Source organism: Escherichia sp. E2586, assembly GCF_005781105.1.
Lineage (GTDB): Bacteria > Pseudomonadota > Gammaproteobacteria > Enterobacterales > Enterobacteriaceae > Escherichia.
This window is the reverse complement of record NZ_VATN01000009.1, coordinates 112,139-227,481: the sequence shown is the minus strand read 5'-3', so window position 1 is coordinate 227,481 and position 115,343 is coordinate 112,139. Positions and strand designations below refer to the sequence as shown.

116 protein-coding genes, 3 tRNA genes and 3 pseudogenes are annotated in these 115,343 nt (G+C 49.8%); 45 read left to right on the top strand and 77 right to left on the bottom strand.

The features are described 5' to 3' along the window. Positions 1-58: 58 nt before the first annotated feature. Together FEK50_RS10995 and FEK50_RS10990 are read right to left on the bottom strand one after the other, a co-directional pair. Entirely contained in the window at positions 59-211 is a 153-nt protein-coding gene (locus FEK50_RS10995) for a hypothetical protein (protein WP_240731140.1), read from the bottom strand. A 6-nt stretch (positions 212-217) separates the two neighbouring features. Then, entirely contained in the window at positions 218-397 is a 180-nt protein-coding gene (locus FEK50_RS10990) for a YoaH family protein (RefSeq protein WP_000457334.1), read from the bottom strand. Positions 398-470: 73 nt separating this feature from the next. Between FEK50_RS10990 and pabB the strand changes: the two genes are divergently transcribed. From pabB to FEK50_RS10970, 4 genes are all read left to right on the top strand, one after another. Next, on the top strand, positions 471-1,832 hold the full coding sequence (gene pabB, locus FEK50_RS10985) for an aminodeoxychorismate synthase component 1 (protein WP_131161140.1): 1,362 nt from the start codon (positions 471-473) through the stop codon (positions 1,830-1,832). Between the two features lie 3 nt (positions 1,833-1,835). After that, positions 1,836-2,414: a CoA pyrophosphatase gene (locus FEK50_RS10980; RefSeq protein ID WP_131161139.1), complete on the top strand. Its 579-nt coding sequence runs from the start codon at positions 1,836-1,838 to the stop codon at positions 2,412-2,414. Positions 2,415-2,597: 183 nt separating this feature from the next. After that, a complete protein-coding gene (gene sdaA / locus FEK50_RS10975) occupies positions 2,598-3,962 on the top strand; it encodes an L-serine ammonia-lyase (protein ID WP_130208430.1) in 1,365 nt (454 codons plus the stop codon). Between the two features lie 130 nt (positions 3,963-4,092). Continuing rightward, positions 4,093-5,691, top strand: a complete 1,599-nt coding sequence (locus FEK50_RS10970; protein WP_131161138.1) for a cyclic diguanylate phosphodiesterase — start codon at positions 4,093-4,095, stop codon at positions 5,689-5,691. A 3-nt stretch (positions 5,692-5,694) separates the two neighbouring features. Here the strand turns inward: FEK50_RS10970 and yoaE are convergent, their stop codons facing one another. Next, complete coding sequence (gene yoaE / locus FEK50_RS10965; RefSeq protein WP_131161137.1) at positions 5,695-7,251, bottom strand: CNNM family cation transport protein YoaE; 1,557 nt, start codon at positions 7,249-7,251, stop codon at positions 5,695-5,697. Next, the gene (locus tag FEK50_RS24730; protein WP_276320326.1) at positions 7,239-7,397 is read right to left on the bottom strand and encodes a hypothetical protein; all 159 of its coding nucleotides are present in this window, start codon (positions 7,395-7,397) and stop codon (positions 7,239-7,241) included. Before FEK50_RS24730 ends, yoaE begins: the two co-directional genes overlap by 13 nt. Before the next feature lie 315 nt (positions 7,398-7,712). Here FEK50_RS24730 and manX point away from each other — a divergent pair, with 315 nt between their 5' ends. The 5 genes from manX (at position 7,713) to mntP (ending at position 11,907) form a co-directional block, all read left to right on the top strand. After that, on the top strand, positions 7,713-8,684 hold the full coding sequence (gene manX, locus FEK50_RS10960; protein WP_130223509.1) for a PTS mannose transporter subunit IIAB: 972 nt from the start codon (positions 7,713-7,715) through the stop codon (positions 8,682-8,684). A gap of 62 nt (positions 8,685-8,746) precedes the next feature. Next, entirely contained in the window at positions 8,747-9,547 is an 801-nt protein-coding gene (manY, locus tag FEK50_RS10955; protein ID WP_064529241.1) for a PTS mannose transporter subunit IIC, read from the top strand. A gap of 12 nt (positions 9,548-9,559) precedes the next feature. Further along, entirely contained in the window at positions 9,560-10,411 is an 852-nt protein-coding gene (manZ, locus tag FEK50_RS10950) for a PTS mannose transporter subunit IID (protein WP_130208438.1), read from the top strand. A gap of 54 nt (positions 10,412-10,465) precedes the next feature. Beyond that, positions 10,466-10,924: a DUF986 family protein gene (locus FEK50_RS10945; RefSeq protein ID WP_130208443.1), complete on the top strand. Its 459-nt coding sequence runs from the start codon at positions 10,466-10,468 to the stop codon at positions 10,922-10,924. A 416-nt stretch (positions 10,925-11,340) separates the two neighbouring features. After that, complete coding sequence (gene mntP / locus FEK50_RS10940) at positions 11,341-11,907, top strand: manganese efflux pump MntP (RefSeq protein ID WP_001353153.1); 567 nt, start codon at positions 11,341-11,343, stop codon at positions 11,905-11,907. Here mntP and rlmA read toward each other — a convergent pair. From rlmA to mgrB, 5 genes are all read right to left on the bottom strand, one after another. Beyond that, positions 11,904-12,713: a 23S rRNA (guanine(745)-N(1))-methyltransferase gene (gene rlmA / locus FEK50_RS10935; protein WP_131161136.1), complete on the bottom strand. Its 810-nt coding sequence runs from the start codon at positions 12,711-12,713 to the stop codon at positions 11,904-11,906. The genes mntP and rlmA overlap by 4 nt on opposite strands. A gap of 167 nt (positions 12,714-12,880) precedes the next feature. Continuing rightward, the gene (cspE, locus tag FEK50_RS10930) at positions 12,881-13,090 is read right to left on the bottom strand and encodes a transcription antiterminator/RNA stability regulator CspE (RefSeq protein ID WP_001062678.1); all 210 of its coding nucleotides are present in this window, start codon (positions 13,088-13,090) and stop codon (positions 12,881-12,883) included. 39 nt (positions 13,091-13,129) lie between these two features. Next, complete coding sequence (locus FEK50_RS10925; protein ID WP_064529246.1) at positions 13,130-13,246, bottom strand: DUF2627 domain-containing protein; 117 nt, start codon at positions 13,244-13,246, stop codon at positions 13,130-13,132. A gap of 666 nt (positions 13,247-13,912) precedes the next feature. Next, positions 13,913-14,200, bottom strand: a complete 288-nt coding sequence (locus tag FEK50_RS10920; RefSeq protein WP_130208447.1) for a YebO family protein — start codon at positions 14,198-14,200, stop codon at positions 13,913-13,915. 74 nt (positions 14,201-14,274) lie between these two features. Continuing rightward, entirely contained in the window at positions 14,275-14,418 is a 144-nt protein-coding gene (mgrB, locus tag FEK50_RS10915) for a PhoP/PhoQ regulator MgrB (RefSeq protein WP_130208449.1), read from the bottom strand. A 156-nt stretch (positions 14,419-14,574) separates the two neighbouring features. Between mgrB and FEK50_RS10910 the strand changes: the two genes are divergently transcribed. Beyond that, positions 14,575-14,814: a YobH family protein gene (locus tag FEK50_RS10910; protein ID WP_130208729.1), complete on the top strand. Its 240-nt coding sequence runs from the start codon at positions 14,575-14,577 to the stop codon at positions 14,812-14,814. A gap of 146 nt (positions 14,815-14,960) precedes the next feature. On the opposite strand, the gene kdgR is transcribed toward FEK50_RS10910, so the two are convergent. Further along, positions 14,961-15,752, bottom strand: coding sequence for a DNA-binding transcriptional regulator KdgR (gene kdgR, locus FEK50_RS10905; RefSeq protein WP_096849880.1), 792 nt, complete (start codon positions 15,750-15,752; stop codon positions 14,961-14,963). A 176-nt stretch (positions 15,753-15,928) separates the two neighbouring features. Between kdgR and FEK50_RS10900 the strand changes: the two genes are divergently transcribed. Further along, on the top strand, positions 15,929-17,302 hold the full coding sequence (locus FEK50_RS10900) for an MFS transporter (protein ID WP_130208451.1): 1,374 nt from the start codon (positions 15,929-15,931) through the stop codon (positions 17,300-17,302). A 47-nt stretch (positions 17,303-17,349) separates the two neighbouring features. On the opposite strand, the gene htpX is transcribed toward FEK50_RS10900, so the two are convergent. The 4 genes from htpX to msrC all read right to left on the bottom strand — a co-directional run bounded on the left by htpX (position 17,350) and on the right by msrC (position 21,783). Continuing rightward, positions 17,350-18,231 carry a protease HtpX gene (gene htpX / locus FEK50_RS10895; RefSeq protein ID WP_000984517.1) on the bottom strand — a complete coding sequence of 294 codons (882 nt, stop codon included), beginning with the start codon at positions 18,229-18,231 and terminating at the stop codon, positions 17,350-17,352. A 191-nt stretch (positions 18,232-18,422) separates the two neighbouring features. Beyond that, the gene (prc, locus tag FEK50_RS10890; RefSeq protein ID WP_130208453.1) at positions 18,423-20,471 is read right to left on the bottom strand and encodes a carboxy terminal-processing peptidase; all 2,049 of its coding nucleotides are present in this window, start codon (positions 20,469-20,471) and stop codon (positions 18,423-18,425) included. 19 nt (positions 20,472-20,490) lie between these two features. Further along, positions 20,491-21,189 (bottom strand): RNA chaperone ProQ, encoded by a 699-nt coding sequence (proQ, locus tag FEK50_RS10885; protein WP_000431365.1) that lies wholly within the window; start codon positions 21,187-21,189, stop codon positions 20,491-20,493. Between the two features lie 96 nt (positions 21,190-21,285). Further along, positions 21,286-21,783 carry an L-methionine (R)-S-oxide reductase gene (gene msrC, locus FEK50_RS10880; RefSeq protein WP_131161135.1) on the bottom strand — a complete coding sequence of 166 codons (498 nt, stop codon included), beginning with the start codon at positions 21,781-21,783 and terminating at the stop codon, positions 21,286-21,288. 129 nt (positions 21,784-21,912) lie between these two features. Here msrC and yebS point away from each other — a divergent pair, with 129 nt between their 5' ends. From yebS to FEK50_RS10855, 5 genes are all read left to right on the top strand, one after another. Then, complete coding sequence (yebS, locus tag FEK50_RS10875) at positions 21,913-23,196, top strand: membrane integrity lipid transport subunit YebS (RefSeq protein WP_131161134.1); 1,284 nt, start codon at positions 21,913-21,915, stop codon at positions 23,194-23,196. After that, positions 23,165-25,798 (top strand): lipid-binding membrane homeostasis protein YebT, encoded by a 2,634-nt coding sequence (gene yebT, locus FEK50_RS10870; protein ID WP_131161133.1) that lies wholly within the window; start codon positions 23,165-23,167, stop codon positions 25,796-25,798. Before yebS ends, yebT begins: the two co-directional genes overlap by 32 nt. A gap of 79 nt (positions 25,799-25,877) precedes the next feature. Beyond that, positions 25,878-27,317, top strand: a complete 1,440-nt coding sequence (rsmF, locus tag FEK50_RS10865; protein WP_131161132.1) for a 16S rRNA (cytosine(1407)-C(5))-methyltransferase RsmF — start codon at positions 25,878-25,880, stop codon at positions 27,315-27,317. Positions 27,318-27,434: 117 nt separating this feature from the next. Then, entirely contained in the window at positions 27,435-27,671 is a 237-nt protein-coding gene (locus tag FEK50_RS10860) for a YebV family protein (protein WP_002431586.1), read from the top strand. Positions 27,672-27,776: 105 nt separating this feature from the next. Continuing rightward, a complete protein-coding gene (locus tag FEK50_RS10855) occupies positions 27,777-27,968 on the top strand; it encodes a YebW family protein (RefSeq protein ID WP_130208463.1) in 192 nt (63 codons plus the stop codon). Here the strand turns inward: FEK50_RS10855 and pphA are convergent, their stop codons facing one another. The 4 genes from pphA to yobA form a co-directional block, all read right to left on the bottom strand. Further along, a complete protein-coding gene (gene pphA, locus FEK50_RS10850) occupies positions 27,969-28,625 on the bottom strand; it encodes a protein-serine/threonine phosphatase (protein ID WP_131161131.1) in 657 nt (218 codons plus the stop codon). It abuts the gene before it with no gap. Positions 28,626-29,032: 407 nt separating this feature from the next. Continuing rightward, positions 29,033-29,374 carry a YebY family protein gene (locus FEK50_RS10845; RefSeq protein WP_130208467.1) on the bottom strand — a complete coding sequence of 114 codons (342 nt, stop codon included), beginning with the start codon at positions 29,372-29,374 and terminating at the stop codon, positions 29,033-29,035. A gap of 13 nt (positions 29,375-29,387) precedes the next feature. Further along, complete coding sequence (copD, locus tag FEK50_RS10840; protein ID WP_130208469.1) at positions 29,388-30,260, bottom strand: copper homeostasis membrane protein CopD; 873 nt, start codon at positions 30,258-30,260, stop codon at positions 29,388-29,390. A gap of 3 nt (positions 30,261-30,263) precedes the next feature. Further along, positions 30,264-30,638, bottom strand: coding sequence for a CopC domain-containing protein YobA (gene yobA / locus FEK50_RS10835; RefSeq protein ID WP_130208471.1), 375 nt, complete (start codon positions 30,636-30,638; stop codon positions 30,264-30,266). 138 nt (positions 30,639-30,776) lie between these two features. Here yobA and holE point away from each other — a divergent pair, with 138 nt between their 5' ends. The 3 genes from holE (at position 30,777) to exoX (ending at position 32,451) form a co-directional block, all read left to right on the top strand. Beyond that, on the top strand, positions 30,777-31,007 hold the full coding sequence (gene holE / locus FEK50_RS10830; RefSeq protein ID WP_000916758.1) for a DNA polymerase III subunit theta: 231 nt from the start codon (positions 30,777-30,779) through the stop codon (positions 31,005-31,007). A gap of 100 nt (positions 31,008-31,107) precedes the next feature. After that, positions 31,108-31,764 carry a carbon-nitrogen hydrolase family protein YobB gene (gene yobB, locus FEK50_RS10825; RefSeq protein WP_130223531.1) on the top strand — a complete coding sequence of 219 codons (657 nt, stop codon included), beginning with the start codon at positions 31,108-31,110 and terminating at the stop codon, positions 31,762-31,764. 24 nt (positions 31,765-31,788) lie between these two features. After that, positions 31,789-32,451: an exodeoxyribonuclease X gene (gene exoX, locus FEK50_RS10820; protein ID WP_130208475.1), complete on the top strand. Its 663-nt coding sequence runs from the start codon at positions 31,789-31,791 to the stop codon at positions 32,449-32,451. Here the strand turns inward: exoX and ptrB are convergent. The 4 genes from ptrB to yebG all read right to left on the bottom strand — a co-directional run bounded on the left by ptrB (position 32,448) and on the right by yebG (position 36,381). Then, on the bottom strand, positions 32,448-34,508 hold the full coding sequence (ptrB, locus tag FEK50_RS10815) for an oligopeptidase B (protein ID WP_131161130.1): 2,061 nt from the start codon (positions 34,506-34,508) through the stop codon (positions 32,448-32,450). The genes exoX and ptrB overlap by 4 nt on opposite strands. A 208-nt stretch (positions 34,509-34,716) precedes the next feature. Continuing rightward, positions 34,717-35,373, bottom strand: a complete 657-nt coding sequence (locus tag FEK50_RS10810) for a tellurite resistance TerB family protein (protein WP_131161129.1) — start codon at positions 35,371-35,373, stop codon at positions 34,717-34,719. Between the two features lie 294 nt (positions 35,374-35,667). After that, on the bottom strand, positions 35,668-36,024 hold the full coding sequence (gene yebF / locus FEK50_RS10805; protein WP_130208481.1) for a protein YebF: 357 nt from the start codon (positions 36,022-36,024) through the stop codon (positions 35,668-35,670). Between the two features lie 66 nt (positions 36,025-36,090). After that, positions 36,091-36,381 carry a DNA damage-inducible protein YebG gene (yebG, locus tag FEK50_RS10800; RefSeq protein WP_131161128.1) on the bottom strand — a complete coding sequence of 97 codons (291 nt, stop codon included), beginning with the start codon at positions 36,379-36,381 and terminating at the stop codon, positions 36,091-36,093. Between the two features lie 141 nt (positions 36,382-36,522). Here yebG and purT point away from each other — a divergent pair, with 141 nt between their 5' ends. Further along, positions 36,523-37,701 carry a formate-dependent phosphoribosylglycinamide formyltransferase gene (gene purT, locus FEK50_RS10795; protein ID WP_130208485.1) on the top strand — a complete coding sequence of 393 codons (1,179 nt, stop codon included), beginning with the start codon at positions 36,523-36,525 and terminating at the stop codon, positions 37,699-37,701. 53 nt (positions 37,702-37,754) lie between these two features. Here the strand turns inward: purT and kdgA are convergent, their stop codons facing one another. The 3 genes from kdgA to zwf form a co-directional block, all read right to left on the bottom strand. After that, on the bottom strand, positions 37,755-38,396 hold the full coding sequence (gene kdgA / locus FEK50_RS10790) for a bifunctional 4-hydroxy-2-oxoglutarate aldolase/2-dehydro-3-deoxy-phosphogluconate aldolase (protein ID WP_064529269.1): 642 nt from the start codon (positions 38,394-38,396) through the stop codon (positions 37,755-37,757). Between the two features lie 37 nt (positions 38,397-38,433). Further along, entirely contained in the window at positions 38,434-40,245 is a 1,812-nt protein-coding gene (edd, locus tag FEK50_RS10785; RefSeq protein ID WP_131161127.1) for a phosphogluconate dehydratase, read from the bottom strand. Between the two features lie 234 nt (positions 40,246-40,479). Beyond that, entirely contained in the window at positions 40,480-41,955 is a 1,476-nt protein-coding gene (zwf, locus tag FEK50_RS10780) for a glucose-6-phosphate dehydrogenase (protein ID WP_130208489.1), read from the bottom strand. A gap of 336 nt (positions 41,956-42,291) precedes the next feature. On the opposite strand from zwf, the gene hexR reads away from it, so the two are divergent. Both hexR and pyk read left to right on the top strand, forming a co-directional pair. Next, positions 42,292-43,161 carry a DNA-binding transcriptional regulator HexR gene (hexR, locus tag FEK50_RS10775; RefSeq protein WP_105289041.1) on the top strand — a complete coding sequence of 290 codons (870 nt, stop codon included), beginning with the start codon at positions 42,292-42,294 and terminating at the stop codon, positions 43,159-43,161. Between the two features lie 125 nt (positions 43,162-43,286). Further along, positions 43,287-44,729, top strand: a complete 1,443-nt coding sequence (gene pyk / locus FEK50_RS10770) for a pyruvate kinase (protein ID WP_130208490.1) — start codon at positions 43,287-43,289, stop codon at positions 44,727-44,729. 150 nt (positions 44,730-44,879) lie between these two features. On the opposite strand, the gene lpxM is transcribed toward pyk, so the two are convergent. The 3 genes from lpxM to znuA all read right to left on the bottom strand — a co-directional run bounded on the left by lpxM (position 44,880) and on the right by znuA (position 48,240). Next, positions 44,880-45,851 carry a lauroyl-Kdo(2)-lipid IV(A) myristoyltransferase gene (gene lpxM, locus FEK50_RS10765; RefSeq protein WP_130208491.1) on the bottom strand — a complete coding sequence of 324 codons (972 nt, stop codon included), beginning with the start codon at positions 45,849-45,851 and terminating at the stop codon, positions 44,880-44,882. A gap of 118 nt (positions 45,852-45,969) precedes the next feature. Continuing rightward, complete coding sequence (mepM, locus tag FEK50_RS10760; protein ID WP_131161126.1) at positions 45,970-47,292, bottom strand: murein DD-endopeptidase MepM; 1,323 nt, start codon at positions 47,290-47,292, stop codon at positions 45,970-45,972. A gap of 15 nt (positions 47,293-47,307) precedes the next feature. Next, positions 47,308-48,240 carry a zinc ABC transporter substrate-binding protein ZnuA gene (znuA, locus tag FEK50_RS10755; RefSeq protein WP_074399578.1) on the bottom strand — a complete coding sequence of 311 codons (933 nt, stop codon included), beginning with the start codon at positions 48,238-48,240 and terminating at the stop codon, positions 47,308-47,310. A gap of 78 nt (positions 48,241-48,318) precedes the next feature. Here znuA and znuC point away from each other — a divergent pair, with 78 nt between their 5' ends. Both znuC and znuB read left to right on the top strand, forming a co-directional pair. Continuing rightward, positions 48,319-49,074 (top strand): zinc ABC transporter ATP-binding protein ZnuC, encoded by a 756-nt coding sequence (gene znuC / locus FEK50_RS10750; protein WP_130259907.1) that lies wholly within the window; start codon positions 48,319-48,321, stop codon positions 49,072-49,074. Next, positions 49,071-49,856: a zinc ABC transporter permease subunit ZnuB gene (gene znuB, locus FEK50_RS10745; RefSeq protein ID WP_131161125.1), complete on the top strand. Its 786-nt coding sequence runs from the start codon at positions 49,071-49,073 to the stop codon at positions 49,854-49,856. The genes znuC and znuB overlap by 4 nt, the downstream gene beginning before the upstream one ends. 338 nt (positions 49,857-50,194) lie before the next feature. Here znuB and ruvB read toward each other — a convergent pair whose 3' ends face one another. From ruvB to yobI, 3 genes and pseudogenes are all read right to left on the bottom strand, one after another. Continuing rightward, positions 50,195-51,205: a Holliday junction branch migration DNA helicase RuvB gene (ruvB, locus tag FEK50_RS10740; protein WP_000568522.1), complete on the bottom strand. Its 1,011-nt coding sequence runs from the start codon at positions 51,203-51,205 to the stop codon at positions 50,195-50,197. 8 nt (positions 51,206-51,213) lie between these two features. Beyond that, a complete protein-coding gene (gene ruvA / locus FEK50_RS10735) occupies positions 51,214-51,825 on the bottom strand; it encodes a Holliday junction branch migration protein RuvA (protein ID WP_000580323.1) in 612 nt (203 codons plus the stop codon). Between the two features lie 138 nt (positions 51,826-51,963). Further along, positions 51,964-52,029, bottom strand: a pseudogene (yobI, locus tag FEK50_RS10730) (stress response small protein YobI). 70 nt (positions 52,030-52,099) lie between these two features. On the opposite strand from yobI, the gene FEK50_RS10725 reads away from it, so the two are divergent. Next, on the top strand, positions 52,100-52,699 hold the full coding sequence (locus FEK50_RS10725; protein WP_130218702.1) for a YebB family permuted papain-like enzyme: 600 nt from the start codon (positions 52,100-52,102) through the stop codon (positions 52,697-52,699). Between the two features lie 4 nt (positions 52,700-52,703). Here the strand turns inward: FEK50_RS10725 and ruvC are convergent, their stop codons facing one another. From ruvC to aspS, 4 genes are all read right to left on the bottom strand, one after another. After that, positions 52,704-53,225: a crossover junction endodeoxyribonuclease RuvC gene (gene ruvC / locus FEK50_RS10720; RefSeq protein WP_010350951.1), complete on the bottom strand. Its 522-nt coding sequence runs from the start codon at positions 53,223-53,225 to the stop codon at positions 52,704-52,706. Between the two features lie 34 nt (positions 53,226-53,259). Beyond that, complete coding sequence (locus FEK50_RS10715; protein ID WP_000907234.1) at positions 53,260-54,000, bottom strand: YebC/PmpR family DNA-binding transcriptional regulator; 741 nt, start codon at positions 53,998-54,000, stop codon at positions 53,260-53,262. 28 nt (positions 54,001-54,028) lie between these two features. Then, entirely contained in the window at positions 54,029-54,481 is a 453-nt protein-coding gene (gene nudB, locus FEK50_RS10710; RefSeq protein ID WP_131161209.1) for a dihydroneopterin triphosphate diphosphatase, read from the bottom strand. A gap of 117 nt (positions 54,482-54,598) precedes the next feature. After that, positions 54,599-56,371 (bottom strand): aspartate--tRNA ligase, encoded by a 1,773-nt coding sequence (gene aspS, locus FEK50_RS10705; protein WP_130208496.1) that lies wholly within the window; start codon positions 56,369-56,371, stop codon positions 54,599-54,601. 310 nt (positions 56,372-56,681) lie between these two features. Between aspS and FEK50_RS10700 the strand changes: the two genes are divergently transcribed. The 5 genes from FEK50_RS10700 to cmoB are packed head-to-tail and all read left to right on the top strand — an operon-like array spanning position 56,682 to position 60,263. Then, positions 56,682-57,248: a hydrolase gene (locus FEK50_RS10700; RefSeq protein WP_131161124.1), complete on the top strand. Its 567-nt coding sequence runs from the start codon at positions 56,682-56,684 to the stop codon at positions 57,246-57,248. Beyond that, a complete protein-coding gene (locus FEK50_RS10695) occupies positions 57,245-58,063 on the top strand; it encodes a DUF72 domain-containing protein (RefSeq protein ID WP_130208498.1) in 819 nt (272 codons plus the stop codon). Before FEK50_RS10700 ends, FEK50_RS10695 begins: the two co-directional genes overlap by 4 nt. Positions 58,064-58,115: 52 nt before the next feature. Beyond that, complete coding sequence (locus FEK50_RS10690) at positions 58,116-58,511, top strand: MAPEG family protein (RefSeq protein ID WP_130208499.1); 396 nt, start codon at positions 58,116-58,118, stop codon at positions 58,509-58,511. 40 nt (positions 58,512-58,551) lie between these two features. Next, on the top strand, positions 58,552-59,295 hold the full coding sequence (gene cmoA, locus FEK50_RS10685; RefSeq protein ID WP_130208500.1) for a carboxy-S-adenosyl-L-methionine synthase CmoA: 744 nt from the start codon (positions 58,552-58,554) through the stop codon (positions 59,293-59,295). Next, complete coding sequence (gene cmoB / locus FEK50_RS10680) at positions 59,292-60,263, top strand: tRNA 5-methoxyuridine(34)/uridine 5-oxyacetic acid(34) synthase CmoB (protein WP_000564757.1); 972 nt, start codon at positions 59,292-59,294, stop codon at positions 60,261-60,263. Before cmoA ends, cmoB begins: the two co-directional genes overlap by 4 nt. A 164-nt stretch (positions 60,264-60,427) precedes the next feature. Here cmoB and torZ read toward each other — a convergent pair whose 3' ends face one another. From torZ to FEK50_RS10660, 4 genes are all read right to left on the bottom strand, one after another. Then, entirely contained in the window at positions 60,428-62,857 is a 2,430-nt protein-coding gene (gene torZ / locus FEK50_RS10675; RefSeq protein ID WP_131161123.1) for a trimethylamine N-oxide reductase TorZ, read from the bottom strand. Positions 62,858-62,881: 24 nt separating this feature from the next. Next, positions 62,882-63,982 (bottom strand): NapC/NirT family cytochrome c, encoded by a 1,101-nt coding sequence (locus tag FEK50_RS10670; protein ID WP_131161122.1) that lies wholly within the window; start codon positions 63,980-63,982, stop codon positions 62,882-62,884. Between the two features lie 387 nt (positions 63,983-64,369). Next, a complete protein-coding gene (cutC, locus tag FEK50_RS10665) occupies positions 64,370-65,116 on the bottom strand; it encodes a copper homeostasis protein CutC (RefSeq protein ID WP_130208503.1) in 747 nt (248 codons plus the stop codon). A 13-nt stretch (positions 65,117-65,129) separates the two neighbouring features. After that, positions 65,130-65,696: a VOC family protein gene (locus FEK50_RS10660; protein ID WP_130208505.1), complete on the bottom strand. Its 567-nt coding sequence runs from the start codon at positions 65,694-65,696 to the stop codon at positions 65,130-65,132. A 215-nt stretch (positions 65,697-65,911) separates the two neighbouring features. Here FEK50_RS10660 and argS point away from each other — a divergent pair, with 215 nt between their 5' ends. Next, on the top strand, positions 65,912-67,645 hold the full coding sequence (gene argS, locus FEK50_RS10655) for an arginine--tRNA ligase (protein ID WP_131161121.1): 1,734 nt from the start codon (positions 65,912-65,914) through the stop codon (positions 67,643-67,645). A 52-nt stretch (positions 67,646-67,697) separates the two neighbouring features. Here the strand turns inward: argS and flhe are convergent, their stop codons facing one another. The 15 genes from flhe to flhD form a co-directional block, all read right to left on the bottom strand. After that, positions 67,698-68,093 (bottom strand): flagellar protein FlhE, encoded by a 396-nt coding sequence (flhe, locus tag FEK50_RS10650; RefSeq protein WP_165488982.1) that lies wholly within the window; start codon positions 68,091-68,093, stop codon positions 67,698-67,700. Further along, positions 68,093-70,171, bottom strand: a complete 2,079-nt coding sequence (flhA, locus tag FEK50_RS10645) for a flagellar biosynthesis protein FlhA (protein ID WP_130259915.1) — start codon at positions 70,169-70,171, stop codon at positions 68,093-68,095. Before flhA ends, flhe begins: the two co-directional genes overlap by 1 nt. Beyond that, positions 70,164-71,312, bottom strand: a complete 1,149-nt coding sequence (gene flhB / locus FEK50_RS10640; protein ID WP_130208511.1) for a flagellar biosynthesis protein FlhB — start codon at positions 71,310-71,312, stop codon at positions 70,164-70,166. Before flhB ends, flhA begins: the two co-directional genes overlap by 8 nt. Positions 71,313-71,519: 207 nt before the next feature. Next, a complete protein-coding gene (cheZ, locus tag FEK50_RS10635) occupies positions 71,520-72,164 on the bottom strand; it encodes a protein phosphatase CheZ (protein WP_130208513.1) in 645 nt (214 codons plus the stop codon). A 10-nt stretch (positions 72,165-72,174) separates the two neighbouring features. Next, positions 72,175-72,564, bottom strand: a complete 390-nt coding sequence (gene cheY / locus FEK50_RS10630; RefSeq protein WP_131161119.1) for a chemotaxis response regulator CheY — start codon at positions 72,562-72,564, stop codon at positions 72,175-72,177. Between the two features lie 14 nt (positions 72,565-72,578). Then, positions 72,579-73,628 (bottom strand): protein-glutamate methylesterase/protein glutamine deamidase, encoded by a 1,050-nt coding sequence (cheB, locus tag FEK50_RS10625; protein WP_130208515.1) that lies wholly within the window; start codon positions 73,626-73,628, stop codon positions 72,579-72,581. A gap of 2 nt (positions 73,629-73,630) precedes the next feature. Next, positions 73,631-74,491, bottom strand: a complete 861-nt coding sequence (gene cheR, locus FEK50_RS10620) for a protein-glutamate O-methyltransferase CheR (RefSeq protein WP_131161118.1) — start codon at positions 74,489-74,491, stop codon at positions 73,631-73,633. Beyond that, positions 74,488-74,625 carry a hypothetical protein gene (locus FEK50_RS24185; RefSeq protein ID WP_165383289.1) on the bottom strand — a complete coding sequence of 46 codons (138 nt, stop codon included), beginning with the start codon at positions 74,623-74,625 and terminating at the stop codon, positions 74,488-74,490. The genes cheR and FEK50_RS24185 overlap by 4 nt, the downstream gene beginning before the upstream one ends. Beyond that, complete coding sequence (tar, locus tag FEK50_RS10615) at positions 74,625-76,280, bottom strand: methyl-accepting chemotaxis protein II (protein WP_131161117.1); 1,656 nt, start codon at positions 76,278-76,280, stop codon at positions 74,625-74,627. Before tar ends, FEK50_RS24185 begins: the two co-directional genes overlap by 1 nt. A 145-nt stretch (positions 76,281-76,425) precedes the next feature. Then, positions 76,426-76,929, bottom strand: a complete 504-nt coding sequence (gene cheW / locus FEK50_RS10610; RefSeq protein WP_130218676.1) for a chemotaxis protein CheW — start codon at positions 76,927-76,929, stop codon at positions 76,426-76,428. A gap of 21 nt (positions 76,930-76,950) precedes the next feature. Next, positions 76,951-78,915 (bottom strand): chemotaxis protein CheA, encoded by a 1,965-nt coding sequence (gene cheA / locus FEK50_RS10605; protein ID WP_131161116.1) that lies wholly within the window; start codon positions 78,913-78,915, stop codon positions 76,951-76,953. A 4-nt stretch (positions 78,916-78,919) separates the two neighbouring features. Next, on the bottom strand, positions 78,920-79,846 hold the full coding sequence (gene motB, locus FEK50_RS10600; RefSeq protein WP_131161115.1) for a flagellar motor protein MotB: 927 nt from the start codon (positions 79,844-79,846) through the stop codon (positions 78,920-78,922). After that, positions 79,843-80,730 (bottom strand): flagellar motor stator protein MotA, encoded by an 888-nt coding sequence (gene motA, locus FEK50_RS10595; RefSeq protein WP_131161114.1) that lies wholly within the window; start codon positions 80,728-80,730, stop codon positions 79,843-79,845. Before motA ends, motB begins: the two co-directional genes overlap by 4 nt. 125 nt (positions 80,731-80,855) lie before the next feature. Next, the gene (gene flhC / locus FEK50_RS10590) at positions 80,856-81,434 is read right to left on the bottom strand and encodes a flagellar transcriptional regulator FlhC (RefSeq protein ID WP_064529301.1); all 579 of its coding nucleotides are present in this window, start codon (positions 81,432-81,434) and stop codon (positions 80,856-80,858) included. Between the two features lie 2 nt (positions 81,435-81,436). Then, positions 81,437-81,787 (bottom strand): flagellar transcriptional regulator FlhD, encoded by a 351-nt coding sequence (gene flhD / locus FEK50_RS10585; RefSeq protein ID WP_130208529.1) that lies wholly within the window; start codon positions 81,785-81,787, stop codon positions 81,437-81,439. 780 nt (positions 81,788-82,567) lie between these two features. Between flhD and uspC the strand changes: the two genes are divergently transcribed. Next, a complete protein-coding gene (gene uspC / locus FEK50_RS10580; RefSeq protein ID WP_130208531.1) occupies positions 82,568-82,996 on the top strand; it encodes a universal stress protein UspC in 429 nt (142 codons plus the stop codon). Positions 82,997-83,002: 6 nt separating this feature from the next. Here uspC and otsA read toward each other — a convergent pair whose 3' ends face one another. The 5 genes from otsA to araF all read right to left on the bottom strand — a co-directional run bounded on the left by otsA (position 83,003) and on the right by araF (position 88,943). Beyond that, positions 83,003-84,427, bottom strand: coding sequence for an alpha,alpha-trehalose-phosphate synthase (gene otsA / locus FEK50_RS10575; protein WP_130208533.1), 1,425 nt, complete (start codon positions 84,425-84,427; stop codon positions 83,003-83,005). Continuing rightward, positions 84,402-85,205: a trehalose-phosphatase gene (gene otsB / locus FEK50_RS10570; protein WP_130218666.1), complete on the bottom strand. Its 804-nt coding sequence runs from the start codon at positions 85,203-85,205 to the stop codon at positions 84,402-84,404. The genes otsA and otsB overlap by 26 nt, the downstream gene beginning before the upstream one ends. 162 nt (positions 85,206-85,367) lie before the next feature. Further along, positions 85,368-86,354, bottom strand: coding sequence for an arabinose ABC transporter permease AraH (gene araH, locus FEK50_RS10565; RefSeq protein WP_131161113.1), 987 nt, complete (start codon positions 86,352-86,354; stop codon positions 85,368-85,370). A gap of 14 nt (positions 86,355-86,368) precedes the next feature. After that, entirely contained in the window at positions 86,369-87,883 is a 1,515-nt protein-coding gene (gene araG, locus FEK50_RS10560) for an arabinose ABC transporter ATP-binding protein AraG (protein WP_130259923.1), read from the bottom strand. 70 nt (positions 87,884-87,953) lie between these two features. Then, entirely contained in the window at positions 87,954-88,943 is a 990-nt protein-coding gene (araF, locus tag FEK50_RS10555; protein WP_130208541.1) for an arabinose ABC transporter substrate-binding protein AraF, read from the bottom strand. Positions 88,944-89,734: 791 nt separating this feature from the next. Between araF and FEK50_RS10550 the strand changes: the two genes are divergently transcribed. Further along, the gene (locus FEK50_RS10550; RefSeq protein ID WP_130208543.1) at positions 89,735-90,238 is read left to right on the top strand and encodes a non-heme ferritin-like protein; all 504 of its coding nucleotides are present in this window, start codon (positions 89,735-89,737) and stop codon (positions 90,236-90,238) included. Positions 90,239-90,320: 82 nt separating this feature from the next. Here FEK50_RS10550 and yecJ read toward each other — a convergent pair whose 3' ends face one another. Both yecJ and azuC read right to left on the bottom strand, forming a co-directional pair. Then, a complete protein-coding gene (gene yecJ, locus FEK50_RS10545) occupies positions 90,321-90,572 on the bottom strand; it encodes a DUF2766 family protein YecJ (RefSeq protein WP_064529310.1) in 252 nt (83 codons plus the stop codon). A 115-nt stretch (positions 90,573-90,687) separates the two neighbouring features. Further along, the gene (gene azuC, locus FEK50_RS10540; protein WP_010723106.1) at positions 90,688-90,774 is read right to left on the bottom strand and encodes a stress response protein AzuC; all 87 of its coding nucleotides are present in this window, start codon (positions 90,772-90,774) and stop codon (positions 90,688-90,690) included. Positions 90,775-91,027: 253 nt separating this feature from the next. On the opposite strand from azuC, the gene yecR reads away from it, so the two are divergent. Both yecR and ftnA read left to right on the top strand, forming a co-directional pair. Beyond that, positions 91,028-91,351: a YecR family lipoprotein gene (gene yecR, locus FEK50_RS10535; RefSeq protein ID WP_130208545.1), complete on the top strand. Its 324-nt coding sequence runs from the start codon at positions 91,028-91,030 to the stop codon at positions 91,349-91,351. 178 nt (positions 91,352-91,529) lie between these two features. Then, the gene (gene ftnA / locus FEK50_RS10530) at positions 91,530-92,027 is read left to right on the top strand and encodes a non-heme ferritin (protein WP_000917207.1); all 498 of its coding nucleotides are present in this window, start codon (positions 91,530-91,532) and stop codon (positions 92,025-92,027) included. Between the two features lie 37 nt (positions 92,028-92,064). Here ftnA and FEK50_RS10525 read toward each other — a convergent pair whose 3' ends face one another. Continuing rightward, positions 92,065-92,304 (bottom strand): YecH family metal-binding protein, encoded by a 240-nt coding sequence (locus FEK50_RS10525; RefSeq protein ID WP_130208547.1) that lies wholly within the window; start codon positions 92,302-92,304, stop codon positions 92,065-92,067. 189 nt (positions 92,305-92,493) lie between these two features. Here FEK50_RS10525 and tyrP point away from each other — a divergent pair, with 189 nt between their 5' ends. Further along, entirely contained in the window at positions 92,494-93,705 is a 1,212-nt protein-coding gene (gene tyrP, locus FEK50_RS10520; RefSeq protein ID WP_130208549.1) for a tyrosine transporter TyrP, read from the top strand. A 93-nt stretch (positions 93,706-93,798) separates the two neighbouring features. On the opposite strand, the gene yecA is transcribed toward tyrP, so the two are convergent. The 7 genes from yecA to uvrY form a co-directional block, all read right to left on the bottom strand. Then, entirely contained in the window at positions 93,799-94,464 is a 666-nt protein-coding gene (yecA, locus tag FEK50_RS10515; RefSeq protein WP_130208551.1) for a UPF0149 family protein YecA, read from the bottom strand. Positions 94,465-94,657: 193 nt separating this feature from the next. Continuing rightward, positions 94,658-94,744 (bottom strand) — tRNA-Leu (locus FEK50_RS10510). Positions 94,745-94,755: 11 nt separating this feature from the next. After that, positions 94,756-94,829: transfer RNA gene (locus tag FEK50_RS10505), tRNA-Cys, on the bottom strand. A 54-nt stretch (positions 94,830-94,883) separates the two neighbouring features. Then, a tRNA-Gly gene (locus FEK50_RS10500) sits at positions 94,884-94,959 on the bottom strand. Between the two features lie 151 nt (positions 94,960-95,110). Then, on the bottom strand, positions 95,111-95,659 hold the full coding sequence (pgsA, locus tag FEK50_RS10495) for a CDP-diacylglycerol--glycerol-3-phosphate 3-phosphatidyltransferase (RefSeq protein WP_001160187.1): 549 nt from the start codon (positions 95,657-95,659) through the stop codon (positions 95,111-95,113). A gap of 56 nt (positions 95,660-95,715) precedes the next feature. After that, positions 95,716-97,548 carry an excinuclease ABC subunit UvrC gene (uvrC, locus tag FEK50_RS10490; protein ID WP_130208553.1) on the bottom strand — a complete coding sequence of 611 codons (1,833 nt, stop codon included), beginning with the start codon at positions 97,546-97,548 and terminating at the stop codon, positions 95,716-95,718. Continuing rightward, positions 97,545-98,201: a UvrY/SirA/GacA family response regulator transcription factor gene (gene uvrY, locus FEK50_RS10485; protein ID WP_064529316.1), complete on the bottom strand. Its 657-nt coding sequence runs from the start codon at positions 98,199-98,201 to the stop codon at positions 97,545-97,547. Before uvrY ends, uvrC begins: the two co-directional genes overlap by 4 nt. A gap of 338 nt (positions 98,202-98,539) precedes the next feature. On the opposite strand from uvrY, the gene FEK50_RS24495 reads away from it, so the two are divergent. Together FEK50_RS24495 and yecF are read left to right on the top strand one after the other, a co-directional pair. Next, on the top strand, positions 98,540-98,674 hold the full coding sequence (locus FEK50_RS24495) for a hypothetical protein (RefSeq protein WP_240731141.1): 135 nt from the start codon (positions 98,540-98,542) through the stop codon (positions 98,672-98,674). After that, complete coding sequence (yecF, locus tag FEK50_RS10480; RefSeq protein WP_000106474.1) at positions 98,661-98,885, top strand: DUF2594 family protein YecF; 225 nt, start codon at positions 98,661-98,663, stop codon at positions 98,883-98,885. The genes FEK50_RS24495 and yecF overlap by 14 nt, the downstream gene beginning before the upstream one ends. A gap of 66 nt (positions 98,886-98,951) precedes the next feature. Here the strand turns inward: yecF and sdiA are convergent, their stop codons facing one another. The 4 genes from sdiA to dcyD form a co-directional block, all read right to left on the bottom strand. Continuing rightward, positions 98,952-99,674 carry a transcriptional regulator SdiA gene (gene sdiA / locus FEK50_RS10475; RefSeq protein ID WP_130208555.1) on the bottom strand — a complete coding sequence of 241 codons (723 nt, stop codon included), beginning with the start codon at positions 99,672-99,674 and terminating at the stop codon, positions 98,952-98,954. A 229-nt stretch (positions 99,675-99,903) separates the two neighbouring features. After that, positions 99,904-100,656, bottom strand: a complete 753-nt coding sequence (gene tcyN, locus FEK50_RS10470) for an L-cystine ABC transporter ATP-binding protein TcyN (RefSeq protein ID WP_131161112.1) — start codon at positions 100,654-100,656, stop codon at positions 99,904-99,906. Beyond that, a complete protein-coding gene (tcyL, locus tag FEK50_RS10465; protein WP_130223595.1) occupies positions 100,653-101,321 on the bottom strand; it encodes a cystine ABC transporter permease in 669 nt (222 codons plus the stop codon). The genes tcyN and tcyL overlap by 4 nt, the downstream gene beginning before the upstream one ends. 14 nt (positions 101,322-101,335) lie before the next feature. Continuing rightward, positions 101,336-102,322 (bottom strand): D-cysteine desulfhydrase, encoded by a 987-nt coding sequence (dcyD, locus tag FEK50_RS10460; RefSeq protein ID WP_131161111.1) that lies wholly within the window; start codon positions 102,320-102,322, stop codon positions 101,336-101,338. Between the two features lie 239 nt (positions 102,323-102,561). On the opposite strand from dcyD, the pseudogene FEK50_RS24490 reads away from it, so the two are divergent. The 3 genes and pseudogenes from FEK50_RS24490 to FEK50_RS10445 all read left to right on the top strand — a co-directional run. Beyond that, positions 102,562-102,693 (top strand): annotated as a pseudogene (locus FEK50_RS24490) (integrase); the annotation flags it as partial. A 439-nt stretch (positions 102,694-103,132) separates the two neighbouring features. Continuing rightward, positions 103,133-107,098 carry an autotransporter outer membrane beta-barrel domain-containing protein gene (locus FEK50_RS10450; protein WP_131161110.1) on the top strand — a complete coding sequence of 1,322 codons (3,966 nt, stop codon included), beginning with the start codon at positions 103,133-103,135 and terminating at the stop codon, positions 107,096-107,098. Between the two features lie 23 nt (positions 107,099-107,121). Then, positions 107,122-107,367 (top strand): annotated as a pseudogene (locus FEK50_RS10445) (integrase core domain-containing protein); the annotation flags it as partial. Positions 107,368-107,388: 21 nt separating this feature from the next. Here FEK50_RS10445 and tcyJ read toward each other — a convergent pair. The 4 genes from tcyJ to FEK50_RS10425 all read right to left on the bottom strand — a co-directional run bounded on the left by tcyJ (position 107,389) and on the right by FEK50_RS10425 (position 111,251). Next, on the bottom strand, positions 107,389-108,189 hold the full coding sequence (tcyJ, locus tag FEK50_RS10440) for a cystine ABC transporter substrate-binding protein (protein WP_130208565.1): 801 nt from the start codon (positions 108,187-108,189) through the stop codon (positions 107,389-107,391). 87 nt (positions 108,190-108,276) lie between these two features. Beyond that, positions 108,277-108,828, bottom strand: a complete 552-nt coding sequence (gene fliZ, locus FEK50_RS10435) for a flagella biosynthesis regulatory protein FliZ (RefSeq protein WP_130260045.1) — start codon at positions 108,826-108,828, stop codon at positions 108,277-108,279. 45 nt (positions 108,829-108,873) lie between these two features. Then, complete coding sequence (gene fliA / locus FEK50_RS10430) at positions 108,874-109,593, bottom strand: RNA polymerase sigma factor FliA (RefSeq protein ID WP_064529323.1); 720 nt, start codon at positions 109,591-109,593, stop codon at positions 108,874-108,876. Positions 109,594-109,910: 317 nt separating this feature from the next. Further along, positions 109,911-111,251 carry a FliC/FljB family flagellin gene (locus tag FEK50_RS10425; RefSeq protein ID WP_131161109.1) on the bottom strand — a complete coding sequence of 447 codons (1,341 nt, stop codon included), beginning with the start codon at positions 111,249-111,251 and terminating at the stop codon, positions 109,911-109,913. A gap of 246 nt (positions 111,252-111,497) precedes the next feature. Between FEK50_RS10425 and fliD the strand changes: the two genes are divergently transcribed. The 4 genes from fliD (at position 111,498) to amyA (ending at position 115,295) form a co-directional block, all read left to right on the top strand. Then, positions 111,498-112,913, top strand: a complete 1,416-nt coding sequence (fliD, locus tag FEK50_RS10420) for a flagellar filament capping protein FliD (protein WP_131161108.1) — start codon at positions 111,498-111,500, stop codon at positions 112,911-112,913. Between the two features lie 15 nt (positions 112,914-112,928). After that, positions 112,929-113,339 carry a flagellar export chaperone FliS gene (fliS, locus tag FEK50_RS10415; protein ID WP_130208571.1) on the top strand — a complete coding sequence of 137 codons (411 nt, stop codon included), beginning with the start codon at positions 112,929-112,931 and terminating at the stop codon, positions 113,337-113,339. Continuing rightward, positions 113,339-113,737, top strand: a complete 399-nt coding sequence (fliT, locus tag FEK50_RS10410; RefSeq protein ID WP_131161107.1) for a flagella biosynthesis regulatory protein FliT — start codon at positions 113,339-113,341, stop codon at positions 113,735-113,737. Before fliS ends, fliT begins: the two co-directional genes overlap by 1 nt. Before the next feature lie 70 nt (positions 113,738-113,807). Then, entirely contained in the window at positions 113,808-115,295 is a 1,488-nt protein-coding gene (gene amyA / locus FEK50_RS10405; RefSeq protein ID WP_131161106.1) for an alpha-amylase, read from the top strand. Positions 115,296-115,343: the final 48 nt, after the last annotated feature.

The window sequence follows — 115,343 nt, the reverse complement described above, 5'->3', positions numbered from 1 at the left end:
CTCGTCATCATAAACACAGCCAAAATTAATCAACAGATATGGCCCCGTGATTTTTGTTTCAACACAGCGGACCATTGTCATAACGCGCGCCGTCCAGGCACATACCGTCAAAAATGGCACGATGTAAGTTCATGCCGGAAAAATCCCAGCCGATGAGGCTATCCGTATCAAGATACAGGACGTCATCCGTGACGAAATCGATACGGATCATTTTGTGTTACTCGTCTTCATCCTCAAAACGCGCCACAATCCGCTCACCGGAATGGTTGGCACGCAACTCTTCTGCCACCAGCGCGATGGCCTGACCACTGCTCATCCCCTGTGCCATCAGTTCCTGAATACGCTCAACGGCTTTTTGCTGCTGTTCATGGGTGAGTGAAGGTAAACCTGCAAACATTGTTAACTCCTGCTAAATTGTTGGCGCTAATTATTTCATGCTACCCGGCACATAGCCAGTAGAGTCAGGACTGATGAAGACGTTATCTCCCGCTGTGATTACTTTACCCTGGCGTCAGGACGCCGCTGAATTTTATTTTGCCCGCTTAAGCCACCTGCCGTGGGCGATGTTGTTGCACTCCGGCTACGCCGACCATCCGCATAGTCGCTTTGATATTGTGGTGGCTGACCCCGTTTGCACTTTAACCACTCACGATAATGAAACCCGGGTATGTGAAGGAGAAATCCGCACAACGACCACTGACGATCCGCTCAAAGCGCTCCAGCAGGCACTGAACCGAGCAAACATTCACCCGTCGCATAATGGTGATTTGCCATTTCAGGGCGGCGCGCTTGGACTGTTTGGCTACGATCTGGGCCGCCGTTTTGAGTCACTGCCGGAAGTGGCGCTGAGAGATATCGACCTGCCTGATATGGCGGTTGGTATCTACGACTGGGCGCTGATCGTCGATCACCAGCGCCAGCGTATTTCGCTACTCAGCCATCGTGATATCAATGCTCGTCTGGCGTGGCTGGACAGCCAGCAAATAGCACCACAGCAAGATTTCCAGTTAACATCTGCCTGGCAATCCAATATGAACCGCGAGCAGTATGGCGAGAAATTTCGCCAGGTACAGGAATATCTGCACAGCGGCGATTGCTATCAGGTGAATCTCGCCCAGCGTTTTCACGCGACCTATTCTGGCGATGAATGGCAGGCGTTCGTTCAGCTTAATCAGGCCAACCGCGCACCGTTCAGTGCCTTCCTGCGTCTGGAACAAGGTGTGATTTTAAGCCTTTCACCAGAACGGTTTATTCTTTGTGATGGTGGTGAGATCCAGACCCGCCCGATTAAAGGCACGCTCCCACGCTTGTCCGATCCTCAGGAAGATAGCAAACAAGCTGAAAAACTGGCGAACTCACCGAAAGATCGCGCCGAAAACCTGATGATTGTCGATTTAATGCGCAATGACATCGGTCGCGTTGCTGTACCAGGCTCAGTAAAAGTGCCTGAACTGTTTGTAGTAGAACCCTTCCCTGCCGTGCATCATCTGGTCAGCACCATAACGGCGCGACTACCAGAACAGTTACACGCCAGCGATCTGCTGCGCGCGGCTTTTCCTGGTGGTTCAATAACTGGCGCGCCGAAAGTGCGGGCAATGGAAATTATTGATGAACTGGAACCGCAGCGACGCAATGCCTGGTGCGGCAGCATTGGCTATTTAAGTTTCTGCGGCAATATGGATACCAGCATCACCATCCGCACGCTAACGGCGGTTAACGGGCAGATTTACTGTTCCGCTGGTGGCGGCATCGTTGCTGATAGCCAGGAAGAAGCGGAATATCAGGAAACTTTTGATAAAGTTAATCGTATCCTGAAGCAACTGGAGAAGTAAGACGTGGAATACCGTGGCCTGACGCTTGATGATTTTTTATCGCGATTTCAACTATTGCGTCCGCAAATTAACCGGGAAACCTTAAATCATCGTCAGGCTGCCGTGTTAATCCCCATCGTCCGCCGACCGCAACCGGGCTTGATGCTGACTCAGCGTTCCATTCATCTGCGCAAACATGCTGGACAAGTCGCATTCCCTGGAGGTGCAGTCGATGACACGGACGCGTCAGTTATCGCCGCTGCGCTGCGTGAAGCCGAAGAAGAGGTCGCCATACCGCCTTCAGCCGTTGAGGTTATCGGCGTGTTACCCCCTGTCGATAGCGTAACGGGCTACCAGGTCACTCCCGTGGTCGGCATTATCCCGCCTGATTTACCGTATCGCGCCAGTGAAGATGAAGTCTCCGCAGTATTTGAAATGCCGCTCGCCCAGGCGTTACATTTGGGCCGTTATCATCCTTTGGATATCTACCGCCGTGGCGATTCGCATCGGGTATGGCTTTCCTGGTACGAACAGTATTTTGTATGGGGAATGACCGCAGGCATAATTCGTGAACTGGCGCTGCAAATTGGTGTGAAACCCTGACTATACTTATCTTTACATCTACAAAACACTACTTGAGACAATCATCGCAATATTAGTTAAATCGCGGTTTTTGATTAGTTTAATTCATGTGAATAGTTAAGCCTGTCGCCGCGTTCCCTCTTACACTATGCGCTGTTATTCGTTCGTTACTGGAAGTCCAGTCACCTTGTCAGGAGTATTATCGTGATTAGTCTATTCGACATGTTTAAGGTGGGGATTGGTCCCTCATCTTCCCATACTGTAGGGCCTATGAAGGCGGGTAAACAGTTCGTCGATGATCTGGTCGAAAAAGGCTTACTGGATAGCGTTACCCGCGTTGCCGTGGACGTTTATGGTTCACTGTCGCTGACGGGTAAAGGCCACCACACCGATATCGCCATTATTATGGGTCTTGCAGGTAACGAACCTGCCACCGTGGATATCGACAGTATTCCCGGTTTTATTCGCGACGTAGAAGAGCGCGAACGTCTGCTGCTGGCACAGGGACGGCATGAAGTGGATTTCCCACGCGATAACGGGATGCGTTTTCATAACGGTAACCTGCCGCTGCATGAAAACGGCATGCAAATCCACGCCTATAACGGCGATACAGTTGTTTACAGCAAAACTTATTATTCCATCGGCGGCGGTTTTATCGTCGATGAAGAACATTTTGGTCACGATGCTGCCAACGAAGTGAGCGTGCCGTATCCGTTTAAATCCGCCACCGAGCTGCTGGCATACTGTAATGAAACCGGTTATTCCCTTTCCGGTCTGGCAATGCAGAACGAACTGGCGCTGCACAGTAAGAAAGAGATCGACGAGTATTTCGCTCATGTCTGGCAAACCATGCAGGCATGTATCGATCGCGGCATGAACACCGAAGGCGTATTGCCTGGCCCGCTGCGTGTTCCGCGCCGTGCGTCTGCCCTGCGCCGTATGCTGGTTTCCAGCGATAAACTGTCTAACGATCCGATGAATGTCATCGACTGGGTAAACATGTTTGCGCTGGCAGTTAACGAAGAAAACGCAGCGGGGGGGCGTGTGGTAACTGCACCGACTAACGGTGCTTGCGGCATCGTTCCGGCAGTGCTGGCATACTATGACCACTTTATTGAATCGGTCAGCCCTGATATTTATACCCGCTACTTTATGGCGGCCGGAGCGATTGGCGCACTGTACAAAATGAACGCGTCTATTTCCGGTGCGGAAGTCGGTTGCCAGGGCGAAGTGGGCGTTGCCTGTTCAATGGCTGCGGCGGGTCTTGCAGAACTGTTGGGCGGTAGCCCTGAACAGGTTTGCGTGGCGGCGGAAATTGGCATGGAACACAATCTTGGTCTGACTTGCGACCCGGTTGCGGGTCAGGTTCAGGTTCCGTGCATTGAACGTAACGCTATTGCATCAGTGAAGGCGATTAACGCCGCGCGGATGGCTCTGCGTCGTACTAGTGCACCACGCGTCTCACTGGATAAAGTCATCGAAACGATGTACGAAACAGGAAAGGATATGAACGCTAAATATCGCGAAACCTCACGCGGTGGTCTGGCGATTAAAGTCCAGTGTGACTAATACTTTATCCTCGCCCATCTGCAACGGATGGGCGAATTTATCCTCGCTTTCTCGTCTGCTGTAATTTTCCCCACTACACTTCCACTGTTGCGTCAGGCGTTTGTCGCCATACGCTTACCGGGTGGCCCGCATGCAAAAAGCACAACGGATCATTAAAACCTATCGCCGTAATCGAATGATTGTTTGTACGATTTGCGCACTCTTTACGTTTGTGGCAACACTGAGCGTGCGATTTATTTCACAGCGGAACTTAAATCAGCAGCGGGTAGTGCTCTTTGCCAATCACGCCGTTGAGGAATTAGACAAAGTCCTGCTTCCACTTCAGGCGGGTAACAACGTACTGCTTCCCCTGATTGGACTCCCCTGCTCAGTCGCCCATCTCCCCTTACGCAAACAGGCGGCAAAACTGCAAACTGTACGGTCAATTGGCCTGGTGCAAGACGGCACGCTTTATTGTTCCAGCATTTTTGGTTATCGCAATGTTCCTGCTGAAGATATCCAGGCTGATTTACCCGCGCCGCAGCCCCTTTTACGCTTAACTACCGACCGCGTATTAATTAAAGACAGCCCGGTATTGATTCAGTGGACACCTTTACCGGGCAATGGTCGAGATGGCGTGATGGAGATGATCAACATCGACCTGTTGATGGCAATGTTGCTGGAGCCGCAATTACCGCAAATAAGAACGGCCAGCCTGACGGTAGCCGATCGCCATTTACTCTATGATGATGGTCTGGTTGATTCTTTACCTCCGCTTAATGGCAATGAACGTTACCAGGTTTCATCGCAGAATTTTCCTTTTATCATCAGCGTTAGTGGACCTGGTTCGACAGCGCTGGCGTTGCAATATCTTCCCAGCCAGTTTCCACTAGCGGTACTGTTGAGTTTACTGGTGGGGTACATCGCATGGTTGGCCACGGCCCATAGAATGAGCTTTTCACGCGAGATAAATCTCGGGCTGGCGCAGCGCGAATTTGAGTTATTTTGTCAGCCCCTGCTCAATGCACGCTCGCAGCAATGTATTGGTGTAGAGATATTGCTGCGCTGGAATAATCCGCGTCAGGGATGGATCTCGCCGGATGTTTTTATCCCCATTGCGGAAGAACATCACCTTATAGTGCCGCTTACCCGTTATGTGATGATGGAAACCATCCGTCAACTCCACGTTTTTCCAATGAGCAGCCAGTTCCACATCGGCATTAACGTCGCCCCCAGCCATTTTCGCCGTGGCGTATTGTTAAAAGATCTCAATCGTTACTGGTTTAGTGCTAACCCGATTCAGCCACTAATCCTCGAAATTACCGAGCGCGATGCCTTACTGGATGTTGATTATCGGATTGCCCGCGAACTGCATCGTAAAAACGTCAAACTGGCGATTGATGACTTCGGCACCGGCAACAGTTCGTTTTCCTGGCTGGAAACGTTACGTCCTGACGTGCTGAAAATTGATAAGTCATTTACCGCAGCTATCGGTTCTGACGCGGTTAACTCAACGGTGACCGATATCATCATCGCGTTGGGGCAAAGACTGAATATTGAACTGGTGGCAGAAGGTGTGGAAACGCAAGAACAAGCGAAGTATTTGCGCCGTCATGGCGTGCATATTTTACAAGGGTATTTGTACGCGCAGCCCATGCCGCTGCGTGATTTCCCGAAATGGCTGGCGGGCAGCCAACCGCCGCCCACCCGGCATAATGGGCGCATCACACCCATTATACCGTTACGTTAACGCTTACTCGTCTTCATCGTGCGCCGGTTGCTCTTTAACAATGCGAACCAGATCAACACGATAATCATTGGCTTCTACGATGGTGATATGCAGCGGTCCAACATCGATCACGTCGCCTGCGCGAGGAATGTGACCATTTGCCGAAATTACCAGACCTGCAACCGTCGCAATATCATCATCATCGGTAAGGTGCTCAACATCAAGCGCCTGCTGTAAGGCATGTAAGTCTGTACCACCTTTTACCAGCCAACCGTCGCCATCGATAACAATTTCCGGCGTTTCATCTGCATCAGGGAACTCACCAGCAATGGCTTCCAGTACATCCAGCGGCGTAACCAGACCTTGCACCACACCAAACTCGTTGGTGACGATAACAAAACTACCGCGAGCACGACGCAACACGCCCAGTAGGTTGATCGGGTCGAGGGTTTCCGGAACGATTATCGCCGGAGAAGCAGAAGCAATTGCCGTCACGTCGACACCGACTTCCAGTGCCACCAGCAGTTCTTTGGCACGCACGATACCGATGATTTCATCCAGCTCACCACGACACACCGGAAACAGGCTGTGCGGTGAAGAGAGCAGTTGCTGGCGGATTTCATCAACGCCAAGGTTAGCATCTACCCAACTGATCTCACCGCGTGGCGTCATAATGCCGCGCAGAGAGCGTGACGCCAAAGTCAGTACGCCGTTAATCATATAACGCTCTTCTTCGGCAAAGGCACCTTCTGGAACCGGAATTGGCACCGGGTTATCAGCATCGTGTTGAATATTTGCCTGACGTTTACCCCCCATCAAACGCAGAATGGCATCGGCGGTACGCGCACGCAGCGGTAAAGTCGACTGATGGCGAATAAAGTTACGCCGCGCAATCTGGTTAAACACTTCGATGATGATCGAGAAACCAATTGCTGCATACAGGTAGCCTTTTGGAATATGGAAACCAAAACCTTCAGCTACGAGACTCAGACCAATCATCAACAGGAAGCTCAAACAGAGCACTACAACTGTTGGATGCTGGTTAACGAATCGCGTCAGCGGTTTCGATGCCAGCAACATAACTGCCATCGCAATCACTACCGCAGCCATCATTACCGGTAGATGGTTGACCATCCCTACGGCAGTAATCACTGCATCCAGCGAGAAGACAGCGTCAAGGATGACAATCTGTGTGACGACCACCCAGAAACTGGCATAACCTTTACCGTGACCAGAGTCATGATCGCGGTTTTCCAGCCGCTCATGCAACTCGGTTGTCGCTTTGAACAGCAAGAATATCCCCCCGAACAGCATAATCAGATCGCGCCCGGAGAAAGAAAAATCCATTACGGTAAATAGTGGTTTGGTCAGCGTGACCATCCATGAAATCAGCGATAACAGCCCCAGGCGCATAATCAACGCCAGTGACAGCCCCAACAAACGCGCTTTATCACGTTGTTTCGGCGGCAGTTTATCGGCAAGGATGGCGATAAAAACCAGGTTATCGATACCCAGCACGATTTCAAGGACGACAAGCGTGAGCAGCCCCGCCCAAATCGAGGGGTCCATTAAGAATTCCATGACAAGCTCCTGCTTAAGGAATAGCTAATCGGCGCCAGAAATAATGCAGGCGAAACGAGAAAATACAAACAAAAGGTACGGCAAAAAATGCCAGGAAGGCAGGCGCTATATGGCCTGATGCTGAAGTGACGTCGGTGACGATCCATACTGCGGGCTGCAGCCCTATACTCCTTGGTTGTTAAACGGGAGTTAAACATATCAGAGAGATCTCTGATTTGGCAAAGATTTACCTTCCTTTGCAAATGAATGTGACAACATTTTTTACTCTTTCGGAATTTTGTCAATTCAAAGTTAATTTACGGATCTTCATCACATAAAATATTTTTTTCGATATCTAAAATAAATCGCGAGGCACAGGGGGTTTCTGGTTGTAGCCCTTATCTGAATCGATTCGATTGTGGACGACGATTCAAAAATACATCTGGCACGTTGAGATGTTAACAATAATAAGGAGGTAGCAAGTGACCATTGCTATTGTTATAGGCACACATGGTTGGGCTGCAGAGCAGTTGCTTAAAACGGCAGAGATGCTGTTAGGCGAGCAGGAAAACGTTGGCTGGATCGATTTTGTTCCTGGCGAAAATGCCGAAACGCTAATCGAAAAGTACAACGCTCAGTTGGCAAAACTCGACACCACTAAAGGCGTGCTGTTTCTCGTTGATACATGGGGAGGCAGTCCGTTCAATGCTGCCAGCCGCATTGTCGTCGACAAAGAGCATTATGAAGTGATCGCAGGCGTTAACATTCCAATGTTAGTGGAAACGTTAATGGCTCGTGATGATGACCCAAGCTTTGACGAACTGGTAGCACTGGCCGTAGAAACAGGCCGCGAAGGTGTGAAAGCACTGAAAGCGAAACCAGTTGAAAAAGCAGCACCTGCCCCCGCCGCAGCGGCACCGAAAGCGGCTCCTGCACCGGCAAAACCGATGGGACCAAACGACTATATGGTAATTGGCCTCGCGCGTATCGACGATCGTTTGATTCACGGTCAGGTTGCTACCCGCTGGACCAAAGAAACTAATGTCTCCCGTATCATCGTAGTTAGTGACGAAGTGGCTGCGGATACCGTTCGTAAGACACTACTCACCCAGGTTGCACCTCCCGGCGTAACAGCGCATGTAGTTGATGTCGCCAAAATGATTCGCGTCTACAACAACCCGAAATATGCGGGCGAACGCGTGATGCTGTTATTTACCAACCCGACAGATGTTGAGCGTCTCGTTGAAGGCGGCGTGAAAATCACCTCAGTCAACGTCGGTGGTATGGCATTCCGTCAGGGCAAAACTCAGGTGAATAACGCGGTTTCGGTTGATGAAAAAGATATCGAAGCGTTCAAGAAACTGAATGCGCGCGGTATCGAGCTGGAAGTCCGTAAGGTTTCCACCGACCAGAAACTGAAAATGATGGATCTGATCAGCAAAATCGATAAGTAACGTATTGTGTTGATTATCACTCAGTTTTCACACTTAAGTCTTACGTAAACAGGAGAAGTACAATGGAGATTACCGCTCTTCAAATTGTGCTGGTATTTATCGTAGCCTGTATCGCAGGTATGGGATCAATCCTCGATGAATTTCAGTTTCACCGTCCGCTAATCGCGTGTACCCTGGTGGGTATCGTTCTTGGGGATATGAAAACCGGTATTATTATCGGTGGTACCCTTGAAATGATCGCGCTGGGTTGGATGAACATCGGTGCCGCTGTTGCACCTGACGCCGCCCTGGCTTCTATTATTTCTACCATTCTGGTTATTGCTGGTCATCAGAGCATCGGTGCCGGTATCGCGCTGGCAATCCCTCTGGCAGCAGCAGGCCAGGTGCTGACCATTATCGTTCGTACTATTACCGTTGCCTTCCAGCACGCTGCGGATAAAGCAGCTGAAAACGGTAACCTGACGGCGATTTCATGGATCCACGTTTCGTCTCTGTTCCTGCAAGCTATGCGTGTGGCTATTCCGGCCGTTATCGTTGCGCTTTCTGTTGGTACCAGTGAAGTTCAAAACATGCTGAACGCCATTCCGGAAGTGGTGACCAATGGTCTGAACATTGCCGGTGGCATGATCGTGGTAGTTGGTTATGCGATGGTTATCAACATGATGCGTGCTGGCTACCTGATGCCGTTCTTCTACCTCGGCTTCGTAACCGCAGCATTCACCAACTTTAACCTGGTTGCTCTGGGTGTCATCGGTACCGTTATGGCGGTGCTCTACATTCAGCTGAGCCCGAAATATAACCGTGTCGCCGGTGCGCCAGTTCAGGCTGCTGGTAACAACGATCTCGACAACGAACTGGACTAACAGGTGAGCGAAATGGTTGATACAACTCAAACTACCACTGAGAAAAAACTCACTAAGAGTGATATTCGTGGCGTCTTCCTGCGTTCTAACCTTTTCCAGGGTTCATGGAACTTCGAGCGTATGCAGGCGCTGGGCTTCTGCTTCTCTATGGTGCCGGCGATTCGTCGCCTCTACCCGGAAAATAACGATGCCCGTAAACAGGCGATTAAACGTCACCTCGAATTCTTTAACACCCAACCGTTCGTGGCGGCGCCAATTCTGGGCGTAACCCTGGCGCTGGAAGAACAGCGTGCTAACGGTGCAGAGATCGACGATGGTGCAATCAACGGTATCAAAGTAGGTCTGATGGGTCCGCTGGCAGGTGTAGGCGACCCAATCTTCTGGGGTACGGTACGTCCCGTATTTGCAGCGCTGGGCGCCGGTATCGCGATGAGCGGCAGCCTGTTAGGTCCGTTGCTGTTCTTTATCCTGTTTAACCTGGTACGTCTGGCAACGCGTTACTACGGCGTAGCATATGGTTACTCCAAGGGCATCGATATCGTTAAAGATATGGGCGGCGGCTTCCTGCAAAAACTGACGGAAGGGGCGTCTATTCTCGGCCTGTTTGTCATGGGGGCATTGGTTAACAAGTGGACACATGTCAATATCCCGCTGGTCGTCTCACGCATCACTGACCAGACGGGTAAAGAGCACGTTACCACTGTACAGACCATTCTTGACCAGTTAATGCCGGGCCTGGTACCGCTGCTGCTGACCTTCGCCTGTATGTGGCTGCTGCGCAAAAAAGTGAACCCGCTGTGGATCATCGTTGGCTTCTTCGTCATCGGTATCGCTGGTTACGCTTGCGGCCTGCTTGGACTGTAAGACTGTTGTACACTACCGGGGCCTTTTGGCCCCGTTTTTTTATCTGGAGGATTAATGACAATCACGGAACTGGTGCTGATTCTGTTCATCGCCGCACTGCTTGCCTTTGCGATATACGATCAGTTCATTATGCCCCGCCGCAATGGCCCCACCCTGCTGGCAATTCCTTTGCTGCGGCGCGGTCGCATCGACAGCGTTATCTTCGTCGGGCTGATTGTCATTCTTATCTACAATAATGTGACCAGTCATGGCGCACAAATTACCACCTGGTTATTAAGTGCTCTGGCGCTGATGGGTTTTTATATATTCTGGATCCGCGTTCCGAAGATCATCTTTAAACAGAAAGGTTTTTTCTTCGCCAATGTCTGGATTGAATATAGCCGGATAAAAGCAATGAACTTATCGGAAGATGGTGTCCTGGTTATGCAATTAGAACAGCGTCGGTTGTTAATCCGCGTTCGAAATATCGACGATCTGGAAAAGATTTATAAACTTCTTGTTTCAACTCAATAGGTTATATCTTTAGCCAAAGCTATGTTAAGTGTGTTTTTAATAACCAGACATAGCTTAGGCTATATTATCTCTTCGATCATTTGTTATTTATTTTAACGTTTCATTTATATATAAATCTAAATGAAAATCGTTATCAATGAAGTAATGAAATAATATATTCCAACAGTTGTTTTATATTCTCAAAATATGTTAAGGTTGCGCCCTCATTTGGGGAGTAGCCGATTTCCAGACTCCGGAAATGTACGTGTCAACATACTCGTTGCAAAACGTGGCACGTACGGACTGAACATTTTCAGTCAGGCGAGACCATATGCACATCAATCGCTATGCCTGCATGAGCGCCTCTTGTCGTTCATGTGTGCATGTTTGCGGGGGGCGAAGATGTGTTTTATGGATACCCCGGTCAGGACGTTGTCATGAATATCACTGCTACTGTTCTTCTTGCGTTTGGTATGTCGATGGATGCATTTGCTGCATCAATCGGTAAAGGTGCCACCCTCCATAAACCGAAATTTTCTGAAGCGTTGCGAACCGGCCTTATTTTTGGTGCCGTCGAAACCCTGACGCCGCTGATCGGCTGGGGTATGGGCATGTTAGCCAGCCGCTTTGTCCTCGAATGGAACCACTGGATTGCGTTTGTGCTGCTGATATTCCTCGGCGGGCGAATGATTATTGAGGGTTTTCGTGGCGCAGATGATGAAGATGAAGAACCGCGCCGTCGACACGGTTTCTGGCTACTGGTAACCACCGCGATTGCCACCAGCCTGGATGCCATGGCTGTTGGTGTAGGTCTTGCCTTCCTGCAGGTCAACATTATCGCGACCGCATTGGCCATTGGTTGTGCAACCTTGATTATGTCGACATTAGGGATGATGGTTGGTCGCTTTATCGGCTCAATTATTGGGAAAAAAGCGGAAATTCTCGGCGGGCTGGTACTGATCGGCATCGGCGTCCAGATCCTCTGGACGCACTACCACGGTTAATTTGTTCGCTGCCAGAGGTGAATATTAAAGTCCGTCTGGCAGTCGAATACTTCTTTTGCCGCCAACGTTTGCCAGACATCAGGCTTCGCACGCCAGGCAAACGGCGTCATCTGCAACAATGCAACAGCTTCATCGCCGCGAAGACGCATCGGATACCGCAGTTCATCGCTCTGCTGTAATGCAAAACCTTCCAGTTGTTCAGTATGGGGGGCATGCAGAAGTACTTCGTCGTAAATCAGCCCTTTCAACTCCATTAAATGTCGTGGCCCTGGAGTAACGGTAATTACCCACCCTCCCGGTTTGACGACACGCGCTAACTCTTCTGCTTTGCATGGCGCGTAGATGCGAATAATGGCATCCATACTGGCATCGGCAAAAGGCAGACGGTGGCTGGAAGCGACACAAAAGGTAACCTGCTTATAGCGTTTCGCCGCAGCTTTAATTGCGACCTTAGAGACATCAAGACCAAAGGTTGTCACTACTGGCAAGGCATCGGCAAAAGCATGAGTGTAATACCCTTCCCCACAGCCAATATCCAGTACCGCTGTTGCGTGCTCATTAAGACATCCACGCAATTGAGCGACTATCGCATCACGAAGCGGCTGGTAATGACCGGCATCTAAAAACGCACGTCGCGCCTGCATCATTTCCGCGCTGTCTCCCGGATCGCGGGATCGTTTATATTGAACGGGTAGCAGATTGACATATCCCTCTTTCGCCATATCAAATTGATGCCGCTGCGGACAGATATAGCTATTTTGTTCAAGAGATAGAGGCTGGTGGCAAAGTGGACAGGAAAACGACATGAAAACTCCGGCGGGATACTAAATGCCGCAAGTGTAACGCGAATCGCGCTGCGGGCAAATATTCGAAGATCGTAAGGGAGCATTAAACAAAGTAAAAAGCCTCGCTTTTTCGACGAGGCTTTATAGCGAGATTGAAGTGCGTTAACACTTCAGATCAGTGAATTCGATCAGATAGCGGTTACGTTAACAGCTGCCGGACCTTTCTGGCCGTCCTGAATTTCGAACTCAACGTTCTGGCCTTCGGCCAGAGTTTTGAAGCCATTACCCTGGATAGCGGAGAAGTGTACGAACACATCTTTGCTGCCATCAGCCGGAGTAATGAAGCCAAAACCTTTAGACTCGTTGAACCACTTAACCTGACCTTTAATCTTTGCCATTTGAAAAATTCCTTAGATTGTTTTCTTCGCCCGCAGGCATTACAGAGATAAAACTGACACATTACTGCTTGAGGCACTAATATAAGGTTCGGCAGAGAAGCGGTATTCAACGACAACGTGTTTACTCAGGACTTCTTTACTGAAAATGCCACACATAAACAGAACTGTACCTCGTTTAACCCAAAGCTGTTATCACATACAACGTTAATTATGGCAAGCCATTTTTAAACATGTCTCGATCAGCTGCACAAATCTCGATGCGCCTTCCACTTTTTTTGCACATTTATGCAACGAACTGCGTGTCGATATATCGAGACACTTAAGCATACCAGTACAAACAGATGCCTGAACTGATGTGGTTTCTAACATAGTTCAATAAGTTCTAATCTTCCAGTTCAGAAATACAATTTAATTCCACAATGTGTGTGATATCACTTTTTATACTATGTAATGATAAACTGTTATATAACTTTATCTCATAAAACAGTCAGTTAACAACATACATAGATGCAATGCCGATGCCATATTCAAAGCATGTTAATAATGTAAAATAAGAAAAAATGATGAATGATAAAAAAAATGAGAAGAGAAACGTTTCGCTTATAAACAATGCTGTAATTAATCAATATTCCGATGCAAACATCCCAATCAGCAAGTACAAAAAATAACTTTTTCTGATGTCAAAATAAATGAATAAATAACAGAGAAAATAATCAAAATCCAATAAAGGATTAATTTTAATCAATTGCATCATTATAGTGCATGTAAGAATGATGAGATGAGTAACCCATCAACACAGGGTTACTCAAATTGCAGGAAGGATTACCGTTCTGCTACCAGACGAATAATATCTTCATCTTCACCCGTTTTTTGGTTCTCAGTAACCTTTTCATCGGCTTTTTCAGGTTCGTTAGCTTCGCACAAGCGGCGTAACAGTACATTCTGCCGTTTTTGCTGATCCAGTAATGCCTCAAGCAGTTCAATCTGTTCGTTAGTCCGGGAACTGGCACGGTTGATGAAAAACCACAAGATGAGCCCAATAATAAGAACTACTACCGATACAACCAAAGACGCAATGTTCATCACGCCTGAATTTACAACTTCGTTCATTTAACCACCTCTAAGTAGAGGCGCCATTTTACCACTGCTACGCAGGAAGGAAATCTACTGATGAAAAAATGATATCACCATGGGATGAACTGATTGATGGCACAAATTCCGCTGAAAAATTGCACATCCTGATCGCACATTATGTTGAATACCTGCATCCATAGCAGCAAGAAAGCCAGCACAGCGGCAACCAGAACGACCCATCGAAACTTTTTCACTCCAATCTCCGTTTAACCTATCTTCTGCCTTTAAACTATCATGCGTTAGTTAAACAACGTCTAACCATGTCGATATTCGTGCTTTTTCGGAATGATACGCTTGCTTCAGTCCATATTGCCGCTACGATTAAGCAAACAAAAAGAGAAGAGGTCGTAATGCGATTCATCATTCGCACAATTATCTTGATAGCACTGGTATGGACAGGATTATTACTCAGCGGATATGGCGTTCTGATTGGAAGCAAGGAAAATGCTGCCGGGTTAGGGCTGCAATGCACATATCTCACCGCCCGAAGCACAAGCACGGTGCAATATCTTCATACTAAAAGTGGATTTTTGGGGATTACAGATTGCCCGCTGCTACGTAAAAGCAATATCGTCGTCGATAATGATTGATAGATAACGGTACAAATATCCACATCAAAACTAATGGATATAAAGTACTTTCATCTTCTGCTCGAACGATATCACTATTAACATTATTTAATCCACGCTAAATGAAGAACCTGTCTGAATTTTATGCAGACAGGTTCTTATTTTAATCAGAATGGATAGTCGTGATACCCCATTTGTGCGGATATTTTGCGCGCTGCCGTATGCAACATAGCCACATACTCCTGCAAACGTTCTTCAGAAAAACGCAGCGTCGGGAAGGAAATACTCAAGCCGGCAATCACGACACCAAAGCGGTCAAACACCGGAACGGCGATACAGCGCAGTCCTTCTTCCTGTTCTTCGTTATCTTCGCCGTATCCCTGCTCACGGACCTGATCTAACACGGGTAATAACGCCTCTGTGCTAGTGATGGTCCGATCGGTGCTGCGTTTATATTCCACGCCTTCAAGGATTTGCTTCACTTCATCGCGATCGCGCCATGCCAGCAGCACCTTACCAATCGCAGTGCTGTACAGCGGATTACGACGGCCAATCCGTGAATACATGCGCAAATTGTACATAGAGTCAATTTTGTGGATGTAAACGATACTGTCTTCATCCAGTGCGCCAAGATGAATGGTTTCTTTGGTCAAACGGGAGATCTCACGCATCTGGATATCAGCACTGCGAATAAGATCGACGTTTTGTAGCGCACGAGCGCCCAGCTCAAATAATTTCAGGGTCAGAGAGTATTTCTCCGACTCCCCTTCCTGCGCGACATATCCCAAGGTTTTCATGGTCTGTAAAAAGCGATAAACGGTGCTTTTTGACATCATGACGCGCTGTGACAGCTCGGTTATCCCTATTTCGCGCTCTTCGCCCAGCGCCTGCAAAATGCCAAAAACCTTCAGTACGGAAGATACAGAATCAGGTTGTTTATCCAGATCTGCGTTAGCCATTTATCACCTCATTGCGAGTGTTTTATAAAAATTAGAACTGTTTTTTATTATAATTTCGCGCCAGGGTGGTCGCAATCCATCTTTTGCCGGTTAGTTACAATTCTGCGACATTCACCGTGAATATCAGTGCTAAAATCATACCCCTGTTGATTATTACCAAAAGATATAAAATTCCTATGCCAAAAGTTCAGGCCGATGGCCTGCCGTTGCCTCAGCGGTACGGCGCAATTTTAACCATTATTATTGGTATTTCGATGGCGGTTCTCGACGGCGCTATCGCTAATGTCGCCTTGCCAACCATTGCAACCGATCTCCACGCCACACCAGCCAGTTCCATCTGGGTGGTGAATGCCTACCAAATCGCGATTGTTATCTCCTTACTCTCGTTCTCTTTTTTGGGCGATATGTTTGGCTATCGACGAATTTATAAATTCGGTCTGGTGGTTTTTCTGCTCTCATCGTTGTTCTGCGCTCTTTCTGATTCACTGCAAATGCTAACCCTGGCGCGTGTAATACAAGGTTTTGGCGGCGCGGCGTTAATGAGCGTCAATACTGCACTCATCCGCTTAATCTACCCACAACGTTTTCTGGGGCGAGGGATGGGAATTAACTCTTTTATCGTCGCCGTCTCCTCCGCTGCCGGGCCGACGATCGCCGCCGCAATCCTTTCAATTGCGTCCTGGAAGTGGTTATTTTTAATTAACGTACCGTTGGGTATTATCGCCCTACTCCTGGCAATGCGTTTTCTGCCGCCAAATGGTTCTCGTGCCAGTAAGCCGCGGTTTGACCTGCCCAGCGCCGTGATGAATGCGCTGACATTTGGCCTGCTTATTACTGCATTGAGTGGTTTTGCTCAGGGGCAATCACTGACGCTGATCGGTGCTGAACTGGCGGTAATGATTATTGTTGGTATTTTCTTTATTCGCCGCCAGCTTTCCCTTCCTGTTCCACTGCTACCGGTGGATTTACTGCGTATTCCGCTGTTTACACTATCAATTTGTACCTCCATTTGTTCTTTCTGCGCGCAAATGCTGGCGATGGTTTCCCTGCCTTTTTATTTGCAAACCGTACTTGGACGTAGTGAAGTTGAGACAGGTTTGCTCCTGACCCCGTGGCCGTTGGCAACGATGGTAATGGCTCCGCTGGCAGGTTATTTGATAGAGCGCGTCCATGCAGGATTGCTTGGTGCTTTAGGGCTGTTCATCATGGCCGCGGGACTTTTTTCTCTGGTCCTGTTGCCAGCTTCGCCTGCCGATATCAATATCATCTGGCCGATGATCTTATGCGGTGCAGGCTTTGGGTTATTCCAGTCCCCCAATAATCACACCATTATTACCTCCGCCCCACGTGAGCGTAGCGGTGGTGCCAGTGGAATGTTGGGTACAGCGCGTCTGCTTGGTCAGAGTAGCGGTGCAGCTCTGGTGGCGCTGATGTTGAATCAGTTTGGTGATAATGGTACGCACGTCTCGCTGACGGCTGCGGCTATTCTGGCAGTGATCGCCGCCTGTGTCAGTGGTTTACGCATTACCCAACCGCGCGCACAAGGCTAAAAAAAAGCGCGTCAACCAGGACGCGCTTTTTTATAATTTACTGCAAATTACTTCAGGTATTCACCGGTACGCAGGGCTTCAATACGTTTATCCAGCGGCGGGTGAGTCATGAACAGCTCACTCAGCGATTTGGACTTACCATTGATACAAAAAGCCATCATGCTGGTTGCTTCCTGCGGCTCATAGCTGGTTTTCAGACGCTGCAGCGCAGCAATCATTTTCTCACGACCAACCAGTTTGGCTGAACCTGCATCGGCATGGAATTCACGGTGACGCGAGAACCACATGGTGATAATGCTCGCCAGAATACCAAATACCAGCTCCAGAACCGTCGCAACCGCAAAGTAGATCAGCGGGTTACCGTTGCTCTCTTCACCTTCATCACGGTTACCGCCCATAAAGCCCGCGGCAAGCTGCGCCAGAATACGTGAAATAAAGATAACGAAGGTGTTTACCACGCCCTGAATCAGCGTCATGGTAACCATGTCACCATTCGCAATGTGGCTAATTTCGTGGGCAATTACCGCCTCGGCTTCATCCGGGCTCATGTTCTGCAGCAAACCGGTGCTGACAGCAACCAGAGAGGCATCACGACGAGCACCTGTCGCAAAGGCGTTGATATCCGGCGCATGGTAGATAGCTACTTGCGGCATAGCAATCCCCGCCTGACGGGCCTGGGTTGCTACAGTATTGACCAGCCAACGTTCCCTTTCGTTACGCGGTTGCTCGATCACTTCCCCGCCAACAGATCGTAATGCCATCCATTTGGACATCAGAAGCGAAACGAAGGAACCACCAAAACCGAACAGCAAGGCCATAATCATCAGCCCCTGAACGCTGCTCGACTGTATCCCTGTCAGGCTCAGTACCAGCCCGAAAACGACCATAACGGCCAGGTTCGTTAGCAGGAAGAGCGCGATTCGCATCATAATTTTCTTTTTACCTCAGTTTAACAAAACGCAATATGCGATACCCACATCGTATGGGTTACGCGACTATTTTCAAGTCTGGATAGAGCGTAAGTCACCAGAAAGACACAACTTTACATTTTGTAGCATCTGATTTACGGCATCTTGCCACTGTTAAAAAATCAGGCACAATTTCTTGTGCCTGATTGATGTTACTTGACGGGAGCGGGCTGTTCCGCTGGTCTGGATTTTTCCAGCTTCGCCAGATCGAGTGCGATATTCACTGTCTCGTCCAGATACGGATCTGGCTCCTTGTAATCTTTTGGCAAATCATCCAGTTTCTTCAACTCCGGTTTGCCTTCGCGTTTAAAGCGATCGTTCAATCGCGCCAGACGCATCGCATCATCTTCATTGTTCTCTTTCTCACGTACAGCGTAATTCAGAGAAACAATATTGCGTTTGTCCTTCATGGCATTGAAACGAGCAATATCCTTCATGATGTTCTGGAATTCAGGATCCTTCGCGATGCGCGCATTATGTTCCTTCAGCAATTCCGGCTCAAACGCCGATAAATCGCCTGATTTCACATAGGTTGCAGCATCAATGCTATCCCACGGCAGCGCGTTATCTTCGAATTTCTCTCCCGTTTCCGTCTCTTCATTGCCTGTCGGCATGATGATATCCGGCGTCACGCCCTTACGTTGGGTACTACCACCGTTAACGCGATAGAATTTCTGGATTGTATACTGCACTGACCCCAGCGCCGGCCATTCAGGACGTAACATCTGATCGTAGATACGATTCAGAGAACGATACTGCTGGACAGTACCTTTGCCGAATGTTGGTTCGCCCACAACCAGCGCGCGACCGTAATCCTGCATCGCGGCGGCAAAGATTTCTGAAGCCGAAGCACTGAATCGGTCAACCAATACCACCAGCGGGCCTTTATAGAACACCTGGCCGTCGGTATCACTGTCCTCGCGGACTTTACCATTGTTATCACGGACCTGAACAATCGGACCGGAAGGAATGAACAAACCAGAGAGCGATACTGCCTCGGTCAGCGCCCCGCCGCCATTGCTACGCAGGTCGATGACGACGCTGCTGACATTCTGTTTTTCCAGCTTCTGCAACTGAACTTTGACATCGTCTGTCAAGCCAACATAGAAGCCTGGAATATCCAGTACGCCCACTTTTTCTTTGCCGACGGTCTTCACGGACATTTTAACTGCGCGGTCTTCCAGACGAATGCGTTCACGCGTCAGTGTTACCGTACGGGTTTTAGTCCCTTTACCGGCAGGTAAAATTTCTAAACGAACTTTACTGCCTTTCGGCCCTTTGATTAAGGCAACGACATCATCAAGACGCCAGCCAATCACGTCAACCATCGGCTTGCCGGTTTGACCAACACCGACAATTTTGTCACCAACGCTGATAGCCTTACTCTTCGCAGCCGGGCCACCTGCCACCATCGAATTGATAACGGTGTAGTCATCATCCATTTGCAGCACCGCTCCAATACCTTCCAACGACAAGCTCATTTCAGTATTGAACTGTTCGGTATTACGCGGGGAAAGGTAGTTGGTATGCGGATCAATTTCGCGCGCAAACGCCGTCATTGCCAGCGAGAACACATCTTCGCTGTTAGTTTGCGCCAGACGGCGAATGGCAAATTTGTAGCGACGAGTCAGGGTTTCACGAATTTCTTTATCCGTTTTTCCTGTCAGCTTCAGACTTAACTCGTCGAATTTGACTTTGCTGTCCCACAGCGCGTTCAACTCGGCCTCGTTTTTCGGCCAGGGCGCTTTGCTGCGGTCCAGGTTATAAGTGTCGTTGCCGGTAAAATCCATCGGTTTTTCCAGTACCGATAAGGCGTACTGGTAACGTTCAAAACGGCGTTTTTGCGCCAGATTGTAAAGATCGTAGAAAACGTCAAGTTTACCGGAGCGCAGTTCATCGCCCAGCTCATTTTTCTTTTTCGCGAACTGTTCAACATCGCTTGCCAGCAGCACATTGTGGCTGTAATCAAGCAGGTTCAGGTAGCGGTCAAAGATTTTGGCCGAGAATGCCTGATCGAGGTCGAACTGGCGATAATGGGAGCGGGTAAAGCGCGACGTTACGCGCTCACTCACCGTCGCATGCTGCGTCTCTTCCTTTAATACCGGAATCTGATCAGCACGCGTAATATCTTCTACTGCGAAGGTCTGGCCTGCTATTGCAAGCAGGCCAGCTAACGCGGTAAGCCTAAAAAACATGTTCATGCCTGGCCCGGCCTCCGTTTCAGAACACCAGGTGTTCTGCGCGCACAATCAAAGACATACCCGAATTCAGCTGGACGCGGACGCCGTCTTTGGTGATTTCTAATACGGTGGCATCCATCGCATTTTGACCAGCTTTCACCTTCAGGGCTTGTCCGACAGTCAGAGCTGAAATGTCAGAAACTGGGGTGTGCTGTTCTTCGCGAGGTGCTTTTACTGTTTTTGGCGCTTTCTCAGCCGGTTTCTGCGCGCGAGGTTTGCGCTCGGCGCCTTCTTTACGGCGTTGCGCGGCAGGACGTGGCTTGCGTTCGCGGCGTGGTGCGTCTTCTTTCTCACCTGCAGCTGCGGCAGCTTCGCGTTTTTTCGCCTGCTGTTCGGCACGCTGCGCCTGGACGCGCGCTTTCGCTTCTTCAAGCTGCTTGCGAGCATGTTCTACATGCTGCTCGTCCAGCTCACCGCATGGGTTGCCGTCGAGATCGACACGCGTCGCGCCTGGTTTAACGCCATACAGATAGCGCCAGCTCGAAGTGTAGAGACGTAAAGCGGATCGCAGTTGCGTTTTGCTAAGGTTCATTTCCCCAGCAACGCGATCGACCAAATCCTGAAAAATACCGATTTTCAGCGGACGCGCTTCACCTTCCGCACTGAAACAGTGGGGAAAACGTTCGGCCAGAAACGCGATTACTTCTTTACTGCTATTCAACTTAGGTTGATTTTCCATGAAATTTCCTGATTACAACGGACGTAGCCAACAAGCGCAGGCATGAACAGGCGTCATTATAATGACGTCATCAGTAAATGCTACGTTATCCGTTGATTATCCTGCGACGCTCGCAAAGAATTTTTTGTAATCCGTCGTTGCAAGCACCTTTTCAAGCTGTGCCACAAGCTGACGTAAGCCTTGCTCGTCCTCGTCTGTAAAGCGACCGAAGACAGTACTGTCGATATCGAGAACGCCAATAATCTGATTTTTCACCACCAACGGCAGAACGATTTCAGAATTACTCGCCGCATCACAGGCGATATGCCCATCAAAGGCGTGAACATCCGCGATTCGCTGTACTTCATTGCGGGCAACTGCAGTGCCACACACGCCACGCCCTACCGGGATCCGTACGCAGGCAATTTTGCCCTGAAACGGCCCGAGTACCAGCGTATCGTCCTCAAGTAAATAAAACCCAGCCCAGTTTACGTCAGTCAGACGCTCGTATAACAAAGCACTGGTATTCGCCAGCGTTGCCAGAAAGCTGGTTTCTCCCGCCATCAACGCATTAAAGTCACGGTTTAAGTCCGCGTAAAATTCTGTTTTGTTCATTATATAATCACTTGGTTGTCTTACCTGGAACTGCCAGCCTATTAAAATAAGCATTAAATGCGTTAATGCTCAAGATCATTCCCATCATGGGTTAAGATAAATGTTAATTCTTATTACATTTGGCATGTCATGGCTCTTAACACCCCACAAATTACGCCGACAAAAAAGATAACAGTGAGCGCAATTGGCGAGGAACTACCGCGTGGTGATTATCAACGTTGCCCGCAATGTGACATGCTGTTTAGCCTGCCCGAGATAAATTCTCACCAGAGTGCCTATTGCCCGCGCTGTCAGGCGAAAATTCGCGATGGCCGTGACTGGTCGCTCACAAGGCTGGCAGCAATGGCTTTTACTATGTTGTTGCTTATGCCGTTTGCCTGGGGCGAACCTCTATTACATATCTGGCTGTTAGGTATCCGTATCGACGCCAATGTAATGCAAGGCATCTGGCAAATGACCAAACAGGGCGATGCGATAACCGGCGCAATGGTGTTTTTCTGCGTTATAGGTGCACCTCTCATACTGGTGACCTCTATTGCTTATTTATGGTTTGGCAATCGGCTGGGAATGAATTTACGCCCGGTGTTGCTGATGCTGGAGCGACTAAAAGAGTGGGTAATGCTGGATATCTATCTGGTCGGCATTGGCGTTGCTTCTATAAAGGTACAGGATTACGCCCATATCCAGGCGGGCGTCGGGCTATTCTCTTTTTTCGCGCTGGTGATTTTAACAACAGTGACATTGTCACATCTTAATGTTGAACAGCTGTGGGAGCGATTTTATCCGCAGCACCCTGCCACGCGTAGGGACGAGAAATTACGCGTTTGCCTGGGTTGTCACTTTACCGGCTATCCCGATCCGCGCGGTCGTTGTCCCCGTTGCCATATCCCACTTCGCTTGCGTCGCCATCATAGTATTCAAAAATGCTGGGCTGCTCTTTTGGCTTCAATTGTCTTATTGTTACCTGCCAACCTGCTGCCTATTTCGATCATCTACCTGAACGGTGGACGACAAGAAGATACGATTCTTTCCGGAATTATGTCGCTGGCGAACAGCAATATTGCAGTCGCCGGAATTGTTTTTATCGCCAGTATCCTGGTGCCGTTCACCAAAGTGATCGTCATGTTTACTTTACTGGTAAGCATTCATTTTAACTGCCAGCAAGGCTTACGCACGCGGATTTTGCTGTTGCGGATGGTGACCTGGATTGGCCGTTGGTCGATGCTCGATCTGTTTGTCATTTCATTAACCATGTCGCTGATTAATCGCGATCAGATCCTCGCTTTTACTATGGGACCCGCTGCGTTTTATTTCGGCGCAGCGGTTATTTTGACTATTCTTGCTGTGGAATGGCTGGACAGCCGCTTACTTTGGGATGCACATGAGTCAGGAAACGCCCGCTTCGACGACTGAAGCGCAAATTAAAACTAAACGCCGTATCTCACCTTTCTGGCTGTTGCCGTTCATCGCGCTAATGATTGCCGGTTGGCTGATTTGGGGTAGTTATCAGGATAGAGGCAATACCGTCACCATCGACTTTATGTCGGCAGACGGCATTGTTCCGGGTCGCACGCCTGTTCGTTATCAAGGCGTTGAAGTCGGCACGGTGCAGGATGTCAGCCTCAGCGACGATCTACGAAAGATTGAAGTCAAGGTCAGCATCAAGTCCGATATGAAAGATGCCCTGCGCGAAGAGACACAGTTCTGGCTGGTGACGCCGAAAGCCTCACTGGCAGGTGTTTCCGGGCTGGATGCGCTGGTCGGCGGTAACTATATCGGCATGATGCCGGGTAAAGGTAAAGAGCAGGATCACTTTGTGGCGCTCGATACCCAGCCAAAGTATCGGCTGGATAATGGTGATCTGATGATCCACCTGCAAGCCCCCGATCTCGGTTCATTGAACAGCGGTTCGCTGGTCTATTTCCGTAAAATTCCGGTGGGACGCGTCTATGACTATGCGATCAATCCCAATAAGCAAGGCGTAGTGATTGATGTCCTGATTGAGCGGCGTTTCACCGATTTGGTGAAAAAAGGCAGCCGCTTCTGGAACGTTTCCGGCGTTGATGCCAATGTCAGTATCAGTGGCGCGAAGGTAAAACTGGAAAGTCTGGCTGCCCTGGTTAACGGTGCGATTGCCTTCGATTCACCAGAAGAGTCGAAACCTGCCGATCCGGAAGATACCTTTGGTCTGTATGAGGATCTCGCCCACAGCCAGCGTGGGGTGATCATAAAGCTGGATCTACCAGGTGGAGCCGGATTAAACGCCGATTCAACGCCGCTCATGTACCAGGGACTGGAAGTCGGGCAACTGACCAAACTGAATTTAAACCCAGGTGGCAAAGTCACCGGAGAAATGACCGTTGATCCCAGCGTCGTCACTCTGCTTCGTGAAAACACCCGCATCGAATTACGTAACCCGAAGTTATCCCTCAGCGACGCCAATCTCAGCGCCCTGCTGACCGGCAAAACGTTCGAACTGGTACCGGGTGATGGCGAACCACGCAAAGAGTTTGTCGTTGTGCCTGGCGAGAAAGCTTTACTGCATGAACCCGATGTTCTGACGCTAACCCTGACAGCACCAGAAAGCTATGGAATTGATGCCGGTCAGCCGCTCATTCTTCACGGCGTACAGGTAGGTCAGGTTATCGACCGTAAACTCACCAGCAAAGGCGTGACATTTACCGTCGCTATCGAACCCCAGCATCGCGAACTGGTAAAAGGCGACAGCAAATTTGTCGTTAATAGTCGTGTCGACGTGAAAGTGGGTCTGGATGGTGTCGAGTTTCTCGGTGCCAGCGCCTCAGAATGGCTCAACGGCGGGATCCGTATTCTGCCAGGCGACAAAGGTGAGATGAAAACCAGTTACCCACTGTACGCCAATCTGGAAAAAGCCCTCGAAAATAGTCTTAGCGATTTACCTACCACGACCGTGAGTTTAAGTGCGGAGACACTGCCGGATGTGCAGGCAGGGTCGGTAGTGCTGTACCGTAAATTTGAGGTCGGTGAAGTGATTACCGTACGTCCACGGGCCAATGCGTTCGATATCGATCTGCACATTAAACCGGAATATCGCAACCTGCTGACCAGCAACAGCGTGTTCTGGGCTGAAGGTGGCGCGAAAGTTCAACTTAACGGCAGCGGCCTGACCGTTCAGGCGTCACCGCTTTCGCGGGCGTTAAAGGGAGCCATCAGCTTCGATAATCTCAGCGGTGCCAGCGCCAGCCAACGTAAAGGCGATAAGCGGATTTTGTATGCTTCCGAAACAGCGGCTCGTGCGGTTGGCGGGCAGATTACGCTCCACGCTTTCGATGCCGGAAAACTGGCGGTCGGTATGCCAATTCGCTATCTCGGTATTGATATCGGGCAAATCCAGACTCTGGATCTGATCACCGCGCGCAATGAAGTACAGGCAAAGGCGGTGCTCTATCCTGAATATGTCCAGACCTTTGCGCGCGGTGGTACACGCTTCTCAGTGGTCACACCGCAAATTTCGGCAGCAGGCGTTGAGCATCTTGATACGATCCTCCAGCCGTATATCAACGTCGAACCAGGTCGGGGTAATCCTCGCCGTGACTTTGAATTGCAAGAAGCTACCATTACTGATTCGCGTTACCTTGATGGCTTAAGCATTATTGTTGAAGCGCCGGAAGCCGGTTCGTTAGGTGTTGGTACGCCAGTACTGTTCCGTGGTCTGGAAGTAGGTACAGTCACCGGAATGACGCTGGGGACATTGTCAGATCGCGTGATGATTGCGATGCGCATCAGTAAACGTTACCAGCACCTGGTACGTAACAATTCCGTCTTCTGGCTAGCTTCGGGCTACAGTCTGGACTTCGGTCTGACGGGCGGCGTGGTGAAAACCGGTACCTTTAACCAGTTTATCCGTGGGGGTATCGCCTTCGCCACGCCTCCAGGTACACCGCTGGCACCGAAAGCCCAGGAAGGCAAACACTTCCTGTTGCAGGAAAGTGAACCGAAAGAGTGGCGTGAATGGGGAACAGCACTCCCCCGATAAGCCACATTGCTCCGGCGTGCCTGCGCCGGAGCGTTTATGCTAAACTGCGCGCCTGTTTTTTTGCCAGTGGTACATGCTCGTGGCCCAACACACCGTTTATTTCCCGGACGCCTTTCTGACACAAATGCGCGAAGCCATGCCTTCGACGCTCTCTTTTGATGATTTTCTCGCCGCCTGTCAGCGCCCGTTGCGCCGCAGCATTCGCGTAAATACCCTGAAAATCTCCGTTGCTGATTTCCTGCAATTAACCGCCCCTTACGGCTGGACGCTAACGCCGATTCCGTGGTGTGAAGAAGGTTTCTGGATTGAACGCGATGATGAAGAAATCTTGCCGTTGGGCAGTACCGCCGAGCATTTAAGCGGCCTGTTTTATATTCAGGAAGCCAGTTCAATGTTGCCCGTTGCCGCATTGTTTGCCGACGATAATACCCCACAGCGGGTGATGGATGTCGCCGCCGCGCCTGGTTCAAAAACCACACAAATTGCCGCTCGCATGAATAACGAAGGGGCGATTCTTGCCAATGAGTTTTCCGCCAGCCGGGTAAAAGTGTTACATGCCAATATCAGTCGCTGCGGTATCCGTAACGTGTCTCTGACTCATTTTGATGGCCGCGTCTTTGGTGCAGCGTTACCAGAAATGTTCGATGCCATTTTACTGGACGCCCCCTGCTCTGGCGAAGGCGTGGTGCGTAAAGATCCCGACGCACTGAAAAACTGGTCACCAGAAAGCAATCAGGAAATTGCTGCCACCCAACGGGAACTGATCGACAGTGCCTTTCATGCATTACGCCCTGGCGGTACGCTGGTTTACTCGACCTGTACCTTAAACAAGGAAGAAAACGAAGCCGTTTGCTTGTGGCTGAAAGAGACTTACCCCGATGCAGTAGAGTTTTTACCGCTGGGCGATCTCTTCCCTGGTGCGGACAAGGCACTCACCGAAGAAGGCTTTTTGCACGTTTTCCCGCAAATTTACGACTGCGAAGGCTTCTTCGTTGCCCGGTTACGCAAAACACAGTCGATTCCCGCCTTACCCGCACCGAAATACAAAGTGGGTAATTTCCCGTTTAGCCCAATCAAAGATCGCGAAGCCGCACAAATTCGCCAGGCGGCGACTGCCGTTGGCTTACAGTGGGATGAAAATCTGCGCCTCTGGCAGCGCGATAAAGAACTCTGGCTGTTCCCAGCGGGCATTGAAGCCCTGATCGGTAAAGTCCGATTTTCCCGTCTGGGAATTAAGCTTGCTGAAACGCATAACAAAGGTTATCGCTGGCAGCATGAAGCGGTTATTGCCCTGGCCTCCCCCAACCATACGAACGCTTTCGAACTGACGCCTCAGGAAGCGGAAGAGTGGTATCGCGGGCGCGATGTTTACCCGCAAACCGTGCCAACTACGGATGATGTGCTGGTAACCTTCCAGCATCAGCCAATAGGTTTAGCCAAACGTATTGGCTCGCGACTGAAAAACAGTTACCCACGTGAACTGGTGCGCGATGGGAAACTTTTTACCGGTAACGCCTGATAGCGCACAAAAAAAGCGCACTTTTTGACTGGCACATTCGCCTGCCTCAACTACGCTGAAAAATGGTGCGATCGGACTGGTCGTACCACAACCGGCAGATAAATGGAGAGCACGAAGATGAAAACCAGTGTGCGCATAGGCGCTTTTGAAATCGATGACGGCGAGTTACACGGCGAATCGCCAGGTGATCGAACATTAACAATTCCTTGTAAATCTGACCCCGATTTGTGTATGCAACTTGATGCCTGGGACGCCGAAACCAGCATTCCAGCTCTACTAAACGGCGAACACTCTGTCCTGTACCGTACCCGCTACGATCAAAAGTCTGATGCCTGGATTATGCGTCTTGCCTGATCCAAAAAGAACCCGTCGGCATGACGGGTTATTTATTCTGGTTATTTCCCCGAAGTAAAATCCTCTCCTAAACTTAACGGTACGGCACCACACTTCGAGGATGAAATGTTCGCGCTGGTACTTTTTGTTTGCTATCTGGACGCTGGCTGTGAAGATATTGTTGTTGATGTTTACAACACGGAACAGCAGTGCGTCTACTCAATGGACGATCAACGGATCCGCCACGGCGGCTGCTTTCCTGTTGAGGATTTTATTGATGGGTTCTGGCGGCCCGCGCAGGAGTATAGTGACTTTTAATTACTGGAGTTGTTCCATTGTGAGTGTCCCTCCGAAGACGGCGCCGGTGTCTATATAATGCAAGTTTCCAATATCTACTCGATGAGGTAACGGCGTATGTCCAAACCAGAAATGGTCAGCACCGGTAATTCCCTGCCCTTTTTGGCCTTCACGTAATCGCGAACGACTCCACAATACCTGGTGCAAATCGACGTCCTTTTGCCATTGATAAACGTCGTCAGGATAATCAGCATGGGCAATAACGTGTTTGCCAGTGCGACTGTTTAATTCAAGAATAAAAGGCAAATGCTGGCATTTGCTGAGCGCCCTTTCTGCTTGCTTCTGTTGCTTATCTGCCAGCGCAGCAAACCAGTCGCCACCGTTCATATACCATAAAGACATCTGCTGCGCGGCCAGCGCATCTATCGCCATCTGCTCATGATTGCCTCTTACCGCTCTGACCCAGCGTTGCTCCAGTAGTTGAAGACAACGTAAACTCTCCGGACCACGATCAATAACATCACCTACCGAGATCAATAAGTCTTGCCACGGGTCAAAACGGCAATGCCATAATTTGATACGCAGTAGCCCAAGGCAGCCATGAATATCCCCCACCAACCAGATATGTCGCCAATGGCTGCCATCAATTTTCTGATAGGTGCGGCCTGCCTCTTTCATCAATTTTTTACTCCCGCGCAGAAGGTCACATTATTTTAACATAAATGTTAAAAAAGGCTGGACTGAAGCAGTAGAGTGTGTGTTATGGTTGATTGTGAAGTCAGCACAGGGAAAACAGTGATGTATTCATCCGCTGGCTTAATAGATAAAAAGAGACCGAATACGATTCCTGTATTCGGTCCAGGGAAATGGCTCTTGGGAGAGAGCCGTGCGCTAAAAGTTGGCATTAATGCAGGCTTAGTTGCCTAGCCCTTTAAGAATAGATGACGACGCCAGGTTTTCCAGTCCACACGAAAAGTGGTCAGAAAAAAGCGTCTTAATCATCGTTTTAAAAATAAAAAAAACGCCCAATCTGATAAAAGATCCTGGGCGTTTTTTTTGGCAAATCAAAAGACTAATTCAGGTAATCAGCAAAGTTTTTCAGCTCGTTCTATAAATGGCATCAGGCTCATTTTTTCACCGGGTTTGTTGGGATCTTCAATCTGGATCACTGAAATAGGCTGGGCCTTAGTCTTCCCACTGGAAACCTCTTTTTGCGCAACATCGTTCAAAGGGTATTGCACCAGGGTGCTGGGATTAATGACATACAGCGCATTACCCGGTCGGCATGTTAACATCACTTCTTCGCGATTAAACGCCCATTTGTCTTTGCCAATTTCAAAACGGCTGACGGTAATCACCTGAGGAGCCGCCAGCGCCGCAGTGGAACTGGTGAGCAACAAAAACGCCAATATACTTTTTTTCATCATTTATCGTAATCCATCAAAACGGTTCCAGAGTCGCTAGCAGGCTGATAATCACCAGTACCACCGCGCCTATCGCCCATTCGAGTTGAGTCATCCATACAAACCAGGGAACAGCCCGGACTTCATCATGCCGCATTCTCGGGACCAGAACATAACGATTTGCCAGCGCGATAACCACCATAATCATTACCAGTATGACTTTGAGCAATAAGAGCTGGCCCCAGTAAGTGGCAAGCGTGGGGGGAAATCCCGTGATTAGTAATGCATTGAGCACACCACTCACTAGCACGCCAATGACAGCAAAATGTCCGCACCAGGAAAAACGCATCAGCGCATGAATGGCCGGACGTCTCCAGCGCCCTTTCACCAGCCGCATACACCAGACAACCGGCAGTAGCCCTCCAAACCATGCTGCAGCACAGATAAGATGTACGGCATGATTGGTCTGATGAATTTTTGCGGTTAATCCTTCATTTAATGTCGCGTGTCCCATACCCGCCATCAGGATAAATTGCGCGGTAGTCAGCATGAACAGTAACCGCAACATATTCCGTGGTTGCATCAGAACGACGGTCAACGTAACGAGAGCGAGAACGATTTGCCAGATCCAGACGCCTCCAAAGTGCGTTTGTAACACCGACTGCCAGATGCTCAGCGAAACGACATCTGGCCATCCCGCGCCCATCAACCCACCCTGAACGGCGAACATCGCTGCGGCACTGATCAAACTCCATGCGGCTACGTGCTGTTGTAAACGCAAAAAACGCTTCGTCAATAATCGACGAATCGTCACTGGTGCCAACCATGCCCCGTACATCGCGAAGCCAAAAACCAGCATCAGAGAGATAAAATGGATAAATCGCAGTGTGACCCAGGTAAGCGCTAGCATGCTTTATTTCACTGTAAAGGTGTACTGCCCTTTGGTTTTATGTCCGTCCACCGAAACAACATGCCAGTCAACGGTATAACTTCCGGGATTCAGGGCATCGGCAAGCGGAACGATCAATTGCTTTTTGTCTTGTTCATTACGTTTCGCGGGTAATGTTTTAACATTTTCATTCTTCGGGCCGATGATTTTGGCCCCACTGAATCCAGGTTCAATACCTTCAGAGAAATTTAAAGTAATGGCCTGTGGGGCAGCGGTGACCGCCGCATTCGCCGCAGGATACTGGTGAGTCAGGTGCGCATGAGCCCAGACGGAAGGGGCCGCCAGCGAACCGGCAATTATTGCCAGTGTATAACGAAGAGAACGCGCAGTTGAAACCATATTATCTATTCCTTTTTGTAATGAGTTTTTTACAGAGCATAACCTTGTCTAATGAGAGAGTCGAGGATCATCAATTCAGGCTTGCCATCCTGGCTGACTCTTAGTAACTTTTGCCCGCAATTAACGAGGAGACACCGTATGCTGAAGAATCTGGCCAAACTGGATCAAACTGAAATGGATAAAGTAAATGTCGATCTGGCCGCTGCCGGAGTGGCATTTAAAGAACGGTACAATATGCCGGTGATTGCTGAAGCGGTTGAACGTGAACAACCGGAGCACTTGCGTGGCTGGTTTCGTGAGCGCCTTATCGCCCACCGTCTCGCCTCTGTAAATCTGTCACGTTTACCTTACGAGCCCAAACTTAAATAAACCTTATATTAAGTTACACTTTCTTACATGGTGCCTGCTAAATTATAAGTATTTTCTCATACACGCCATTATTCGCAGACACTATGAAAAGGAAGTCATCATGTCGTACTGGAAAGTTGCAGCAGCACAATATGAGCCTCGTAATGCTTCACTCACTGAACAGGTAGCCCGTCATCTGGAGTTCGTGAGGGCTGCCGCCAAGCACCAGTGCGAACTGTTGGTTTTTCCCTCACTTTCTCTACTGGGATGCGATTACAAACGTCGTCCGCTTCCATCTCCGCCCGATCTCTCGCTTTTAGACCCGCTTTGTTATGCAGCAACAACCTCGCGAATGACCATTATTGCTGGCCTTCCCGTTGAATATAATGAGCGGTTTATTCGCGGTATTGCAGTATTCGCCCCCTGGATGAAAACGCCAGGAATTTATCATCAAAGTCATGGTGCATGCCTGGGTCAACGTTCCGAAACCATCACTGTAGTGGATGGCCAACCGGAAGGTATTGATATGGACCCGACTTGTTCACTTTTTACAACCGGGCAATGCATCGGTGAACCTGACCTATTGGCTTCGACCCGACGCTTAGAGTTTTTCTCACATCAATACTCCATCGCTGTGCTAATGGCGAACGCCCGTGGTAACAGCGCACTGTGGGATGAACATGGCCGCCTTATTGTTCGCGCCGATCGCGGTTCTCTTTTGTTGGTTGGTCAGCGCTCTTCGCAGGGTTGGCAAGGCGATATCATTCCATTACGCTAGGCGTTTTCTTCCTGGAGCATGACCATGCTGCGCATTATCGATACAGAAACCTGCGGTTTGCAGGGAGGGATCGTTGAAATTGCCTCTGTTGATGTTGTTAACGGGAAAATCGTCAACCCTATGAGCCACTTGGTGCGTCCCGACCGTCCCATCAGTCCACAAGCCATGGCGATTCACCGTATCACAGAGTCCATGGTTGCCGACAAACCGTGGATTGAAGAAGTTATCCCGCACTATTACGGTAGCGAATGGTATGTCGCCCACAATGCCAGCTTTGACCGCCGGGTGTTGCCAGAAATGCCCGGTGAGTGGATTTGCACCATGAAACTGGCTCGTCGTTTGTGGCCAGGAATCAAGTACAGCAATATGGCACTGTATAAATCGCGCAAGCTGAATGTCCAGACACCATCGGGTCTGCATCACCACCGCGCGCTGTATGATTGTTATATTACCGCGGCCCTGCTTATCGATATTATGAACACATCAGGCTGGACGGCGGAGCAGATGGCGGATATCACCGGGCGGCCGTCGTTGTTGACGACGTTCACGTTTGGCAAGTATCGCGGTAAAGCCGTATCAGACGTTGCAAAGCGCGATCCGGGCTATCTGCGCTGGTTGTTTAACAACCTTGACAGTATGAGCCCGGAGTTACGTTTAACCTTGAAGCATTATCTGGAGAGTGTTTAACCCGCTGATTGGCCTGGTAATGTCCCCTGCGCCAGGGCTATCAGAAAAGCATATTCCATCGCCACACCTTCGTAGGATTTAAAACGTCCAGATTTACCGCCATGCCCTGAATCCATGTCGGTACAAAGCAATAATAGATGGTTATCAGTTTTAAGCTCGCGCAGCTTAGCCACCCATTTTGCCGGTTCCCAGTATTGCACCTGTGAATCGTGTAATCCGGTCGTTACCAGCAGATGCGGATAAGCCTGAGCCGTGACATTGTCATACGGGCTGTAGCTTTTCATATACTCATAATATTGCGGATCCTGCGGATTTCCCCACTCTTCAAATTCGCCGGTAGTAAGAGGAATCGACTCATCAAGCATCGTTGTTACAACATCAACAAACGGTACCTGGGCAATCACGCCGTGGAATAACTCGGGGCGCTCATTAATTGCAACGCCCATCAACATACCGCCAGCACTGCCCCCCATCGCATAACAGAGTGAAGGTGAACCGTAGCCCAGCTTTAACAATGCGTCGCAGGCATCGAGATAGTCATTAAAGGTATTTTTCTTTTTCAGGAATTTACCGTCTTCGTACCATTGTTGCCCCAGCTCGCCGCCACCACGGACATGGACAATGGCGTAGACAAAACCGCGATCCAACAAACTCAGGCGGCTAAAACTAAAATCGGCATCAATGCTTGCGCCGTAAGAGCCATATCCATATACCAGCAGCGGGTTGTGGCCTTTCTGGAAATGCTTGCGATGATAGACCAGCGAAACAGGCACTTCGACGCCATCACGGACAGTGATCCACAAGTGTTCGCTGCGATAATTCGCCGCATCGAAACCGGGGACTTCCGTTTGTTTTAATACCCGACGCTCTCCAGTATCCATATCCAGTTCAAACAATGTATCTGGCGTAGTCATGGAGGAATAGCCATAACGCAATCGTGAGGTTTCAGGTTCCGGGTTATAGGCAATCCAGGTAACGTAAGCCGGATCATCAAAGGCAATGCCGATAACCTCCCGCGTTTTGCGGTTGATTTGCCGCAGACTGGTTAACCCACGCTGACGCTCTTCAACCACCAACCAGTCAGTAAACAGCGTAAAGCCTTCGAGCATGATGTTATCGCGCGGTGGGATTAACTCTTCCCACTCTTGCTCATCACGCATACGGGTACGGTATAAGCCAAAATTTTTGCCGTTGCGGTTGGAGCGCAGATAAAACCGATGCTGGTAGTGATCAAGACTGTATTCGTGATCTTTGCGACGCGGTAAAAAGACAAACGGCTCGGCATCGGCCAGCTCTGCATCCAGCAGCCGAACTTCGCTGGTAGTGGCGCTGGCAAGATGAATAACCACATAGTGTTTCGACGTCGTTTTATGTAGGCTGACGTAAAAGGTATCGTCTTTTTCTTCGTAAATCAGTTTGTCTTCAGATGCTGGAGTGCCAATGGCATGCCGCCAGACCTGATACGGCAACAACGTCACTGGATGCTTGCGAACATAATAAAATGTCCAGGAGTCATTCGCCCAGACAAAGCTGGGTTCCACGTTATCCAACAGTTCGGGATACCAGTTGCCCGTTTCCAGATTGCGAAAACGGATACCGTACTGGCGTCGGGAAAGAAAATCTTCTGCAAGTGCCATAATCGTGTTATCGGGCGTAATCGCCATTCCGCCCATTGAATAAAATTCACTGTGCGCCGCCCGTTTGTTCGCATCGAGCAGAGTCTCCCATTCGTCCCACTCTTCACTGAACGCTGACTGACGCTGGTAGATTGCATATTCACAACCAGGTTCATAAATTTGCCGGTAGCGATAGCCATTTTTGACGTAAGGTGCAGAGACTTCTCTTTGCGGTATGCGGTCAATGATTTCTTTTAATATCCGATCCTGCAAAGCTTGTTGCGACGCCATGACCTGATGACCGTAGCTATTTTCTTGTTGCAGGTAATCCAGCACTTCCGGCTGCGAGCGTGTGTCGTCCCGCAGCCAGTAGTAATTATCGATGCGCGTGTCGCCATGAAGCGTCATGGCATGGGGGATGCGGGCGGCTTTTGGTAGCATGTTATTGTTCTTTCTGGTTGAAACATCTTATAAGGGTGGCAAAACTCACCCGGGATGCAAGCGAAACAGGGCGGTCATTGTATAGATGATGACAGGTAATGGTGTGAAAATCGAAAGGATGTCGCCAGCGAAAATTAATTCGCTCAAATAGCTGTGCGGTTTTGTATAGCCCGATAAACAGGCATATCAGGCTATACGGAGTGAGATATTATTCAGACAAAGTGCGTTTTTGCTGTTCGAGATCGCGTTCAATTCCTTCACGGACTTCCTGGGGAATTTTCAGCGCATCCCCCAGTGCATTCAGGTAACTGCGCTCCATAAAATGGTCAATATCAATAGCCGCACAGCTCAGGAAATAGATCTCCAGTGCCTCTTCTTCGTTGCGGATCCCCTGGGCCAGGCGCTGCGGATCCAATGGTTGCTCGATTGCCTGTTCGATAAGTACACGCCCCTGCTCTTCAACACCAGCTTCACGCAATTGCTGGTCGATAGCCGCGCGTTCTTTACTATCGATATGACCATCGCTTTTGGCAGCAAAAACCAAGGCGAGGATTAAACGTTCTGTACGTTCATCCAGCGGCGTACTTTGGGTGCCGTATTGCGGTTCGTTCTGATGCGCCGCACGAATTTTATCTTTGTATTTGTTCCACAGTACGGTACCAGCGACCGCTCCGCCGCCAACCAGCAACGCGTTTGTGCCGTATTTCGTTAATAGTTTACGTGCTGATTTATTGGCAACCAGCAGTCCTGCCAACCCGCCTAATGCGCCGGGTACTAAAAGTTTGCCCAATCCCTGATCTGTAGACGAAGAGGAAGCGCTGCTTTGCCCAAGAAGGGATTGCAGTTGATTTAACCAGTTAGCCATATTTACTCCTCGATTCACTATTTTAATGGCAACAGCATAGAGAATGAGGATGTCAGAAAGTGTATATAGAGACAAAAGATGCGCAAATAAGCGGGACGGGAGGCAGTCCTCACAGGAAATTCACATCATGTAAGGTGCCGGGTGATGTGATTAATTTGAAACTTGTAGATTTGATTGTAATTGCCTGATGCGAACCTGGCGCTTCTTATCAGGCTTGTGGGGGCTGGTACATTGTTGGGCGGATAAGGCGCTCGCGCCGAATCCGCCAACGGTCAGCCGAATTATCAGAAGCCATTAGCGCCGCTGATATTCCGCCATTCCCGCTTTACAATCCACATTAACCAGATAATGAATATCGGCACTTTTACCACGCACGGTCAGCGGTACCGACCATTTATCATCTTTCCCCTGAATGTCCTGCAAACTAACCCACGCCACCGGATCGGCCTGACCGACGATTTTTTGATCGTCTGCCCAGCGCGCCACGCGGTTTTGCTGATAATCACGTTTTACACTCGCAGCGATTCCGGCTGCATCTAAACCTTCACATTTGGGGAAAGTTACCGACTTGCTGGTTTCGTTATTGGCAGCGAAAACTGATGTACAGGCGGAAACCAACAACAGCCCCAACAACGCTCCTCTTTTTTTCATGTTTTTCTCCATAGCACAATGATTCAGGAGAAAGCATGGTACAAATTATCAGGAGCGCAAGTTGCTTCAGGCGGCGTGGGTTTCACCTTCCCCATCCGTGTCAGTATCGACCACCTGGGGAGAAGGTAATTTACCGGTTTTCAGAATGGTACTAAGCACATCTTTTTGTTCTGCCAACCACAAAGAAAGCGCCTCACGCTGCTCGTCTTCCATTGTCACCGGAGAATTCGCCAACCATGTGTCGAGTAGATCCGCTGTATCGAGCATTTTGTCATAAGCATCGGCTTCCTTTTTGCTGGTAAACGACATCTTCTCTTCGCCCTCAGGAATGACCACGTATTTAATTTCAACCGCCATTTGCAGCCTCTCATCATAACTGTAATTTTATACAGTATATTTCTTTTCAGTCGAGAAATCAACGCAGGCAATCAAGCAATAAAGACACGCGCAAACGTTTTCGTTTATACTTCACGCGGACTTAATCAGGGGATATTCGTTATGACGTTATTAGGCACTGCGCTGCGTCCGGCAGCAACTCGCGTGATGTTATTGGGCTCCGGTGAACTGGGTAAAGAAGTGGCTATCGAATGCCAACGCCTCGGCGTAGAGGTGATTGCGGTCGATCGCTATGCCGACGCGCCCGCCATGCATGTCGCGCATCGCGCCCATGTCATTAATATGCTGGATGGCGACGCATTGCGCCGTGTTGTTGAACTGGAAAAACCACATTATATCGTGCCAGAGATCGAAGCTATTGCTACCGATATGCTGATCCAGCTTGAAGAGGAAGGGCTAAATGTTGTCCCCTGCGCGCGTGCAACACAATTGACGATGAACCGCGAAGGTATTCGTCGTCTGGCTGCGGAAGAGCTTCAGCTTCCCACTTCAACTTATCGTTTCGCTGATAGCGAAGACCTTTTCCGCGAGGCGGTCGCCGCCATTGGCTATCCTTGCATTGTTAAACCGGTGATGAGCTCTTCCGGCAAGGGACAGACGTTTATTCGCTCTGCCGAACAACTGGCTCAGGCATGGGAGTACGCCCAGCAAGGTGGTCGCGCCGGAGCGGGTCGCGTGATTGTTGAAGGCGTCGTTAAGTTTGATTTCGAAATTACCCTGCTGACCGTCAGCGCGGTGGATGGTGTTCATTTCTGTGCGCCTGTAGGTCATCGCCAGGAAGATGGTGACTATCGTGAATCCTGGCAACCGCAGCAAATGAGCCCACTGGCCCTCGAACGTGCGCAGGAGATTGCCCGCAAGGTGGTGCTTGCACTGGGTGGTTATGGTCTGTTTGGTGTCGAGTTGTTTGTCTGTGGTGATGAGGTGATTTTTAGTGAAGTCTCCCCTCGCCCGCATGACACCGGGATGGTGACGTTAATTTCTCAGGATCTTTCTGAGTTTGCCCTGCATGTGCGTGCTTTCCTGGGACTGCCGGTGGGCGGGATTCGTCAGTACGGCCCTGCCGCTTCAGCCGTTATCCTGCCGCAACTGACCAGCCAGAATGTCACGTTTGACAACGTGCAGGAGGCCGTTGGCGCAGGTTTGCAGATTCGTTTATTTGGTAAGCCGGAAATTGATGGTAGCCGTCGTCTGGGGGTTGCGCTGGCTACAGCAGAAAGTGTTGATGAAGCGATTGAACGCGCGAAGCACGCCGCCGCACAGGTAAAAGTACAAGGTTAAATCTGGCAAAAACGCGACAAAAATGCCCGATTCACGATCGGGCATTTTGACTGTTACAGCTTCGCGCCTTCTACTGCTTCACGCGCCAGCTTAGTAATGCGGTCGTAATCGCCTGCTTCCAGCGCATCTGCCGGAACCAGCCAGGAACCACCAATGCACAGTACGCTTTTCAGCGCCAGGTAATCACGGTAGTTAGCCGGAGAAATACCGCCAGTCGGGCAGAAACGAACCTGAGAGAACGGACCCGCAATTGCCTGAAGTGCTTTCACGCCGCCATTAGCTTCTGCCGGGAAGAATTTGAACTCTTTCAGGCCGTAGTCCATACCCAGCATCAGTTCGGAAACAGTGCTGATACCTGGAATCAGAGGAATAGTCCCTTCTGTCGCCGCTTTCAGCAGTGGTTCAGTCAGACCTGGGCTGATTGCGAACTGTGCGCCCGCTTCAGTTACTTCTGCCAGTTGCTGCGGATTCAGAACCGTACCGGCACCCACAATCGCTTCCGGCACTTCTTTGGCGATAGCGCGGATAGCATCAACTGCACACGCCGTACGCAGAGTCACTTCCAGAACGCGCACCCCACCAGCAACCAACGCTTTTGCCATTGGCACCGCGTGTTCCAGTTTATTTACCACGATAACCGGTACAACCGGGCCGGTGGTCAGGATTGATTCTGCACTTGTTTTCCAGTTTTTCATCAGAGTTTTCTCTCGCCTGATTACAAATTTTGTCGTCTTAAAAAGTGATACAGGTTGCGCCCTGTTCGGCACCGGACAGTTTTTCGCGCAAGGCGCTGAATAATTCGCGTCCTGTTCCCACGCGTGACGCGCTCAGGTCAGGAATGTGCGGTTCGCGAGCAGCCAGTTCAGCTTCGTCTACCAGCAGCGTCAGTTCGCCTGTCTGTCCATTCACACGAATGATGTCCCCATCGCGCACTTTTGCCAGCAGCCCACCATCGTAGGCTTCTGGTGTTACGTGGATAGCTGACGGCACTTTACCTGAAGCACCAGAGAGTCGTCCATCGGTAACTAACGCAATTTTGAAACGCCGGTCCAATAATACACCAAGTGGCGGCATGAGTTTATGTAATTCTGGCATTCCGTTCGCTTTTGGCCCCTGATGGCGGACAACAACCACACAATCACGGTCCAGCATACCCGCTTCAAAAGCAGGCATAACGTCATGCTGGCTCTCAAAAACAACAGCAGGCGCTTCAATCACCTGGTTTTCAACCGGCACTGCAGAGGTTTTCATGACGGCACGGCCCAGGTTGCCGCTTAACACTTTTGTCCCGCCATGATGCGAGAAAGGTTGTTCAAAGGAAGCAATCACATTGCTGTCGAGCGATTTGTCTGCACCTTCGCGCCAGTCCAGCTCGCCGTTATTCAGCCATGGTTCGAGGGTATAGCGCGAAAGACCAAAGCCCGCCACCGTATTGACATCTTCATGCAACAGGCCAGCCTTGAGCAGCTCACGCACCAGAACCGGTACACCACCCGCCGCCTGGAAGTGGTTAATATCGGCCGGACCGTTTGGATACAAACGTGCCATCAGAGGTACGACATCAGAAAGTTCAGAGAAGTCATCCCAGTTGATCTGAATACCGGCCGCTCGCGCCATCGCCACCAGGTGCATCGTGTGGTTAGTGGAGCCACCGGTCGCCAGCAGCGCAACAATACCGTTCACCACCACTTTCTCGTCGATCATCTTACCGATCGGCATCCATTCATTACCGTTGCCAGTCATGCGTGTAACCTGGCGCGCAGCGGCTGCGGTTAATGCATCACGTAACGGGGAGTCTGGATGAACAAAAGAAGAGCCCGGCAACTGCATCCCCATAAACTCCACCACCATCTGGTTGGTGTTGGCAGTACCGTAGAAAGTACATGTACCAGGGGCATGATAAGACGCAGCCTCTGACTCCAGCAGTGCCATTCGATCCACCTTCCCTTCGGCATAAAGCTGGCGAATGCGCACTTTTTCTTTATTTGGCAACCCGCTTGCCATCGGACCTGACGGCACAAATACCGCAGGCAGATGACCGAACGACAGCGCGGCCATCGTCAGCCCTGGGACAATCTTATCGCACACGCCGAGGAACAGCGCGCCATCAAACATGTTATGGGACAGCCCCACCGCCGCAGACATCGCAATGACTTCGCGGCTTAACAGCGACAGTTCCATACCATCCTGCCCCTGGGTAACACCATCGCACATCGCCGGAACACCACCCGCAACCTGGCCAACCGCATTAGCTTCATGCAGTGCTTTACGAATAATCTCTGGATAATGTTCATAAGGCTGGTGAGCGGAGAGCATGTCGTTGTAGGAGGTGATGATAGCGATATTGTTACGCAACATGCTTTTCAGGGAGGCTTTGTCTTCTGGCTGGCAAGCTGCGAAACCGTGAGCCAGGTTACCGCATGCCAACTGCGAACGATGAACGGTCGAAGTTTTCGCTTGTTCGATCCGGGCGAGGTAAGCAGAGCGAGTCTCGCGCGAACGTTCAATGATTCGATTTGTTACGCGTAACAATTGTGGATTCATAAAGGCTCCTGAAATTGAGTTGTCAGAGCAGGATGATTCACAACGCGTTTCATACATGGATATTATGATTGAAACGCCTGTAACCGGAGCTCATAGGGCAAAAACGTTTCAGTCAGTGTAATAAAAAAAGCCTCGTGGGTGAATCCGCACGAGGCCTGAAAGTGTAAAAATTGTTCTACAATCTGTGCAAGATCATGTTACCGGTAAAATAACCATAAAGGATGAGTGCAGATATTACTCAAACTCATTCCAGGAACGGCCATCACGGGTAATCATCGCCACCGAAGCAACCGGTCCCCAGGTTCCGGCCTGATACGGTTTCGGCGCATCGTTATCCATCGCCCATGCTTCGGTAATGGAGTCCACCCATTTCCACGCTTCTTCCACTTCATCACGACGTACAAACAGCGCCTGAATACCGCGCATGGTCTCCAGCAGCAGGCGTTCATAGGCATCTGCCAGATGAGTCTGATTAAAGGTTTCTGAATAGCTCAGATCCAGCTTGGTGATTTGCAGGTTATGTTTGTGATCAAGACCCGGGACCTTGTTCAACACTTGAATATCCACGCCTTCATCAGGTTGCAGACGGATAGTCAGTTTGTTCTGTGGCAGGTCCTGCCACGACTCTTTAAACAGATTGAGCTCTGGCGTTTTGAAATAGACCACCACTTCAGAGCATTTGGTCGGCAAACGTTTACCGGTACGCAGGTAGAACGGTACGCCAGCCCAGCGCCAGTTGTCGATATCGACACGGATAGCCACGAAGGTTTCCGTGTTACTGCTTTTGTTTGCGCCCTCTTCTTCCAGGTAGCCCGGAACTTTTTTGCCCTGGGCGAAGCCCGCAGTGTATTGCCCGCGTACGGTTTTTTCGCGTACGTTGGAGCGGTCAATGCGGCGCAGAGACTTCAGTACTTTCACTTTTTCATCGCGGATGCTGTCTGCGCTCAGATCAGACGGCGGAGACATCGCAATCATGCAGAGAATTTGTAACAGGTGATTCTGGATCATGTCGCGCATCTGACCGGCTTTATCAAAATAGCCCCAGCGCCCTTCGATCCCCACTTCTTCTGCCACGGTAATCTCAACATGATCAATAGTGCGGTTGTCCCAGTTGTTCACAAACAGAGAGTTAGCAAAACGCAGCGCCAACAGATTCAGCACCGTTTCTTTACCAAGGTAATGGTCGATACGGTATACCTGGCACTCCTCGAAGTATTCGCCAACCTGATCGTTGATTTCCTGCGAGGTCGCCAGCGACGTACCCAGCGGTTTTTCCATCACCACGCGCGCCGGTTTGCCGTTCAGTTTCGCCTCACCAAGCCCTTTGCAGATTGCGCCAAAAGTGCCTGGCGGCATGGCAAAGTAGTTAATGGTGATACGATTTTTTTGATCCAGCATCGCACCAAGACGGCTGAATGCAGCGGTGTCATTGACATCGAGATTACAAAAATCCAGACGTGCACTCAGGGTGTCCCATAAACCTTCATCAATAGTTTCTTTCATGAAAGTTTCCAGCGCTTCGCGGACTACTTTGGTATATGCCGCTTTATCCCAGTCAGCACGCCCTACGCCGATAATACGGGTATCCGGGTTGAGCTGACCGGCTTTTTCCAGTTGATACAGGGAAGGCAGCAATTTACGACGCGCAAGGTCGCCTTTCGCGCCGAAAATGACCAGGTCACAAGCCTGGGCTGTTTGCGTTACCGCCATGTCATTCTCCTTAAGTTAACTAACCCGGTACTTAAGCCTGGGTATACTTGTAATTTTCTTACGGTGCACTGTACTGCTTTTACGAGCTTGCGAAAACTGTAAACGCTTATCCACCCGTGCGATTACGGCAAAAGCGCGCAAAGTGCGGCAAAACTGATAAAAAAATCATCGTTTTTCATTGGGTAAAAATCTGACACTGATCATGTTATGAAAAAAAATGACAACTTTTTTATCCGCTTTTGTCATTAATACGACACACAGGCGTAATATCAGACCAAACTGCATTTCGATTTCTTTCAGTGTGGAAATCGTCATTACCGTGAGTCTCTTTACATCATGAATATGCTGGAAAAAATCCAGTCTCAACTGGAACATTTGAGCAAATCAGAACGAAAAGTCGCCGAGGTCATTCTTGCTTCGCCTGACAACGCGATCCATTCGAGTATTGCTGCTCTGGCGCTTGAGGCCAATGTTAGCGAACCAACGGTGAATCGTTTCTGTCGCAGCATGGACACCCGCGGTTTTCCTGATTTTAAACTTCATCTGGCACAAAGCCTGGCAAATGGCACGCCCTATGTTAATCGCAACGTTAATGAAGATGACAGCGTTGAATCATACACGGGGAAAATATTTGAGTCGGCAATGGCCACGCTCGATCACGTCCGTCACTCGCTGGACAAATCTGCCGTCAACCGTGCCGTCGATCTCCTGACTCAGGCCAAAAAAATCGCCTTTTTCGGTCTGGGCTCTTCTGCCGCCGTCGCCCACGATGCGATGAATAAGTTTTTTCGCTTTAATGTTCCAGTGGTTTACTCCGACGATATCGTGTTGCAACGCATGAGTTGTATGAATTGTAGCGACGGAGACGTGGTTGTGCTGATTTCTCACACCGGAAGAACCAAAAATCTGGTTGAACTGGCGCAGTTAGCACGGGAAAACGACGCGATGGTAATTGCCCTCACCTCCGCCGGTACGCCACTCGCCCGGGAAGCAACGCTGGCAATTACCCTCGACGTACCTGAAGATACTGACATTTATATGCCCATGGTGTCTCGACTTGCGCAGTTGACCGTGATAGATGTGCTGGCAACAGGATTTACTTTGCGACGCGGCACAAAATTCAGAGATAACTTGAAGCGGGTCAAGGAAGCGCTCAAGGAATCGCGCTTTGATAAGCAGTTACTTAAATTGAGTGACGATCGCTAAATCGATTATCACTGTTCTATCTTTATACGATATTCGCATGTGTTTAAATTACAACCATAATGGTTTTAGTTTATGCGAATTCATGTTCAAGCAACACCTGGTTGTTTCAGTCAACGGAGTATTACATGTCCAGAAGGCTTCGCAGAACCAAAATCGTTACCACGTTAGGCCCGGCTACCGATCGCGATAATAACCTTGAAAAGGTCATCGCAGCGGGTGCAAACGTCGTACGAATGAACTTTTCTCATGGCTCGCCTGAAGACCATAAAATGCGCGCGGATAAAGTTCGTGAAATTGCCGCAAAACTGGGTCGTCATGTGGCTATTCTCGGTGACCTTCAGGGGCCAAAGATTCGCGTATCTACCTTTAAAGAAGGTAAGGTTTTCCTCAATATTGGGGATAAATTCCTGCTGGATGCCAACCTGGGCAAAGGTGAAGGCGATAAAGAAAAAGTCGGTATCGACTATAAAGGTCTGCCTTCTGACGTCGTGCCTGGCGACATTCTGCTGCTGGACGACGGTCGCGTACAGTTAAAAGTGCTGGAAGTTCAGGGCATGAAAGTGTTCACCGAAGTGACCGTCGGCGGCCCTCTCTCCAACAATAAAGGGATCAACAAACTCGGCGGCGGTCTGTCGGCTGAAGCGCTGACAGAGAAAGACAAAGCAGACATTAAAACTGCGGCATTGATTGGCGTAGATTATTTGGCTGTCTCTTTCCCACGCTGCGGCGAAGATCTGAATTATGCTCGTCGCCTGGCGCGCGATGCGGGTTGTGATGCGAAAATTGTCGCCAAAGTTGAACGTGCGGAAGCCGTTTGCAGCCAGGATGCAATGGACGACATCATCCTCGCTTCTGACGTGGTGATGGTCGCACGTGGCGACCTCGGCGTAGAGATTGGCGATCCCGAACTGGTTGGGATTCAGAAAGCGCTGATTCGTCGCGCGCGTCAGCTGAACCGCGCAGTCATTACTGCGACCCAGATGATGGAATCGATGATTACCAATCCAATGCCGACGCGTGCAGAAGTCATGGACGTGGCGAACGCCGTTCTGGATGGTACTGACGCCGTAATGTTGTCTGCGGAAACCGCCGCTGGTCAATATCCATCTGAAACCGTTGCTGCAATGGCGCGTGTTTGCCTGGGTGCCGAAAAAATCCCGAGCATCAATGTGTCTAAACACCGCCTGGACGTTCAGTTCGACAATGTGGAAGAAGCTATCGCGATGTCCGCAATGTACGCAGCTAACCACCTGAAAGGCGTTACCGCGATCATCACCATGACCGAATCTGGTCGTACCGCGCTGATGACTTCTCGTATCAGCTCCGGTCTGCCGATTTTCGCCATGTCTCGTCATGAACGCACGCTGAACCTGACTGCGCTTTATCGTGGTGTTACGCCGGTCTATTTTGACAGTACAAATGATGGCGTGGTTGCTGCCAGCGAAGCAGTTAATCTGCTGCGCGATAAAGGCTACCTGATGTCTGGTGATCTGGTGATTGTCACCCAGGGCGACGTGATGAGTACCGTGGGTTCGACGAATACCACGCGTATTTTAACGGTAGAGTAAGTTAGTTGCCGGATGCGGCATAAATGCCATATCCGGCCTACAGGACCGTGATAATTCAATAAATTACGATCAACCTGTAGGGCCGGCATGCGCATAGAATAAATGCGCACTTAACATTAGACGAGAGCCTCTCCTCACGAGAGGCTTTTTTTATTTGATGGGATAAAGATCTTTACGCTTATACGGCTGGATTTCGCCCGGTTTGCGCGTTTTCAGCAATTTTAAAATCCAGGTGTACTGCTCTGGTCGCGGACCAACAAAAATCTCAACTTCTTCATTCATACGCCGCGCAATGGTAGCGTCATCCGCCTCTAACAGGTCATCCATCGGTGGACGAACCTGAATCGTCAGACGATGGGTTTTGCCATCATAGATTGGGAACAACGGAACGACACGCGCGCGACACACTTTCATCAGGCGACCAATTGCTGGCAGCGTCGCTTTATAGGTTGCGAAAAAATCAACGAATTCGCTGTGTTCAGGTCCATGATCCTGATCCGGTAAATAATAGCCCCAGTAGCCCTGACGAACCGACTGGATGAAAGGTTTAATACCATCATTTCTCGCGTGCAGACGACCGCCAAAACGACGACGCACCGTGTTCCAGACATAATCAAAAACCGGGTTGCCCTGATTATGGAACATCGCTGCCATTTTCTGCCCTTGTGAGGCCATCAGCATAGCGGGGATATCAACTGCCCAGCCGTGCGGTACCAGAAAGATCACTTTCTCGTTGTTACGCCGCATCTCTTCGATGATCTCCAGCCCCTGCCAGTCGACGCGAGGTTGGATTTTCTCCGGCCCACGTATCGCCAGTTCAGCCATCATTGCCATCGCTTGTGGCGCGGTGGCAAACATCTCATCAACAATCGCTTCGCGTTCGGCTTCGCTACGTTCTGGAAAGCAGAGAGACAGATTGATCAACGCCCGACGACGTGAGCTTTTACCCAGTCTTCCGGCAAAACGCCCCAACCGCGCAAGGATGGGATCACGGAATTTCGCTGGTGTTAAGGCAATACCGGCCATTGCCGCCACGCCCAACCAGGCTCCCCAGTAACGAGGGTGACGAAAGGATTTATCAAACTCAGGAATATATTCGCTATTATTTTTTTTCGTTTCCATGCTTTTCCAGTTTCGGATAAGGCAATAATCAATCTGGTGGTAGTGTAACGGCGCAACTTGCCCCGCACCAAATAAAAAAGCCGGCACTGACTGCGTACCGGCTGCCAATGGGTATTAATCAATCAAACTGTAGCTGCGGTACAATCTCCTTGGCCTTCGCCAGGAAATCGGTACGATCTGAACCGGTCAGCCCTTCAGTACGCGGCAGTTTCGCTGTCAACGGGTTCACCGCCTGCTGGTTAATCCATACTTCATAGTGCAGATGTGGCCCAGTTGAACGCCCGGTGTTACCGGAAAGCGCGATACGATCGCCACGCTTCACTTTCTGCCCCGGTTTAACCAGAATCTTACGCAGGTGCATATAACGCGTGGTGTAGCTGCGACCATGACGAATCGCGACATAATAACCCGCTGCGCCACTGCGTTTAGCAACTACCACTTCACCGTCTCCCACCGAAAGCACCGGCGTACCCTGCGGCATCGCAAAATCAACGCCTCTGTGCGGCGCAACGCGAGCGGTTACCGGGTTCAGACGACGCGGGTTAAAGTTAGACGAAATGCGGAACTGTTTTGCCGTCGGGAATCGTAAGAACCCTTTCGCCAGGCCCGTACCGTTGCGGTCGTAGAATTTGCCATCTTCAGCGCGAATAGCATAGTAATCTTTGCCTTCTGAACGCAAACGCACGCCCAGCAGTTGGCTTTGTTCACGTTTGCCATCAAGCATCTCACGTGACATTAATACCGCAAATTCGTCACCTTTTTTCACTTTGCGGAAGTCCATCTGCCACTGCATTGCTTTAATCACCGCGCTCACTTCAGCGCTGGTTAAACCTGCACCTTGGGCGCTGGCAACAAAACTTGTCCCAACGGTTCCTTTCAACAGACTATTAACCCACTCCCCTTGCTGCATTTCGCTAGTCATTTTAAAACCATTAGCAGCGGTGCGGTCATAGGTACGAGTTTCGCGGCGAGACACTTCCCAGGTCAGACGCTGTAACTCGCCATCAGCTGTTAATGTCCAGGAGAGTTGTTGACCAATTTTCAGGTTACGCAGATCTTTATCAGCAGCAGCAAGTTGGGTGATATCACCCATCTCAATACCATATTGATTAAGGATGCTACTTAACGTGTCGCCCGTAGAAACGACATATTCATGAACGCCGGCTTCACCAGCGATTTTGTCGTCCAGTTCGTCCTGTGGAATGGCTTCATCTTCTTGCGCAGCTTGATCAATCGGCTCACTGGCCTCAGGTAAGAGAGAACGAATTTCGTTCTGTTCAAGCTCAATGGTTTTGACAATAGGCGAGGCGTCTCGGTGGTAAACATAAGGCCGCCAGACAGCGACGGCCAGTGTAAGAACGGTGAGCGACCCCAACATAACGCGGTGTGGTCGCGGTAAATTATTAAACGCCAGGGCGACAGAGCGGGCTATCTGTTGCACGTAATCACTTCCTCATTAATCTCCTTTCAGGCAGCTCGCGTACTGGTTAGCTAATTGATTCAGGAATTCTGAATAGCTTGTTTTGCCCAGTTTGATATTCGTCCCAAGGGGATCCAACGTTCCCATACGAACGGATGTCCCTCGTGCGACGCTTTCAACGACCGCAGGCCTGAACTGTGGCTCAGCAAAAACGCAAGTTGCTTTTTGCTCAACCAACTGTGTTCTTATTTGATGTAAACGCTGCGCGCCAGGTTGAATCTCTGGGTTTACGGTAAAGTGACCAAGCGGTGTCAGTCCGAATTGTTTTTCGAAGTAGCCGTAAGCATCATGAAAAACGAAATAACCTTTTCCCTTGAGCGGCGCGAGCTCGTTACCAACCTGTTTCCTACTTGAAGCTAATTGTGCCTCAAATTCCATCAGGTTGGCGTCAAGTTTGGCTCGACTTTGCGGCATAAGTTCCACTAATTTTCCATGGATTGCAACCGCTGTAGCCCGCGCTATCTCTGGGGAAAGCCAAACGTGCATGTTGAAATCGCCGTGATGGTGATCTTCGTCACTTTTTTCCGCGTGGTCATGATCATCATCAGCGTCGTGAATGCTTTTCATCAGCAGCGGTTTTACACTCTCAAGCTGCGCAATGGTTACCTGCTTCGCTTCGGGTAATTTACTCACGGGCTTTTGCATAAACGCTTCCATTTCCGGTCCAACCCAGACAACTAAGTCCGCGTTCTGTAAGCGTTTTACATCAGATGGACGCAGTGAATAATCATGTTCAGAGGCCCCATCAGGAAGTAACACCTCCGTCTCTGTTACTCCATCAGCAATAGCGGAAGCGATGAATCCAACAGGTTTAAGCGAAGCGACAACGGCAGCTTCTGCTACCTGAGTTGCACTGCCCCAGAGAGCAGCAGATAATGCTGCGAAAAGAAGCGTTTTTTTATGTAACATAATGCGACCAATCATCGTAATGAATATAAGAAGTGTGATATTATAACATTTCATGACTACTGCAAGACTAAAATTAACATGACAAGTCTGGTTTCCCTGGAAAATGTCTCGGTTTCATTTGGCCAACGCCGCGTCCTCTCTGATGTGTCGCTGGAACTCAAGCCTGGTAGAATTTTGACCTTACTTGGGCCGAACGGCGCAGGTAAGTCGACATTGGTTCGGGTTGTCCTCGGGCTGGTAACACCAGATGAAGGTGTTATCAAGCGCCACGGAAAACTGCGCATTGGTTATGTGCCACAGAAGCTGTATCTCGACACCACGTTGCCACTGACCGTAAACCGTTTTTTACGCTTACGCCCCAGAACACATAAGGAAGATATTCTGCCTGCACTAAAACGCGTTCAGGCTGGGCATCTTATTGACGCGCCAATGCAAAAGCTCTCTGGCGGTGAAACGCAGCGTGTACTACTCGCGCGCGCATTGTTAAATCAACCCCAGTTATTAGTTCTGGACGAACCCACCCAGGGCGTGGATGTGAATGGTCAGGTGGCGTTATATGACCTTATTGACCAGTTACGTCGCGAACTGGATTGTGGCGTTTTAATGGTGTCTCACGATCTGCATCTGGTAATGGCAAAAACCGATGAAGTACTTTGCCTTAACCATCACATCTGTTGTTCTGGCACACCAGAAGTCGTTTCCCTGCATCCGGAATTTATTTCGATGTTCGGGCCTCGTGGAGCTGAACAGCTGGGTATTTATCGCCATCATCATAATCACCGCCACGATTTACAGGGGCGAATTGTTCTGCGTCGGGGAAGTGATCGCTCATGATTGAATTATTATTTCCCGGTTGGGTAGCCGGGATTATGCTGGCCTGTGCCGCTGGTCCTTTGGGTTCTTTTGTTGTCTGGCGTCGTATGTCTTATTTCGGCGATACGCTGGCCCATGCGTCTTTACTTGGAGTGGCCTTTGGTCTGTTGCTGAACGTGAATCCCTTCTATGCAGTGATTGCCGTTACGCTGCTGCTGGCGGGCGGTCTGGTATGGCTGGAGAAGCGTCCACAGCTGGCGATCGACACGTTATTGGGAATTATGGCGCACAGTGCCTTGTCGCTGGGCCTGGTCGTTGTCAGTCTGATGTCTAACATTCGCGTTGACTTGATGGCATACCTGTTCGGTGATTTGCTGGCAGTGACGCCGGAAGATCTCATCTCCATCGCCATTGGCGTGGTCATTGTGGTGGCAATTCTGTTCTGGCAATGGCGTAATTTACTGTCGATGACCATTAGCCCGGATCTGGCATTTGTCGATGGTGTGAAATTACAGCGAGTGAAATTGCTGTTGATGCTGGTAACAGCATTGACGATTGGTGTGGCAATGAAATTTGTCGGGGCGTTGATTATTACCTCGCTGCTGATCATTCCGGCGGCTACCGCACGTCGTTTCGCCCGTACACCGGAGCAGATGGCAGGTGTCGCTGTTTTGGTGGGGATGATTGCTGTAACCGGTGGTTTAACTTTTTCAGCGTTTTACGATACGCCTGCGGGTCCGTCCGTGGTGCTGTGTGCTGCTCTGTTGTTTATTTTGAGTATGATGAAAAAACAGGCCAGCTAATTTCGCCTGAACACATTTGTCGGATGCGGCGCAAGCGCCTTATCCGACCTACGGTTCGTTATACATGCCAGGCCTGATAAGACGCGAACAGCGTCGCATCAGGCACATTGCCAGTGTCGGATGTGGCGCAAACGCCTTATCTGACCTACGGTTCGCTATACCAGGTAGACCTGATAAAACGCGAACAGCGTCGCATCAGGCACATTGCCAGTGTCGGATGCGGCGCAGCGCCTTATCCGACCTACGGTTCGCTATACCTGCCAGGCCTGATAAAACGCGAACAGCGTCGCATCAGGCACATTGCCAGTGTCGGATGCGGCGCGAGCGCCTTATTTGAACTACGGCATTTCTGGCGGCGTGATGCCGAAGTGGTTCCACGCCCGCACTGTCGCCATACGCCCGCGTGGTGTACGCTGCAAAAAGCCTTGCTGAATCAAATAAGGCTCCAGCACATCCTCAATGGTTTCACGTTCTTCGCCAATAGCCGCCGCCAGGTTATCCAGACCTACAGGCCCACCAAAGAATTTATCGATTACCGCCAGCAACAATTTGCGGTCCATATAATCGAAACCTTCAGCATCGACATTCAGCATATCCAGCGCCTGGGCGGCGATATCTGCCGAGATGGTACCATCATGCTTCACTTCGGCGAAATCACGCACTCGACGCAGCAGGCGGTTGGCAATACGTGGCGTACCACGCGCCCGACGCGCCACTTCCAGCGCGCCATCGTCACTCATCTCGAGCCCCATAAAGCGCGCACTACGACTGACGATATATTGCAGATCTGGCACCTGATAAAACTCCAGACGTTGCACAATACCAAAACGGTCGCGCAACGGTGATGTCAGCGAACCTGCGCGCGTGGTTGCACCAATCAGGGTAAACGGGGGCAAATCAATTTTAATGGAGCGTGCCGCCGGACCTTCACCAATCATGATATCCAGTTGGTAGTCTTCCATTGCCGGATACAACACCTCTTCCACCACTGGTGAAAGACGGTGGATCTCATCAATAAACAGCACGTCATGCGGTTCAAGGTTAGTGAGCATTGCTGCCAGATCGCCGGCCTTTTCCAGCACCGGACCGGAAGTCGTGCGTAAATTAACGCCCATTTCATTGGCGACAATGTTAGCAAGCGTGGTTTTACCTAAACCCGGAGGGCCAAAAATCAACAGATGATCGAGGGCATCGCCGCGCAGTTTCGCTGCTTTGATGAAAATCTCCATCTGTGAACGAACCTGCGGCTGACCAACATACTCTTCCAGTAATTTGGGGCGAATGGCGCGATCTGCCACATCTTCCGGCAAAGTCGTACCGGCAGAAATCAGACGGTCTGCTTCAATCATCCTTTACCTCATAACGCGGCGCGCAGAGCTTCGCGAATTAATGTTTCACTGCTGGCGTCAGGGCGAGCAATTTTGCTCACCATCCGGCTGGCTTCTTGTGGTTTATAGCCCAGTGCCACCAGCGCAGCAACCGCTTCCTGTTCAGCATCATCGGTTGCCGGGCTGGCAGGCGACGTGAGCACCAGATCGGCGGCTGGCGTAAACAGATCGCCATGCAAACCTTTAAATCGGTCTTTCATTTCGACAATTAAACGCTCGGCGGTTTTTTTGCCAATACCCGGCAATTTCACCAGTGCTCCCACTTCTTCACGTTCAACGGCATTAACGAACTGCTGCGCTGACATTCCGGAGAGGATCGCCAGTGCCAACTTGGGGCCGACGCCGTTGGTTTTGATCAACTCTTTGAACAACGTGCGCTCTTGTTTATTGTTAAAACCGTACAGTAGTTGCGCGTCTTCACGCACCACAAAGTGGGTGAAAACGATCGCTTCCTGACCCGCTTCAGGGAGCTCATAAAAACAGGTCATCGGCATATGCACTTCATAGCCTACGCCGCCCACTTCAATTAACACCAGCGGGGGTTGTTTTTCAATGATGATGCCTCTGAGTCTGCCTATCACATGACGCTCCTGCGTAATGAATCAAAGATAATGCTGTATGATAAAAAAATGCTGGATAGATATCCAGCGAAGGATGAAGAAAACTTGCGAGGCGTCCCGATGATCTGAAAAATGGCGCAGTATAATTTATTCTACAGGTTATATTGGAAGCAAATATTTGAATATTACATATTCAGTGAGTTAATGCGTAAAAAAAATATACATTTCGACTCCTGAAAAATAAACTTTTTTATGTTATTACGTGTATTCATATTTATTTCAATGGAATGACAACGTGAATATTAATTACCCTGCTGAATATGAAATTGGTGATATCGTCTTTACATGTATAGGTGCTGCCTTATTTGGTCAAATATCAGCAGCATCAAATTGCTGGAGTAATCACGTCGGGATCATTATCGGTCATAACGGTGAAGACTTCCTGGTTGCAGAAAGCCGGGTTCCCCTTTCAACCATCACCACGCTATCCCGTTTTATTAAACGTTCTTCTAATCAACGCTATGCTATAAAGCGATTAGACGCAGGGCTAACAGAACAACAAAAACAACGAATTGTTGAACAGGTTCCCTCCCGGCTACGCAAACTCTACCACACCGGTTTTAAATACGAATCTTCACGCCAGTTCTGTTCAAAATTTGTCTTTGATATTTATAAAGAGGCGCTATGTATTCCGGTGGGTGAAATAGAGACATTTGGAGAATTGTTAAATAGCAATCCGAATGCAAAACTCACTTTCTGGAAATTCTGGTTCTTAGGTTCTATTCCGTGGGATCGTAAAACGGTTACGCCAGCGAGTTTGTGGCATCATCCGAGTCTAATGTTGATTCATGCGGAGGGAGTAGAAACGCCTCAGCCTGAACTGACTGAAGCGTGATAATTTAGCGCAGTCGCCCTCTCGCCAGGTTCAGCCGCGATTCGCTCATCTGCATCGCATTCTGGCTGACATGGCAGTGGGTGATGGCAATCGCCAGCGCATCGGCGGCATCCGCCTGTGGATTAGCAGGTAATTTCAGCAAGGTACGCACCATATGCTGCACCTGGCTTTTTTCGGCGCTACCAATGCCCACCACTGTTTGCTTCACCTGACGCGCAGCATATTCAAACACCGGCAATTCCTGATTCACCGCTGCCACAATCGCCACGCCTCGTGCCTGCCCCAGTTTCAGGGCAGAGTCAGCGTTCTTCGCCATAAAGACTTGTTCGATTGCGAAATAATCGGGCTGGAACTGGGTGATGATTTCCGTCACGCCCGCATAGATCAGTTTCAGACGAGACGGTAAATCATCCACTTTGGTGCGTATGCATCCGCTACCCAAGTAGGACAGTTGCCTGCCCACCTGACGGATAACACCGTAGCCGGTAACGCGCGAACCCGGGTCAATACCGAGAATAATAGACATCACGCGTCTCCGTTTTGTTGTTTAGCCGGCCTCATCAGAGGGTCGCTGCAACCTCATCAGAGATCTCACCGTTATGGTAAACTTCCTGCACGTCGTCACAGTCTTCCAGCATATCGATCAGACGCATCAGTTTCGGTGCAGTTTCTGCATCCATATCGGCTTTGGTTGACGGGATCATGGAAACTTCTGCGCTGTCTGCTTTCAGACCTGCCGCTTCCAGAGCGTCGCGTACTTTACCCATCTCTTCCCATGCAGTGTAGACGTCGATCGCGCCGTCATCATAGGTCACAACGTCTTCAGCACCTGCTTCCAGTGCTGCTTCCATGATGGTGTCTTCGTCGCCTTTCTCGAAGGAGATCACGCCTTTTTTGCTGAACAGATAGGCTACGGAACCGTCAGTACCGAGGTTACCGCCACATTTGCTGAATGCGTGACGCACTTCAGCAACGGTACGGTTGCGGTTGTCAGACAGACATTCAATCATGATTGCCGTGCCGCCAGGGCCGTAACCTTCGTAGATGATGGTTTCCATGTTTGCATCATCATCACCGCCCACACCACGTGCAATTGCGCGGTTCAGGGTGTCACGGGTCATGTTGTTAGACAGTGCTTTATCAATTGCTGCACGCAGACGCGGGTTAGCGTCCGGATCGCCACCGCCCAGCTTAGCCGCGGTTACCAGCTCACGAATGATTTTAGTGAAGATTTTACCGCGCTTAGCATCCTGCGCAGCTTTACGATGTCTGGTGTTGGCCCATTTACTATGACCTGCCATAAAAATATCTCCAGATAGCCCTGCCTGTTCAGGCAGCGTTAATAACAAACTGTTCAATCGCCTGCCGGTTGCTCCATGACTTAGTGAGCGCCGCAGCAGCAGGCGCATCAAGCCACTTGTAAGCCAGATGTTCAGTGAAAACAATCTGGCGCTCGTGCGGGAGCGCAAGACAGAACCATGATTCCGTATTGCGCGTCACGCCCGGCGCATAGCGATGACGTAAATGTGAAAAAATTTCAAACTCTACCGTGCGCTGACAGTCAATTAAGGTCAGTTGTTCAGCGACAACATCGATGGTGACCTCTTCCTTTACTTCGCGCATGGCAGCTTGCGGCGCGGTTTCACCCTCTTCCACGCTGCCGGTTACCGACTGCCAGAAATCGGGATCGTCACGCCGCTGCAACATCAGCACCCGTTTCGTATCTTGTGCATAGATGACCACTAAGATCGAAACGGGACGCTTATACACTTTAACCTTCACGCTGCCTCTTCGTTGACTGCCTTCGCTCATCCCATTCACATAGTTATCTATGCTCATGGGAGTTCACTCAGTTGCCGCCTCGATGCAACGCGAATGATTTCGTGTATTTGAGTCATATCAGTTATTCTCAGCCTTCTTCACAACCTGAATGCTCAGCTCAGCCAGTGCAGTCGGGTTAGCAAAGCTCGGTGCTTCAGTCATCAGGCACGCTGCTGCCGTGGTTTTCGGGAAGGCGATAACGTCACGAATGTTGTCGGTGCCAGTCAGCAGCATGGTCAGACGGTCAAGACCAAATGCCAGACCTGCGTGCGGCGGAGTACCGTATTTCAGGGCGTCGAGCAGGAAGCCGAATTTCTCGCGCTGTTCCTCTTCGGTTATCCCCAGAATGCCAAACACCGTCTGCTGCATATCACCATTATGGATACGCACTGAACCACCGCCCACTTCGTAACCATTGATGACCATATCGTAAGCATTCGCCACCGCATTTTCCGGTGCAGCTTTCAGTTCTGCCGCCGTCATGTCTTTCGGCGCGGTGAACGGATGGTGCATTGCCGTCAGGCCGCCTTCACCGTCGTCTTCAAACATCGGGAAGTCGATAACCCACAGCGGTGCCCATTTGCTTTCGTCGGTCAGGCCAAGGTCTTTACCCACTTTCAGACGTAGTGCGCCCATCGCGTCGGCAACAATTTTCTTGTTGTCGGCACCGAAGAAAATCATATCGCCATCTTGCGCGGCAGTACGATCCAGGATGGCTTCGATGATTTCCGCATTAAGGAACTTCGCTACCGGGCTGTTGATACCTTCCAGACCTTTCGCGCGTTCGTTAACTTTGATGTAAGCCAGACCTTTCGCGCCGTAGATTTTAACGAAGTTACCGTATTCGTCGATCTGCTTACGGGTCAGCGATGCGCCACCCGGAACACGCAGAGCGGCAACTCGGCCTTTCGGATCGTTCGCTGGACCTGCAAATACTGCAAACTCAACGGATTTCAGCAGATCGGCAACGTCGGTCAGTTCCATCGGGTTACGCAGGTCCGGTTTGTCGGAGCCGTAACGGCGTTCAGCTTCCGCAAAGGTCATTACCGGGAAATCGCCCAGATCAATGCCCTTCACTTCCAGCCACAAATGACGCACCAGCGCTTCCATCACTTCACGCACTTGCGGCGCGGTCATGAAAGAGGTTTCCACATCGATCTGAGTAAATTCAGGCTGACGATCAGCGCGCAGGTCTTCGTCACGGAAGCATTTAACGATCTGATAGTAGCGGTCAAAACCGGACATCATCAGCAGCTGTTTGAACAACTGCGGGGATTGCGGCAGCGCGTAGAATTTCCCTTTGTGCACACGAGAAGGCACCAGGTAGTCACGCGCGCCTTCCGGCGTGGCTTTGGTCAGCATCGGAGTTTCGATGTCGAGGAAACCGTGGTCGTCCATAAAACGACGCACCAGACTGGTGATTTTCGCACGGGTTTTCAGGCGCTGAGCCATTTCCGGGCGACGCAGGTCAAGATAGCGGTACTTCAGACGCGCTTCTTCGGTGTTGACGTGGTTGGAGTCAAGCGGCAGAACGTCTGCGCGGTTGATGATGGTCAGCGAGGAAGCCAGCACTTCGATTTCGCCAGTCGCCATATCGCGGTTGATATTTTTTTCGTCACGCGCACGTACGGTGCCCGTGACCTGAATGCAGAACTCATTACGCAGTTCAGAGGCCAGCTTTAATGCGTCCGCACGATCCGGATCGAAAAATACCTGCACGATACCTTCGCGGTCGCGCATATCGATAAAGATCAAGCTACCAAGATCACGACGACGGTTGACCCAACCACACAGAGTCACCTGCTGCCCCACGTGGGACAAACGGAGCTGTCCACAATATTCTGTACGCATGAGATATCCCTTAACTTAGCTGCTGGCGGATGTCCCCTGCTGTGCAGGTGACCTGAGTCGCAGCGTTAGCTGTATGTCACAACTGAATGAAAAAAGGCGGCTATTATACTGGAAATTCTGCCGCACCGTAAGAGCCTGGCCCGCGCTGGAACGCCTCGTTACCACTTTATGTCGGGCCTGAAATCAGACTCTACGCCAGTTTGCTATAAAGGTGTTGCCCGAACTCATAAAAATTAACAAAATTTGTCGTTCCACCATCGGCTAATCGCATTAAGGTGAGAGGCACGATTTTGTTTTATCTGGAGTGATCATGCTTGAACTTAATGCCAAAACCACAGCGCTAGTGGTGATTGATTTACAGGAAGGCATCTTGCCTTTTGCCGGTGGTCCGCATACTGCCGAAGACGTGGTGAATCGCGCAGGAAAACTGGCGGCGAAATTTCGCGCGAGCGGTCAGCCCGTGTTTCTGGTGCGTGTTGGCTGGTCTGCCGATTATGCTGAAGCATTAAAACAGCCGGTCGATGCGCCCTCACCGGCCAAAGTATTGCCCGAAAATTGGTGGCAACATCCTGCTGCATTAGGTGCAACCGACAGCGATATCGAAATCATCAAACGTCAATGGGGTGCGTTTTACGGTACGGATCTGGAGTTGCAATTACGCCGCCGATGTATCGATACAATAGTGTTATGTGGGATTTCGACCAATATCGGCGTTGAGTCCACCGCCCGCAATGCCTGGGAACTCGGTTTTAATCTGGTGATTGCCGAAGATGCCTGTAGCGCCGCCAGTGCCGAGCAGCACCATAACAGCATCAACCATATCTATCCACGCATCGCCCGTGTGCGCAGCGTGGAAGAGATCCTCAACGCGTTATGATTTATATCGGTCTGCCACAATGGTCGCATCCTAAATGGGTGCGGTTGGGGATAACCAGCCTGGAAGAGTATGCCCGCTACTTTAATTGCGTGGAGGGCAACACCACGCTATACGCCCTGCCGAAACCCGAGGTTGTCCTGCGCTGGCGGGAGCAGACCACAGATGACTTCCGCTTCTGTTTTAAGTTTCCGGCGACCATTTCGCATCAGGCAGCGTTGCGTCATTGCGATGATTTAACCAGTGAATTTTTGACCCGTATGTCACCGCTGGCTCCGCGCATTGGGCAATACTGGCTGCAACTGCCTGCCACCTTCGGCCCACAGGATTTGCCTGCGCTTTGGCATTTTCTCGATACTCTTCCCGACGAGTTTCCCTATGGCGTGGAAGTGCGTCATCCGTTGTTTTTCGCCAAAGGGGAAGCGGAACAAGCCCTTAATCGCGGTTTGCATCAGCGCGCCGTTAATCGGGTGATTTTAGATAGCCGCCCGGTTCATGCTGCACCTCCGCATAATGAAGCCATACGCGACGCTCAACGGAAGAAACCGAAGGTTCCGGTACATGCCGTACTAACGGCGACAAATCCGCTGATCCGTTTTATCGGCAGCGATGATATGGCGCAAAACAGGGAATTATTTCAGGTCTGGTTACAGAAATTAGCGCAGTGGCAGCAGAGCACCACGCCTTATCTTTTTCTGCACACGCCAGATATTGCTCAGGCCCCGGAACTGGTACATACACTGTGGGAAGACTTACGTAAAATGCTTCCAGAGATCGGAGCAGTCCCGGCTATTCCACAGCAATCTTCTCTTTTCTGAATTTGCCACCTATCATAGACAAGTGCCATCGGCCATTTTAAAGGGAGTTTGTATGGTAAGCGCGCTGTATGCCGTTTTAGGTGCGTTGTTATTAATGAAGTTCTCTTTTGATGTTGTTCGCCTGCGAATGCAGTATCGCGTTGCCTATGGCGACGGCGGTTTTAGCGAACTACAAAGCGCTATTCGTATTCATGGCAATGCGGTGGAATATATTCCCATCGCGATTGTATTGATGCTATTTATGGAAATGAATGGTGCTGAAACCTGGATGGTGCATATTTGCGGCCTCGTTTTGCTCGCTGGTCGTCTGATGCATTATTACGGTTTCCATCACCGTCTGTTTCGCTGGCGACGTTCTGGTATGAGCGCCACCTGGTGTGCGCTATTGCTGATGGTGCTGGCGAATCTTTGGTATATGCCCTGGGAGTTGGTTTTCTCCCTACGTTAGCGCACAATATGCCACTTTCTTTTTCCCGGATTTTTACGTTATGTCTCACCGCGACACGCTATTTTCTGCCCCTATCGCCAGACTGGGCGACTGGACCTTTGATGAACGGGTAGCTGAAGTCTTCCCGGATATGATCCAACGTTCCGTTCCAGGCTACTCCAATATTATTTCAATGATTGGTATGTTAGCTGAACGCTTCGTTCAACCGGGTACGCAGATTTACGATCTGGGCTGTTCTTTGGGCGCGGCGACGCTCTCAGTGCGTCGCAACATTCATCATGATAATTGTAAAATTATCGCCATCGACAATTCCCCGGCAATGATTGAACGCTGCCGCCGTCATATCGACGCCTATAAAGCGCCTACGCCTGTTGATGTTATTGAAGGTGATATTCGTGATATTGCCATTGAAAACGCGTCGATGGTGGTACTGAATTTTACCCTGCAATTCCTGGAACCTTCCGAGCGCCAGGCGTTACTGGATAAAATTTATCAAGGGCTAAACCCGGGCGGCGCGCTGGTGCTTTCGGAAAAATTTAGTTTCGAAGATGCCAAAGTTGGTGAACTGCTGTTCAACATGCACCACGATTTTAAACGTGCCAACGGCTACAGCGAGCTGGAAATCAGCCAGAAGCGCAGCATGTTAGAAAACGTCATGCTGACCGATTCCGTGGAAACCCACAAGGCACGCCTGCATAAAGCCGGTTTTGAGCATAGCGAGCTGTGGTTCCAGTGCTTTAATTTTGGTTCACTGGTGGCATTAAAAGCAGAGGACGCTGCATGATCGACTTTGGTAACTTTTATTCTCTGATTGCCAAAAATCATCTTTCACACTGGCTGGAAACCCTGCCCGCGCAGATTGCCAGCTGGCAGCGCGAACAGCAGCACGGTCTGTTTAAACAGTGGTCCAACGCGGTGGAATTTCTGCCTGAAATTAAACCGTATCGTCTTGATTTACTGCATAGCGTGACGGCGGAAAGCGAAGAGCCACTGAGCGCCGGGCAGATTAAGCGCATTGAGACTCTGATGCGCAACCTGATGCCGTGGCGCAAAGGGCCGTTCTCACTGTATGGCGTCAACATCGATACCGAATGGCGTTCCGACTGGAAATGGGATCGTGTTCTGCCACATCTTTCTGATTTAACCGGGCGCACCATTCTTGATGTCGGCTGCGGCAGCGGCTATCACATGTGGCGCATGATTGGCGCAGGCGCACACCTTGCGGTGGGTATCGACCCTACGCAACTATTCCTCTGCCAGTTTGAAGCAGTGCGTAAACTGTTGGGTAACGACCAACGGGCGCATCTGCTGCCGTTAGGGATTGAACAACTTCCGGCACTGAAAGCCTTTGATACCGTCTTTTCGATGGGCGTGCTTTATCATCGTCGTTCACCGCTGGAGCATCTCTGGCAGTTGAAAGATCAACTGGTGAATGAGGGCGAACTGGTGCTTGAAACGCTGGTTATTGATGGCGACGAAAACACGGTGCTGGTACCAGGCGATCGTTACGCACAAATGCGTAATGTTTATTTCATCCCGTCGGCCCTGGCACTGAAAAACTGGCTGAAGAAGTGTGGTTTTGTTGATATTCGCATTGCGGATGTGAGTGTCACCACTACAGAAGAGCAGCGACGCACTGAATGGATGGTCACCGAGTCTCTGGCCGATTTTCTCGACCCGCATGATCCGGGTAAGACGGTAGAAGGTTATCCTGCGCCTAAACGCGCGGTGCTAATTGCGCGTAAGCCGTAAAGGTCTGGTAATACTGCCGGATGCGGCGTGAACGCCTTATCCGGCCTACAAAACCTTGCTAATTCAATATATTGCAGGGACTATGTAGGCCTGATAAGCATAGTGCATCAGGCAGTTTTGCGTTTGCATAACCTCAGCGCCCGTTTCCGGGCGCTTTTCACGTCTTATGCCTGAATAGCTGGCTGATCAAACGCCGTTAACTTCGGCGCATTACCCGTATATTTTTCGATATACACCAGCGCAGAGTTACCGGCACAGGCATTCGCCAGCTGCGAGCTGGGGATATCCGCCGTTAACACGTTCGCACTGCCGTTTTTACACAAGCCATTTTCCAGATCCGGCCATGCACCTTCATGCACGCATACAACGCCTTTTTTGATCCCGTCAGTCACCACAGCGCCTGTCAGGATCTGACCACGTTTATTCCAGACACGGACCAGATCGCCATTTGCAATACCAAACCGAGCTGCATCTTCGGTGTGAATTGTGATCGGCTCACGATCGGCAACCGCATATTTTTTACGCAGCTCCGCATAGTTAAGCTGACTGTGTAGACGATGTGCCGGATGCGCGGTCAGAAGCTGCAACTGCTTCTCGTCGGCGGTACCTTTCCATTCATCAGGAGCCAGCCAGGTCGGGTGTGCCGGGCAATCCTTATAGCCAAATTTTTCCAGTGTTTTTGAGTAGATTTCAATTTTGCCACTTGGTGTACCCAGCGCGTTTTTCACCGGATCGGCGCGGAAATCGCCATAGCGAACATATTGCTCGTTCTTCTCGCTGCGGCGCATTTCAAGCAGTTTATTTTGCTGCCAGAAGGCATTAAACATTGGCATAGTCACGCGTTGCGCACGCGCACCTTTCTGGGCGGCATCATAGAAAAATTTCAGCCACGCCATTTCATCTTTACCTTCGGTATAGATCTCTTTTCCGCCAGGTTTCAGTAATTCCGCAAGATCGGCAAACACGTCAAAATCGTTACGCGCTTCAAATTGCGGAGCGACAGCTTGCTTCATCGGCACAATATGCTGGTTGCTATAATCACCGGTCATCGTCAGGTCATTGCGCTCAAACGATGTGGTGATCGGTAATACGATATCTGCGTGTTTGGCTGCTGCGGTCCAGTAGCATTCAGAAACGACGATCATCTCCGGTTTCTGCCAGGCTTTAATCAGACGATTAGTATCCTGGTGATGGGTAAAGTTACCGCCACCCGCCCACCAGATCATTTTGATATTCGGATACGTTTGTTCTTTACCGTTATGCTGATATTTGCCGCCAGGATTTTCCAGCGCATCGACAATACGGGCGACCGGAATCGCGGTCATTCCGCCATCATCAGCTTCCTCACTTGCCTGTCCGGCAATCGCCGCAGACATTTCTGGCAGCACGCCGCCAACTCGCGTCGGGTTGCCACCGTTGGAGTAATGATAAGAGAAACCAAAACCGCCGCCCGGTGTACCAATTTGCCCTAACATCGCCGCCAGCGTCACCAGCATCCAGTGTTTCTGTTCGCCGTATTGCTGGCGTTGGATCCCCCAACCAGCCATCAGCATCGTGCGATTCGCCGCCATCAGTTCAGCGAGTTTGACAATCTGCGCTTCCGGTACACCAGTAATTTCTGCCGCCCAGGCCGCACTCTTCGGCGTATTATCGTTCTTGCCGGTCAGATACTCTTCAAACTGCGGATACCCGGTAGTGTATTTCTCAAGGAAGGCTTTATCGTGTTTGCCTTGAGTCATCAGGGTATGCGCGATGCCTAACATCATCGCCACGTCGGTCCCCATATTCGGCGCGATCCAGGTCGCGTTATCGCCAAAGAACTCGATTGTTTCGGAACGGATAGGGTCGATGGCAATCACCGGTTTGCCCGATTTTTTCAGCTGATGGAAGTATTCCAGCCCTTGTTCATCGGTACTGCTCCAGGCAATTTTTAAGGTATTCAGCGGGTTCATGCCCCACAACACCACCACCTGACTGTTTTCCAGAATCAGCGGCCAGGAAGTCTGCTGTTCATAGACCTCCACAGAACCGACAACGTGCGGCATGATCACCTGCGCAGCCCCGGTAGAGTAATCGCCACTATGCCCGGAATATCCCCCCGCCAGATTCATATAACGTTGCATCAGCGTTTGCGCTTTATGCAGCACCCCTGATGAACGCCAGCCGTAAGACCCTGCAAAAATGGCCGAAGGGCCGTTGGCCTTGCGGATGCGATCGTGTTGCTCATGAATCAGTTTTAATGCCTGTTCCCAGCTCACCTGAACGTAACTGTCTTCGCCACGACCTTTTGCCGGTTGCAGTGGATTGTCGAGATAACTTTTTCTCACCATCGGATGCTGAATACGCGCCGTAGTGTGTACCTGATCCGCCGCCGTAGACTGTAACGAGTTCGGGATAGTCTTCGCCAGCGCGCCTGTCGAAGAAACAATCTTACCGTCCTTCACTTCTACGTTCATCGCTCCCCAACGACCCGCGGTGAGGATTTTTCCGCCCTTCTCTTCTGCCCATGCGGGTAACGGCGTAGCCGATGTCACCACCAGCGCCCCGGCAGCAATACCGCTATGTTTAATAAACTCACGTCTTGTTAATGTCATAACTTCCTCCCTGATCTACGAGGATCACTGTTTTTCGGTAATATCTTTGGCGTTGTACTGGAAGTACCGCGTCAAAATGTCCAGTTCGTTTTCGCTCATGCTGGTTCGCGCCCCCATTCCTTTGGCAATAGAGGGCCAGGCATTGACGGTGTAATGGTCAGCGGCAATAGGCGCATGGCAGCCAGCACAATAGGTGTCATCGAGTTTTTCAGCGTATTGCCATAACGGTTTACGATCCGCTAATACGGGATCGATTAGCGCCCCTTGTAATGACGCCTGACGCCATTGATTACCGTATTCGTCAGCCTGCCATTCCCCGTTTACCGTTAGCGCCTTGATACCTTCATCAGTTAATGTGGCTAGCGCCAGACGTTGACCTGCCGCCAGGTAGAGCGTGTTTTCACTGCCCTGCATTTGATAACCCTGCAACAGAACGATCGGCTGTTTGCCACTGGCATCAACGACGGTGAGATCGGTACCAGGATTCACAGTGGCCAGTTCGCCTATGTGGGAAGGTTTGAAAGGATAAATATGTGCGCCATTGGTCACAGAAGTGGCAGCCTGACTTTCCAGTTCATGCGCCGCGTTGTCATCCATTTTTATTTCTGGCGGGAAATGGGCAATTCCTTTATGACAATCAATACACGTTTCACCCTCCTTTTGCGCTTTGGTATGCATTTTCTGCGCAGATTCACTTTGCGAGGCAATATCCATCGCATCAAAAGAATGGCAACTACGGCACGTTGCAGAATCCGATGCTTTTAATTCTTTCCATACTGTTTCGGCCATTTCCTGACGATGCGCTTCGAACTTATCGTCACTGTCTATTTTGCCGCTAACAAATTCATGATAAATATCTTTAGATGCTTTTAATTTGGCAAATAAATAATCCATCCCTGACTTTGGAATATGGCAATCGGCACATTCCGCACGTATACCTTTCTGGTTCGCAAAGTGGACAGTTCCCTGATATTCCTCAAAAGGTTTACTCATCGAGTGGCAGGAAAGACAAAATGCTGTATCCGACGTTTTATGTAAGGCTTTTTGCGCAAGCAATAACCCGCCGCCACCAACCACAACCGCTATCAGCAGAAAAAATAACCCAATGCGTTTTTTCCCTCGCATAGATTCCTCTAATTAAATTCCAGGACACCGAAATCATTGTATAAATAAATACACAACGAATTGACTACTTGCTTAATTCGGCACAACACTGCCTGAAATAATCGATAAAGAATATGATTTATTACAATGTAATCATTAATTGCGAAAGAATAACCCAGCCGTTATTTATAATATATATTTGTCAGTTTTAGTAATTTAAATAACATAATTAATGTGAATATATAAAACATTTTAAGCACAACGCTATGCACACTGTCACCCGTTCTACACATCACAGCAATCGTTCGTTTTTTATACTGCCAGGGAATAAAAAAAGGCCCCTGTTGAAATTGCAGGGGCCTGGTACGAGCAAGCATCATATTGGGCGACATGATGCAACGGTAAAAATCATTTGGCCTGATGGCGTTCAATGATTCCTTTCATTTCAGCAACCGCCGCCCCGTCTACGACATAACGCGAATACTCGTCCGCGTGTGCATCTGATGACATGGACAATCCTTGATTACGATAACGCATCGGTGAGGCTTGCCACGCTCCCGCGGAGCTATGGACTTCCAGCACTCCGGCATCGAGGAAGTGGTGCAGGTTTTCTGCACGAACTCCTGCTCCGGCCATGATGATTGGAGTATCACCATAGGCAATAAGTTCCATAATTTTTGATAAACCTTGCAGAGCGTCTGATTTTTGCCCGGAAGTCAGTACCCGGGCAATGCCCAATTCCGCAAGATTATTCATTGTATTTAATGGGTTAGCACACATATCGAAGGCACGATGAAAAGTAACGGCCAACGGACCGGCAGCAGACATTATTTTTTCCATTCGTAGCATATCGACATTACCGTCAACATCGAGAACGCCCGTCACCAGTCCCGGAAAGCCTAATTCGCGGACAGTACGAACATCCTCAAGAATGGCGGCAAACTCGCCGTCGCTGTAGCAAAAATCACCACCGCGCGGGCGGATGATCGGATGTACGGGAATCGTTATCTGCTGGCGCACGGATTTAAGCACGCCCAGCGACGGCGTTAAGCCCCCTTCTTTCGGTGCCGCACACAATTCAATTCTGTCAGCGCCATTTTGCTGCGCCGTTAGTGCGCACTCCATGCTGTAACAGCAAATTTCCAGTAATGCCATTTTTGCTCCTTAATTATGCCGACTGCTCGCTGGCGACGATCTCTTCAATGGACCACGGATGAAACTTAATGGTTGTTCTGCCATCGGTGACCGCCAGCGTCGGATTCGGTAATCGCTCATGCTCACCTTTTGGCGAACTGGTTTTAACTGAGATCCCCGGCAGGCTGAGTCCTTCATCAGAAAGCAACGCCAGCGCACGGGCATTCAGCGTTTCTGGCTCGCCCGGCAGAACGATTTCAATATGTTCCCAACCTTCGTGCGGGTAACGTTTTTCCCCGGGCCACGGTAGCTCAACAATGGAAAACTGCCAGTGAGCAACCTGTACCGGCTCATGCAATTTAAACAGACAAATCGGCCTGCCATTGATCATATTTTCTGACAGGAGTTCACCGCACTGTTCAAACCCGCGACGCCAGCGTTCAGCGGTGGCGTTTTGATGGCAACGCAAAGAAATGTGATCGGCAGTCAGCGGAGTGATATCCAATCCCAGACGGCGGGAAAGTTCATCTAATGCGTGGGTAAATCGCGGTAAATCCGATGCAATATCCTGCAGCTCGTCGATAGATTGCCAGTTCGCCATAATCACTCTTCGTCTTTTAGTAAAAGCGTTAATTTACCCTGTTGCCCTGCGCCAACCAACCGCTGATTTCACGCCGCTTCTGATGCAATAGTGAAAACGGCAATACGCCGCGCGCACGTTGCTGACGAAAACAGCCATTTGCAGTATACTCCCGCCCTAATTTCTTTAACTGGTGCGGGCAATTTTTGCTCGCTTCATCAATGTAAGGTATTCCGGTGAATATTCAGGCTCTTCTCTCAGAAAAAGTCCGTCAGGCCATGATTGCGGCAGGCGCGCCTGCGGATTGCGAACCGCAGGTTCGTCAGTCAGCAAAAGTTCAGTTCGGCGACTATCAGGCTAACGGCATGATGGCAGTTGCTAAAAAACTGGGTATGGCACCGCGACAATTAGCAGAGCAGGTGCTGACTCATCTGGATCTTAACGGTATCGCCAGCAAAGTTGAGATCGCCGGTCCAGGCTTTATCAACATTTTCCTTGATCCGGCATTCCTGGCTGAACATGTTCAGCAGGCGCTGGCGTCAGATCGTCTCGGTGTTGCTACGCCAGAAAAACAGACCATTGTGGTTGACTACTCCGCACCGAACGTGGCGAAAGAGATGCACGTCGGTCACCTGCGCTCTACCATTATTGGTGACGCGGCAGTGCGTACTCTGGAGTTCCTCGGTCACAAAGTGATTCGCGCAAACCACGTCGGCGACTGGGGTACTCAGTTCGGTATGCTGATTGCGTGGCTGGAAAAACAGCAGCAGGAAAACGCCGGTGAAATGGAACTGGCTGACCTTGAAGGTTTCTACCGCGATGCGAAAAAGCATTATGATGAAGATGAAGAGTTCGCTGAGCGCGCACGTAACTACGTGGTAAAACTGCAAAGCGGTGACGAATACTTCCGCGAGATGTGGCGCAAACTGGTCGACATCACCATGACGCAGAACCAGATCACCTACGATCGTCTCAACGTGACGCTGACCCGCGATGACGTGATGGGCGAAAGCCTCTACAACCCGATGCTGCCGGGTATCGTAGCGGACCTGAAAGCCAAAGGTCTGGCAGTAGAAAGCGAAGGCGCAACCGTCGTATTCCTTGATGAGTTCAAAAACAAGGAAGGCGAACCGATGGGCGTGATCATTCAGAAGAAAGATGGCGGCTATCTATACACCACTACTGATATCGCCTGTGCGAAATATCGTTATGAAACACTGCATGCCGATCGCGTGCTGTATTACATCGACTCCCGTCAGCATCAACACCTGATGCAGGCATGGGCGATCGTCCGCAAAGCAGGCTATGTGCCGGAATCCGTACCGCTGGAACACCACATGTTCGGCATGATGCTGGGCAAAGACGGCAAACCGTTCAAAACCCGCGCGGGCGGTACGGTGAAACTGGCCGATCTGCTGGATGAAGCACTGGAGCGTGCACGTCGTCTGGTGGCAGAAAAGAACCCGGATATGCCAGCTGACGAGCTGGAAAAACTGGCCAATGCGGTGGGTATCGGCGCGGTGAAATACGCGGATCTCTCCAAAAACCGTACTACCGACTACATCTTCGACTGGGACAACATGCTGGCGTTTGAGGGTAATACCGCGCCATACATGCAGTATGCTTACACGCGTGTTTTGTCTGTGTTCCGTAAAGCAGAAATTAACGAAGAGCAACTGGCTTCAGCTTCGGTAATCATCCGTGAAGATCGTGAAGCGCAACTGGCTGCTCGTCTGCTGCAGTTTGAAGAAACCCTCACTGTGGTTGCCCGTGAAGGTACGCCGCATGTGATGTGTGCTTACCTGTACGATCTGGCCGGTCTGTTCTCTGGCTTCTACGAGCACTGCCCGATCCTCAGCGCAGAAAACGAAGAAGTGCGTAACAGCCGTCTGAAACTGGCACAACTGACGGCGAAGACGCTGAAGCTGGGTCTGGATACGCTGGGTATTGAGACTGTAGAGCGTATGTAATCGCGTTATGTGTCAAAGGCCGATGTCGCAGTTACGGACATCGGCTTTTTTATCACCGCCGATAATTCACAATCACTTCATTACGTTGTACTTTCAGCGGCGGAATTAACCGCCCACCGCCAGGCACTTCCCAGATAAATCGCAATGGTTCTGCTGCCGCTATACCGGAAAAGGCCACGGTGGTTCCGCTCTGCCCCTCTAATTCGACACAACGAGATTGTGAGCATAAACGTACCCGCAGTCCTGCGGGGGTCGGACCGATAAGCTGATAACGCCACGCCACCAGCGTCACCAATCCTGAAACAGGTTGTCGCGAAGAAAGAGGCGCAGAAGACATCGACTCACCGCGATGATTTAGCGTAATTCCGACACTACTTGCCTGCCACATCCCCTCCCCGGCGGCTTGCGCAATCACCGGAAACAACAGCATAGCCAATAAAGTTCTCATCATTTACCGCCAATTGTCGCCGTCATGCGGATATGTCGGTTATCAGATAGTTCCAGATTCGACAGCACCACTAACTGCGGCAAGCTGCGGCGCAGGAAGCGAGACAATAGTGGTCGCAGCGCGTGGTTCACCAACAATACAGGCGGCGCACCCAACATCTCCTGACGGGATAGTGCTTCCTGGGTTTGCACCAGTAGACGATCCGCCAGCCCTGGTTCCAGTCCGCCCCCGCCCTGCAACGCCTGTAGTAACAAACGTTCCAGCGGCGTGTCGAGGCCAATAACATGGACTTCATCTTTGCCGGGAAACCACTGCTGGGTTATCGCCCGTCCCAACGCCACGCGCACGACGGCGGTTAACTCATGTGGATCGCTTTGGATAGGCGCATGCTCCGCCAGCGCTTCGAGAATGGTACGCATGTCGCGAATCGGCACTTTTTCATCGAGCAGATTTTGCAGCACTTTATGTAGCGTGGTGAGCGTGACGACGCCAGGAACGAGATCTTCCGTCAGCTTTGGCATCTCCTGGGCGACGCGATCCAGCAATTGTTGCGCCTCCTGGCGACCAAACAACTCTGCGGCGTGCTGGCTAATGAGATGGTTAAGATGCGTTGCCACCACTGTGCTGGCCTCAACCACGGTGTACCCCTGAATCTGCGCCTGTTCTTTTAGCGCACTTTCGATCCAGATAGCGTTCAGACCAAAAGCCGGATCGACGGTCGCTTCACCAGGTAACGTCCCGGCAGCGGTACCCGGGTTAATTGCCAGCCAGCGCCCCGGATAAGCATCGCCACTGCCAATCTCTACGCCTTTCATCAAAATACGATAACGTGCCGGTTGCAGATCCATATTGTCGCGAATGTGCACCACCGGCGGCAGGAAGCCCATTTCCTGAGCAAATTTTTTACGAATACTACGAATACGGCCCAGCAACTCGCCATCTTGTTGGAAATCAACCATCGGGATCAGTCGATAGCCCACTTCCATTCCCAGAGAATCTTCCAGTTGCACATCATTCCACGTTGCTTCGACTACAGCATTATTCTCTGCCATTTTTACCGGTTTTGGTTCGGCAGGCGCTTTTTGATCGCGTCCGCGGATCCACCAGGCCAGCCCGAGCAATCCCGCCGTGAACAGCAAAAATACCAGGTTCGGCATTCCAGGCACCAGCCCGAGTAAACCGAGCACGGCGGCGCTTAACAACATAACGCTTGGATTACTGAAAAGCTGATTCACCATCTGCTCGCCAACATCCTGATCGGTGCTGACACGCGTAACGATGACCCCCGCGGCGGTAGAAATCACCAGTGCCGGGATTTGTGCCACCAGACCGTCGCCAATGGTCAATAGCGTATAACTTTCCGCCGCGTGTCCCATGCTCATGCCATGTTGCAGCACACCGACCAGCAATCCGCCGACAACGTTAATGACCATGATGAGGATCCCGGCGATGGCATCGCCGCGAACAAACTTACTTGCCCCGTCCATTGAGCCGTAAAAATCGGCTTCCTGAGTCACTTCGGAGCGGCGTTTTTTCGCCTCATCTTCACCAATCAATCCGGCGTTCAGGTCGGCGTCAATCGCCATCTGCTTACCCGGCATACCATCTAGAACAAAGCGCGCGCCTACTTCCGCGATACGCCCAGCACCTTTGGTAATGACCATAAAGTTGATGATCACGAGAATGACGAACACCACGATACCGATAGCGAAATTGCCACCAACGAGGAAGTGACCGAACGCTTCGACCACCTTCCCAGCCGCCGCCGCGCCGGTATGCCCTTCCATCAAAATAATACGGGTTGAAGCTACGTTAAGAGCCAGACGCAACAGCGTGGTGAACAGTAAGATTGTCGGAAACGCGGCAAACTCGAGCGTACGCTGGGTAAACATCGCCACCAGCAACACCATAATCGACAACGCGATATTAAAGGTAAACAGCAGGTCGAGAATGAATGCAGGCAATGGCAGCACCATCATCGACAAAATCAGCAAGATCAAAATCGGTCCGGCAAGGATCTGCCATTGTGTCGATTTCAGATTTGCAGGCAGGCGCAGCATCGCGGCCAGATTACTCATGGGTCGGTTTCTCGTTAATAAAATCCAGGGCTTCCGGCACCGGAAGATGAGTTGGTTGTACAGGGCGCTGTCCACCAGCCAGACGCCAACGTTTCAGTTGCCAGACCCAGGCCAGCACTTCCGCCACGGCGGCATAGAGTTGACCAGGTATTTGTTGACCGATTTCAGCATGTCGATACAGCGCACGCGCCAGCGGAGGCGCTTCGAGGGTCGGGACGTTATTTTCAGCGGCTATTTCACGAATGCGTAATGCCACCAGCCCCGCGCCCTTGGCAACGACTTTTGGCGCACTCATTTTGTTTTCGTCGTACTGCAAAGCCACTGAGTAGTGAGTTGGGTTATTGACGATAACGTCCGCTTTCGGCACATCGGCCATCATCCGCCGCCGCGCCGCTGCTCGCTGCATCTGACGGATTCGCCCTTTGACATGAGGGTCGCCTTCACTTTGTTTGAACTCATCACGAATATCCTGCCGTGACATACGCAGCTTTTTCAGGTGGCTGAAGATTTGGAAAAAGACGTCAAATCCCACCATCGGAATAACGCCAAGCACCACCAACAACGCGCATAGCCCAACCAGATCCATGGCGTTTCCCATGGCGGTAATCGGAGACTCGGCCATTAAGCGCATCATCTGTGGCCAGTGGTGCCAGAGATAAAACCCCGTCACACTGCCGACCAGGATGGATTTCAGTATCGCTTTCAGCAACTCCGCGCCAGTCTGTGCCGAGAACATCCGTTTAATGCCCGGTAGCGGGTTGAGTTTGGAAAACTTCGGCTGCAAGGATTTGCCGCTAAATACCAGCCCACCCAGCATCACCGGAGAAATGAGCGCCACCAGCACCACGCCGCTAATCAGCGGCAGCAGCGCCAGCATGGCTTCTCTGATCAGCAAAATAATCTGCCCGAGGATCAGGTTCGGGTCATTGATAATACTGTGATCAAAATGCAATCCCGCGGAGAGCATGCCCGACAATCGACGAGCCAGCGACACACCGCCAAACCAGATAACACACACGCCCACTAACAAAATCAGCAGCGACGTTAATTCACGGGAACGCGGGATTTGCCCCTCTTCCCGCGCTTTTTCAAGTCGGTGAGGTGTGGGGGCTTCTGTTTTGTCGTCGCTCTCGTCAGACACGTCGCCAATCCTGGAAAGAGTAATAAGCGTGAATGATGCCAGAGCGCAAAGCGTTCAATGGTTTGAGTAAGGGGTAAAAAAGGCGGGATTTAGGGCTTTTGCCACAGCACATCAGGCATGGTGACATGTTTGTCGGGTACGGCGTAAACACCTTATCCAACCTTGAAGATCGATGTGACGCGGCCGCGTCACATCAGGCAATACAAATCAAAATCCAAGGCTATCCAACAAATCGTCGACCTGGTCCTGACTGGCTACCACACCGGCTTTGCTGGTATCTACCTGTGGTCCATTCAGCAAACTCTGGCTTTCACGTTTCGGACGTGCATCCTGTTCCGGGATATTTTCCAGCAGCACCATTAGCAACTGGCGTTCAATCTCCTGAATGACATCCATCATTCGTTTAATGACCTGCCCGGTGAGGTCCTGAAAATCCTGCGCCATCATGATTTCCAGCAACTGCGCATTGGTAAAACTGGTATGCGTCGGCACATCCGCCAGAAATTGCCGTGTATCGGTCACCAGTTCGCGAGCGTCGGCAAGATCAATGGGATCGGCAAACCAGCCATCCCAGCGTTGGGTTAACGCTTTTGCTGATTTCTCCATGTGATCCTGATGCGGTTGTGAAGCCTCAACACTGTTGAGCGCCCTTTCCGCAGCCTGGGCAGTCATCTGCACAACGTAGTACAAACGATCGCGGGCATCGGGGATGGCTTCCGCCGCTTCTGCAATGGCCTGGTCCAGCCCCAGCTCCCGCAGACTATCGCGCAGCATACGCGTCAGGCTGCCGATGCGCGCAATGATATCGCCAGCAGAATTTTCATCAGCAGGTTTAATTGATGGTTGCATCATAGTCGCATCCTCACATGCCCAGTTTCTCAAAGATTTTGTTGAGTTTTTCCTCCAGCGTCGCGGCGGTAAATGGCTTAACCACGTAGCCACTGGCCCCCGCTTGTGCTGCGGCAATAATGTTTTCTTTCTTCGCTTCTGCAGTCACCATTAACACCGGCAATGCTGATATCGCGCCATCAGCACGAATCGTTTTCAGCAACTCCAGGCCATCCATGTTGGGCATGTTCCAGTCGGAGATAACAAAACCATATCCTCCCGCCTGCAACTTATTGAGAGCATCGGCGCCATCCTCCGCTTCCTCAACATTATTAAATCCAAGCTCTTTCAGCAGGTTACGCACGATGCGTCGCATGGTGGAAAAGTCATCCACAACCAAAAATTTAAGCTCTTTATCCGCCATCTCACACTCCTGATTTAAATACGTATCGCCTGTCCGGCACTGATTTTTGCCAGCATTTGCTGGCTTACCTGGCTAAGATCGACCACTTCGCAGACGCCACCCATATTGATGGCCTCGCGCGGCATGCCGAACACCACGCTGCTTGCTTCATTTTGCGCAAGAGTCCATGCCCCCGCCTGACGCATTGCTAACATTCCCGTCGCGCCGTCGTTGCCCATGCCCGTCAGGATCACCCCAACCGCATTACGCCCCGCCTGTTTGGCCACAGAATGGAACAACACATCTACCGATGGCCGATGGCGATTAACCGCCGGACCATCGTGAATTTTGATTTGATAATTCGCGCCGCTACGCGCCAGTTCCATATGCCGATCGCCCGGGGCGATATAGGCATGCCCCGGCAAGACGCGTTCTCCGTCCTCGGCTTCTTTCACGCCGATTTGGCACAGCTTATTAAGTCTGTCGGCAAAAGAGCGGGTAAAACCGGGCGGCATATGCTGGGTAATTAACAGTGCCGGGCTGGAAAGCGGCAACGGTTGCAATACGTGACGAATCGCCTCAGTACCCCCCGTTGAGGCGCCAATCGCAATCAGCTTTTCTGAACTCAAGAGCGGTCCGGTCTTCAGCGTTGTCGGTGCCGATAACGGTTTATGCGCAGTAAGGCTTGCCCTTGCTGCCGTACGCACCTTTTCGGCAATCATTTCGCTATACGCCAGCATTCCTTCGCGGATCCCCAGTTGCGGTTTGGTGACAAAATCTATCGCCCCCAACTCCAGAGCACGCAGCGTGACTTCGGAACCTTTGCCAGTCAGAGAAGAAACCATCACTACTGGCATCGGTCGCAAACGCATTAATTTTTCGAGGAAATCCAGTCCGTCCATACGCGGCATTTCGACGTCCAGCGTCAGCACATCAGGGTTGAATTTCTTAATCAAATCACGCGCGACCAGAGGATCGGGAGCCGTCGCTACCATTTCCATGTCACTATGACTATTGATGATTTCTGTCATTATCTGGCGCATCAGTGCCGAGTCATCGACCGACAACACCCTGATTTTGCTCATCGTTAATCCTTACTTAGCGCATACACCGTCTGTCCACGCAATGTGAAGCTGCGCTCAAGGTGGCTAAAGTTTTCAGAGTGACCCGCAAACAATAATCCGTCGGGTTTAAGCAGCGGTACAAAGCGGCGCAAAATCTCCTGCTGGGTCGCTTGATCGAAGTAGATCATGACGTTACGACAGAAGATCGCATCGAACGGCCCCGGCGCAGCGTACTGTTTCGCCAGCAAATTCAGCGGGGAAAAATCGATGTAGTTCGCCAGTGCCTGACGCACACGCACCAGCCCTTGGTGCGGCCCCGTACCGCGCATGAAGTAGCGTTGGAGTTGTTGCGGCGTCAGGTTTTTCAGCTCTTCATGGCGATAAATGCCGCTTCTGGCTTTCTCCAGCACTTCGGTGTCGATATCGCTGGCGAACACTTTCCAGCGTCCGGGCGCGGTGCCCAGCGTGTCCGCCAGCGTCATCGCAATGCTGTAGGGTTCTTCACCTGTCGATGCCGCCGCACTCCATACGCGATATTCACCATGGGCGTGGCGGGCGTGCTCCGCGAGCAATGGGAAATGATGCCCCTCGCGGAAAAATGCCGTCAGGTTTGTAGTCAGCGAATTAATAAACGCCTGCCACTCGCCGCTGTGCTGATTAGATTCCAGTAAATTCAGATAATGGCCGAAGTCTGCAAGCCCCAGCGAGCGCAAACGGCGCACCAGGCGGTTGTAAACCATGTCGCGTTTGTGGTCCGCCAGGACTATCCCCGCACGTTGATAGATCAATTGACTTATCCGCCGAAAATGCGTGTCGGAAAGCGCCAGGCGCTCGGTCATCTGTAACAATAAAGACGTTTGCCCGCAGGGCAGAGATGATGTCATAGCGCCTTCTCAGTCACTTCAGGAAACCACTGATTCACCCGTTGTGCCGTTGCCGCCGCTTCTTCTGCCAGTGCGACGTTTTGTTGCATCACCTGATCCATCTGGCTGAAATGACCGAGTGAGTAAATACTCATCAAAATGTTTCCCAGTTTGGATCTTGTTCAGTAATACGCAGTCGCGGCTGTGCGGGTGGTTGTTCAGTGGTTGGACGGGATTGTGGTTTATTCGTTTGCGAGCTTGCAGCCAGACGGAATGTGGAAACTGCTTGTGTTAAACGGCTGGCCTGCTCTTCAAGGGCCGCCGCCGCCGCGGCAGACTCCTGCACCAGCGATGCGTTTTGTTGGGTGACGCGATCCATTTCCGACACTGCCAACGCCACTTGATCGATACCGCGACTCTGTTCATCCGATGCAGAGGCAATCTCGCCCATAATGTCGGTAACACGGGTGACGGCATTGACAATATTCGTCATGGTTTCCCCGGCACTTTCTACCAGCACCGAACCGGTATCAACGCGGGAGGCGGAATCTTCAATCAGCGCTTTGATCTCTTTTGCCGCCTGGGCGCTGCGACTGGCGAGATTACGCACTTCGCCCGCCACCACGGCAAAACCACGCCCCTGTTCCCCTGCTCGGGCGGCTTCAACAGCCGCGTTCAGTGCCAGGATATTGGTCTGGAAAGCAATGCCATCAATAACGCTAATAATGTCAGCAATTTTCTGCGAACTGTCGGCAATTTCGTGCATGGTTTTCACCACACCGTCCACGACTTTGCCACCATGCTGAGCAGTATCGGAGGCACTTTGCGCCAGTTGCGAGGCTTGACGGGCGTTATCGGCGTTCTGTTTCACTGTTGCTGTGAGCTGTTCCATGCTGGCGGCCGTTTCTTCCAGCGCCGATGCCTGCTGTTCAGTACGGGAGGAAAGATCGGTATTCCCCGCAGCAATCTCACGAGTACCAGCATAGATAGCGTCTGAACCTTCTCGCACATGGTTGACCGTGTCAGTCAGAGAGCGTTGCATATGTGAAACGCTCTGTGCCAGGTCGCCCATTTCGCTGCGTCCAGCAATGCTGAGGGTATGCGCCAGATTGCCACCAGCAATTTCCCGGATGTGAGAAATGATCTTCGCTAATGGGTTAAGTAGCATGCGGCGGATGCCGTACCACGCCACCAGCAGAATCAATACCACCACCAGCGCGATAACCGCCAGTTGCCACTGGGCAAATCGGTAATCATCCGCGTTGTCAGTGACGATAGCTTGATACCGTTTTTCACTACTGAGGGCGTACTGGGCAAAGGCTTCGCCCATCGCATTTTGCATTCCCTGGGTTGGCTGAGCGAAATAGGCTCCGGTATTGCCATAATCAAGATAATCAATCAGTTCTGTTAATGCTGTGTGATAGTTTTTATATTTTTCGTCGATATTACGACTGGTAGCGACCATTTCAGGTAACGGTGCCATGATTTTGAATTTTTTATAATGGATTGCAGCCTGGGCCAATGTTTTCCTGGCGCTATCAAGTAATTCAACTTTAGCGTTACTTTGTTGATTGGATGAATCCATCATCATCCGCACCGCTGAACGACTCAGGTTAATGCGCGTTTGCAGCATTAAATCCCAGGTTGAGGTCAGCTCGCTTTGCTGCTCCCGTAATTGATTGGAAACCACAAAACTTTTCTGGCTATGGTGAAGAGAAGAAAAAAACAGACTTCCGGAAATAAGCTGTAACAGTGCGAATACCCCCAGCACCATTACCAACAGCGTGACTACGCGGATACGGTTAATCATAAGGCACCTTCCTGAAAACAAGTTGGTTTCGTTATCGGCAGGAAGGAGGGAAACTTTATTTCTGATGCCAGTCATGGCGATATTAAAATGAAAAACCCAATGCGCAGGGCATCGGGCTCATTTCATTTGAGTACAGCTGGATAAATTATGCGACTTCTGATGCCGTGCTATCCAACAGCGCCATCTCTTCGCTATTCAGCAGTTTTTCGATATTAACCAGAATTAGCATGCGATCGCCCAGCGCACCCAGGCCGGTGAGGTATTCTGTGGAAAGCGTCACAGCAAATTCCGGTGCCGGGCGAATTTGTTCCGTCGTCAACGAAAGAACATCTGAAACGCCATCTACCACAATGCCGACCACCCGCTGCCCAAGATTCAGAACGATAACCACCGTGTTATCGTTGTACTCCACATCCACCTGGCTGAACTTAATACGCAAATCAATAATTGGCACAATCACGCCGCGCAGATTAGTGACGCCTTTGATAAACGCGGGTGTATTGGCAATCCGCGTAACCTGATCGTAGCCACGGATCTCCTGCACTTTCAGAATATCGATGCCGTACTCTTCGTCACCGAGGGTAAATACCAGAAACTCCTGGCCTGACGGTTCGCTGGCCAGCTTTGTTACATTTGTCATACCGGTCATATTTATTCCCTTTTTACTCAATCAGGCGGCGGTATTCGCCATACGTTGTTCGCGGTTTATCGCCTGCAAGGCGGAGACATCAACAATCAGTGCCACGCTGCCGTCGCCAAGAATGGTTGCAGCGGAAATGCCAGGGACTTTGCGATAGTTACTTTCAAGGTTTTTAACCACCACCTGATGTTGACCAATTAACTGATCCACCAGCAAGGCGTAGCGGCGACCGCCACTTTGCAGAATGACAACAATCCCCTCTGTAGCTTCGGTTTTCGCGCCTGTGACGTTGAACACTTTCCACAGTTCGACGATGGGCAGATATTCACCACGCACTTCCAGTACTCGCTCGCCGCCTGCCAGTGGATGGAGATCGGCTTCGCGAGGTTGTAGTGATTCCATGACGGCGTTAAGCGGCAGAATGAAAACTTCGTCAGCAACGCGTACGGACATGCCATCGAGGATCGCCAGCGTTAGCGGCAGTAAAATGCGGATTGTGGTGCCAACGCCCTGCTTCGACTGGATTTCAACGTGGCCCCCCATCTCCTGGATATTACGTTTGACGACATCCATGCCGACGCCGCGCCCGGAGACATCGGTGACCTGCTCCGCCGTGGAAAAACCAGGGGCGAATATCAACATCGCCACTTCGTCGTCAGTCATGTTGTCGCTAACGCTCAGACCTTGCGAGGCGGCTTTTGCCAGAATCCGCTCTCGATTAAGCCCCGCGCCATCGTCGGTCACTTCGATGCAGATGTTGCCACCCTGGTGTTCAGCAGACAGGATTAAATTTCCAACGCTATCTTTGCCCGTAGCAAGTCGTTTTTCTGGCAGTTCAATACCGTGGTCGAGGCTATTGCGTACCAGGTGGGTCAGAGGATCGATAATGCGTTCTATCAGACTCTTGTCGAGTTCGGTGGAACTGCCCACCAGCGTCAGTTCCACCTGTTTGCCAAGTTTACCCGCCAGGTCGCGCACCAGCCGGGGATAGCGGCTAAAGACATATTCCATTGGCATCATGCGAATCGACATCACTGATTCCTGCAAATCGCGGGCGTTACGTTGTAACTGCCCCATGCTGGTAATCAAATCCCCATGATTCACCGGGTCCAGTTCACTGGAGCGCTGGGCCAGCATCGACTGAGTAATCACCAGTTCGCCAACGAGGTTAATCAGCTGATCAACCTTTTCAACCGCCACGCGGATGCTGCTAGATTCGCTGCCGCGCGACGTTTTTTCCCGTTCCACTCGCCCTGCTGGTGCTTGTTCGGCTGCCAGTTTAAGTACCGGTGGCGGGGATATTTTGGGCGCGGACTCTACTTTTTCGAAGGTAATCTGATCGGCCTCAATCACAAAACAGAGCACCGCTTTGATGTCATCTTCGGCGATGTCGCCCGGTAATATTGCCGAAAGAGAATCCGCCCCCTTCACCACATCAGTTAACGTTGTCAGATGCCCCAGCTCTTCTTCCAGTAGATCGACTTCTCCCGCCTTCAGACGCGAAAGTAGAATTCGTCGCGGCGACTCACTGTTACCCTGTTCATCTTGCGGTTCACTTTTGGCAACCACACTTAACCGGGCCATGGCGGGTGTCGATTCGCCTTTCGCTTCTATTGCCAGTTGACGTAAGGCCTGGCAGATATAGTCAAAGCTGGCGGCATCCGGCTCTTGCGACTGTTTATAAGCGTCGAGCTGTTCCTGCATGATGTCCTTCGTTTCCAAAAACAGATTGATAATGTCGGTGTTAAGCAGCATTTCACCGCGTCTGGCTTCGTCGAGCAGGTTTTCCATCAGATGCGTGGTTTCCTGCAATACGCTAAAGCCAAAGGTTCCCGCCCCTCCTTTGATGGAGTGGGCCGCACGAAAGATGGCATTCAATTGTTCGGCATCTGGCGCTTCTGGCTGTAAATTCAGCAGATGTTGCTCCATATCGGCCAACAGTTCGTCCGCTTCATCAAAAAATGTCTGGTAAAAATCGCTTATATCCATGCTCACGCTGTCACCTCGATTCGGCTGATGGCATTGTGGAAACACTGACCTGCGGTGTTACCCCAGGTTTTTCCAGGACGCTTACCGGCTCATTCTGGCTTTCGGCGTTTTCATGCAAAATGGCCTGTTCGGCTTGTTTATTCAGTACCAACAAACTGATTCGACGATTAACGGCATCATCCGGGCCGCGATCGCTTAAGCGCATGGTCGCCGCCATGCCGACAACGCGTAAAATTTTGCCATCAGCCAGACTTCCCACCATTAGCTCACGGCGCGACGCATTGGCGCGTTCAGTGGAAAGCTCCCAGTTGCTGTAACCTTTCTCACCATTGGCGTAAGGGAAATCATCGGTATGACCGGAAAGGCTGATACGGTTAGGAATACCGTTCAGCACCGGCGCAATGGCGCGCAGAATGTCGCGCATATAGGGCTCGACATCAGCACTACCGGTTTTAAACATCGGGCGATTCTGGCTATCAATTATCTGGATACGTAAACCTTCCTGTACCAGATCGATTTTGAGATGTGGACGCATCGCCCGTAGTTTCGGGTCTGATTCAATAAGCTGGTCGAGATCGCCACGCAATTTCCGCAGCCGACTTTGCTCCATGCGTTTTTTAAGTTCTTCAATGTTCGGCTGCTTATTCACTTCCCCCTGGCTTTGGGTGAAATCATCACCGCCGCCGGGAATTGGGCTTTCGCTATTAGAAATTCGATCGCCGCCCGTTACCGCTGTCGCCAGCGGCGTACGGAAGTATTCCGCAATCTGAATCAGCTCTTTTGGGCTGGAGATGGAGATAAGCCACATCACCAGAAAAAAAGCCATCATCGCGGTCATAAAGTCAGCATAAGCAATCTTCCACGAACCATGTGCTGCGCCGTGGGATTTCGCTTTGCGTCGTTTGACGACAATAATCGGATGCGCTTGATTCTTCATGCTTCCTCGGTTGTCGTCTGTTGTTGCGGATTTTTCACCGCGCGCACATGCTCTTCCAGTTCAACAAACGACGGACGTTCAGTGGAATAGAGCGTTTTGCGACCAAATTCAACGGCGATAGGCGGTGCGTAACCGTTCAGATTAGAAAGCAGTGTGACTTTGACGCACTGCATCATTTTGCTGGTTTCGGCGCTTTTCTGGCGCAAAACACTCGCCAACGGGGAAATAAATCCGTAAGCCAATAAGATACCGAGGAAAGTCCCCACCATCGCATGTGCGATGAGCGCCCCCAATTCGGCAGCAGGACGATCGGCTGATCCTAATGCGTGCACCACTCCCATTACGGCCGCAACAATCCCAAACGCAGGAAGAGAGTCTCCGACCAACGCCAGGCTGTTCGCCGGGACTTCCGCCTCGTTTTCGTGCGTTTCTATCTCTTCGTCCATCAGGGCTTCAATTTCGAAGGTATTCATGTGGCCGCTGATAATCAGACGCAGATAATCGACGATAAAATCCAGCATAACGGCATCCGCGAGGATGCGCGGATAACTGGCGAAGATCTCGCTCTCTCGTGGATTTTCAATATCGCGTTCCAGTGAGAACATACCCATTTGCCGCGATTTCGCCATCAGACGGTAAAGCAACGCCAGCAAATCCATATACATTGCTTTGGTATATTTAGAGCGACGAAACAACAATGGCAGCGCCTTAAGCGTACCTTTGATTGCTTTGCCATTATTGCCGACGATAAACGACCCAATGCCTGCACCGGCAATAATCACCAGTTCAGCGGGTTGATAGAGTGCTCCAAGGCTTCCACCGGTCATCAAATAACCGCCGAAAACTGTACCGAGAACAACCAGGTAACCTAATAAGATAAGCACGACATCATCCTTTCACTGTTGACCATGACAGGATGTTCAGTCGGCAGACGTTACCTTACGGCTGGAGAAAAATAAGCAGCGGCAATTAATTACCGCTGCTGGAGTGTTTCGCCACACCGTATGGGTTAAACAGCCTGTATTCTCTGTTCATCCAGCAGTTGAGGGATAATATCGGCAGGGTTCTGAGAAAGTTTACGTCTTTTTACGGCGCGCGATGGCGGTTGACATAAGCTGCAGGCAAAACTGCCGACAGGTTGATGAGCATGAGTGATAAAATTACCGCCGCAGCAGTTGCAGCTGGAAAGTTGCAGTAAATCGCTTTCGACAAATCGCACCAGAGTCCAGGCACGGGTTAGCGCCAGCAGTGGTCCGTTTTCGGCTTGTGGGCACTGTTCAAGGTATAAACGATAGGCTTTGATTACCGCATCGACGCCATTACATAACCCGGTTTTCAGTAAAAACTGCCATGCATTACAGAACATCGACGCATGGACATTTTGTTCCCAGGTCATAAACCAGTCGGTAGAGAACGGCAACATCCCTTTCGGCGGCGGGCTTCCGCGCAGCTCTTTATAGAGCTTGATCAGGCGTCCGCGACTTAATTGTGTTTCACTTTCCAGCATCTGCAAACGAGCGCCCAGGGTTATCAACTCCATGGCGAGTTGAATATCACGGGCTTCCTGAACAATGCTTTTTTCACTCATGATCAGGCCCTTTTCTTACGTTGTGCTTCTTCGGGCTGATTAACATCATTCAATAAACGCGTGGAGAGCATAATGCCGGTATGAATTTGCTGGAGATCGTCAACACGGGAATCCTGCGTCAGTTGGTTAATAGTCTGGTGGCTGTCAAAGCGGAATTGACAAATCAGTTGATTGGTTTCGGCCAGTTTAACCATTTGCGGAAGAGTCAGCGTCGCCAGCGTTGTAGCCATTTCTTCATTAATACCGAGACGAAACATGGCGGACGCTTTGTCCTGAACGATCAGACGCTGTGCAAGAAGTAAATATGACAAGTTAATGTCATAAATATGTTTCAGCAACTCGGAGGTATGCATTATTCCCACCCAGAATAACTAACTTTATTTTTTATGCGGTATCACCGCATCCCGTGATGTCGCCGGGAAATCCCGGTAAAAAGTAAATAAAAATGGAATAGTAGCGATCAACGAAAAAACACACAGACATCATAAGAGGTGAAACACGTCTTACACAGAGTGATGCTTTTTACACTTATCTAAGATTTTTCCTAATTCGACGCAACTGTACTCGTCACCACTCATACATACAACGGAGCGGAGCTGCGATTTTCGACAATGTGTGATACGGATCACACAAAACACTCAATTACTTAACATTGATGTATAAGTCATACTTTTGTTTTGCGTATATTTCATTCTGTTAAAAAGTTTTTCAGCTTATCTGCCAGCAAAAATGATGTGGCGGGATAAAATTGAGATGTTGCGCACTGTTAATATAAATCACCGTGAATAACCATCTCCCGGATATGGGATAAATATCTATGATCTCTGTAAATCATTAAAAAAACAGCCAATTAAATAATAATATGCCATTTAAAAAAAATTAAGGCTGCCAACAATATTAATGTTAACAAGATGTTTTATTAATATTAACCATTTGTTTAGTGAGAGAAATCAATTTCTCCACTTCCTCATCATCACCCGCATGACTACATAGTAACACTACGATATTGATTAATTATCTTTATTAATGATCATGCTAATATTTGCATTTTTGACCAAGTTGTTATTGCATCTATAGCTCATTCAGGGTAAAGCTGTGATCTCACCTGAAGTTCATAGAATAAGGAGCAGGTTATGAGTTACGCCAATATTCTTGTTGCCGTTGCTGTCTCACCGGAAAGCCAGCAACTGTTAGCAAAAGCGGTATCTATCGCCCGTCCCGTTAATGGGCGTATCAGTTTAATCACCCTCGCTTCCGATCCAGAAATGTACAATCAATTAGCCGCGCCGATGCTTGAGGATTTACGCAGTGTGATGCATGAAGAAACACAAAACTTTCTGGACAAATTAATTCAGGATGCTGGATATCCCGTTGAAGAAAAGTTTATAGCTTACGGAGAGTTGAGCGAACATATTCTGGCGGTATGCCGTAAACATAAATTCGATTTGGTGATTTGCGGTAATCATAATCACAGTTTCTTTTCGCGAGCATCCTGCTCTGCGAAAAGTGTGATTGCCTCAAGTGAGGTTGATGTGCTGTTGGTTCCGCTTAAGGGAGATTAAGCGCAATTACGCCAGCTTTGGAAAGGTCGCAACTTTATCGCGCTGCTGGCTTTCCGCGCTGCGCGGAACTATCAGCTTTAGGTCGCTAATAAAGCACTCCTGCCAGTGGTTAATATCGTTTTTCACGATAATTTCCAACATTTCTGCATGACGGGAAATACGTTCTGCCAGCGACATAGTCAATGCCCGATTCAAGGCCGCCGCGACTTCATCACGATCGTATGGGTTAACGATTAACGCTGACGTCAGTTCATTCGCCGCCCCCGCAAATTGTGAAAGTACCAGTACGCCGGGATTGGCAGGATCCTGGGCGGCGACATATTCTTTCGCCACCAGATTCATCCCGTCACGCAGCGGCGTCACTAATCCGACATCGGAATAGCGGAAGATTTTCATCAGTAATTTACGGTCGAAATGCTGGTTCAGATAATAAAGCGGTGTCCAGCCTAATTGCCCATATTTTCCGTTAATTCTCCCGGCTTCATTTTCCAGCTGATGACGAATATCCTGATACGCCTGCACATCACCACGCGAGGTTGGCGCTATCTGGGTATAACGTATTTTGCCATGATGTTGCGGATATTTTTCCAGCAAGGCTTCATAGGCGAGAAAACGCTCAGGCAGACCTTTGGAATAATCCAGTCGTTCGACAGAAAAGATATTTTGTACGCTTTTCAGCTCCGCTTTTAATTGCGCCAGTTTGGGCGGCAGCGGTCCGGCAGCCTGTTTGGCTATTTCATCCGGTTCAATACCAATAGGGTAAACTTCGGTGCGAAATGCCTTGCCCCAGGCCGTATGATTGCGCGAACTACGCGTCGTGACGCGCGTCAGGTTGGAAAGACAATCCAGAAACGCCAGGCGATCGTTTTCTGTCTGAAACCCCAGCAAATCATAATCACAAAGCTGTTCAAGCAACGTGTTATAAGTCGGCAGCGCGTTGAAAATTTCCGGCGTCGGGAAAGGAATATGCAGAAAGAAACCAATGCGATTATTCACGCCACGTTTGCGGAGTTCATGCGCAAATGGCAACAGGTGATAATCGTGGATCCAAATAATGTCATCGTCTTCCAGCAACGGCAGTAATTTATCTGCCAACAATGCATTCACGCGTAAATAGCCTTCCCAGGCGGAACGCTGAAATTGCACCAGATCGAGTCGATAATGAAATGCGGGCCAGAGAACAGCATTGGAGAATTGGTTGTAGTATTCGTCGAGATCCTTTTCACTGAGGTTAAAAGAGGCCCAGGTGATATTTCCTTTTTTCACCTTTTTTAGCGGCTGATCCTCATTCCCTGTTTCGCCACTCCAGCCAAACCACAGTCCACCTGCGGCTTTCAGCGCCCCCAGTATACCGACAGCAAGGCCACCGGCACTGGCGGCGTGCTCGTCTGGTGGTGCAATCCGGTTAGATACTACGACTAAACGGCTCATAGTCATCACTCCTGTTATTGTCTCTTTTTAGTTGTTGTAATGCGTTGGTTATCATTTCAAGCCAGCGCCAGACATCCGGCACGCCCGCCAGCCGCCATGATGCCTGAGTTGCGCCTGTGCCAATTTTCACTGACATTCCGCCCAGCCTGTTAACGACCGAGAAGCCAGATTCATCGGTTAAGTCATCGCCTAAAAAAATAGGCTTGCGGCCAATAAAGGGAACTTCCTGCATAAATGCGGCAATCGCGTCCCCTTTGCTGGTGCCTCTCGGTTTTATTTCAACGACACACTTTCCCTGTTGTAACGCCATTTGCGGCCAAATCTGGGTAATGCGCTGCGCTAATGTCAATAAGGCGTCCTCATGCTGCGGTGCCTGACGATAATGCAGCGCAAACGCCATCCCTTTAGCCTCAATCTCCACACCGGGAAGCCTGGCGATAGCCGTATGCAGTTGAACGCTAATATCCCGGGCAATCGCTTCCGGCAAATGAACAATATGCGTTTTACCATTGATGTCACGGCGCTCCGCCCCATGCACACCCGCTAACGGGAAGCGATAAGGTTTCGCCAGTGCGTCAAGCTCTACCATTGAGCGCCCTGATATCAATGCCAATGCACCATCACTTGCGGTTGCCAGCAGCTGGAGTCCTTGCAGAATATTTTCAGGTACGACGACCTGATCGGGATGCGGTTTGATTTCCGCCAGCGTTCCATCGAGATCAAAAAACCAGGCATAATTCGCGGATAGTTCAGGGGGTTCGGTTAACGGTTCTGTCACCCGGTACTCCTCCTTATCTTTTTATTGTTCGCGCAGAACGCGCTTTACAGACATGTAAGTATAGACAGTGTGACGAGGCTCGCCATTGGCAAAAAGAACAGCCAACCGTTGTGGCGGTTGGCTGTGGAGGATTTTGGAACTAAATAATTATCGTATAAAGCATCAAACAGTGCGTTTCGCTTTTTGCTTATAACGGTCGAAGATCACCGCAGCCAGCAGGATTAAGCCACGAACAACATACTGTGCGAACGGAGAAATATTAAGCAGGTTCATGGCGTTTTCCACGGTGCCTAAAATTAAGATACCCGCCACTACATATGAGATTTTTCCGATGCCGCCTTTCAGAGAAACGCCACCTAAAACGCAGGCAGAGATAACAATCAACTCATAACCAATAGACGTCATTGGCTGGCCGCTGGTCATACGAGAAGCCAGAATTATCCCGGCAATCGCCGATACGAGACCAGAGAGAACGAAGATAATAATTTTGGTACGGACTACCGGTACACCCGCGAGGCGTGCCGCCTCTTCGTTACCGCCAATTGCCAATGTATTACGACCAAACGTGGTTTTGTTCAACAGCAAACCAAAGACGACCAGGCAAGCCACAGTGAGCCAGATTGGCGCAGGCAGGCCGAACCAGTTGGCATAACCGAGTGCAAAGAAGCTTTCATCTTCGATGCCCACCGCTTTACCGTCAGAGATAATATACGCCAGACCACGGACAATCTGCATCGTCGCCAGCGTGGTAATCAGGGCGTTGATTTTCAATTTAGCGATAACAAAGCCATTCACCAGGCCGCACAGAACGCCCAGCAGTAAACCTGCCGCCACGCCAATCCACAAACTTTCGGTCAGGTTAATAACCACCGCAGTGGTTACGCCTGCGCAGGCAATCACCGAGGCGACAGAAAGGTCAAAGTCACCTGAGGCCAGGCAAAACAACATACCGCAAGCCACCATCCCCGACATGGAGATTGCCAGTCCCAGCCCTTTCATATTAATAAAGGTGGCAAAGTTCGGCACGAAGATGGCACAGGTGATAAAAAGCACTGCGAACACCACCAGCATACCGTACTGATCCCAGATACGCCCGAGGCTGAATGACGACTTAGGCGCGCCAGAACCCGATGTAGAAACAGAAGACATCTTATTCTCCTTACTCAGGCAACTGCCTGGCTGACTTTAGGCATAGCAAGGCTTAGTGCCTGACGCTCATCTGCCTGCTCGTGTAGCAATTCACCGGCGATTTCACCTTCCCGCATAACTACGATCCGGTCGGCGACACCAAGGACTTCGGGCAGGTCACTGGAGGCAAACAGTACCGCCACGCCCTGCGCGGCCAGCGCATAAATCACGTTATAAATTTCATGTTTAGCCCCCACATCGATGCCGCGCGTAGGTTCATCAAGCAAAATGACTTTCATCTCTTCGGATAACCAGCGCCCCAAAATGGCTTTTTGCTGATTACCGCCGGAAAGATTCATGATCAATTGCTCTGCACCTGGCGTTTTGATGTTGAGAGAACGAATGTGGTGATCGGCATTATTGGCTTCCCAGCCGTTGTTGATCACGCAACCACCGTGCACATGTTTGCGACGAGCGCTGATGTTGATATTGTCGCGCACCGAATGCACTGGAATAATGCCCTCCGCTTTGCGATCTTCCGGGCAGAGCATCATGCCAGCGGCAATGGCGTGGCCCGGTTTACGGATATCGATCGGCTGTTGGTCGATATAAACCTGCCCAGCGGTAATTTGCGTACCGCCAAACATGCCTTTCATTAATTCGCTGCGCCCTGCCCCCACCAGACCAAACAGGCCGACGATTTCGCCACTGCGAACAGCCAGGCTTATTGGCGTACGCACGCCTGGTGCCTTTACCGCATCCAGACGCAAGCGCTCCTCGCCGTAGTTGCGCGGTTGCCAGCCGTAGATATCGCCGATGTCGCGACCAACCATTGCCTGTACCAGCGAGTCATGATCTACCTGCTGCATGTCGGTAAAGGTTTTGACGTAACGACCATCTTTAAAAACAGTGATGGCATCGCTGAGCGCAAAAATTTCTTCCATACGGTGAGAAACGTATAAGATCACCCGCCCCTCTTTTCGCAGTTCACGAATGACGCGAAACAGATTGTCTATTTCACGCGCGGATAAGGAGCTGGTTGGTTCATCAAAAGCGATAATTTTGGCGTTACGTGCCAAAGCTTTGGCAATTTCAACCATCTGCCATTGCCCAATGGAGAGATATTTCAGCGGCGTATCCGGGTCAATATCCATACCCAGATGTTTGAGCTGTATCCCAGCTTCATAATTCAGCAGTGAACGATTCACGATGCCGCCTTTATGAGGAAGCTGGCCGAGATAGATGTTTTCCGCGACGGTCATTTCCGGCACGAGATGCAGTTCCTGGTAAATAATCGCGACACCCGCATTCAGTGCTGCGGTTGTATCGGAAAAGGACATTTCCTGCCCATTAATCACTACAGAACCCGTGGTTGGCGCATAGTTTCCACTAAGGATTTTTAAAAGTGTTGATTTTCCGGCGCCATTTTCACCCATCAATGCATGAACCTGACCGGCATAACAGTCAAAACTGATATCCGTAAGCGCCTTGACGCCTGGAAAGGTTTTACCAATGCCGCGAAATGAGAGATACGGGGTAGACTGTTGCATAACGTCTCCGTGAATCACTGGTCGTTTTACACCCCCTCTGCATAACGCAGAGGGGAATTTTTCCGGCAGATTACTTACCGCCTAAACCTTTTTTCTCCAGTTCTTCTTTAAAGTTGTCACGCGTGATCAGCACTACGTCGGTAACTTCGGTGAATTTTGGCGGTTCAACGTCTTTTGCTACCCAGTTGTAAAGCATTTCGCTGGATTTATAGCCATGAACGTCCGGGCTTGGCAGCAGTGAACCATAGAAACCCGTAGCCTGTGCCTTTGACAGTTCACTCACCGCATCCACACCGTTAATACCGATACCGATAATATCTGCGGCTTTAAAGCCCTGACCTTCCGTCGCGCGTACGCCACCCAGCACGGTGCTGTCGTTCATACCGACGATCAACCAGTGTTTAACTTCAGGATGCTGAACCAGCATAGAGTTAGCGGCGTCAAACGCCCCTGGAATGTCGTTAGATTTGGTAGGAACTTGATAAATTTGTTTTTCCGGGAATCCGGCGGCTTTCAGCGCATCCATAGAACCGGTGGTACGACGACGGGCGGTATCCAGTTCGTTGGCAGTAATCGCCATTACGGCGCTTTCTTTCACATCCCAGCCACGTTTCTGCATCTCTTTATACAGTTCCTGGCCCTGACGTTCGCCAATTTTCGTCGCCGCCATCATCACCAATGGAACGGTATCAACCGGCTTACCTTTGGCATTAACAAACTGATCATCCACGGCAATAACTTTCATATCGTAGCCACGCGCTTTCGCCACGATGGCTGCACCTAGTTTCGGGTCCGGAGTACAGATAACAAAACCTTTCGCGCCACTGGCTGCCAGGCTATCAATAGCGTTCAGTGTTTTTTCGCCATCAGGTACGGCTATCTTAATAACTTCAAAGCCTAAATCTTTCCCGGCTTTATCGGCAAACTTCCATTCAGTCTGAAACCACGGTTCTTCTGGTTGCTTCACCAGGAAACCGAGTTTCAAATTTTCCGCCATAGCGGATTGTGACATAACGGCAGCCAGACCGATGGCTGCAAGAGCTTTAGTAAATTTGTGCATGGTTATCTCCAGCTTTAGCATCATTTTGTGTAGGGCAAAACCTAAGAACTTTCGTTAATTCAATCGGAAAACAAAGCATTACCTTTGGCGAAAAGATAAGTGACTGTGTTGGCATAGTTTTAGCGAGAAATTAATTCTCCATAGGAGAGCAATATCACACCGCAGAATTACAGTGAGAACGTGCATGAATTTAGCAATAAAAGACATACGGAAGACATCAATTGTATGACAAATGAGAAATGACTTAGCAGATTAGTCCATAAGATTAGCCTGGAAATCCTTGTGGCATCATTTGATAGCTCTGGCGTGTCTTCTTTTTAATCTAATTTGCTCGGGCAAGAAGCTGCTCATTACAGCTGAATGGTGAATGATGTAAGAAGAATAAAAATTCCAGACAAAATTCCTTTCGCTGTTAATTATCACCACCTTCATTAATGAAGGATAAATCCATAATGCGAGCATCATCGCAAAACTGAAAAAATACCTAAAAATATAAGAACAGCATCATGAAATTGATAAATTCATTTAATATCAATAACATCCAAAAATTCACAACATTGAGAGTTATTGCAAATCAATAACTCTAATCAATGAAATGTAAAAAAATATAAACTTGGTGATTTAAGGATTTTCTTATAATGCTTCAGACGTTATGCTTATTTCAGATCATCGTCAGAATTGACTCCAGGATCACATTTCGGACCCGCAGAAAGGAATTATTCTGCAAACAGTAATTACGGTGTTTTGATTTATCTTGCACCTCTCGTCTTCTGGATATAAGGATATTAGGTATGGCAACCACTGGAATGCTTCTCAAACTCAACACTCAAATGAACCGCGAGTTTTATGCATCCAATCTCTACCTCCACCTGAGCAACTGGTGTTCTGAACAAAGTCTGAATGGCACCGCGACTTTTCTTCGCTCCCAGGCACAAAGTAACGTGACTCAAATGATGCGCATGTTTAACTTCATGAAAAGCGTCGGAGCGACGCCCATCGTTAAAGCCATTGATGTACCTGGCGAAAAACTGAACTCTCTGGAAGAACTCTTCCAAAAAACGTTGGAAGAATATGAGCAGCGTTCAAGCACGCTGGCGCAATTAGCAAATGAAGCTAAAGAATTGAATGATGATTCTACTGTCGATTTTCTGCGCGATCTGGAAAAAGAACAGCAGCACGATGGTCTCTTACTGCAAACCATTCTTGATGAAGTGCGCAGTGCGAAACTGGCCGGTATGTGCCCTGTCCAGACCGACCAGCATGTTCTGAATGTCGTGTCGCATCAGATACATTAATAAAATCGGCGCATGAAAAGATGCGCCGAATACACAAAAAGTGGTGAAAACCGCTGCCTCACATCGCTGAGGCGGCGGTTTTTTAATGGGATTCGTTTTGTGGGGTAAACTTTAGCTCAATCAACGCGATGGCTTTTTGAATAGCACGCATAGTGACTGGGTCAGCAGCAGCCGGATGGTGGGTAAAATCAATATTCTTCAGCTGGCTGGACATTTTTTCACGAACCTCAACAGGCGCGATCACATCGAGCACGTCGAGAATTTGTTTGATCACCAACTGGCAAGCAACAACATCAGAAACCAGTTCCTGATCGGCATTCAGCGGCTGGGACATCCTAAACTCCTGATAGCATTTTGAAAGCCGTTATAGTAGCGGCTTCCCTTCCTCAACGATAGTCACATCAGTCCGCATCAGGGTATAAAAAAACCTGCCGGAGCAGGTTTTTTTATTATCTGAACATATTGCCTGGCGGTACGTCTTTGAACGTCTTGCAATAATTATTGAACATGCTTTTCAGGATCTTACGCAGTTTCATCGCGCCACTCCGATTATTTGTTATGCAGGTGTTATTGTTCTTGCTGCTTATAATATGACATCCATCACAAAAATCAATCTTTATGTGATGCAAATCACATAAATACCCCTTTAATGTTACGTAAATGATAACCACAAGATATGTGCGTTCTGCAGAAAGCAAGGAATAGCGCTAATCCGTCGTCTTTTCTGTCCATAACCTGGCTGTGTCCACAAGTACAATACCTGTTTCTTCTCCCTCTTCAGGCTGTGACATGAAACATCTGATAATTGTTTTTTCACTTTTAACAGTAGCGGGCTGTACCGTAACTCGTCAGGCTCACCTGAGCGATGTTGACGCCACGAGTGGCATTGTCCGCCTCGTTTATAATCAGGCTTTTTTACAACACGCCCGCACTGACAACTATCTCGATCAGGGAATCGCGAACCGCGCATGTCAGCAGGTTGGATTTACCCGCGCCTTTGCGTTTGGGCAACCTGTAAGTAACTGTAGTTTGTTTGCAGGATCATTATGTCTGAATACGCAATTTACACTGTCGTATCAGTGCCGATACTTAACCCCCTCGGCTTATCAATAAAGATTTTAATCAGCGAGGGAGGCTTCGCTGGTTAATTACCATCTCAAATAGCGTTAATGCGTTTTATTCACATTCGCATTTTTAATAATTGAATTTAATATTTTACCTTTTGCAAATAATAAAATAACAAATTATAGTGGCGCCACAGCAACAAATATAACCTTTGTGGAGCACTATCATGCTGAAACCAGAAATGATTGAAAAACTTAATGAGCAGATGAACCTGGAACTCTACTCTTCACTGCTTTATCAGCAAATGAGCGCATGGTGCAGCTATCACACCTTCGAAGGTGCTGCCGCGTTTCTGCGTCGCCACGCCCAGGAAGAGATGACGCATATGCAGCGTCTGTTTGATTACCTGACCGATACCGGAAATTTACCGCGAATTAATACCGTTGAATCGCCGTTTGCTGAATATTCTTCACTTGATGAATTATTCCAGGAAACCTATAAACACGAACAATTAATTACGCAAAAAATTAACGAACTCGCTCACGCTGCCATGACTAATCAGGACTACCCAACGTTCAATTTCCTGCAATGGTATGTGTCTGAGCAACACGAAGAAGAGAAGTTGTTCAAATCTATTATTGATAAATTGAGCCTGGCGGGGAAAAGCGGCGAAGGACTTTATTTCATCGATAAAGAACTCTCTACCCTCGACGCACAAAACTAATCTTCTCTGGCGGCAGATTTTCTGCCGCCGTTTCAGATCAGTGACGACAAATCTTACTTTTATCGGTTGAGAACCCTTCTTCGCAGGGAATAAATTTGCCTTTTTCCGCCAGAAAAGCCACCAACTCTCCCGCTGTCATCCCTTCAGCCGAGCAAGTATGAAAACGTGTCTGATCACCAAAACGCGCTTTGATCGCCGCTTCCAGGCTGGCATGCGTATATTGCTCACCTGATTCAATCATCATATTTAACACTTCATGACCGTGAATAGATTCCATCGTTCCTCCTCAAAAAAAGCATAGCGTAACGATCCCTGCGCTTTATGGCTTTGCGCCAGCTCAGTTCTGAATGCATTTATCGTACATTTTTGTTTACACTGTATGTAACGTCGATTTGACGAAGTATAGATAATACCTTAACCTGCGCCGCAGATATCACTCATAAAGATCGTCAGGACAGAAGAAAGCGTGAAAAACAGAACTCTGGGAAGTGTTTTTATCGTGGCGGGAACCACAATTGGCGCAGGTATGCTGGCAATGCCGCTGGCAGCGGCTGGCGTCGGTTTTACCGTCACTCTGACATTGTTAATCGGCTTGTGGGCCTTGATGTGTTACACCGCGCTGTTACTGCTGGAAGTGTATCAGCATGTCCCTGCAGATACCGGCTTAGGCACACTGGCAAAACGCTATCTGGGCCGCTACGGTCAGTGGCTGACCGGCTTCAGTATGATGTTTTTAATGTATGCCCTGACCGCAGCATATATCAGCGGTGCCGGTGAATTGCTTGCCTCCAGCATCAGCGACTGGACTGGTATTTCAATGACCACAACTGCGGGTGTGCTGTTGTTTACTTTTGTTGCCGGTGGTGTGGTTTGTGTTGGGACATCGCTGGTCGATTTGTTTAACCGTTTTCTGTTCAGCGCCAAGATTATTTTCCTGGTGCTAATGCTGGTATTGCTGCTACCACATATTCATAAAATCAATCTGCTAACGCTGCCACTGCAACAGGGTCTGGCATTGTCTGCAATTCCGGTGATTTTTACCTCGTTTGGTTTTCACGGTAGCGTACCGAGCATCGTCAGCTATATGGATGGCAACATTCGTAAATTGCGCTGGGTGTTTATTACCGGTAGCGCGATCCCTCTGGTGGCATATATTTTCTGGCAACTGGCGACACTGGGCAGCATTGATTCAACAACCTTTATGGGACTGCTGGCGAATCATGCTGGATTAAATGGGCTGTTACAGGCATTACGCGAAGTGGTGGCCTCGCCGCATGTCGAGTTGGCGGTGCATTTATTCGCTGATTTAGCCCTCGCCACATCTTTCCTGGGCGTAGCGTTAGGCTTATTTGATTATCTGGCGGATTTGTTTCAGCGTTCCAATACCGTTGGTGGAAGACTGCAAACCGGTGTAATTACCTTTCTGCCGCCATTGGCGTTTGCGCTGTTTTATCCACGTGGTTTTGTAATGGCGCTCGGGTATGCTGGCGTAGCGCTGGCAGTATTAGCGTTGATAATTCCTTCACTGCTGACCTGGCAGAGCAGGAAGCATAATCCACAAGCAAGCTATCGGGTGAAAGGTGGACGTCCCGCACTGGTGTTAGTGTTTATCTGTGGCATTGGCGTGATTGGCGTGCAATTTTTGATTGCGGCAGGATTGTTGCCAGAAGTGGGATAAATGCTTTGCCGTGTATATGGACATAGTCCAGATTTTTGTCCGCATCCTTAAAACATGGGTGCCAGAGTTAATTCTGACACCCAATATAGCCTCTTAATGCAGGCAGCACTGCTTATATTTCTTGCCACTACCACATGGGCAAGGGTCGTTACGACCAGGTTTTTCTTCAGCTTTAATCGGTTGCTGAACAGCTTTTTCCTGAGGATGCGTCATCCAGTAAGCATGCAAATCAAGCGCCGCCAGTCGAATGGCATCCACGCTTTCTTCAAACGCTTCTGGCGACATCTTCTCTACGCGCTCGAAGTTTTCCTCAGTACCGTGCAGCGCAATCGCTTCAAGCGCCGGTTTTAATGAGTCAGGCAATGCTGACCAGTCAGAAAGCGCAACGCCACGCATATAGCCAAAGCACCACTCTTCGACAATCGTCAGCTCGCTACCGTCAACTTCTCGTAGACCAAATAACGGTTCAAACTGTTCAGGAAACTCGTTGAGGCGCTCTGCAGTATCGGCCATATGTTGAAACGCCAGGTTCATAAAGCGCGTCATCTCTTTCTCTGACGCCCAGCGCGGCACATAATCCGCCCCCCCCCACACAGCAACCAGCCACTGTTCTGGTTCAATTTCTTGCGGAGAACTCAACACCGCCGTCAACAAACCGTCCAGCTCTGCCACATCAAGGATGGCGTGGTCTGTGTTGTATTTGGTCAAGATATCATCCAGCCATTCCAACTCACTTTCGTTTAACGGTCCAGTTTTCATACGCTTTTCCTTGTGGATCTCGACTCGCCAGCGCCTATCTTACATGTCGGTCTGGCATAGAGATACTTTTCGAGTGGATTACCCGGAGATTAAAAATCAGAGAGGGTGTAACGACAAGTTGCACATACAAAAAAACCACCCGAAGGTGGTTTCACGACACTGCTTATTGCTTTGATTATTCTTATCTTTCCCATGGTACCCGGAGCGGGACTTGAACCCGCACAGCGCGAACGCCGAGGGATTTTAAATCCCTTGTGTCTACCGATTCCACCATCCGGGCTCGGGAAAAATTGGAGGCGCGTTCCGGAGTCGAACCGGACTAGACGGATTTGCAATCCGCTACATAACCGCTTTGTTAACGCGCCGAATTCTTCAGGCTTTTCAGCCAGACACCCGCTTAATGCCGATGTCGTTTAAACTGGAGCGGGAAACGAGACTCGAACTCGCGACCCCGACCTTGGCAAGGTCGTGCTCTACCAACTGAGCTATTCCCGCAATCATCAAGCAATCAGCTAATCACTTGATTTTATTATCGTCTGGCAATCAGTGCCGCCGTTCGATGCGTTGCATTCTACTTACCTGACGCGTTGAGTCAACGATATTTTTCATCACTTTTGATCGTTTGCTGAAATTTGCGTCGAAACGATCACTGATCAAGCAAATCTGCGCGAGCAGCGCTCAAATATTGCAACATTGACCAGAGTGTCAGCACCGCAGCCACAAAGAAAAGGGCAATACCGGCGTACTCAACCCAAATATTCGGGCGCCACAGCAACCAGGCCAGCGCGACCATCTGGGCAGTCGTTTTGACTTTACCAATCCAGGATACGGCCACACTGCTACGTTTACCGAGTTCAGCCATCCATTCACGCAGAGCAGAAATGATAATTTCACGGGCGATCATCGTTGCCGCCGGTAAGGTCACCCACCAGCTATGATAATGCTCGGTTACCAGCACCATGGCGATGGCGACAAGCACTTTGTCTGCTACTGGATCAAGGAAGGCACCAAAACGGGTACTCTGGTTCCAGCGACGCGCCAGAAAACCATCGAACCAGTCAGTCACCGCCGCGACGCAGAAAATGAGCGCGGCAGCAAACGGCGACCAGGTAACAGGTAGATAAAAAACCAATACAAAGAATGGGATAAGGATGACACGGAACAGTGTGAGCAACGTAGGGATATTAAATTGCATAATGACGGGTAACTATCTGTTGTCAGTAAGATTACCCCTATGTTGCTACAGAGACATCAATGTTTCAACGACCAGAAGATCTTTTCTGCCAGACCTTGCGAAATACCCGGCACTTTTGCAATTTCTTCGACGCTGGCGTTACGTAAACCTTGCAAACCGCCCATATATTTCAACAACATTTGTCGACGTTTTGGCCCGACGCCTTCAATGGTTTCCAGGGTGCTGGTATTTTTGACCTTCGCCCGTTTTTTGCGATGTCCGCCAATCGCATGATCGTGTGATTCATCGCGAATATGCTGGATGACGTGCAACGCAGGCGAATCTGGCGGTAAGCTAAAGCCCTCTCCTTCAGGCTCGAAGAACAATGTTTCCAGCCCAGCCTTACGGTCGGCCCCTTTGGCAACGCCAAGTAACAACGGATGGTTTTTATCCCAGGGGACGTCCAGCTCGGCGAAGACATTTTTCGCCTGCGCAAGTTGTCCTTTGCCACCATCAATCAGGATCACGTCCGGAATCTTACTGTCATCGATGGCTTTACCATAACGCCGACGCAACACCTGATTCATCGCCGCATAATCATCGCCCGGCGTAATGCCATTGATGTTATAGCGCCGATACTCCGCACGCAGTGGACCATTAGCATCAAACACCACGCACGAGGCAACGGTTTGTTCGCCCATCGTATGGCTGATATCGAAACATTCCATCCGTTTCACTTCCGGCAATTTCAACACGCTGGCAAGCGCTGTCAGTCGCTGATGAACGGTTGATTGCTGCGAAAGTTTGGTGGTTAACGCTGTTGCTGCATTCGTCCGCGCAAGTTTCAGGTAACGCGCCCTGTCGCCTCGCGGTTTGGTCTGAATGTTTATCTTGCGCCCCGCCAGTTCTGATAATGAATCGGCGAGCAGCGTTTTATCGCTAAGATTAAAATCAAGCAGGATCTCACCCGGGAGAGTGCGCATCTGGCTGCCCTGTAAATAGAACTGACCAACAAAGGTTTCCACGACTTCGCCCAGTTCCGTACCGCCCGGCACCTTCGGGAAATAGCTACGGCTACCGAGCACTTTGCCCTGACGAATAAACAAAACATGGACACATGCCATGCCAGCATCGAACGCCACGCCAATAACATCAAGGTCGTCGCCCGTATTAGAGACAAATTGTTTTTCGGTGACGCGTCGCACCGCCTGAATTTGGTCGCGAATACGTGCCGCCTCTTCAAACTCCAGATTCTGGCTGGCTGTTTCCATGCGGCTAATCAGTTGCTTAAGCACCTGATCGTCTTTACCCGATAAAAACAGGCGCACATATTCAACCTGCTGGGCATACTCTTCTTCGCTAACCAACCCGGCCACGCACGGCCCAAGACAGCGCCCTATCTGGTATTGCAGACATGGACGCGAGCGATTGCGATAAACGCTATTTTCGCACTGGCGAATGGGGAAAATCTTTTGCAACAACGCCAGAGTTTCACGCACCGCATAACCATTCGGGAACGGGCCGAAATACTCTCCCTTGGCGTGCTTCGCACCGCGATGCATCGCCAGACGTGGATGTGTATCGCCACTGAGGAAGATAAAGGGGTAAGATTTATCATCGCGTAACAAAACGTTGTAACGCGGCTGATAGAGTTTGATGTAGTTGTGTTCCAGCAATAATGCTTCGGTTTCAGTATGAGTCACCGTGACATCGATTTGCTGGATCTGGGCGACCAACGCTTCCGTTTTGCGCGAAGCGAGATTGCTACGGAAATAGCTTGAAAGCCGTTTTTTCAGGTCTTTCGCTTTACCGACATAAATAACCGTACCACCAGCATCATACATGCGATATACGCCCGGCTGGCTGGTGACGGTTTTTAAAAACGCTTTTGCGTCAAACTGAACACTCACTGACTTGTTAACGTCTCCGCATTACACAAACCATGGCGAATAGCCAGGTGAGTCAGCTCAACATCGCCATGAATGTTTAATTTACTGAACATACGGTAGCGATAGCTGTTCACCGTTTTCGGACTGAGATTAAGCTGTTCTGAAATCTCATTGACCTTCTGGCCTTTGGTAATCATCAGCATAATCTGCAATTCGCGTTCAGACAAACTGGCAAATGGGCTTTCTGTTTTTTCTGGTTCGATCTGGCTTAACGCCATTTGTTGCGCAATGTCAGAAGCAATATAACGCTGCCCAGAATAGACAGAACGAATCGCGCTCACCACCTCCTGCGGGGCCGCACCTTTGCTTAGATAGCCCGCAGCGCCAGCCTGCATGACTTTTGCTGGTAAAGGGTTTTCGGTGTGAACCGTAAGCATGATGATTTTGACATCTGCGGTTGAACGGGCAATTTTACGCGTCGCCTCAAGGCCGCCAATGCCAGGCATACTCATGTCCATTAGCACCACGTCGACGGAATTTGCCCGGCACCACTTAACGGCATCTTCACCACAGGAAGCCTCACCAACGACTTTAATACCCTTTATATCTTCCAGAATGCGTCGTATCCCTGCGCGCACCAGTTCGTGGTCATCAACAAGTAGAACGTTGATCAAAGGAATATCTCCAGAAATAGGGATAACGCTACTGATAGTTAGTCATCCGTATATTAGCGGGTTTTATTGCAACTTTGAAACGTTAAAAATGGTGGGTATTCGATTTTTCTCTCATTTTTGATAATTCGATTGTCCACAGTTATGATCACGTCCGTCACCAAAAAGCTTCCGGGGCGTTGTAACCTATCTGTTAGACTGAAATGTGACAAAAATTGACTTCATTCAGCACAAATGAAAAATCATCAGCATGAATATGTAACATTAATTAACTCAATAAATACGCACAAAAAACATTCATGATATAAATATTTATTAACCACTATATTAACTAATTTAATATCAATGATGATTCAGCGACCAAAAAACAACCACTGCTATTTTTAGCAAAGCTTATGGTATACTCCGCCGCCTTAACATTTTTTACTGCAAATTTTCATTGCAACATGACGAGGAAAATAAATGAGTACGCCTGATTTTTCTACTGCCGAGAATAATCAAGAACTGGCAAATGAAGTCTCCTGCCTGAAAGCGATGCTGACGCTGATGCTGCAGGCGATGGGACAAGCTGACGCGGGCCGCGTGATGTTAAAGATGGAAAAACAGCTTGCGCTGATCGAAGACGAAACCCAGGCTGCGGTATTTTCCAAAACGGTTAAGCAAATTAAACAGGCCTACCGCCAGTAATATAAAACCGGCTGAAAGCACACCTTTCAGCCGGTTTTACACCTGGCACGCAGAATGTAATAGAGGTCATATTAAGCCAGTTGCGGCAGCGTAGCAGGCAACCTGGGTCTTATTCGGCGCGTTGATTTTTTTCTGCATGTTTTTCTGATGAAAATTAACCGTGTTCTCGGAGATTGACAAGATCATCGCAATCTCTGCCGATGTCTTACCTTCCGCGGTCCATTTCAAAATCTCCTTTTCCCGCTTACTGAAATTCATCTCCGGCGTCATCACTATTTGATCATTTAAACGCATCAGCGCCATCAGACTTTCGCGCACCAGTAACTGCATTTTTAATTGCAGCTCATCACTAAGAACGGGTATTTCGCGCGTACTGCTACGAGAAAATGACAAAAATCCCAACGCCCGGTTCGGTAGCATTAAATACTGAGTGACTCCCCTGCGTAAACCATGCGCACGCGCAGCCTCCCATAATGGCTGGGCTTCACTGAATAAGTCATCATTCCACAATAAATGGCCCTGACTGAAGTTTTCAGGGTTGAGCACGGGATCAATAGCGAGAAAGTTTTTTGCCTGATAATAACTAACCCACGACTCAGGGTAATTGGTGTAGAAAGCCACTTTGGGTCGCGTGAATGGCACCGGGTGGCGAACACATAACGAATAGTAATCGTACTCGAGCTGCTGAGCCTGAAGCTCTATTTCATGGTAGACCTCTTCTGCGGCCTCCATCCTCTGAAAGCGCGACAGCATTGTGCGACGCCAGCTAAAAAAATCCGTATCCTGCATAGTAAACCGCAATGCCCCTGAGAGTGAGTATCATTTATACTGAAAACTCAAGCTATCACATAAATAAGATTTATATATAATTTATATTATTCAGATAATGAATTACTTTTGCAAGACATCGCATTCTCTTATGTTATTAATGAGTTATGCTGATTTATTGACCGTTTATTGAGTCTTCAGAAGAGTGGTTCGCCCCGGTAACTAACTCACCGGGGCTGATTTTTTCTTATTATTGCAGTAGAAACTTCTCGAGAAACTGGCGGGTACGGGGCTGCTGTGGATTAGCAAATAACGCTTTCGCCGAGCCCTGCTCTACTATCCGCCCCTGGTCCATAAAGATCGCGCGGTCAGCAACATCTCGGGCAAAGCTCATTTCGTGTGTCACAATCACCATTGTGCGCTTTTCCTGTGCCAGCTGGCGGATAGTATTCAGGACTTCGCCCACCAGCTCTGGGTCCAGGGCCGACGTTGGCTCATCAAACAAAATCACCTCGGGACGCATCGCCAGCGCCCGGGCAATCGCCACACGCTGCTGTTGACCGCCAGATAAACGACGTGGATAGCTGGCTTCTTTGCCTGCAAGGCCAACTTTCGCCAACAACTCACGTGCGCGCGCCGTGGCTTCCTCTTTAGGTTCACCTTTGACAATCACCGGCCCTTCAATAATGTTTTCCAGCACCGTACGATGCGGAAACAAATTAAAGTTCTGGAAAACAAAACCAACGTGCTGGCGCAACTGACGAATCAGGGATTTTTGCTGACTTAACGAACGCGCGGTATCAATGGTGATATCCCCGACGGTAATCGTCCCCGCTTCTGGTTGTTCCAGCAAATTTATGCTGCGTAGCAACGTGGTTTTCCCGGAGCCGCTTGGACCTATAATCGCCACTACTTCGCCGGTTTTAACCTCCAGATCTATGCCATGCAGCACCGTCTGACCGTGGAATTTTTTCACCAGGTTTTTAACGTCAATGGCACTCATTTTGGATCCCTCTCCTGGCGATTAAGTTGATTCTCAAAATGGTTCTGCAACGTCGATAACACCGTCGCCATTATCCAGTAGATGAGCGAAGCCGCCAGATACATGGTGAAAACTTCCAGTGTGCGTGAAGTAATCAACTGCGCCTGACGGAACAGCTCTGGCACCTGAATCGTCGCAGCCAGAGAAGTATCTTTTACCAGGCTGATAAAACTGTTCGACAGCGGCGGCAGTGCTACCCGCGCGGCCTGTGGCAAAATAGCACGACGCATAGTTTGCCACGGCGTCATGCCGATACTGGCAGCTGCTTCCCACTGACCTTTATCTATAGACGAAATCGCTGCCCGCAGCGTTTCGGCTGCATAGGCGGCGGTGTTCAGTGACAGGCCAATCATCGCTGACGGAATCGGGTCTAATTCAATGCCAAACTGCGGCAAGCCGTAGTAGATCATAAACAGCTGTGCGATGAGTGGCGTACCACGGAAAATGGAGATATAAAAACGCGCCAGCCAGCGCACTGGCCAGACGGGCGACAGGCGCATCAGCGCGAGAATAAATCCCAGCAGTAAGCCAAAAAACATGCCGCCAATGCTGAGTTGCAGCGTATACCCTGCCCCTTTCAACAGGAACGGCAGCGAATCAATAACCAGTTGTATGCTTTCTTGCATGAGCGTTTCCGGAGCTAAACGTGGGGGTGATAGGCGAACAGTGCAGGTGCGCCGCCGGTATGAATAAACAGAATCGGCCCTTCATCTTTGAAGCGTTTCTGACTTATACCATCAATCAGCCCCGCCATCGCTTTTCCGGTATACACGGGATCAAGCAGAATGCCTTCCAGACGCGCCAGCAGTTTCACCGCCTCCATGCCTTCGTCATTCGGCACACCGTAGCCAGGCGCAAAATAGTCATCCCAGAGTAAAATTTCCGCTGAGGCAGTCAGCTCCAGTTCTTTCGCGATCGCCTGTTGTAGGCTAACCACTTTCGGCAACTGGTCAGCAACAGAACGTGAAACAGTCACGCCAATCAGTTCTGTTTCAGGCATCAGTTGTTCCAGCCCTACTGCAAGCCCGGCGTGAGTTCCGGCACTGCCTGATGCCACCACCACCGACGATATGTTAACCGCCCCTTCACACTGCTGGGCGATTTCCAGCGCACTCTCCACATAGCCCAACGCCCCTAAAGCATTGGAGCCGCCAACCGGAATGACGTATGGGCGAAAGCCTTGCGCTTCGACGCGAGTCGCTAACTCTTCCAGTTGGGCATCAGGATCGGTCAGCGCATCGCACATTTCAATCTGAGTATTGAACAGATCCAGCAACAAGCGGTTGCCGTTGGTTAAATAGTTTTCTGCGGCAGTGCCAATGGGATTTTCCAGCAGCGCCACGCAATGCAAACCAAGTTTTGCGGCCACTGCGGCAGTCTGGCGCACATGGTTAGACTGAATCGCTCCGGCTGTAATCAGTGTATCGGCACCTTCGCGCAAGGCGTCTGCTGCGAGAAATTCCAGTTTGCGTAACTTATTTCCGCCCATTGCCAACGGGGTGACGTCATCCCGTTTGATGAAAATGTCCCGCCCGAGATAATCAGAAAAACGTGGCAGATATTCGAGCGGTGTCGGTGCGCCGATAAACTCCAGCCGTGGAAAACGAGTTAAATTATGCAGTGGCATAAAAGCCTCCGATGTGTGTTGTTGTGATCTTGTTATTATGCACGCTGGAAACGTATAAATAAAAAATGCGCCGATTAAAGCGCCCTTTTTTGTCATTATGCCCGTCCAGAATAGCGTTGACACGTTCCCGACTGTGAGTTCAACCGAGGGATGCAACACACTGGTTGAACCGATCTGTGAGTGATTCGTACTCTGGAGTTTTCTCGGTCTTTCGTTGAGCATATGGCAACTGTAGTACTCATGGATTCCGGGCGATAGCAGGTAGTGTGTTAATAGAATCAGATTTGTGGTCCCGTGATGCTGTTGAATGTCCGATGGGTCATCAGGAACGTAACGGTGTAAAGGCTGCTTATGTCCATAAAGCAGAAAATCTGATGTCCCCTGGTTATGGGGATAACTTCTCCTGGCATCTTAGGTTGATCAAGCCTGGTTATCCATACCCGTTCATTAATATGGTAATCATTATCTCTGTATTAATTATTATTTATATCCATGTTTGTTTTTAGGATAAAAATATTATATTCCATGACGGTATTTTCAGGCACTTTTCTTATAAAAAAGCAGAGAAACACTCACTATCTAAAATTACACCAATCAATAAACAAACTAACATCCAGAAAACATTACAATTTCAAATTACTCGCCAAAAAAAATCAACCTGATTGCTTGAGATGGATTTTCTCTGTTTATTTGCAATAATGCTCGCATCGATCATTTGTATGATGATTGGATGATGCATATTACTTCCCAATGACATTACACAGTCAAAACATTTAACCCACCATTCTTAAACAAAAAAATGGAGCTTTTGTGAAAATCAAAATTAATAAAAAAGAAATGTTTAATATATATATAAACATCAGAAAAACATTCGGCATAACGCAAGAGGGAATGAAGACAACATTACTATTCAGCCTTATATCTGCCACTCTGGCCATTCAGCCTGCTTTGGGAGCTAAAAAGGAAGTTACTCTTTCTGAAGGAAACCCTGCTGAAATATCTGAAAATATCATTGGTGCTGATGCCTCGCATCACAGGCCAGATAATAATGATGATGGGGAAGCCGGTGAAGATGCTCTCATTGTTAATGTTGTACCTGGTTCGTTACAGGATGAAAATATCCTGACAATTAACAGCGGTGCTCGCATTAGTGGCGGTGAAGGCGGATGGGCTGGTGATGATGATGTTACTAAGATGGGCTCTGCAGGAGGCCAGGGCGGCACAGCTATTACTGGAAATAATTTTACTCTTGTTAATTATGGTGATATTTCCGGTGGTAAGGGGGGGTGGGGAGGTTATGGTAATGGCGGGGGCGATGGAGGTGAAGCGGGTACCGCTATTTCCGGAGATGATCTTACCATTACGAACAACGGTAGCATTACGGGTGGCAATGGCGGAATGCCTGGAGCCAGTGGTTATGGCGATAAGAGCAGTGGTTTAACTGGGACTCCTGCTGTTGGTGGGACTGCCATATCTGGCAATAATCTTCAAATAAGCAATAACGGAAACATCACTGCCGGGCAAGGTAGTAGTGGTGCCTGGTGGGCGGTATGGGGGTCTTCTGCCGGCACAGGAGGGAATGGAGGCACGGCAATATCCGGAAATAATATGGAGATAACAAATAATAATCACATTACAGGTGGCCAGGGGGGGGATGGTGCTCGCGGTGGTGAAGGTAGTGTCGAATTTACTACCGATCAAAATATTAATGGGAGTACCGGTGGTAGTGGTGGTATTGGAGGGTCTGCTATATATGGTAATAATATTAAGATAAATAATACGGGAGATATAACTGGTGGACTGGGGGGCACTGGTGGTAAAGGAGGTAAAGGTGAAAACACTGACACTGGTTCAGCGCCCCTTGGTACTGGTGGCACTGGTGGTATTGGTGGCACCGGGGGGATTGCCATATCTGGGAATAATATGGAAATAAATAATTATGGAAATATTATTGGTGGAAATGGCGGCACTGGTGGTGATGGTGGCGATGGATGGCGTTCCCTTGAAAATAATAAAACTGGTGCCGGAGGTAATGGTGGCAACGGAGGTAATGGTGGTACTGCTATATCCGGGAGTGATATTACGATAAATAATCATGGTAGGATTTTGCCTGGTAGTGGAGGAGAGGACGGTAAAGGCAACATTGACTTCTACGGAGGGATACCGGGTAACAGAGGGCAAGATTGTGATACCGCAATATCTCTGAATGGTGGAACTAACTCGTTGAATCTCTTCGCTGGTTCTGTCATTCAAGGTGATATTGTTTTGAATAATGTTGAAAATAGTGCTGATGGTAATTCTCTGTCCATTACAAATAAAGACTCCGCCAGCTCTGAGATAAAAGGCAATCTGAGTGCGGGTACAGGTACACATGTTTCCGTTTCAGGAGCTGATGTCACCTTTAGCGGAAGTTCGGTATTTGACACAGATTCATCGCTGAATATGAGCACAGGTTCCAGTCATTTAACTGCCAAAAGTATTCAGTTCAATAACGGTGCAGTGCTTAATGTTGATACTGCCATGACAATATGGAAGCAAAATGAGTACGGCTTGTTGACGACCTCCAAGGGCATAACAGGGCTCTCTGAAAATAATATTTATCAGCATAATAATCTACTGAGTGATGGTGCTGAAGACTATGTTTTAACATCACTTAGTGGTAACGGGCAGACAGTAAAAGAGGTTAGTTCTTCCCTGAAGTGGAATGACCCTTCAGGAAATGGATATGGCACGTTTGACCTGAGATATGGCGCGGTGTTAGAGCTGAAGGTACGGCTTGCAGATAACAATGCTGTTCAGTTATCTCATGGCTGGGATGGAAAAACGCTGACCAAAGCCGGCGAAGGAACACTGATTCTGTCCTCCCAAAACACTTACACAGGTGTAACAGACATCCGCGGCGGCAATGTCCGCATGAACAGCAACAGTGCACTGGGGCAGACCAGCGAGATTCGCCTGGCAGACGACACCATGCTGGACATGAACGGTCACAGCCAGACCGCAGGTAAACTGAACAGCGCAGCAGGTTCCATACTGAACATTAATGGCGGTAATCTGACCCTCACAGGTGGAGGCCTGTCTGCAGGTACCCTCATCGGCTCTGGCTCCCTGAACATCAGCGGTGGCGTGTTCGATATTACTGATGCCAGCCGCGCCCTGAATGCCACCACCACTATCGCAGAAAAGGCAATGGTGAAAGTGCTTAATACTGACGGACTGGGAACAGGCTTGGTTAACACTGCCGGCACACTGATTCTGGGCAAGGCTGATGCACCTGTCATGCTTGCCAACAGCCAGGTCACCATCGCTCAGCAGGGGACACTCTCCGGCTCTGGTGGTGTCGCCGGGAACGTAACCAACAGCGGTACCCTTGACCTGAGAGCCGATGCTCCGGGTAATGTACTGACGATCGGAGGTAACTATACCGGTAATAATGGCTTACTGCTCATGAACACCGCTCTGGGGAATGACAGCTCCGCAACAGACAAACTGGTTATTAAAGGCAATGCTTCCAGTCAGACCCGAGTGGTTGTTATAAATGCAGGTGGTACCGGAGCACAGACACTGAACGGTATTGAGTTGATTCATGTCGACGGAAATGCTGACAGTGCTGCATTTATTCAGGCCGGGCGTATTGCCGCCGGGGCTTATGACTACACGCTGGGACGAGGTCAGGGAAGCAACCGTGATAACTGGTATCTGACCAGTGGTAAAAACACTCCGTTCCTGCTGCGCGCTCTGAAAGCAATGCAACCCCCTGCCCCTGAACCTGCTCCGGGTGGTCATGACAACGACCTGCGCCCGGAAGCTGGCTCCTACACGGCGAACATGGCTGCCGCAAACACTCTGTTCGTGACCCGTCTTCATGAACGCCTGGGGCCAATGCATTACACCGATGTGATTACCGGTGAGCAGAAAGAAACCAGCATGTGGATGCGCCATGAAGGGGGGCACAACCGCTGGCGTGACGGTACAGGCCAACTGAAAACACAGGGTAACCGTTACGTCCTGCAGATGGGCGGTGACTTGGCTTTGTGGAGCCGGAACAGCTCTGACCGCTGGCATCTGGGGGTTATGGCTGGTTACGGTAATGACCATAACAATACAGATTCTGTACGTACCGGATACAGTTCAAAAGGCAGTGTGAAAGGATACAACACAGGTCTGTATGCCACCTGGTATGCTAATGATGAGACACATAGCGGGGCTTATCTGGATAGCTGGGCACAGTACAGTTGGTTCGATAACAATGTGAAAGGTGACGGACTACCGGGGGAATCCTGGAAATCAAAAGGTCTGACAGCCTCACTGGAAACCGGTTATGTCTGGAAAACCGGTGAGTTTACCGGTAGCCATGGCAGTCTGAACGAATGGTATGTCCAGCCTCAGGCTCAGGTTATCTGGATGGGCGTAAAAGCTGATGAGCACCATGAACGCAATGGTACCCGTGTTGAAAGCACTGGTGACGGTAACGTCCATACCCTTCTGGGCGTGAAAACCTGGATTAAGGAACACAACAGAATGAATGACGGCAAATCCCATGAGTTCCGTCCGTTCGTTGAGGTGAACTGGCTGCACAACACCCGTGATTTTGGCACCCGCATGAACGGTGTGACGGTACATCAGGACGGTGCCAGCAATATCGGAGAAGTAAAAACCGGTGTTGAGGGACAGATTAATGACCATCTGAACCTGTGGGGCAATGTGGGTGTACAGATCGGTGACGAGGGATACAGTGACGCCTCTGCCATGCTGGGGGCGAAGTATACATTCTGAACCGGGTAGTGGAGTAGCCAGCGCTTTATCAGTCAGTGCATGAGAGAGACGGGATAACCTGCTCAATGACCGTTGGTTATGACTGCGACCAGAATGCGCTGGCTGAACGAATAAACGGGCTCCTGAAAAACTCGCGTCCTGCAGGACCGGATAATAGTAAAAAACCCGTGGCAATTTATAACCATGAGCGGCCACACCTGGCACTGAAAGACAAAACGCCCGATGAAGTTCATCAGGCGTTTTACAGACAGAAATCTGTCAACTTATAGCAGGACCAGTCAATACGTTGATTATTTGCTCACATCAGCACCAAACCATTTTTCGGAAAGGGCTTGCAAGGTTCCATCTTTTTGCATTTCTGCAATGGCATCGTTAACTGCTTTCAGCAAGTCTTCGTTACCTTTACGCAGCGCGACACCTGACTCCTGGCGGGAGAAGGCTTCGCCAGTTACTGCCAGCGTATCATTGGTTTTCTTCACCAAATCCAGCGCCGCCAGACGGTCAACCAGGATGGCATCAATACGGCCTACGCGCAGATCCTGGTACTTGGTCGGGTCGTCATCATAGGTGCGCACATCAACACCCTGAACATTCTGACGCAGCCACTCTTCATAGTTGGTACCTAAACCAACACCAACTTTTTTACCTTTCAGGTCGTCTGCGGTTTTTATTGTGCCTTCATTACCTTTTTTCACCAGCGCCTGAATACCGGAAATGGTGTAAGGGGTAGAAAAATCGTATTTTTTCTTGCGTTCATCAGAAATGGTGACCTGGTTAATCACCACATCGATGCGTTTAGAATCCAGTGACGCCAGCATCCCGTCCCATTTGGTCGGTTTTAATGCGGCATCAACGCCCAGATGTTTTGCTAGTTGTTGGGCAAATTCCACTTCAAAACCAGTCAACTTGCCGTCATCGCCCTGAAAGCTAAACGGCGGGTAAGTCCCTTCCAGTCCCACCAGCAACGTGCCACGCTCTTTTACTTTATTGAGCAGGCCTTCGTTGGCAAAACTTTTCACGCTCATACCCGCAACCAGCGCCACGGCCATAACGCCCATCAACGCCTGATGTCCCAGATGTGCTAGTTTCATATTCACCCCGAATGTTGTTTTGTTGGTTTGCAGTGTAGAGCCATTGTTTGTAAACACAAAAACAACTCTGCTACATCTTATTCTTATTTAATATATATCAGAAGCTGACATGCAGGGGGATATCTGCGCAAGATCACCGCGGGTTTGCGTCTGGTAACACTGATACTTACGTAATGCGATGCGGTAATTATTGGTGCTTGTGGTGGGTAGCCAAGGCGCCAGGTTTTCATCAAGAAAACCATCCTGCAGCAGGTCGGTGGAAATATCTTGCTCGCTTAAATAATTACCCAAACGACGCAGACGTACCACATACTCGCGCACAGTACCGGGGCTCATTTCAGTATGGTCAAAGAGAAACTGCTTGAAGCCGATAATATCAAAAAAATCACTCTGCGTTTTGCAGTGTAAATCGCCGCAAAAACGACACAACGCGGACCATGATTTTTGTTCTTCCTGCCAACCATTTTCATCAAGCAGTGTATCGAGACGGGAAATCTCGATTTTATTCACTATTTTGCCGTCGCGAACCAGCGTAATGCGATCAAGTAGTTTACGGCAAAATGCGCAATGGGTTTGACTGTGTTTAAAGTCTTTAAGATAGCGACTCAATGGCCGCCTTTTCTGGTGCTGCATCATTATTAAGAACTCCTGGTATTCAAAATTAATGTGCGGCATTTACTTAAGTTATAACTTACCCAGTTTGGTGCGTAACCGTTTAATGGCCTGACTGTGTAACTGACTGACCCGCGATTCACCAACTTCCAGCACCGCGCCAATCTCTTTGAGATTAAGCTCTTCCTGGTAATAGAGCGTTAATACTAACTGTTCACGCTCCGGCAACATTTCGATGGCTTCCATTACCCGTTGACGCAAATTACTTTCCAGTAATTTTTGTAACGGGTTTTCGCGCTGATGATCGTCACTTACCAGTTCAATACTATCGCCATGCTCTTCACGCCACTCATCGTAGGAAAAGAGTTGGCTGTTATTAGTATCAAGCAACATTTGTCGATAATCGGCAATTTCGATCCCTAAACGTTCTGCCACTTCAGTTTCTGTGGCGTTACGGCCAAGTTCCTGTTCCAGTTGCCCCATTGCCTGCGCCACTTCACGCGCATTGCGTCGCACGCTTCGTGGCACCCAGTCACGGCTGCGAAGTTCATCCAGCATAGCGCCACGGATTCGCTGCACTGCGTAAGTTGTAAATGCCGTTCCTTGCAGGGCGTCATAACGTTCAACGGCATTAAGTAATCCAATGCCGCCCGCCTGTAGGAGATCATCAAGTTCTACACTCGCGGGCAGTCGGACCTGCAGGCGCAATGCTTCGTGACGCACCAGCGGGATATAACGCTGCCACAGCGAGTATTTATCCATTACACCTTCAGCGGTATAGAGTGATTTCACGATAAACAACCCTGCGTTATATAAGTAATCGGCATAATTATCCGTTTCTGCAGGTTTTTTAATCGGACGATTAATGGGTGAAATAAGTGGTTATTTAGGGTGATCGGTAAATAATGAGCAAAATAACCCCGCCGGACGCGGGGTTAAGAGATCTGACAACGTACGCTTCATCTTGCCGGATGCGGTGTAAATGCTTTATCCAGCCCAGACGAATATGCAAATTTAATTAATTGCGATTCACCTCGTAGGCCTGATAAGCGTAGCGCATCAGGCAATTTGGCGTTTGCTGTCACTATCGGTTAGTCAGGTTTTGGTGATTAACCCTGCAGCAGAGACAGAACTTGCTGCGGCACCTGGTTAGCTTTAGACAGCACGGAGTTACCCGCCTGCTGGATGATCTGCGCTTTCGACATGTTGGACACTTCGGTCGCATAGTCGGCGTCCTGAATACGGGACTGCGCTTCAGACAGGTTGGTGGTGGTGTTGTTCAGGTTAGTGACCGCAGAATCCAGACGGTTTTGTACGGCACCGAGGGAGGAGCGGAAAGTATCAACTTGTGAGATAGCTTTGTCTAAAAGTGCCAGTGGATCGTTGGTTGCAGTACCAGAAAATGTTGCTGTTGCCGGTGTTTTTACCGAGCCATCAGCATTGAGTTCATCGGTAAGCTGGATTGTTGTGGCTTCATTTGTTGCAGCGGCACCACCGTTTATAATTGCATCCTTACCGTCTGCACCAGCAAGGTAATCTTTGCCTTGAATAGTAACATAGCCAACAGCCGCGCCAGCACTATTCGTCGTGACCTTGATAGGCTGACCTGTCTGTGTTGCTGTGGTAACACCGTTCGCAGGATCAGTGAAAGTAACATCGGTGGTATTAAGTGTAACAACGCCACCAGCATTAACGGAAGCCGAATAGAAGTCATTACCAGATTGAACAACATAGGTTCCTGTTGCTTTACCATCCGCGCTTTGTACGTTATGTAGGGACAAGCCTGATGTATCACTTATTCCCAATGTTTTAGCCATTGCGGCGGCAGCAGCATCGTCCGTACCAAATTTAACCGTAACCGGGGGAGCGCCAGCAGCACCAGGAACTGTAGTTATCGCGTCGCTAACTTTTAATGCGTTCCCTGATACCGAGAAACCTTTCAATCCCAGCGTTGAAGAATCAATTTTCTGCAAATCGATAGAGATCGTCTGCCCATCATTCGCGCCAACCTGAATCTTCATAGAACCATTTTTCGCCAGCACATTCACGCCGTTGAACTGGGTCTGACCGGAAACACGGTCAATTTCATCCAGACGGGATTTGATTTCGTCCTGAATAGAAGACAGGTCAGAATCAGAGTTAGTCCCGGTCGTCGCCTGAACGGTCAACTCACGCACACGCTGCAAGTTGTTGTTGATTTCAGACAGTGCGCCTTCTGCGGTCTGCGCCAGAGAAATACCGTCATTGGCGTTACGCGCGGCCTGAGTCAGCCCTTTAATGTTAGAGGTGAAACGGTTAGCAATCGCCTGACCAGCGGCGTCGTCTTTCGCACTGTTGATACGCAGACCAGAAGAGAGGCGTTCGATAGAAGTCGACAGAGCAGACTGGTTTTTGTTGATGTTGTTCTGAGTGATCAGCGAGAGGCTGTTGGTGTTAATGACTTGTGCCATAATTTTTATTCCTGTTTTTTAGCTCTACGGTTTAAGTATTGGGCTTCCACCCTTCGGCTTCGTCGCCGTCAACCCTGTTATCGTCTGGTCACTCACAACCTTTAGAATTTTTTTCTAGCCGTCGAAATACTCCCCTTCCTCGTTGCTGTTCGTGTCATTAAGCCCAAAAATAAATCGTAAACTTTGCCCCGCTTGCGCCGATAACCCCGGTATTCGTTCTACATGTCGCATGATTAAGGAATATATATGGCTAGTATTTCAACGCTCGGGGTTGGGTCGGGGCTGGACTTAAGCAGCATCCTCGACAGTCTTGAGGCGGCAGAAAAATCTACCCTGACGCCGATATCAAAACAGCAAAGCTCGTACACCGCGAAACTGAGCGCCTACGGGACGCTGAAAAGCGCGCTGGAGAGTTTTCAGACCGCCAACACGGCACTGAATAAAGCCGACTTATTTACTGCTACCTCAACCACCAGCAGTTCCTCGGCTTTTAGCGCCACCACCACGGGCAGCGCGATTGCCGGAAAATACACCATTAGTGTCAGCCAACTGGCACAGGCACAGACGCTCACGACCCAAAACAGCCAAAAAGACAACAAAGCCGCCATCGCCACCAGCGATAGCGTACTGACCATCCAGCAAGGCGGTGGAAAAAATCCCGTCACGATTGATATCAGCGCGGCTAACTCGTCACTCTCTGGCATCCGCGATGCAATTAACAACGCCAAAGCCGGCGTCAGCGCCAGTATCATCAATGTGGGTAACGGCGAGTATCGTTTGTCTATCACCGCCAATGATACCGGTAGCGATAACGCCATGAAACTGAGCGTCAGCGGCGACAGCGCCCTGCAAAGTTTTATGGGTTACAACGGAACGTCGGGTGATAGCAGTAATGACATGATTGAAAGCGTCACCGCGCAGAACGCCAAACTGACGGTTAATAACGTTGAGATTGAAAACAGCAGCAACACTATCAGTGACGCGCTGGAAGATATCACTCTCAACCTGAATGACGTCACCACTGGTAATCAGACCCTCACCATCAGCAAAGACACCTCCAAAGCTGAAAATGCGGTTAAAGCGTGGGTGGATGCCTATAACACGTTACAGGATACGTTCAGCAGCTTAACCAAATACACCGCAGTCGATGCCGGGGCAGAAAGTCAGGACTCCAGCAACGGCGCGTTACTCGGTGACTCCACGCTGCGCACCATCCAGACCCAGTTAAAAACGCTGCTTGCCAATACGCATAGCAGTTCGGCCTATAAAACATTGGCACAGATCGGTATTACCACCGACGCCAGTACCGGTAAGCTGGAAATAGCGACCGACAAGCTGCAAACAGCCCTGAAGAAAGATGCCACTGGCGTAGGTGAAATGTTTATTGGTGACGGTAAAAGCACTGGCGTAACCACCAGCATTAGCAGCAACCTGACCAGTTGGCTCTCCTCCACCGGGATAATCCAGGCTGCAAAAGATGGCGTAAGCAAAACGCTGAACAATTTGACGGATCAGTACAACGCTGCCAGTGAACGTATCGATACATTAATGGCGCGCTACAAAGCCCAGTTCACCCAACTGGATGTGTTAATGAACTCGCTTAACTCCACCAGTAGCTATCTGACACAGCAATTCGACACCTCAAATAGCAGCTCGAAATAATCTTCAGGAGAGACTATGTACAGCGCAAAAGGCACGCAGGCCTATGCACAAATTGGCGTTGAGAGCGCCGTGATGAGCGCAAGTCCACAGCAACTGGTTACCATGCTATTTGACGGCGTGTTGAGTGCGCTGGTAAGAGCGCGCCTGTTTATGCAGGACAACAACCTGGAAGGTAAAGGCGTTTCTTTATCGAAAGCTATCAACATCATTGAGAATGGGCTGAAGGTGAGCCTCGAAGAAGAAAGCCAGGATGAATTAACCCAGAATTTAATTGCGCTCTATAGCTATATGGTCAGGCGTTTGCTGCAAGCGAATTTGCGTAACGATGTCTCCGCAGTAGAAGAAGTGGAAACGTTGATGCGCAATATTGCCGATGCCTGGAAAGAGACTTTACTCTCCCCTTCTTTGATTCAGGACCCTGTCTGATGAACCATGCACCGCACTTGTATTTTGCCTGGCAGCAACTTGTCGAAAAAAGCCAGCTCATGTTACGCCTGGCGACAGAAGGACGATGGGATGAACTCATCGCCAGCGAAATGGATTATGTGAATGCGGTGCAACAAATCGCGCACCTGACGGAAGAGATGGAACCCTCTGCAATGATGCAGGAACAACTCAAACCGATGCTACGCCTCGTCCTGGACAACGAAAGCAACGTTAAGCAGTTATTGCAGGGGCGAATGGATGAGCTGGCGAAGCTGGTTGGTCAGTCATCGATGCAAAAATCCGTATTAAGTGCTTACGGCGACCAGGGCGGCTACGTACTGGCGCCGCAGGAGAATATCGTCAATTTTTCTCCCCATCTGCATTTTGGCAAAGCATAAAAGTTGGATTACTCGCGAATAACCTGATTACGGCTACGCTTCTAATGTTCCCCTCATGTGGAGTCGAAGAATGCGTAATCCCACGCTGTTGCAATGCTTTCACTGGTATTACCCTGAAGGCGGCAAGCTCTGGCCCGAGCTTGCCGAGCGCGCCGACGGTTTAAATGATATTGGTATCAATATGGTCTGGCTGCCACCTGCCTATAAAGGCGCATCGGGCGGATATTCTGTCGGCTACGACTCCTATGATTTATTTGATTTAGGCGAGTTTGATCAAAAAGGCACTGTCGCGACGAAATATGGTGATAAAGCGCAATTGCTGGCGGCCATCGACGCGCTTAAACGCAACGACATCGCCGTACTGCTGGATGTGGTGGTGAACCACAAAATGGGTGCCGACGAAAAAGAAGCGATTCGCGTTCAGCAAGTTAACGAAGAGTGTCGCACGCAAATTGATGATGAAATTATCGAATGCGAAGGCTGGACCCGTTACACCTTCCCTGCACGAGCCGGAAAATATTCACAATTTATATGGGACTTCAAATGTTTTAGCGGTATCGACCATATCGAAAACCCGCATGAAGATGGCATCTTTAAAATCGTCAACGATTACACTGGCGAAGGCTGGAATGATCAGGTCGATGATGAATTAGGCAATTTCGATTATCTGATGGGCGAAAATATCGATTTTCGTAACCATGCCGTCACCGAAGAGCTCAAATACTGGGCGCGCTGGGTAATGGAACAAACTCAGTGCGATGGTTTTCGTCTCGACGCGGTAAAACATATTCCGGCGTGGTTCTATAAAGAGTGGATCGAGCATGTGCAAGAAGTTGCGCCGAAACCACTCTTTATTGTGGCGGAATACTGGTCGCGCGAGGTCGAGAAACTGCAAACGTATATTGATCAGGTGGAAGGTAAAACCATGCTGTTTGATGCACCGCTGCAGATGAAATTCCACGAAGCGTCTCGTATGGGGCGTGATTATGATATGACTGAGATTTTTAGCGGCACATTGGTTGAAGTCGATCCTTTCCACGCTGTGACGCTGGTCGCCAACCACGACACCCAGCCGTTACAAGCCCTTGAAGCTCCGGTGGAGCCGTGGTTTAAGCCGCTGGCTTATGCCCTTATTTTGCTACGGGAAAATGGCGTGCCTTCGGTGTTTTACCCTGATCTGTACGGGGCTCATTACGAAGATGTCGGCGGTGACGGACAGACCTATCCAATCGATATGCCAATAATCGAACAACTTGATGAGCTAATCCTCGCCCGCCAGCGTTTTGCCCACGGTGTACAGACGCTATTTTTCGATCATCCGAACTGTATTGCCTTTAGTCGCAGTGGCACCGATGAATATCCTGGCTGCGTTGTGGTTATGTCGAACGGTGACGATGGCGAAAAGACGATTAAACTGGGTGAGAACTACGGCAATAAAACCTGGCGCGATTTTCTCGGTAATCGACAAGAGAGCATAGTTACCGATGAAAATGGCGAAGCGACATTCTTTTGTAACGGCGGCAGCGTCAGCGTTTGGGTTATCGAAGAGGTGATTTAAAACCGATCGCTGACAATACACGCATCGTTATTGCGGCGCCGTTACAGT

Coding starts and splice junctions, on each gene's coding strand:
- sdiA (WP_130208555.1), bottom strand. CDS start 99,674: ATGCAGGATACGGATTTTTTTAGCTGGCGTCGCACAATGCTGTCGCGC.
- FEK50_RS10920 (WP_130208447.1), bottom strand. CDS start 14,200: ATGAACGAAGTTGTAAATTCAGGCGTGATGAACATTGCGTCTTTGGTT.
- cheB (WP_130208515.1), bottom strand. CDS start 73,628: ATGAGCAAAATCAGGGTGTTGTCGGTCGATGACTCGGCACTGATGCGC.
- yecF (WP_000106474.1), top strand. CDS start 98,661: ATGAGTACGCCTGATTTTTCTACTGCCGAGAATAATCAAGAACTGGCA.
- FEK50_RS10860 (WP_002431586.1), top strand. CDS start 27,435: ATGAAAACCAGTGTGCGCATAGGCGCTTTTGAAATCGATGACGGCGAG.
- yecR (WP_130208545.1), top strand. CDS start 91,028: ATGAAACATCTGATAATTGTTTTTTCACTTTTAACAGTAGCGGGCTGT.
- FEK50_RS10670 (WP_131161122.1), bottom strand. CDS start 63,982: ATGCGAGGGAAAAAACGCATTGGGTTATTTTTTCTGCTGATAGCGGTT.
- yobB (WP_130223531.1), top strand. CDS start 31,108: ATGTCGTACTGGAAAGTTGCAGCAGCACAATATGAGCCTCGTAATGCT.
- purT (WP_130208485.1), top strand. CDS start 36,523: ATGACGTTATTAGGCACTGCGCTGCGTCCGGCAGCAACTCGCGTGATG.
- copD (WP_130208469.1), bottom strand. CDS start 30,260: ATGCTAGCGCTTACCTGGGTCACACTGCGATTTATCCATTTTATCTCT.
- lpxM (WP_130208491.1), bottom strand. CDS start 45,851: ATGGAAACGAAAAAAAATAATAGCGAATATATTCCTGAGTTTGATAAA.
- flhe (WP_165488982.1), bottom strand. CDS start 68,093: ATGAGAACTTTATTGGCTATGCTGTTGTTTCCGGTGATTGCGCAAGCC.
- FEK50_RS10695 (WP_130208498.1), top strand. CDS start 57,245: ATGATTTATATCGGTCTGCCACAATGGTCGCATCCTAAATGGGTGCGG.
- exoX (WP_130208475.1), top strand. CDS start 31,789: ATGCTGCGCATTATCGATACAGAAACCTGCGGTTTGCAGGGAGGGATC.
- yebS (WP_131161134.1), top strand. CDS start 21,913: ATGGCTCTTAACACCCCACAAATTACGCCGACAAAAAAGATAACAGTG.
- torZ (WP_131161123.1), bottom strand. CDS start 62,857: ATGACATTAACAAGACGTGAGTTTATTAAACATAGCGGTATTGCTGCC.
- yebG (WP_131161128.1), bottom strand. CDS start 36,381: ATGGCGGTTGAAATTAAATACGTGGTCATTCCTGAGGGCGAAGAGAAG.
- manY (WP_064529241.1), top strand. CDS start 8,747: ATGGAGATTACCGCTCTTCAAATTGTGCTGGTATTTATCGTAGCCTGT.
- edd (WP_131161127.1), bottom strand. CDS start 40,245: ATGAATCCACAATTGTTACGCGTAACAAATCGAATCATTGAACGTTCG.
- araF (WP_130208541.1), bottom strand. CDS start 88,943: ATGCACAAATTTACTAAAGCTCTTGCAGCCATCGGTCTGGCTGCCGTT.
- FEK50_RS10690 (WP_130208499.1), top strand. CDS start 58,116: ATGGTAAGCGCGCTGTATGCCGTTTTAGGTGCGTTGTTATTAATGAAG.
- pphA (WP_131161131.1), bottom strand. CDS start 28,625: ATGAAAGAGGCAGGCCGCACCTATCAGAAAATTGATGGCAGCCATTGG.
- cmoA (WP_130208500.1), top strand. CDS start 58,552: ATGTCTCACCGCGACACGCTATTTTCTGCCCCTATCGCCAGACTGGGC.
- znuC (WP_130259907.1), top strand. CDS start 48,319: ATGACAAGTCTGGTTTCCCTGGAAAATGTCTCGGTTTCATTTGGCCAA.
- FEK50_RS10845 (WP_130208467.1), bottom strand. CDS start 29,374: ATGATGAAAAAAAGTATATTGGCGTTTTTGTTGCTCACCAGTTCCACT.
- ruvB (WP_000568522.1), bottom strand. CDS start 51,205: ATGATTGAAGCAGACCGTCTGATTTCTGCCGGTACGACTTTGCCGGAA.
- otsA (WP_130208533.1), bottom strand. CDS start 84,427: ATGAGCCGTTTAGTCGTAGTATCTAACCGGATTGCACCACCAGACGAG.
- FEK50_RS24730 (WP_276320326.1), bottom strand. CDS start 7,397: ATGGATCGTCACCGACGTCACTTCAGCATCAGGCCATATAGCGCCTGC.
- cmoB (WP_000564757.1), top strand. CDS start 59,292: ATGATCGACTTTGGTAACTTTTATTCTCTGATTGCCAAAAATCATCTT.
- FEK50_RS10855 (WP_130208463.1), top strand. CDS start 27,777: ATGTTCGCGCTGGTACTTTTTGTTTGCTATCTGGACGCTGGCTGTGAA.
- ftnA (WP_000917207.1), top strand. CDS start 91,530: ATGCTGAAACCAGAAATGATTGAAAAACTTAATGAGCAGATGAACCTG.
- holE (WP_000916758.1), top strand. CDS start 30,777: ATGCTGAAGAATCTGGCCAAACTGGATCAAACTGAAATGGATAAAGTA.
- cspE (WP_001062678.1), bottom strand. CDS start 13,090: ATGGCAAAGATTAAAGGTCAGGTTAAGTGGTTCAACGAGTCTAAAGGT.
- msrC (WP_131161135.1), bottom strand. CDS start 21,783: ATGAACAAAACAGAATTTTACGCGGACTTAAACCGTGACTTTAATGCG.
- amyA (WP_131161106.1), top strand. CDS start 113,808: ATGCGTAATCCCACGCTGTTGCAATGCTTTCACTGGTATTACCCTGAA.
- tcyJ (WP_130208565.1), bottom strand. CDS start 108,189: ATGAAACTAGCACATCTGGGACATCAGGCGTTGATGGGCGTTATGGCC.
- cutC (WP_130208503.1), bottom strand. CDS start 65,116: ATGGCATTACTGGAAATTTGCTGTTACAGCATGGAGTGCGCACTAACG.
- dcyD (WP_131161111.1), bottom strand. CDS start 102,322: ATGCCACTGCATAATTTAACTCGTTTTCCACGGCTGGAGTTTATCGGC.
- pabB (WP_131161140.1), top strand. CDS start 471: ATGAAGACGTTATCTCCCGCTGTGATTACTTTACCCTGGCGTCAGGAC.
- cheR (WP_131161118.1), bottom strand. CDS start 74,491: ATGACATCATCTCTGCCCTGCGGGCAAACGTCTTTATTGTTACAGATG.
- FEK50_RS10995 (WP_240731140.1), bottom strand. CDS start 211: ATGATCCGTATCGATTTCGTCACGGATGACGTCCTGTATCTTGATACG.
- rlmA (WP_131161136.1), bottom strand. CDS start 12,713: ATGTCGTTTTCCTGTCCACTTTGCCACCAGCCTCTATCTCTTGAACAA.
- yecA (WP_130208551.1), bottom strand. CDS start 94,464: ATGAAAACTGGACCGTTAAACGAAAGTGAGTTGGAATGGCTGGATGAT.
- araG (WP_130259923.1), bottom strand. CDS start 87,883: ATGCAACAGTCTACCCCGTATCTCTCATTTCGCGGCATTGGTAAAACC.
- flhA (WP_130259915.1), bottom strand. CDS start 70,171: ATGAGTAATCTGGCCGCGATGCTGCGCCTGCCTGCAAATCTGAAATCG.
- kdgR (WP_096849880.1), bottom strand. CDS start 15,752: ATGGCTAACGCAGATCTGGATAAACAACCTGATTCTGTATCTTCCGTA.
- FEK50_RS10700 (WP_131161124.1), top strand. CDS start 56,682: ATGCTTGAACTTAATGCCAAAACCACAGCGCTAGTGGTGATTGATTTA.
- FEK50_RS10550 (WP_130208543.1), top strand. CDS start 89,735: ATGGCAACCACTGGAATGCTTCTCAAACTCAACACTCAAATGAACCGC.
- azuC (WP_010723106.1), bottom strand. CDS start 90,774: ATGAAACTGCGTAAGATCCTGAAAAGCATGTTCAATAATTATTGCAAG.
- FEK50_RS10715 (WP_000907234.1), bottom strand. CDS start 54,000: ATGGCAGGTCATAGTAAATGGGCCAACACCAGACATCGTAAAGCTGCG.
- flhC (WP_064529301.1), bottom strand. CDS start 81,434: ATGAGTGAAAAAAGCATTGTTCAGGAAGCCCGTGATATTCAACTCGCC.
- FEK50_RS10810 (WP_131161129.1), bottom strand. CDS start 35,373: ATGGCTAACTGGTTAAATCAACTGCAATCCCTTCTTGGGCAAAGCAGC.
- cheW (WP_130218676.1), bottom strand. CDS start 76,929: ATGACCGGTATGACAAATGTAACAAAGCTGGCCAGCGAACCGTCAGGC.
- mntP (WP_001353153.1), top strand. CDS start 11,341: ATGAATATCACTGCTACTGTTCTTCTTGCGTTTGGTATGTCGATGGAT.
- ruvC (WP_010350951.1), bottom strand. CDS start 53,225: ATGTCTATTATTCTCGGTATTGACCCGGGTTCGCGCGTTACCGGCTAC.
- tcyN (WP_131161112.1), bottom strand. CDS start 100,656: ATGAGTGCCATTGACGTTAAAAACCTGGTGAAAAAATTCCACGGTCAG.
- fliS (WP_130208571.1), top strand. CDS start 112,929: ATGTACAGCGCAAAAGGCACGCAGGCCTATGCACAAATTGGCGTTGAG.
- FEK50_RS24185 (WP_165383289.1), bottom strand. CDS start 74,625: ATGAGTATTTACTCACTCGGTCATTTCAGCCAGATGGATCAGGTGATG.
- FEK50_RS10900 (WP_130208451.1), top strand. CDS start 15,929: ATGCCAAAAGTTCAGGCCGATGGCCTGCCGTTGCCTCAGCGGTACGGC.
- FEK50_RS10970 (WP_131161138.1), top strand. CDS start 4,093: ATGCAAAAAGCACAACGGATCATTAAAACCTATCGCCGTAATCGAATG.
- araH (WP_131161113.1), bottom strand. CDS start 86,354: ATGTCTTCTGTTTCTACATCGGGTTCTGGCGCGCCTAAGTCGTCATTC.
- tcyL (WP_130223595.1), bottom strand. CDS start 101,321: ATGCAAGAAAGCATACAACTGGTTATTGATTCGCTGCCGTTCCTGTTG.
- yoaE (WP_131161137.1), bottom strand. CDS start 7,251: ATGGAATTCTTAATGGACCCCTCGATTTGGGCGGGGCTGCTCACGCTT.
- FEK50_RS10425 (WP_131161109.1), bottom strand. CDS start 111,251: ATGGCACAAGTCATTAACACCAACAGCCTCTCGCTGATCACTCAGAAC.
- fliD (WP_131161108.1), top strand. CDS start 111,498: ATGGCTAGTATTTCAACGCTCGGGGTTGGGTCGGGGCTGGACTTAAGC.
- FEK50_RS10660 (WP_130208505.1), bottom strand. CDS start 65,696: ATGGCGAACTGGCAATCTATCGACGAGCTGCAGGATATTGCATCGGAT.
- FEK50_RS10990 (WP_000457334.1), bottom strand. CDS start 397: ATGTTTGCAGGTTTACCTTCACTCACCCATGAACAGCAGCAAAAAGCC.
- proQ (WP_000431365.1), bottom strand. CDS start 21,189: ATGGAAAATCAACCTAAGTTGAATAGCAGTAAAGAAGTAATCGCGTTT.
- uspC (WP_130208531.1), top strand. CDS start 82,568: ATGAGTTACGCCAATATTCTTGTTGCCGTTGCTGTCTCACCGGAAAGC.
- fliT (WP_131161107.1), top strand. CDS start 113,339: ATGAACCATGCACCGCACTTGTATTTTGCCTGGCAGCAACTTGTCGAA.
- FEK50_RS10525 (WP_130208547.1), bottom strand. CDS start 92,304: ATGGAATCTATTCACGGTCATGAAGTGTTAAATATGATGATTGAATCA.
- kdgA (WP_064529269.1), bottom strand. CDS start 38,396: ATGAAAAACTGGAAAACAAGTGCAGAATCAATCCTGACCACCGGCCCG.
- pgsA (WP_001160187.1), bottom strand. CDS start 95,659: ATGCAATTTAATATCCCTACGTTGCTCACACTGTTCCGTGTCATCCTT.
- FEK50_RS10945 (WP_130208443.1), top strand. CDS start 10,466: ATGACAATCACGGAACTGGTGCTGATTCTGTTCATCGCCGCACTGCTT.
- cheY (WP_131161119.1), bottom strand. CDS start 72,564: ATGGCGGATAAAGAGCTTAAATTTTTGGTTGTGGATGACTTTTCCACC.
- aspS (WP_130208496.1), bottom strand. CDS start 56,371: ATGCGTACAGAATATTGTGGACAGCTCCGTTTGTCCCACGTGGGGCAG.
- yobA (WP_130208471.1), bottom strand. CDS start 30,638: ATGGTTTCAACTGCGCGTTCTCTTCGTTATACACTGGCAATAATTGCC.
- pyk (WP_130208490.1), top strand. CDS start 43,287: ATGTCCAGAAGGCTTCGCAGAACCAAAATCGTTACCACGTTAGGCCCG.
- ptrB (WP_131161130.1), bottom strand. CDS start 34,508: ATGCTACCAAAAGCCGCCCGCATCCCCCATGCCATGACGCTTCATGGC.
- tar (WP_131161117.1), bottom strand. CDS start 76,280: ATGATTAACCGTATCCGCGTAGTCACGCTGTTGGTAATGGTGCTGGGG.
- manZ (WP_130208438.1), top strand. CDS start 9,560: ATGGTTGATACAACTCAAACTACCACTGAGAAAAAACTCACTAAGAGT.
- motB (WP_131161115.1), bottom strand. CDS start 79,846: ATGAAGAATCAAGCGCATCCGATTATTGTCGTCAAACGACGCAAAGCG.
- FEK50_RS10910 (WP_130208729.1), top strand. CDS start 14,575: ATGCGATTCATCATTCGCACAATTATCTTGATAGCACTGGTATGGACA.
- yebT (WP_131161133.1), top strand. CDS start 23,165: ATGAGTCAGGAAACGCCCGCTTCGACGACTGAAGCGCAAATTAAAACT.
- hexR (WP_105289041.1), top strand. CDS start 42,292: ATGAATATGCTGGAAAAAATCCAGTCTCAACTGGAACATTTGAGCAAA.
- znuA (WP_074399578.1), bottom strand. CDS start 48,240: ATGTTACATAAAAAAACGCTTCTTTTCGCAGCATTATCTGCTGCTCTC.
- yebF (WP_130208481.1), bottom strand. CDS start 36,024: ATGAAAAAAAGAGGAGCGTTGTTGGGGCTGTTGTTGGTTTCCGCCTGT.
- flhD (WP_130208529.1), bottom strand. CDS start 81,787: ATGCATACCTCCGAGTTGCTGAAACATATTTATGACATTAACTTGTCA.
- prc (WP_130208453.1), bottom strand. CDS start 20,471: ATGAACATGTTTTTTAGGCTTACCGCGTTAGCTGGCCTGCTTGCAATA.
- yecJ (WP_064529310.1), bottom strand. CDS start 90,572: ATGTCCCAGCCGCTGAATGCCGATCAGGAACTGGTTTCTGATGTTGTT.
- znuB (WP_131161125.1), top strand. CDS start 49,071: ATGATTGAATTATTATTTCCCGGTTGGGTAGCCGGGATTATGCTGGCC.
- FEK50_RS10925 (WP_064529246.1), bottom strand. CDS start 13,246: ATGTGTGGCATTTTCAGTAAAGAAGTCCTGAGTAAACACGTTGTCGTT.
- zwf (WP_130208489.1), bottom strand. CDS start 41,955: ATGGCGGTAACGCAAACAGCCCAGGCTTGTGACCTGGTCATTTTCGGC.
- htpX (WP_000984517.1), bottom strand. CDS start 18,231: ATGATGCGAATCGCGCTCTTCCTGCTAACGAACCTGGCCGTTATGGTC.
- cheZ (WP_130208513.1), bottom strand. CDS start 72,164: ATGATGCAACCATCAATTAAACCTGCTGATGAAAATTCTGCTGGCGAT.